Raw genomic sequence first — 85,492 nt, forward strand, 5'->3', positions numbered from 1 at the left:
TGATCTTGGCGGAGATCAACCAACAGGATATGCCACCTCTTCAGCCTGCTTCCATACACCAGAAATCACCATAACTCAATGAAAACTTTCTTCTTTGCTTCCTAACAAATCCAGATAGCTGCCCAAACTCCTTCGAGTCTGGCTCCAAATATGACAAATCCACCTCTAAAGCTTTGATACGCTCTAATTCATTGAGGACACTAGCCAATTTATCTTTCCTTACGAGGATTTGCCATTTAAAGTATCCTTTGATCTGTTTTTTTGATTTTTTTCAGCTTTCTCCGCCGTCTTTCCGTCAGCTATAAATTCATCTTTCTTTTTGTCACGCTTCTGAGATTTTAGCTCATTGAAGCGCTTTTTTTATAAGATTCATACCTTGACCAATGCTGCAGGACTGGTGGTAATGTTGATATAAACCTACACCTGACTTTTTATTTATTATGAAAAAGTTGAATTCCATTATGTTTGAATTGCGATCTAGCTTGTTCACTTGGACCTTGAAGGAACTTCCTGCTTCTCTCAGTTCACAGAACGTTCTTTGACTCTTAACTGTTACTATCAGTCCGAGGTAATACTCACTGTCAGACTGAGTATCAACGAAAAGAAAGCGACCTGCCTCATCAAAGCTTTGATAATTCGTAGCCTGCTTGGCCAGCGCCGTCATAACTTCATCCAGAGTTATTGATTTCGGCGCTTCCACCGAGAAACCTAAAAATCGTACTAGCACAAAGTCTCCTTATTTTCGGGCTACATCATTATCGGTACAACGCCACGCATAACGGGCCGATTTGTGGAGCGGCCAGCGGAACAAAGCGCTCCCGTTGATGCGCTTGTTATGGGCCAAAACCAGTGACTAAACATGTAGGCTAGCGTTTCTGTCTAATGATTTTTATCCCTTCCCATATCGCCACCAGAATGGGAAGAACTACCAGAAGGAAGACATAAAAATAGAATTCCCCCGGCCTAGAATCCAACGCAACTACTGATTCCCCGCTCCCATATCTTGAATGGTGGGTAAATTTCCCATCGAAAAGGAAAACGGATGAACCAATCGCAATAATTATGCTCCATAGCACAGCCTTCTTTGAGGCCTTATTGTCATCGACACGGCCACCAAAGAGAGCCTTATTATCGGGTGGCTTTTTACCTTTTGATAATTTGTTGAGAATGAACGCCAATACAAATATTGCCAAGGCGCCGAGGATGAGAATGTCCTTCATTTTTCAGTGTTCCTTCATCTCGACTCAATCAGCCCATAACGAAAAGGCTTACGCGCCGGCTTGGAGGCGCGCAGCGCCGTAAAGACGGTCGCCGTAGAGCCGCTGGTTATGCCGCTGAACGCTGAACCCTGACCGCCACGAAGAAAATTAATGTAGCCAGGACAACCCCTACATCCATTATGATTGCCGGCGCTGCTTGGCCTAGAAATTCTTGGCCATAGATCATTACCAGCAACACGAATATGGTTTTACTCAGCGCACCTATTGCAGCGGCAAACACTCTGTGCCTTTCGACCAGTGCACCGTATATTAAAATTATACCGATAAGGCCAACGAGGGCAGACCAACTGCGTACGATGATGGACTCGAGGCCGCCGTTAAATGAAGCGCCGAACATTGATTGAAGTGCAGCTTGAGGTGCGATGAGGCCATAAAACATTGTTGCTGTTAGGAAGCCAGACACCAGCATGACCCACTTAAAGTTCCTTTTGACGAATTCCATAATTTCCTTATGTGCTTATAGTTGGGGACAGTATGTGACTCTGCCCTGCGGCATAACGCCGTTGTTCAGCGGTGCCCTTGTAGCGCAGCGAAAAGGGCATCCGGTGGAGGGCCGTCAGGCCCGGAACGCACTGGAACTACTGGTTAAAGGTAGGGCCTAAACCTCTCCGATGCGTTCGCTGCAACGAGGTGGGCATCAGCCGCGGCGTTAGGTTAGTTGTCCGACTTCCCAAACAAAACCTCATTTCCTGCTGCTTTCCTGATTCTGTGAATCCTGGCCGCCTTGGGATAGAAGACAAAGGATAATAGAAAAAACGCAAAAGCGGCGATCAAGAGGATGATCAGGCGCTGATCCAACTCACCATGCTCACAAAATCCAAGGACCGTGCCCGCCAGGCCAATGGCTGCAATTACCCAGCAAAACCAAATATCTCTAGCTCCGTCGTTCATCATCAACCGGACTCTCCAGTCGCGATGGCAGATATAGAATGACATTAACCTGAACATCCCTTTACCTTTAACGCGGAACGAAGCGGCGGCTAAAAGCCGTCCGCCTTGCGTGATTTGTTAGCACTTTTACTTCTTCCCATCCTCAATGACGACCAACAGTCCAACCCGCTCTCTTATCAAGTCGCATATCAAATCGGCATTTTTCTGAATCTTTTCAGAGTTCTCCTTTTGCTTGTCCCAGTACTCTCTCACTCCACTGGTGTCCTCTGAAAGATGCTCATAATCGATCGCCTCATGCCTTAGGTCTTTCAGGGTTTCGTTGATCGATTCATCTAATGTGTCCGGGACGAAGGGTTTGTTGGCTCGAATAGTCTCTACCAACGCGCCAAACGATTCATAGAAAGACTGCAAGCGCTCCTGCTTGATTTCATCTTTGGTTTTCTGTGGATCTCTGTAGTCCATTACGGGACGGAGGCGAAGGGCATGAGATGTGCAATCGCTCAAGCAACTCCATATCTCACGGTATGCCTTAAATTCAGCTTCAAATTGGACTCTGTGAACAAAAACACCTTTCTCCCGATCGCCTCGGATAGACTCCAGTGCTTTCTCCGTCTCCTCTCGAAACCGTTCTCGATCTTTGGCCAAGATCCGATTAGCCCACACTTTCCCCAGCCATGAAGAAGCTGCGATTACGATAGCTGCACTACCGCCAAAAGAAAGGATGATACTGCCGGAAAGAGTAAGAACTTCCTCAAAACTCATGTAGCTCCTTCGTGCTAACAGGTAATCGCTGGAATTCAGCGATATTGATATTCGTGACGTCTGTATAGCGCCGCTTGTCCTGCACGGACGCTCCGGCACAAACCTTTTAAAGAACAACAACATAGCGCAGCATCAGAGGCCATGCCGTGTAATCGTTTGACGTCTTGATTTTACGCTTTTAATAATACTGTATATTTAGGCAGTCTTGTGCGCAGGGCAGTCTTACTCCATCAACAGCACGCATCAACCTACAGCTTCTTGAGCAGCTCCGAAGAGCGGTTCGGTTCAACCGATAAGGCACTCGCAGCCCGTTAGCCATGAGCTGGAAAGAGATTGAAGGCTTTGTTGGCCACGCTACCGCCCCGGCGGACTTTCGTCACCGTCCGGTCAGCGTAGCTTGGGAAAGAACCCCGCGCCAACCGGTTACGGGTACCGTCGCCCATCACCGACTCACCAGTTCCGTAATCCCCCCACTTACACGCCCCAGGGCAGGGATGGACCGAGGGGCACAATCCCGTTCGGGTTGATCTGGGTATGCGTCTCGAAATAGTGGCGCTTTGAATAGTCGACATCCACGGTCTCGCGGATCCGGTCATCGGCAAGCATGCGCTGCATGTAGCGGTACAGGTGCTGGTAGCAGCTTAGTGGATGCACATTCAACTTGAAATGCGTCTGGTAGACGGGCTCAAAGCGCACGAGCGTTGGAAAAAGAAAGAGGTCCGACAACGTCATGGCGTTGCCATGCAGCCATGGCTGCTGCGCCAGGCGCGCGTCCAGGCCATCAAGGGTCTCAAAGAGGCGGCGAGCAACCTTCTCGTAGGTTTGCTGGTCCTGCGCAAAGCCCGCCTGATACGGCGGACGATTGACCTCGGTATGCAGCCACACATTCATGCGTTCGATGTCATCGCGCAGGTGGGAGGGCACCAATTTCTCAGGCGTGGGTGACACGCTGGCGAAGTGCTCGGCAAACTGCATGGCAATATCCGCCGATCCCGTATGGGTGACCTGGTTCTCCCAGCGGTCCCAAAGCACGGGCACACTCACGCGCCGCGGCGCGCCGTTGCCGGTATCCGGGAAAAGGTCACGCAGGGCGGACACCCCGTTCACGTCATCAGGCCAGTCGGCATCAAAGACCCATCCCCGGTCGTCGCGCACCGGCGCAACCGAGGATACGCTGACGTAATCATGCAGAGACAGCAGATTGACCATCAGGTGCGCTCGGTGGGAGAAGGGGCACGCGTACGAGATGTACAGGTGATGGCGCCCCTTGCCCGGGGTGAGCGGGTTACAGATGTCATCGTCTCCAAAGGGCCTCGCGGGCTTGAAGCCGGTTTGGGGATTCGGGTTGTCAGGGGCCATCAGCGGGTACCTTCAGGATCCAGCGGCATTCGGATAGATCCTATATCCCAACGCGGTGCCGCGCCAAGCAGCTGCTTTAGAACCGCTCAATCGCAACCGCCGTACCCTCACCCCCACCGATACAAAGCGACGCCACGCCACGTTTCAGCCCGCGCTGCTCCATGGCATTGAGCAGCGTTGCCATGATCCGCGAGCCGGACGAACCGATCGGGTGGCCGAGCGCGCAGGCACCACCAAAGACGTTGACCCGGTCCGCCGGCAGGGCCAGTGCCTCCATTGCCACCAGGGCGACCACGGCAAAGGCCTCATTGATCTCGAACAGATCCACGTCTTCCACGGACCAGTTGGCTTTTTCCAGCACCTTCTCCATGGCGCCAATGGGCGCCACGGGGAACTCAGCCGGGCAGCGGGAATGGGTGGCATGAGCCACGATCCGAGCCCGGGGCGTCAGGCCCCGGCTCTGCGCCTCGCTCCCGGAGGCCAGAACCAGCGCGGAGGCACCGTCACTGATGGAGCTGGCGTTGGCCGCCGTGACGCTGCCCTCGTTCGTGAAGGCCGGTTTCAGCTCCGGAATCTTGTCCGGCCGCGCGTTGCCCGGCTGCTCGTCAACGGCCACGGTGGTGTCACCCCGTCGGCCGGATACGGTGACCGGTGCCACTTCCGGCTCAAACCAGCCGTTACTGATGGCACTGTTGGCCCGCTCCAGGGACTGGATGGCGAAGGCATCCATGGCCTCCCGGCTGATGCCCTCATCATCGGCGGTGCGTTGCGCGAATACCCCCATCAGCCCCCCTTCGTAGGCGTCTTCCAGGCCATCCAGGAACATGCTGTCGATCACCTCGCCATGGCCCATGCGCATGCCTTGCCGGGCCTTGGGCAGCAGGTAGGGGGACTGGCTCATGTTTTCCATGCCGCCCGCGATCATGAGGTGATTGGTGCCGGCCTTGATCTGGTCATGAGCCATGATCACCGCCTGCATGCCCGAGCCACACATCTTGTTGACGGTGGTGCTGCCGGCGCTGTCCGGGATGCCGGCACTGCGGGATGCCTGGCGGGCCGGCGCCTGACCCAGGCCAGCCGGGAGCACACAGCCCATGATCACCGCCTGGAGATCCGCTGGCTGGAGACCGCCCCGCTCAATGGCGGACTTGATGGCGGTCGCCCCCAGCTCCGGGGCGCGCACGCCGCTCAGCGCGCCCATCATGCTCCCCATGGGGGTTCTTGCGGCGCCTGCGATGACAACGTCGTCTCTGGTCACTGTACTGATCCTCCAGATGGGATGAAGGGAACGAATGCTCAGGGGTCAGGCCTTGCCCAGAACGGAACGCGCAACCACCTCTTTCATCACTTCCGAGGTGCCACCATAGATCCGCTGCACACGCGCGTCGATGAAGTTCCGGGAGATGGGATACTCGCTGGTGTACCCATAACCTCCAAACAGCTGCAGGCAGCCGTCCGCCACCCGGCACTGCATTTCGGTGGCGCTGTACTTGGCCATGGAGGCGGTTGCGGCATCCAGCTCGCCCTGTTCGTACTGGCGGATGCACTGGTCCACGAAGGCCTTGTTAACGCGGTAATCGGTTTCCATTCGGGCGATTTCGAAGCGGGTGTTCTGGAGCTGGGCGAGTTTCTGGCCAAACAGCTCCCGCTGCTGGGAATACTCGATGGTCATGTCCAGCGATCCCCGCGCTGCGGCGACCCCAAGGGCGCCAATCACCAGGCGCTCGCGGGGCAGTTCCTGCATCAGGTAGACGAACCCCTTACCCTCCTCGCCGAGCAGCGCGGAGGCGGGCACACGCAGGTCCGAGAAGAAGAGCTCGGAGGTGTCGCCGCTGTGCTGACCGATCTTGTCCAGGTTGCGGCCACGGCTGAAGCCCGGCAGCGAGGTGTCCACCAGGAACAGGCTGATCCCCCTGGCGCCCGCCTCCGGGTCGGTCCTGGCAGCCACGATCACCAGGTCGGCATGCTGGCCATTGGTGATGAAGGTCTTGGCGCCGTTCAGGATGTACTCATTCCCGTCCTTGACGGCACTGGTGCGCATCGCCTGGAGATCACTGCCGGCGTCCGGTTCGGTCATGGCTATGGCGCCCACGCATTCGCCCGAAACCATGCCGGGCAGCCACTGCTGTTTCTGCGCCTCGCTCCCCAGGTGGCTGATGTAGGGCGCCACAATGTCGGAGTGAACCATCACATTGGTGGACAGAGCGCCAAAGCCCATGCGGGCCATTTCCTCGCCCACCACCACCGAGTACTGGAAGGGCGCGCCGCAGCCGCCCGCCTCTTCCGGCACGTCCACGCCCAACACCCCGGCCTCGCCCAGGGTGTGCCAGAGCGCGCGGGGCACAATGCCGTTGTCTTCCCAGGTCTCGTAGTGGGGCGCCACTTCGGTTTCCAGGGCCCGGATCACCGAGTCCCGGAACAGCGCCATCTCTTGCTGATCGATCGAGTGGGTCATGGGGGTCACCTGTCGGTTGTGGACGCTACCGGGGCGCCATGCGCAGGGCGCTGTCGAGGCGCACCACCTCGCCATTGAGCACCGGGTTGCGCACCATCTGGTCCACCATCATGGCGAACTCTTCGGGCTTGCCCATGCGGCTGGGGAACGGCAGGGTCGCCGCCAGGCTGTCCTGGACCTCCTCCGGCATGCCTTCCATCATCGGCGTCCTGAAAATCCCTGGGGCGATGGTGTTCACCCGGATGCCATGGCGAGCCAGCTCCCGGGCCGACTGCAGGGTCAGGGACACGATCCCGCCCTTGGAGGCGCTGTAGGCGGACTGGCCGATCTGGCCCTCGTAGGCGGCGATGGAGGCGGTATTGATGATAACGCCCCGCTCTCCCTCGGCGTTGGGCTCACGCTGGGCCATGTCGGCGGCGGCCAGGCGCAGGATGTTGAAGCTGCCGACCAGGTTCACCTGCACCGCCTTGTTGAAGGCCTCCAACGGCATGGCCCCCTCGCGCCCCACGATCTTGCCCGCCGGCGCAATACCGGCACAGTTCACGGCAATGGCGCAGGGTCCATGCGCTTGCTTGGCGCCGGCAACCGCCGCCTCGGCGCTTTCCGCGGAACTGACATCGCAGTGCCGGAACAGGCCACCAATTTCCCCGGCAACCCTTTCACCCTGCGCTTGGTCCATGTCGAGAATGGCCACCTTGCAGCCAGCCGACGCCAGCTGGCGGGCCACTGCCTCACCCAGCCCGGACGCACCGCCCGAGACCACAGCAGGTACTGTACTGAATTCCATCCATCCATCTCCTGATGCCCGTTCGCCCGGTGACCCAAGCCACCAGGCTTACGTTTACGTAAACATAAACCATGAATAGCAGATACCTCCCCGGCTGGCAAGGCACGACCAAGCCACGGGGGCCTTGGTGTGCCTGCAGCGAAGACGGGGCACGGCTGGTTACGCTTGCTCCTTGGCCCGGTCGCGCAGCATGAACCGCTGGATCTTGCCGCTGGGGGTCTTGGGCAGGGCCTCGACAAAATCGATTTCACGGGGAAAGGCGTGAGTGGACAGGCGCCGGCGGACCAATGCCTGCAGCTCGTCCTTGAGCGCCTGCTCGTCGTCGTCCGACGGCTCCTGGCCCTCCTTGATCACCACAAAGGCCTTGATGATGGCGCCCCGGGTCTCATCCGGCTTGCCCACCACGGCGGACTCCGCCACGGCATCGTGCTCCAGCAGCGAACTCTCGACCTCGGCGGGGCCCACGCGGTACCCCGACGTGGTGATGATGTCGTCATCCCGGCCGCTGAACGAGAAGCTGCCGTCCCCATGGCTGACCACCATGTCGCCGGTCAGGTAATAGCCGTTCGCGAACGGGTGCTTCTCGCCCCAGGTATAGCCGTCGAAATGGAACAGTGGCGACGCGGCAACGTCCACAGCCAGCTGGCCAACCGCCCCCTCGCCCACTTCTTCGTGGTTGTCGTTCAGTGCCACGACACGGTGACCGGGGCATGCATAGCCCATCGCCCCTTCACGCTCTGGGTGCGCCAGGCCGTGGAAATTGCAACAGGTCATGCCGGTCTCGGTCTGGCCGTAATGGTCCTTCACCGTGCAATGCAGGCGCTGGGCGACCCAGTGCATCACTTCCGGGTTCAGGGGCTCACCGGCACTGCTGCACACCCGCACCCCCAGGTTCTCGCCTTCCGGCAGGGCCCCATCATTGGCCTTCAGCAACCGGTAGACGGTGGGCGCCGCCGCGAGGTTGGTAATGCCGTACTTGCGGATCATGGCGTAGGTGGATTCCGGGGTGAAGGCGTTGGGGTTGAAGTGGGTCGCGTGCCCCATCAGCAATGGCCCCACCACGGCGTAATAGAGCCCATAGGCCCAGCCCGGATCAGCCACATTCCAGAACACGTCCTCATCACGCAGGTCGATGGCATAACGCATGTAGACGTAAAAGCCCAGCAGCGCCCGGGCCGGCACGGCCACCCCTTTGGGCTTGCCCACGGTGCCGGAGGTGAACATCTGCAGGAAGGCATCGTTGCCGCTGATCATCACCGGCTCGAATTGATCGGAGTGGTTGGCCAGGGTTGCTTCAAAGTCCGCCACATCAGCCCCGGTTTCCGCCGCATCGACGCAGAGCACCCGGGGGCAGCCCGAGACCTCGCCGAGCTTGGGATAATGCGTGGGGTCGGTCACGATCAACCGTGTCTCGGCACGCCCCAGGCGGTATTCAATGGCAGCGGAGCCGAAAGCGGTAAACAGCGGCTGGTACACCGCCCCCAGGCGCAGGGTTCCGGCAATCACGATGAGCAACTCCGGCCCCCGCGGCAGCAAACCGGCCACCCGGTCTCCCTTCTCAACGCCGAGCGATTGCAGGTAATTGGCAAAGCGCGCCGCCGCGGACTGGAGCTCGGCGAAGGTGAGCACACCGTCGCCGCCATCCTGGGTCTCGTAGAACAGGGCAACCCGGCTCGAATCCGAGGCCCATTGATCGCAGATTTCATGGCAGACGTTCAGGCCTCCGGCCAGGCTGCCATCCAGGACTTCCGCCTCCAGTTCGGCGGCGTCGAAGTTGTTGTAGACATCGCTGTATTGTGGAAGGTTCATGGTGTGCTCCTGTTGTTGTTGTCTTAGCGTGCACAGGGTCTGGCTCATGAAGCGGCGCCGGCTGGGCCCTTTGCCGTCATGAGTCCATTCGGTAAAACGTCAGGATGCTGGAGAAATCGAGATCGGCACTGCCCTGCCCCGCGTGGAGCTGATAGAGGTTGCGTGCCAACGCCCCCATGGGGATGGCCGACTGCTGCTTGACCGCGTTATCCAGGGCCAGGCCAAGATCCTTGTTCATGAGCTTCACGAGGAAGCCGCCCGCGTAGTCCTGGGAGGCCGGTACCCCCTCCATGACGCCGGGCCAGGGGTTGTAGACATTCAGGGCCCAGTTGCCACCGGAACTCTGTTTCAGGATTTCCGACAGCACCGCCGGGTCCAGGCCATTATTCGACCCCAGGGTCAGCGCCTCGCTGGTGCCTGCCATCACGATCGCCAGCAGCATGTTGTTGCAGATCTTGGCCACCTGGCCCGCGCCATGGGGCCCGGCGTGGAAGACGTTTTTGGCCATCGGCTCCAGCAGGGGTTGGGCGTCGCTGAACGCGGCCTCCTCGCCGCCGCAGATGAAGGTCAGGGTGCCGGCCTTGGCGCCGCCCACACCGCCGGACACCGGGGCATCCACAAAGGCCAGGCCCCGGGCGGTGGCGGCTTCCGCCACGCCACGGCTGGTTTCCGGCGCGATGGTGGAGGAGTCGATGACCAGGGTGCCGGGCGCGAGCATGGCAAGCAGCCCTTGATCCCCCAGATAGACCGACTCCACATGCTCCCCTGACGGCAGCATGGTGATGACACACTCGCAGCCCTCCACCGCGGCGCTGGCGGACCCGGCGCTGTGCGCCCCTTGTGCAACCAGGTTCTCCACGGCGGACTGGGAGAGGTCAAAAACGGTCACCTCATGCCCGGCCTGGATCAGGTGAGTGGCCATGGGCCCGCCCATGTTTCCAAGGCCGATGAATGCGATCTTGGCCATGTTGTTGCTCCTTTCTTGTTGTTGTGATCAGTTGAAAAAGTCGTCAATCCAGTCGCTGTCCATTTCCGCCAGCGTGGCGTAGTGCCATCGGGGCTGGTGATCCTTGTCGATCAGCAGCGCCCGAACGCCCTCCGCGAACTCGCCTTTCCGGACGCAGTTGTGGGACATCACCTTTTCCGTCTCCAGAACCTGGGCGAGGCTGTCCAGGCGGCTGCGGTGATAGTGGCGCCACATCAGTGCCATGGAAGTTGGCGAGGCGTTCGCCAGCCCCTTGGTGGCCTTGCCCAGCCAATCATCTCGACTGCTGAGCTCCATCAACTGGCCAACAACCGCTTCCAGGGTGTCGGCGTCCACAGCCCGGTTGATGGCGTCGAAATGGGTGCGCACCGCGGACTCGGGCATGACCTCACTGCTGTGCTGCTCAAACCGGCGCAACACACCACCGACCACGGCATGGTCAGGCCGTTCATGCCACGGGGCACGGGTCAGGGCATCGGCCACTTCCTGTTTGAGGTCCTGGCGGATAAAGCGGTCGGCCATCCCCGTGAACAGGGCATCCGGACCATTGATAACGGCCCCGGTCAGGCCCAGGAAAAGGCCCGTGTGGCCGGGCATGCGGCTGAGAAACCAGCCGGCGCCAATGTCCGGGTAAAGGCCGATATTGACCTCGGGCATGCCCAGCTTCGACTGCTCCGTCACCACCCGGTGAGACGCCCCCATCATGAGGCCGATACCGCCCCCCATCACGATCCCGTTGCCCCAACAGATGATCGGCTTGGGAAAGGTGTGGATCTGGTAGTCGAGCTGGTACTCCTCGGTGAAGAACCGCTGCCCCTCCCCGACATCACCGGCACCGGTCATGCTCTGGTACATCGAGACAATGTCACCACCGGCACAGAAGGCTTTCTCGCCCTCCGCCTCCAGCCAGACAGCCCGCACCCGCGGGTCCTCCGCCCATTGCTGCAGGCGCGGACCAAGCTGGTGGATCATCTCCAGCGATAGCGCGTTGTGGCTCCGGGGCGAATTCAGCCGGGCAACGCCAATGCAGTCATCGCCGGGAAGTGGCCACTCGTCAAAAACAACAGGTTGATCGCTCATGGCGCCCCCTTAATCAGCGGTTTTTCCACTCGGGTTGGCGTTTTTCAAGAAACGCGTTCACCCCCTCGTGTTGGTCCTCGGTACTGAACAGCGCCACGAAGCGCTCCCGTTCCATGCGCCAACCATCGGCGTGTGAGCGGCCCTCCCGGGCACTCATGATCAGGGGCTTGCAGCGGGCAACGGCGGACGGGCTCTGCCGGCAGGCGCTTTCAGCCAGCTCCAGGGCTTTATCAAGACCCTCGCCGGTGGGCACCACCTCTTCGACCAGGCTGATGGCCAGGGCCTTGTCCGCCTTGACCCGTTCACCGCACAGGATCATGCGCTTGGCCCAGCCCTCGCCCACCAGCCAGGGCAGGTTCTGGGTCCCTCCGGCACAGGGCAGCAGGCCAACCCCGGCTTCCGGTAAGGCCATCTCCACGTGTTCCTCGGCAATGCGGATGTCGCAGGCCAGGGCACATTCCAGCCCTCCGCCCATGGCATACCCATTGAGCGCGGCAATAGCCACGCCCCGAAAGTTGACCAGGGCCTCAAACGCCTGGCCGAAGCTCTGGGCCATCCGGGTGGCGTTGGCCACATCGCCATCGGCAAAGGCCTTGAGGTCCGCCCCCGCGGAGAAGAATTTCTCTCCCTGCCCGGTGACTACTAAGGCGTAGATATCGCGGTCCGCGTTCAGCGAGGCCACGGTCTCGCGTAGCGCTTCCAGCGATTCGGCCGTCCAGGTGTTGGCCGGCGGGTTGGCAATGGTGAGAATCGCGATGTGATCCCTTTTTTCCAGCTGAATCAGCTCACTCATGTTGCTTTCTCCTGTTATTGGATGGCCTCTGCAACGCCGGTCTCGAGCATGCGGTGGGCAACAATCAGTCGCATGATTTCGTTGGTGCCCTCCAGGATCTGGTGCACCCGCAGGTCCCTCAGAAGGCGTTCGAGGGGGTATTCCTGGATGTAGCCATAGCCGCCATGGAGCTGCAGGGCCTCGTTCACCACCTCGAAGCAGGTGTCGGTGGCAAAACGCTTGGCCATGGCGCAATGGAGCGTAGCCTGGGGGTCGCCGCTGTCCAGCTTGAACGCGCCCAGCCGCACCATCTGGCGGGCCGCCACCAGGTTGGTGCCCATGTCCGCGTACTTGAACTGCAGGGCCTGGAAGGAGCCCAGGGTTTGACCGAATTGCTGGCGCTCGTGCATGTAGTCACGGGCCCGCAGCAGCGCCGCCTGGGCACCGCCGAGCGAACACGAGGCAATGTTGAGCCGGCCCCCGTCCAGTGCCTTCATGGCAATGGCGAAGCCCTCGCCTTCCTCGCCAATCCGGTTGCTGGCCGGGATGCGGACATCCTCCAGGGTGACCGAGCGGGTGGGCTGGCTGTGCCAGCCCATCTTCGCCTCGTTCTTGCCAAACGAAATGCCCTCGGCATCGGCGGGCACGACAAAGGCCGAGATGCCCTTGGCCCCCGAATCCGGCCCGCCGGTCCTGGCCATCACCACCAGGGTGTCGGTTTCGCCGGCGCCCGAGATGAACATCTTGCTGCCGTTGAGCACGTAGCTGTCGCCATCACGCACCGCCTTGGTGCGCAGACTGGCCGCATCGGAACCGGCGCCCGGCTCGGTCAGACAATAGGAGCCCAGCCATTCGCCACTGGCGAGCTTCGGGACGATGGCCTGCTTCAGGGCATCGCCGGCAAAGCTGGCCACCATCCAGCTGACCATGTTGTGGATGGTGATGTAGGCGGCCGTGGAGGGGCAGGCGGCTGCCAACTCCTCGACGATGAGCGAGGTATCCAGGCGGGACAGGCCCATGCCCCCGAGGCTTCCCGGGGTATACAGGCCCATGAAGCCCATCGCCCCGGCTTCCCTGAGAACATGAACCGGAAAGGTGTGTTCCTGGTCCCACTCAGCCGCGTAGGGCGCCATGGATCGGGCGGCAAACGCCCGGGCGGCATCGCGGAAGGCGACCTGATCCTCGTTCAGACTAAAGTCCATGAGCAGACTCCTGTTGGTTCAGGGCGGACAATGCTGTTACCGAAGCTGGATGGAGAAGTCGGCCTCCGGCGAGGTCGTCTCGCTGGTAAACCAGCGCGAGGTCACCGTCTTGGTCTCTGTGTAGAACCGCACCGCCTGCTTGCCGTAGGCGTGCTGGTCCCCGTAGAAGGAGTTCTTCCAGCCGGTGAACGAGAAGAACGGCAGCGGTACCGGAATGGGCACGTTGACCCCCACCTGGCCCACCTCGATCTCGTGCTGGAACCGGCGCGCCACGCCACCGTGATTGGTGAAAATGGAGGTGCCATTGCCGTAAGGGCTGTTATTGATCAGCGCGATGGCATCGCCCAGGCTGTCGGCATTCATGCAGGACAGGACGGGCCCAAAGATCTCTTCGCGGTAGACGGTCATCTCCGGCGTGACGTCACTGAACAGCGTGGGCCCCACCCAGTTGCCCTCCGCCAGGCCGTCCACGGTGCAACCGCGGCCGTCCAGCAGCAGTTGCGCGCCCTCGGCTTCACCGGTGGCAATCAGCGATTCAACCCGCTCCTTGGCGCCGGCGCTGATCAGCGGCCCATAGCTGGCGCCCGAGTCGTTCCAGGCCCCGGGACGCACCTGGGCCATGGCCTCCTTCAGCTCCGGAATCCACTGCTGGGCCGCGCCCACGAACACGGCCACGGAGATGGCCATGCAACGCTGCCCGGCCGCGCCCACGGAGGCGCCCACCAGCGCATTGAGAACCTGCTGCTTATCGGCGTCCGGCATGATGACCATGTGGTTCTTGGCCCCGGCAAAGCTCTGGACCCGCTTCATGTGGCGGGTGCCCGTTTCATAGATGTACTGGCCAACCTGCACGGAACCAACGAACGAGATGGCCTTGATGACGGGCGTGGTGAGCAGGGTATCCACCTGCTCCTTGGCGCCGTGGACCACCTGCAGTACGCCTTTGGGCGCCCCGGCCTGCTCGAACAGTTCCGCCAGCCGCATCGCTGTCAGCGGAACCTGCTCCGAGGGTTTGAGCACGAAGGTGTTGCCGCAGGCAATGGCCATGGGGAACATCCACAACGGGATCATGGCCGGAAAGTTGAATGGGGTGATGCCGGCACAAACGCCCAGCGGCTGGCTCCAGGAATGGGTATCCACGTTCCGGGCCACGTTTTCCATGGTCTCGCCCATCATGAGCGAGGCCACATTGGCGGCGTGCTCCACCACCTCGATGCCCCGCCAGACGTCCCCCTTGGCATCGTCGAACGTCTTGCCGGTCTCCTCGGACAGGACCTCGGCAATGGCGTCATGGTGGTCTTTCAGCAGCGCCTGGTAACGCATCATGAGCCGGGCACGCTCGGACACCGGCGTCTCCTTCCAGTCGCGAAACACCTCACTGGCGTTATCAAGCGCCTGCTGCATTTCCCCTTCCGTGGCGCAAGGGACCTGGGCGATCACGTTGTTGGTGGCCGGATTGGTAACCTCCATCCACTGCTGACTGGCGCTCTGGACGAATTCACCGGCGATGTACTGGGGAACTGAATGCATGATGTGGTTTCCCTGTTGTTGTTATAAGGGGCGCCCCGCCGGCCTTCTGACTGGTCAGCGAGGCATCAATTCCCGAAAAGACTAGCACGGCGTCCAGCAAGGGGTGATTGACTAAATTTCGATCATGATGGACTATTTTTAGATGACCGAGACGCCGCATGCTGCCCAGAGCACCCGAACCTCCCGCTGGCCGGTACCAGAGGGCAGTATCCGTTACGTGGTGCCGGAGCCGATTGTCCGGCTATTGGCTGGTCATTCACTGACCCGGGAGCTGTACCCGCTGGCGTTCGGGCACTACCGCCGTGCCGCGGGCCACCACATGCATCGGGAGCACCATCCAGACAATCTTTTGATCTACTGCACGGATGGCAAAGCCTTCCTGAACATCGAGGGCGAGGCCTATACGGTGACGGCGGGCGACCTGCTGTTACTGCCCGCCGGGGCCCGGCACCGCTACGCCGCCGATCCGGATAACCCCTGGACGATCCATTGGGTTCACTACGCCGGGCCGCTGGCCAAGGCCTTTAATGAATTCATGGGGTTTGACGACACCACCCGCATCCGCCCCATCGGCCGCCAGCCGCAACTGCTGGTTGATTTCAACGGCCTGCTGTCGGTGCGGAAGACGGGCTTTCGGGCCAGCGGGCTGATTCATGCCAGTAACCGCCTGCGCCAACTGCTGGTGGCGGTCGCCAGCAACATGGATGAAATCGGCCAGAGCAACCAGGCGGCGCTGGACACCATCCACAACTTCATGTGGGAAAACCTGTCGCAACGCCTGACCCTGAACGAACTGGCGGAGCTGGCAGGACTCTCGCCCGCCCACTTCGCCACCCGTTACCGCGAACAAACGGGCACCTCCCCGATCCAGCACTTTCTGCACCTGAAGGTGGAGCGAGCCTGCCAGCTGCTGGATACCACGAGCCAAAGTTTTGCCGAGATCAGCCGCCAGATGGGCTATGACGACGCCTATTATTTCTCGCGCCTGTTCAAGAAGGTAATGGGCCAATCGCCCAACGAATACCGCCATACGGGCGGCCACTGAATCGCTTCCAGGCCCTGTTGCACGCCCGGCTTCGGCGCCCCGGGCGAGATCAGCTGTTTATCTTTTATCCATTGACGGCCATCAAGGAGCCTTCTAGGCTTAATTCTGCCGGCCCTCACAAGGGGCTTCAGGCACCGAGATAAACCGTTGCTGGCCAAAAGCCGGCAGACAACAACAAGACAACCACGAAAGCCGTGATCCGGCCTGGTGGGAGAAGGTTTTGCCATGATTGATGATACGTCTTACCCGGGTCAGGTGTGCCCTGCCTCTGCCCGTCCTCGGTGCGACGCCGCACCCATCCGTTCCATCTCGTCCCATACCAAGGGATCCGACATTCCCCGACCGCCGGGTTCGCCGCGTCTGCTGGACGCCGTTAACGGCCACTGAATCCAACGTTTAGAACGTCCGAACCGTCTCGTGCGCTTGAAGTGTGTCACGCGATGGTGTCGTCGTTTGGGGGAATGGTTATGCGTACGAATGTCAGTCTTAATGACGTCTGGGAAAAGGATTCCGGCGACGTCTACATGAACGGCAGCCAGGCGCTGGCCCGCCTTCCGCTGCTGCAAGCCAAGCTCGATGAACAAGCGGGACTGATCACCGCCGGCTTCATCTCAGGCTATCGGGGGTCGCCGCTAGGCGGCTTCGACAAGACCCTCTGGGGTGCCAAGGATCACCTGCGCAAGCACCGGATCCACTTTCTTCCCGGTGTGAATGAGGACCTGGGGGCCACGTCGGTGTGGGGCTCCCAGCAGGTGAACATGTTCGAACACGCCCGCTACGATGGCGTCTTCGCGCTCTGGTACGGCAAGGGCCCTGGCGTTGACCGCAGTGGTGATGTGTTCAAGCACGCCAATGCTGCCGGCACTTCCCAATACGGCGGGGTGCTGGCGGTCGCTGGTGACGACCACGCCTGCAAATCCTCAACGCTGCCGCACCAGAGCGATTACGGGTTCATGGATGCGTCCATTCCCGTTCTGCATCCAAGTGGGGTTCAGGAGGTGCTCGACCTGGGCCTCTACGGCTGGGCCATGTCCCGCTTCAGCGGTTGCTGGGTGGGCTTTAAGGCGTTGGCCGAGACCATGGATTCGAGCATTTCCGCCACCATCGACCTGGACCGCATCCAGATCCAGCGCCCGTCCATCGACCACCTGCCGGACGATGGCCTGAACGCCCGCTGGCCGGACCGGCCCATGCAGCAGGAGGAGCGTCTGCACCGCTACAAGCTCGCAGCCGCCCAGGCCTTCTGCCGTGCCAACCGGCTCGACCGGATCATCCTCGACGCGCCGGAGCCGCGATTCGGCATCATCACCACCGGCAAGGCCTACCTTGACGTGCTCCAGGCCCTGACCGACCTGGGTCTGGGCGAGGCTGAACGCCAGGCCATCGGCCTGCGGCTGTACAAGGTAGCCATGCCGTGGCCACTGGAACCAGAGGGCGTGTTTGAGTTTGCCCACGGCCTGGAAGAGGTGCTGGTGGTTGAGGAAAAACGCGGCCTGATCGAGGACCAGCTCAAGACCCAGCTCTACAGCTGGCAGGACCAGGTCCGGCCCACCATCATCGGCAAACAGGATGAGCAGGGGCATGAACTGCTGCCGTCGGTGGCCGAACTCTCCCCCGCCACCGTGGCCCGGGCCATCGCCTCCCGGCTGCGGGACCGCTACTGCAATGAGACACTCCAGCAGCGACTCGACTTCCTTAACGAGAAGGAAACCAGCCTGGAGCAGCCCAAGGAGCGGCTGGAACGCACCCCGCATTTCTGCTCCGGCTGCCCCCACAACACCTCCACCCGGTTGCCGGAAGGCAGTCGCGCCCTGGGCGGCATCGGCTGCCACTACATGGCCACCTGGATGGACCGCGAAACCCACACCTTTACCCAGATGGGCGGCGAGGGCGTGACCTGGCTGGGGCAGGCACCGTTCACCCGTGAGAAGCACGTTTTCCAGAACCTGGGTGACGGCACCTACTTCCACTCCGGCCTGTTGGCCATCCGGGCCGCGATCGCCTCCGGCGCCAACATCACCTACAAGCTCCTCTATAACGATGCGGTGGCCATGACCGGGGGCCAGCCGGTGGACGGCACCCTCACGGTGCAGCAGATCAGCCACCAACTCTACGGCGAAGGCGTGCGCCGCATCGCCGTTGTCAGCGATGACATCCACAAGTACCCCTCGCGGGCCGACTTTGCCGATGGCACCACCTTCCATGACCGCGAAGATCTGGACGAGCTCCAGCGCGAGCTGCGTGAGGTCGAAGGCTGTTCGGTGCTCATCTACGACCAGACCTGTGCCGCCGAAAAGCGCCGCCGGCGCAAGAAAGGCACGATGGAAGACCCGGACAAGCGCGTCATGATCAATCCGGAGGTCTGCGAGGGCTGTGGCGACTGCGGCATCCAGTCCAACTGCCTGTCGCTGCTGCCATTGGAGACCAAGCGTGGCCGCAAGCGGACCATCGACCAGTCGGGCTGCAACAAGGACTTCAGCTGTGTGCGTGGATTCTGCCCCAGCTTCGTGACGGTCAAGGGCGGGCGGCTGCGCCAGCCCCCCGGTGTCTCCCGGGATGTGGCGTTTGAGGAACTGCCAGAACCGGTCTTTGATGGCGAGCACGATCCCTACGGCATCCTGTTGACGGGCGTGGGCGGCACCGGTGTGGTCACCGTCAGCGCCCTGCTGGGCATGGCGGCCCACATCGAAGGCAAGGGCGTGTCCGTGCTGGATCAGGCCGGACTGGCCCAGAAATTCGGGCCCGTGGTCAGCCATGTCCGGATCGCATCGAACCAGGAGGACATCCACGCCGTGCGCATTCCCGCTGGCGAGGCGGACCTGATGATCGGCTTCGACATGATGGTGGCGGCCAGCGACGAGGCCCTGGCCAAGCTCGACAGCCGCTTCTCCCGCAGTGTTGTGAACACCGAAGAGGCCATGCCGGCCAGCTTCACGCGGGATCCGGACCTGGAATACCCCGGTGAGGCGATGGAAGAGACGGTGCGTTCCGCCTGTGCCCAGGACGCCAGCTGGTGCCTGGACGCCGGCACGCTCGCCAAGGCCCTGATGGGCGATGCCATGGCGGTCAACCTGTTCATCGTGGGCTTTGCCTACCAGAAGGGCCTCCTGCCCCTGAGAGCCGAAGCCATCGAAAAGGCCATCGAGCTCAATGGCGTGGCGGTTCAGGCCAACCAGCAGGCGTTCCTCTGGGGCCGGCGCTCGGCGCATGACCTGGAGCGGGTCAGGAAGCTCGCCTTCCCCCCGAAGAACGACGGCGTTGCCGTTCAGGTGATGGAAACCACCGATGACGTCATTGAACGAGAGAAGGAACACCTGACGGCGTACCAGAACACCGCGCTCGCCAAGCGCTATGAGGATCTGGTGCGCCAGGTTGAGACAACCGCCAGGGAGCGCCTCGGCGGCGACCCCATGCTGGTACGCACCGTCGCGGAGAATTACGCCAAGGTGCTCGCCTACAAGGACGAATATGAAGTCGCCCGGCTGTTCAGCGACGGCAGCTTCCGGCGGTACCTCAACGAACAGTTCGAGGGGGATGTGGAGCTGGAATTCAACCTGGCGCCCCCGCTGCTCAGCCGCAGCAAACAGGGTGAACGCCCCCGCAAGTTGCGGTTCGGTCCCTGGATGGAGCGGGTATTCCATGTGCTTGCCCGGGGCAAGGTCCTGCGTGGCACGCCGTTCGATCCCTTCGCCTACACCGCGGACCGGCGCCTGGAGCGCCGCATCATCCGCGAATACGAGGCGGATATCGACTGGATACTGCGCCACCTCAACCCCGACCACCTGGATGCCGCGCGCGCCCTGGCAGCCCTGCCCCAGAAGATCCGGGGCTATGGTCCGGTGAAGGAGGAGGCCTACCAGAGCACACGCAAGGAGCGGGAGCAGCTGAGGCAGGAACTCAACCCGAACAGTCCCTCGCACCGCCAGATTGCTTCCGCGGCGGCCTAGACCCAGGGGCCCGCTGGTTCACATGCCGAACCAGGCGGGCAAACCAAACGCCATGGGCGGGACCGACAAGGCCCCGCCCATGCCACCCACCAGGGTGGCCTTAAAGACAGAGAGCCAACACCATGAGCATTTTCAGCCATCAGGAATTTGACAATCACGAACACCTGTCGTTTTTCACCGACCCGGAGACCGGACTGCGCGCCATTGTTGCCGTGCATAACACCAACCGGGGCCCGGCCCTGGGCGGCTGCCGCATGTTCCCCTACGCCTCTGACGAGGAAGCCCTGCGGGATGTGCTGCGCCTGTCCCGTGGCATGACCTATAAGTCGGCGCTCGCGAATCTGGATCTGGGAGGTGGCAAGTCCGTCATCATCGGCGACCCGCGGGAGCACAAGAGCGAGGCTCTGATGGCGACCATGGGGCGCTGCCTTGAAAAACTCGGGGGCCACTACATCGCGGCCGAGGACTCGGGCACCAGTGTCCCCGACCTCAAGGTGATGGGGCACCATACCCAGTACGTGGCCGGCATCAAGGAGCGCCAGGGCATTGACGGCACGCCGTGCAACGGCGACCCCTCACCGGCGACCGCCTATGGCGCCTTTATTGGCATCCAGACCGCGGTCAGGCACCAGCTCGGTCGGGACAGCCTGGAAGGGATCAACATCGCCGTTCAGGGCATCGGGAATGTGGGCTTCCGGCTGGCCCGGCACCTGCATAACGCCGGAGCACGCCTGTGGGTGCACGACATCCACCAGGAGAACATGGACCGGGCCGTTGCCGAATTGAACGCAACGCCCGCCGACAGCGAGGAGATTCTCTATCTGCCGGTGGACGTGCTGGCCCCCTGTGCCATGGGGGCTGTACTGAACGACCAGTCCATCGACAAAATCCAGGCAAACATTGTGGCCGGTGCCGCCAACAACCAGCTGGCCCGCCCCGAGCACGATGCGGCACTGCACCAGCGTGGCATCCTGTACGCGCCGGATTTCGTGATCAATGCCGGCGGCATTATTGACGTCTTCTACGAGCGCCAGCAGCCGGAACCGGAAACGGTTCGCCAGCATGTGGAATCCATTGGTGACACCCTGGCGGAAATCTTCACGCGATCAGCCCGGGACGCGCAGCCCACCGGCACGATCGCCAACCAACTGGCGGAGGAACGCTTCCGGCAATAACCACGGGTTCATGGTCCCTGCCTCAAAAACAGACAATTGGATGTCTTCGGGCAGGGACTTTGACGTAAAATCCCCTCCGGCAACGATCAGAGGGTGATACCAAACAGGGGCGCGCCCCTTCTCCCTAAAACAACAAGACCTTGCAGGAGACAGTATGAGCGAACCACTTTCCTCCGCCGACAGCACCCCGGGTCAGCCGCCCAGACACAGGGGCGCCTGGTCCTCGCGGCTGGCCTTCATTCTGGCCGCTACGGGTTCGGCCGTGGGCCTGGGTAATATCTGGAAGTTCCCTTACGTGACCGGCGAAAACGGCGGTGGCGCCTTTGTGCTGGTGTACCTGGTGTGTATTGCCGCCGTGGGCCTGCCGATCATGATGGCCGAGGTGATGATCGGCCGCCGCGGTGGCCGCAGCCCGGTCAACAGCATGCGACTGATCACCGAGCGCGACAACCTCAACCCCGCCTGGCGGCTGATTGGGGCCATTGGTGTGTTGGCCGCGTTCATTATTCTATCGTTCTATTCCGTAATCGGTGGCTGGGCCATCTCCTACGTTGGCGTAACCGCCAGTGGTAGCCTGGCCGGGCAATCCTCGGATGGCATTGGGGAGATCTTCTCCAGTCTTCTGGCCAGTCCCGGCACCCTGTTGCTCTGGCATACGGTTTTCATGGGGATGGTGGTGTTTGTTGTGGCGCGTGGCGTTCGCGCCGGCTTGGAAAGGGCGGTCAAAATACTAATGCCGGCCCTGTTCCTGCTGCTGCTCCTGGTTGTGGGCTACGCCATGACCACGGGCCATTTCAGTGAGGGCGTAGCCTTCCTGTTCGAGCCCAACTTCTCCCAGCTCACCACGTCCGGCGTGCTGGTGGCCCTGGGGCATTCGTTCTTCACCCTGAGCCTGGGTATGGCGATCATGATGGCCTACGGCTCCTACCTGCCGAAGAACATCTCCATTGCCAAGACCGCCGTTACCGTCTCCGTGATGGACACCATTGTGGCCCTGGTGGCGGGTCTTGCCATCTTCCCCATCGTCTTCGCCAATGGGCTTGAGCCAGGTTCCGGGCCGGGGCTGATCTTCCAGACCCTGCCACTGGCCTTCGGCCAGATGCCGATGGGCAGCTTCTTCGGGGCGCTGTTCTTCATTCTGCTGGTGTTTGCGGCCTGGACCTCCGGCATCTCCCTGCTGGAACCACTGGTGGAATGGCTGGAAGAACAGAAAGGCATGAACCGGACCATCAGCTCGGTGGTCGCCGGCGTGGCCTGCTGGGCACTGGGCATCGCGTCAGTCCTGTCGCTCAACCTGTGGTCAGACGTCACACCACTGGGCGGCTTCGCGATGTTCGAGGGCAAGACCATCTTCGACCTGCTCGACTTCCTCACCGCCAATATCCTGCTGCCTTTGGGCGGTCTCCTGGTGTCGGTCTTTGTGGGCTGGTTCCTGTCCCGCCAGGCGCTGGAAAACGAGCTGTCCATGTCCCCCCGTGGGTTCGCGGTGTGGCACAACGTGCTGCGCTTCTTTACCCCGGTGGCCGTGGCGATCGTGTTCATCTATAACCTGCTCTAGGGGCACTCGCTAGCCCCTGCCCGACCGGGTTGGATCATCAAATCTGGCCCGGTCGGGTTCTCCCCGACCTCCCCAGAGGACTTGAAATCTTATCTCAAGCCGGTAAGGTGTACGTAAAACCCGCAATTGCCCAGGCTTAGCCGGCAGGCTACGGCCCCGCTGCTTGAGCCCCTGTCCCGCGTTACACCGTCTCAGCGGGATGATTCGGTCTGGCCTCACCGAGAGGCTGTTGAACAGGAAAGCTGACCGCATGATCTGGTCTGACGTTCGTCGGACACGTGATGGACACTTTCCCTGGCCAGTAGAACTGATTCAGAAACGAAAAGCAGCGCCGCTGCGCCACAACCAGCGGCCAGTCAGACAACGTCGTGCTGTGACGATGGCCGTGCATGGTATCGCGCAGCCGCCGTGACCCGTTTTACCGAGGAAGAACCAACAGACTGAGGAGGTCTGATCTCATGACCGAGAAATACGACAGTGAAGCCGTAAACACGGCGCGTGATTACTACAACAGCTCGGATGCGGATAACTTCTACTTCCACGTCTGGGGAGGCGAAGATCTGCACGTTGGCCTCTACAAGGATGAGAAGGAGCCCATCCTGGATGCCAGCCGCCGCATTGTTTCCCATATGGGCGAGCTGATGGCGCCCTATGTCCAGTCCGGCCAGAAGCTGCTGGATCTGGGCTCCGGCTTTGGCGGCTCCGGGCGCTACCTGCACCAGACACTGGGCCTGGAAGTGACCGGCCTGAACCTCTCCGAAGTTGAGAACGACCGCAACCGCCAGTTCAACAAGGAACAGGGCCTGCAGGACCGGATCACCGTCGTGGATGGCAACTTCGAAGAGCTGCCCTTCGAGCATGACAGCTTCGACGTAGTCTTTTCCCAAGACTCGTTCCTGCACAGCGGCAACCGTGAGAAGGTGATCGAAGAAGTGGGCCGGGTATTGAAGCCGGGCGGCCTGTTCATCTTCACGGATCCCATGATGGCGGATGATTGCCCGGAAGGCGTCCTGCAGCCGATCCTGGACCGTCTGCACCTGGATACCCTGGGATCGCCGGCCTTCTACCGGGATGCGTGCCAGCGCAACGGCATGGAAGAGATCGATTTTGAGGACAACACCCCCCAGCTGCCGCGCCACTATGGCCGCGTTCTGGAAGAGACCGAGCGCCGCGAGAAGGAGCTGGTGGAACGCAACCTGGTCTCCCAGGAGTACATTGACCGCATGAAGACCGGGCTCAAGAACTGGGTCCACGGCGGCAACAGTGGTCACCTGACCTGGGGCATCTTCCGCTTCAGGAAGAAGCAGTAGTCACGGCCCAGTGATACTCGCGTGATCAAAGCCGGCCTTTCGGGGCCGGCTTTTGTGATTCAGGGCCATCGTCAGCCTGGCGCGTGCACAGCCTGGTCGGTTCCTTGCGCCCTTTCTATTCTATTCCTATCTTTTAATCAGGATCCGGTTGCTCAGTCGTATTACAGCGTCCAGACACAATCTGGCATACCAACCCATTCACTGTAAGTTATAGCTTAAGGCAATTGATGTTCCGATAGGCCCGCAGATTCACGCTTGTTCATGTCGCGAGCCGGCAACCGCATCCAATGGGTTATGGATCAACCACCGGGAATACGGAGGACCTATGTGGATCAAACGCCTCGCCACCGCCGCATGTATTCTGATCACCATCCTGTTCTACTCATCCGCGAGTTTTGCCGATACGCCCTCTTGCAGCGCAAGCAAGGACTGGATCACCTCACCCAATCCTCCATCGGAAGTACCCAACGGCAAGAGCGCGGACTTCTGTGATTTCTATAAATTCAGCTGGCAATGGTTCTTCTATCTAACCTCAAAGCCTGAAGGCCACTCGGAACGACGTTTCCAGATGGCGGAACAATTCCCGATACTGGAGGGCAGTAACAAGGACTCATGTGACAGCCAGGCCCCACAACATGAGTTCTTTGTCCGCACCACCAAAGAACACAAGCCGGACGGAAGCTTCGTTCTCCCTGAACGCATCCATCAAGCCGGGCGTAATCAGGCTACGATTTATGATCAACAGGGCAATGTGGTGTTCTATGGCATCCGGTTCAGCCGGAACCTCTGCAATGTCGGCAAGATTCAGAGCCAGGACCAGTACCCGTCCGGCACCACTGAGCTCAAGACCGCCTGGCGCGTCATCAAGCCCCAGCAAAAGGACCGCTATTTCTCGATGGAAGCCGACATCGAGGGGCTTAAGGGCAAACAGCTGTTGGGATTGATCGGTTTCCACCTGGTGCGCGCCACTGACCTGCATCCGGAGTTCATTTGGTCAACGTTTGAGCACCGCGACAATGCCCCGGACTGCACCAACCCGCAAAGCACACCGGAGCCAGGCTGGTCGTTCACCAGTGCTGAATGCGCCAGCGCACTGGCTTCCGGCAATAAAGACAAGTGCCCATTCAACAAGGCCAACGCCAGCAAGAGCCTGACCGGTAAGCCCACGGAAATATGCCGCCTTTATCGTGATGGCACCCAAAAGGGCGATCACAAGAGCAAGATTAATTTCCAGGTGGTGGATTCGCTCAACACGCAGCTTCACAAGATGCTGAGCCAGCTGGACAAGGATCATTCCATGTCTGTCTGGAAGCACTACATGAATGTGGGCGCGCTCTGGGAAAATGACACCAGCAAACCGTCGTCGGTCACGAAAAACCAGCGCGGTTCCATGCGCCTGGCCAACACCGTGATGGAGACAACCTTTCAGGACGTCCACCTGAACAAGGGCTTTACTTCCAACTGTTTCGGGTGCCACAGCTACAAGGGGAGCCAGGTTAACACCTCTCCCTATGCCAGCCTGAGCCACAGCTTCGACGACATCATCGAGGGCCAATGCAGCCCAACGGACGTGAAAGCCGGCCCCATCTGGAGCAAGACCGACGCCGTCAAGAAGTGCGCTGAAACCTGCAGGGACAAGGGCGGCTGGAACGGTCAGTGGCGGACGACCAAGCCCGGCCAGATGTCGGTTTGTGCCTGCTGCGATGTGAAATGAACCCTGACTGGAAGCGCCAAGGCTGACTCTCCATAAAACCGCCGGCGGGGTTCGGCCCCGCCGGCGCTGGCCTCCAGGAAAGCCATACCGCACTTGAGCCGGTTCGCCAACAGCTGAGCGGAATGGACCAGCATCCCGGGTAGGCTGCCCGATACGGAAACAGCCGGTACAATCGCCTTCCAACCTGAAACACAGGGATACCACCGGCTTGTCCGCCATGACCCCAACGTTGGACCATTTACGGCAAATACTCGCCTCCGGAGCCGAAACGCCACTCGGCCGGATCATCACGCGCCGTCACTACGCTTTGCGACATGTGCCCGTGGGCACGCCTTCACTGATTGTGGTGCTGCGCGGCATCAAAACCATCGGCTTGCATGGCCGGGAATGGCAGGTCCGGGCCGGGGACTGGCTGGCGTTGAGCGCAGACCTGGCAGTGGACGTGGTCAATCAGCCCGAACACGGGCTTTATCACGCGCTGGCCATCGCCTTCAACGCAAGCGACCTAGACGCGGTTCGCCCCCTGGTGCCAATCCCGGAGCACGCCGCTCCACCTGTCCAGCCGGATGTCCAGGTGTCCGATGAAATGTGGCGCACGCTTCTCCACTATGCCGAAACCGCCGCGGACGCCCCCGAAGCGGTACGTACACACCGCCGCCGGGAGGTCTTGCTGGCCATGCTCGCCGAGGGCCAGGCCCAAAACCTGCTCGTAAGCCCTGCGGACCGCATCACCACCCGCGTCACGCACTGGCTGGCATCCCAGCCCAGCCGCCGCTGGCGCGTCGCGGAGATCGCAAGCAAACTCGCCATGAGCGAGCCCACCCTGCGGCGGCGCCTGGCGGCGGAGGGCACCCAGTTCCGGGACCTGCTGAGGGAAGTGCGCCTGGCCACGGCACTGGCACTGCTGCAACAAGGTAACGTCTCGGTAGCCCAGGCCGCCGAATGGGTCGGCTATGACTCCCCTTCGCGCTTCGCACAACGTTTCCGCGAACGTTTCGGTGAATCCCCCTCCCACGTGGCTACCCGCCCAGAATGATCGTTTCAGGCGAATCCCTGATCGGTCGCGAGCCGCATCCGGCGCCTAATCGCGCTACCTTGTCCTCTCCGTACACGGGAAAAGGAGTGAACCATGAGGATTCTGTTGCTTAGCTTGGCGCTGTTGCTCAGCCCCACCGCCCTGGCCGGGGACTTCAAGCTGCACAGCCCGGACCTGACCGCCGGGGAGCGAATACCGTCGCGCCACGTGCTCGACAGCTTTGGCTGCAACGGCGATAACCAGTCGCCGGCGCTGCGCTGGTCGGACGCCCCCAAGGGAACCCAGAGTTTCGCGATCACGGTGCATGACCCAGATGCACCCACCGCCAGTGGCTGGTGGCACTGGTTGGCATACAACATCCCTGCCTCGGCAACGGGCGTAGCGCGGGGCGCCAGCCGCGACGGCATGCCGAAAACGACCCAACAGGCACGCAACGATTTCGGTAGCCGCAACTGGGGCGGTCCCTGCCCACCCGCTGGCGATCAGCCGCATCAATACAAGATCCGCGTCTACGCGCTGGATCAGGCCAAACTCAAGCTGCCGGCCGATGCCTCTGCGGCCCTGGTGAGCTTCCAGGTCCGGTCGCATGCGCTGGCCCAGGATACCCTGACGGTGTCTTACAGCCGGTAACCGGTATCGCGCGCCCGGGGCCAACCCCCGGGTGCGCTCGCGCGTTACTCCACGCCGTTCCTGTGCTTAAACTCACGCCGCCGTGCGTGCAGGATCGGCTCCGTATAGCCCGCTGGCTGTTCGTGCCCCTTCAGGATAAGGTCCTTCGCAGCCTGGAACGCCACGGAGTCACCAAAGTTGGGCGCCATGTTGCGGTAAGCGGCATCACCCGCATTCTGCTGATCCACCTTCTCCGCCATGCGCTGCAGCGACTCGACAACCTGCGCCTCACTCACCACGCCGTGCTTGAGCCAGTTCGCCAGCAGCTGGGACGAGATGCGCAACGTGGCCCGGTCCTCCATCAGGTCCACATCGTGGATATCAGGGATCCTGGAGCACCCAACGCCCTGCTCGACCCAGCGAACGACGTAGCCCAAAATGGACTGACAGTTGTTATCCAGTTCCTCCCTGATCTCCCGCTCGCTCCACTGCGCATCACCTTCCCCATAGGCAGGGCCCGCAACCGGAATCGTCAGCAGGTCCTTCAGGGTTGCGCGACGACCGCCGGATAACAGCGCTTCCTGCGCCTCGAACACATCCACCTGGTGGTAATGGGTCGCGTGCAGGGTGGCAGCTGTGGGCGATGGCCCCAGGCGGTGGAGGCCCCCTCCTTCGGCTGACCGATCTTGTGCTCCAGCATTTCAGCCATCTGCTCGGTCCGGGTCCACATGCCCTTGCCGATCTGCGCCCTGCCCGGCAGGCCGTGCGCCAGGCCCGCGTCGACGTTGTTGGCCTCGTACGCGCGCTTCCACCGTGCCGTCTGAAGATCGGCCTTGCGTACCATCGGCCCGGCCAGCATGGAGGCATGGATCTCGTCGCCGGTACGGTCCAGGAAACCGGTGTTAATGAATGCCACCCTGTCCTTGCTGGCGGCAATGCAGGCCTCCAGGTTCACGGACGTGCGGCGCTCCTCGTCCATGACCCCAACCTTGAGAGTGAAACGGGGCAACGCCAGCAGGTCCTCGATGGCCGCGAACAGGTCACAGGTAAATCGCACCTCTTCAGGGCCGTGCTGCTTCGGCTTCACGATGTAGATGGAGCCGGTGCGGGAATTGCGGTGCGGGTTGTCCTGGTCCAACGCTGGGATCGCCGCGGCTGCGGTAAGCACACCATCCATGATCCCCTCAAAGATTTCCTCGCCCTCCTGGTCCAGGATCGCCGGATTCTGCATCAGGTGGCCCACGTTGCGGACGAACATCAGGGAACGGCCATGCAGGCGCAGCGCATCGCCGTCGGTATCGGTGTAGACCCGGTCGTCGTTGAGCGCACGGGTGACGGTTTGTCCGTTCTTCGTGATCGCCACCGATAACTCGCCGGTATTCAGCCCCAACCAATTGGCATACCCCAGGGTCTTATCGGCGGCGTCCACCGCCGCCACGGAATCCTCGAAGTCAATGATGGTGGTGATGGCCGACTCCATGAGAATGTCCTTAACGCCGGCCTTATCGGTGCTGCCGACCCGGGATTCAGGATCAATCTGGATTTCCAGGTACAGGCCGTTATTGCGAACCAGAATGCCTTCCGGGTTGGTCTGATCCCCCCTGAAACCGGCATAGACCGCCGGGTTGCGCAGTTTGATGGCCCGACCGTCAATCTCGCCGGTGATCTGGCCGGACTCGACGGCATATCGGGTGACATCCTTGTGGGAGCCGGTCTCCAACGGGATGACGCCATCGAGGAACTCGCGGGCCCACTCAATGACCCTGTCACCACGCACCCGGTTGTAGCTGGTGCCCTTCTCCTGGCCGTTGGCTTCCGGGATGGCGTTGGTGCCGTAAAGCGCGTCGTACAGGGAGCTCCAGCGGGCGTTTGCCGCATTCAGTGCAAAGCGGGCATTGAGGGCCGAAATCACCAGCTGCGGCCCCGGCGTTTCGGAGATTTCCCGGTCAATGTTCTTTGTGGCGATCTCGAATTCGCCGGGATCTTCAGCCAGATAGCCAATCTCCCACAGGAAATTGTCGTACGCCTCCGGGTCCTGCGCCCCCCTGTGATCCCGATACCACTGGTCCAGCTTCGCCTGCAGCGCATCGCGCTCAGCCAGTAGCTCACGATTACGTGGGGTGAACGCCTCGACGATCCCGGCAAAGCCGTCCCAGAACGCCTGTTGCTGCGCTTGCGACGACCTGCCAATACGGGGAAGCAGTTCGTCGGTGACAAACCGGTAGAGACGGGAATCAACTTTTAAACCACCAATGGTGACGCGCTCCGTGTTTTGGGTGGGCATACAAGCTCCTTTCGGTATTGGTCGTATTGCGAGCCCCTCGATCAGGTCCCTGCTGACTCTAACCCCCTAAGGGGGTTAGTTCAAGACAGAATCCCCCCTCCTGCACAGAGTCCACCTCGACATCCATGACGCCGCTCGATACGCTGAAGCGCACTTTCACAACCGGTTAGGGCTCAATGGCCGACCCCCAGCTTCTTGATTTTGTGTTCCATGGCGGACGTCCCTGCCTGGATCTGTTCAATACCGTAAGGCGCCGCAAGGATCCGTACTCCCGGACCCAGGACCTTCTGGCCGAGGCGGATGGGTTCAGGGAATGGCTGCTCCAGGCGCAGCGCCAGGCGGGATGGGCGACGCTTTATCCGCCGCTCAGTACCAGCGCTGCCCATAATCCAGTGCCGGCGGGCATCCAGAACCAGGTGATGGCACTACGGAGCTTGATTGGCCGGTTTCTTACCAGGGATTGTTCCGCGGACGACATCGAAACGGTCAATCAGCTTGCTCAAGCAAGGCCTTGCTGGCAGTTATCGACCGATGGCGGGGCGTTATCCGCGCAGGACAATCTTGAACTGGAGGGCGCATTGGGGGTGATCGCGGAAGACTGTGCCCATCTTTTTGCCTCCGACCTGTCCAGAAACATCAAGGAGTGCGCGGAAGAACGCTGCGGGATTGTATTTCTGGACAAGTCAAACGGGGCCCAGAGGCACTGGTGCTCCATGAAGGAATGCGGCAACCGCTCCAAGGCGTCGAGGCACTACCACCGACACTAGTGCATGGGACCTGTGATGCGGTCCGTCCGGAGTCGTTGCCGGTGATCAAACAACCGGTAACTCCCCGCCGTTACGGCCAGCATGGTTCCAAAGCCGGTGCCGGCGGCGATACTGAACATCAGCAGGATCTGGTACTTCACCGCCAGTGCGGGCGGACTGCCGGCAAGGATCTGGCCGGTCATCATACCGGGAAGGCTGACCAGGCCGGCGGCGGCCATCATGTTGATGGTGGGGATCATGCCGGAACGCATGGCCTCCCGGCGGATGTCGCTGATGGCGTCCTGCCAGCGCTGACCGAGCATGAGGCGCCCTTCAATGTCCTCGCGCTGACGCCAGACGGTATCGGTCAGTCGGTCAAGGCTGAGTGAGATGCCGTTCATGGTGTTGCCCAGCATCATGCCCAGCAGCGGAATGGCGTACTGCGGCTGGTACCAGGGCTCCGGCCGGATGATGACGAGCAGGGTCATCACCGCAATGGTGAACGCGGAGACGAACATGGCGGAGGTGCCAATGCCAAAAGCCCAACCGCCCCTGAGGCGACGGCGCTGGCGCATCATTACTTCACGGCCGGCCAGTACGACCATGACCACGCCCATCAGCGCCACCCAGCCAAGCGCGCCCACGCTGAACAGGGCTTCCAGGATGAGACCAATCAGCGACAGCTGAACGGTGGTGCGCACGGCGGCGATCACCAGGGAACGCCCGAAGCCAAGGCGGATCCACCAGGAACAGCCAGCAAGGATCAGCACCAGGACGGACGCAAGCGCAAGCTGCCAGTATTGAAGCTCAATCAGTTCCATGGGGGACCTCTTCCAGGTGACGGCCGTTGATGCTGTAGTGGGCATCGCCCACACGCGCGATCTGGCTCCGGTCATGCGCTACCCAGAGGGTGGGCAGTTGCTGTTCATGGATGCGCTGGACCAGCCACTGCTCCACCCGCTCACGGGTCGCGGCATCCAGGTTCGCCGTGGGTTCATCCAGCAACAACGCGTCTGGATCCAGTGACAGGGCCCGGTACAGGGCAAGGCGCTGTTTCTCACCGGAGGAGAGCCGGCTGACCGGCCACTGGTGAACCTCGGGCTCAAACCCCAGGGCCGCCAGGTCGGCTTCACGGAGCGGGCCGCAGTGCTCACCCACGGTGTCATGCCACCAACGGCTCTCGGCCGGCACCAGCATCACGCGCCGGCGCCATTCATCCCCCCGCATACTGTGAGCAGGCGCATCCCCCAGGCGCACTTCGCCCTCATGGGGATCCAGATCGGCAATCGCCCGCAGAAGACGGGATTTACCGGAACCCGAGGCGCCGGAGAGACAGACGATGCGGCCAGGGGGAACCGTTAGGGTAAGCGCGTCCAACTCGCTCGTCCCCAGGGCATCAATGGTAAGGCTCAGGTTCATAGGGATCCGTTTCGTGAAATGAAGGTCATCATGCTGGGCGGCACACGGTAACGGCGCCCCCGGCAGGGGCCGGTGCCGTCCACGGTGCAGGTGCGGCGGTTCACCCTCCGGATGCGGCCCTGAAGCCCCGGGCCAAAGCGGACCCGGTCACCCGGGCGGAAGCGTTCCAGGGCGGCGGCTTCCGCAACCGGGCTGACCGGCGCACTCGATAACGCCAGGTTGCGCGCGGTGGCGGCCCCTGCCAGCCCCGCGCGCAACTCCCCCGCGCTGCCGGATTCGTACAGCCGGTCCAGCCATTCATAGAACGCCGCATTATGGACTTCACCATAACGTCGGCCGCCCGCGCGGGTCTGGAGCAGGTGAGCGAATTCGTGACAACAGCCATGGGCGAGGAGGTTGAGTTCCGACACCTCGCCATTGAAGTAGCCACGGTTGCGGATCTCCCGGGTGGAGAGCCAGCCGGCGCACTGGGAGGGGTCCGCCTTGTCCGCCACCATAAGCGCCCCGATGGTGATGCAGTGCTCATCACGGCGGGGATCGTACCGGTGCCAGGTGGCCCGGCCACGTCCAACCCGCGTGCGCAACCGGCTTTCCGGCGCCCAGACACGGTGCAGGCTGTAACAGGCATCGGTCATGAGGCCGGCGATGGCACGGCTCCGCTCCACTGGGGCTCCTCCCGATCAAAGCGGCCATTATAGAGGCCTGTCCCCTCCGTGACGATCCCGTCCACACACCACCCAGGCACTCCAGAGCTGCCGCCCCGATATTTTGTTTTGCGACATAACCAGAAAATGACTAATTTTTCATCTAGCCTTAATCCATAGGTGCCACTGGCAAGAGGGTTTCGATGTGTTCGCAACAGGTGTTTTCAGTCCTCCCCCCCTCCGCCGCGCATGGCTGATCGGGGGGCTTTTCCTGCTACTGCTGTCACCAACGCTGGCCGCGGACATCGGTGCGGCGCCCAGCGTTGAGTCGGTGCCCAAGGCACTGCATCCCATCCTGGAGCCGCTGCGGGAGGGGAATGGGGAACAAGCGTTGAGCGCAGCCCGGAAGCTGACCGAAGAATGGTCCGGCGACCCTGACTTCCAGTACCTGTACGGCCTGGCCGCCCTTGAGGCGGAAGCCTACTCCGAGGCCGTACTGGCGCTGGAAGCGGCACTGATCGCCCGCCCCGATGACCATCGAGCCCGGCTGGAACTCGGCCGCGCCCACTACCAAACGGGCAACTGGCGGGGCGCTGAGCGGGCGTTCAAACGGGTTATGGACACATCGCCGCCGGAGACGGTACGCCGCAATATACAACGCTTCCTGGACCGCATTGCCACCAGGAAGCAACAAACGGAGCCCCGCTTCCGGTTAACTGCCCGCTATGAGCTCGGGCACGACACCAACATCAATGCCGCAACGGACGCGGACAGCATCCAGCTGGAACTGTTCGATCAACCACTGGATCTGGCTCTGCGCGATGACAACCGGCAAACGCATGACGCCTTTCAGGCGTTCGGCATTGATGCGCTCTACCGCCACCCCCTGAGTCAACGCAACGGCTTCAGCATCCAGGCGGATGTGGACCGGACAACGCACTTCTCCCAGGACGACTTCGACCTTACCCACCTGCGCTTCGGCTCCTCCTGGTTCCAGCAACTCGGCGAGAGCAGGCGGATGCAGGTGACGGCCACAACACGCCAGACCCACCTGGGCAGGGACCAGCTGCGGTGGCGGGGCGGGCTCAACCTTGAGCTGCAACAGTTGCTCACCCCTGAGGAACGGGCCGGCATTGCCCTGGCAGTCTCAACCCAACGCTATCCCGACCAACACCAGAGGGATACGGATGAATTCCGCCTGGCGCTGAGCAGCCGCCATAAAAGCGCCTCCTGGAAGGGCCGGCTGTCCCTGTCGGGCGGCGTGGAAAAGGCCCGGGACAGCAACAACAAGCACTTCGGCCGCCGCTTTGCCGGGGTGCGAATAGGCGCTGGCTGGCCGGTGGCGCAACACCACGAGCTGGGAGCCTCGGGCGCGTACCGGTTCTCCCGCTATGAGCGCCAGCACCCCTTGTTCGGGAAACGGCGCCGGGACCATGAGAGCATTCTCAGCACCCGCTGGCACTGGTCACTAACGCGCCGGCTCACGCTGCAGACCCACATCACCCATCAACGGTCCGACTCCAACACCGCCTTCTATGAGTTCGACCGGACCCTGGGCGAGGTTGGGATCCGTTACCGGTTCATTAAGGAGTAGCTCATCATGAAAGCGTCTCCCTTCATCACACGTTATGGACTGTTCCTCTGCCTGGCTGTCCTGCTGATCCCACTGCCCTTGTCCGCTCAGGATGAAGGCAGCGAGCCTGTTGCCAGGGTGGTCGTCGCCACCGGCGAGGTAACCGCGCGTGCCCCGGATGCGGACAAGCGCGCCCTCAAGCGCCGCTCAGCCGTCCACCAGGGCGAAACCGTGGTCACCGGCAGCGATAGCCGGACCCAGTTGCGCTTTGAAGACGGCGCGGTGATTGCGCTCGCCAGTAACAGCCGCCTGGTCATTGAACGCTACCGCTTCCAGGAGCAAGACAAAGCGGATCACGCTGTGGTCCGGCTGCTGACCGGCGGGCTTCGCACGCTCACGGGCGAAGTGGCCGAGACGCAGCCGGACAACTACGAGGTCGAGACACCACTGGCCAGCATCGGCGTTCGCGGCACCGACTATCAGCTGGCGTTGCGCAATGAGACCCTGGCCGTCGCCGTTTGGGCCGGTCGAGCCATTGTTTCCAACGAAGCCGGCACCCTCCCGCTGGGCCGTAATGCCAATTACCGCTATGCCACCGTGACGGCACGGGGCCTGCCTCCGAGCGGGCAGCTTCAGCCGCCCGCCAGCCTGACGCCTGGTGATGGAATGGTTGAAGCGGCGCCTTCAGGCGACGCAACGGAAGATGACGGGACGAATGATAAGGCGTCCGGGTTTGAGACCAGCGATACCCTACAGGATGAGCAGGAACGCGCGCTCGAAGAAAGGACGCACAGCGACGACGAGACTTCCTGGCTTCCCGAGGCGTTCACGCAGACCACCCTTGCCGCATCCGCCGCTCTGGGGGAAAACGTTCAGATCCGCAACCACCTGTTTGCCGAGGTAAGCAACCAGCTGACTCCCGAACAGACCCAGTACGTGGTGAAAGCACCTGGAGGGCGATTCCTCAGCCTGGAAGGCGCGGGCCTGGAGCGCTTCCAGCAGGATATTGGCGGTTACGGCATTAACTGGGGCGCCTGGAACGGACAACCGGACCTGTTACTGCACGAGGATGAGCAGGATGAAGCCGGCAACCCCACGGAACCACTGGGCCAACCGCTGTTCCTTGCCTCAGCGCCAACCCTGTCGCTGTCGCAAATCCAGTCGCGGCGGTCCACGGGTACCCGTATCGAGTTCACCGGGGTCAGCGCCGCCATCGGGGATATGCGGGATGAGAATGCCGGGTTCCCCATTACCGATCTAAGTGATGCCAGCATCAGCTTTGGGAACAGCCATATGACTCTCAATCCGGACACCGGCAACCTCACAGGCCTGCTGGAGGTTCTGAAGGGTGGCGGCGACTGGCGCTGGAGCGCGGACCTCCAGGGCCAGCTGGGTGAGACCGCCTCGCTTGAGGTGCAGAATCTTGAATACAACAACACGCCGGCATCCACGGGCGAAGCACGGGGGCTGATGGTCATTGATGAGTCCGAAAACGCCCTGGGTTTTCTGAACAACTTCCACTTCCAGACCCAGGATGACAGCGCTTCAGCCACCGGCATTCTCCTGCTTGAGGAACACTGAGGGCCTATTTGCTGGTATGGCGGAAGCGCCCGTCCCAGCCTGGGCCGGGATCTTCCGCCCGCAGCCACTGCACCCGCTCGATGTAGAGCGTATAGAGGGCACACTCTGGATCCTCTGCGGCCAGTTGCTGCCATAGACGCTCCGCCTCATCCCAGTCCCGCTGAAGGTAGGCCGCCAGTGCCTGATTATGGCGCGCCAACCGGGCCAGCTCATCGTCGGCCACCCGCCCCTCACGACCCAGGGGTTCAAAGACCTCGACGGCCTCGTCCTTGCCCTTGACCTGGATCCGATCCACCGGCCGGAAGACAAACCCTTCCACCGAATCCCGGGTCTCCTCTCCAACCAGAAGGCGGGCGCCGTAATACTTGGTGATGCTCTCCAGACGGGCGCCAAGATTCACCGCATCGCCCAGGACGGTGTAGGCACGGCGGTAGCCCGACCCCATATCCCCAACGTTCATGGGGCCGGTGTTGAGGCCAATACCAACGCTGATCTCCGGCAGCCCCTGCTCCCGGAAGGCGGGCTTGAGGCGCGCCACCTCATCGAGCATTGCCAGGGCTGCATCCAGGGCGTGCTCCCGATGCCGGGGGTCCTCAAGGGGTGCGCCCCAGAACGCCACCACCATATCCCCAACGTACTTGTCGATTGTGCCCTCATGCTCAAAGATCACCCGGGTGACCGGGGTAAAGAAACGGTTGAGCAGCGCCTTAAGCTCGGTGGCATCCAGCCGCTCGGAAATGCTGGTGAAGCCCCGGATATCCGAGAACAGCACCGTCATCTCCCGGGTTTCGCCGGCAAACCCATAGGCCCCGGGGTGGCGCAGCATCTCATCAATGTGCTCGGGTGGCACGTACTGCCCGAACATGGATTTGAGTTCACGCCGCGTTCGGTTTTCCCGGAGTAGACTGAACATCAGGTTGACGGCCAGCAAGGCGGCCACCAGCAGCACGGGTAACGCAACGGCCACATTGAGCTGGAACTGAACCCAGAGGCCAACATAGCCGGCCAGGAGACCGGCCAGCACCAGCAGCGCGGTGAACAACAGAGACAGAGGCGCAAGCAACGGCAGTACAAGCGCCAGCCCCACCCCGACCACGAGCAATGTCACCAGCTGCAAGCCCTGCTCCCAATCCGGGGAATGGGGCAGCTGCTGGGCCAGGATGCCCTCAAGCAGGCTGGCATGGACCTCCACACCGGGAAATCCGGTTCCCACGGGCGTCGCCGCCAGATCCGCGAGCCCCTGCGCCGATGACCCGACCAGTACCAGCGCATCCTGCAACCGGGCCCGCTCCGCCTTGGAAAGCGAGTCCGTGAGCACATCCGTTGCCGACACATAGGGGTAATGGAAGCGCCCGCCCTGATACGGCACCAGCGCCCGGCCCTGGGCATCGGTGTCGAGACTCAAATGCCCCATCTCAACAGCCGTAATAGAGCGATGATCCCCCCGTTTCTGGGTCGCCAGCTCAATGCCATCCGCAAAGAACAGAACCCTCGCCATCTCAAGAGCCAGGGAAGGGTAAAGCCTGTCGCCATGGCGCAGAATCAGGGGGGCACGCCGGATGATCCCATCGCTATCCGGCATGGTGGTCATGAAACCGCCGCCCCTCGCCGCGGACTGCAATGGCGCCAGATTCCCCGTGTAGCCGCCCATCCGGGGCACCACAAGCGCGCTCGCCCTGGCTGGATCAAGCGCCAGTACAGGCTCCGGAAGAACGCCTTCGCTGCGGCCGCTTTCATGGTGCATCAGAAAGCCCAGAACGGTCTCGGTCTGCTCCAGGTGCTTGGCCAGGATCCGGTCCCCGTCCACCTCAGCCTCAATGGCTTCCAGCCTCTCGCGGACAGCTGTCTCACCGGGCGGCAACCGCTGCGACACCACGCGGGCCGGATTGCGCTCGGCCTCAGAAAAGACGACGTCGAACCCAACCACCAGCGCCCCCGCCTCGCCGAGGGTGCTCACCAGCTCACCGATGCGTTCCCGGCGCCAGGGCCAGCGCCCCTGGGCCGCCAGACTCCGTTCATCAATGTCCACAATGACAATCGGATGCTCGGCCTCAAGCCGTGGCGTTGCCCATTGATACCGCAGGTCATAGGCCAAGAAATCAAGGCGCTCAATCAGCCTGTCGGTAAACCCCGTACCGACCACTTCCAGCCAGAGCGCGGCGAGCGTCAGGACCAGCCCCGTGGCGGCGGCAAGGCGTCGGTCTTTGAAGACATGGATTTTCATTCTGACATCATTGGATACAGGCAAGATCGCATCTGAGTGATTACACTTTAGTCAGGCACAGCGCCTGTCACCAATCCGGACCGCCTCCAGAGGTTGCCATGACCGACGATGCTGACACCGAACATTACCCCTCCGGGACAACCCTCTTTGAACACGGTGACGACGCCGCTCACGCCTACATGATCCTGAGCGGACGGATCGAAATCTCGGTGCAGCAAGGCGGTCACCACGTCGTGATTTCCAACCTGGGCCCTCACGAAGTGTTCGGGGAACTGGCGCTGATCAGCCACCAGCCCCGGACGGCAACAGCCCGGGCCCTGGACGATACGGACGTCATGGTGATCACGCGCGAGCACCTGCAGCGTGTCATCGATAACGCGGACCCGCTGCTCACCAACCTGCTCCAGGGCAACCTGGGCCGTTTTGCCTGGACACAGCGCTTCATGCTGCAGCACACCAACGACTTTGCCGGCGCCGATTCGCTGCAGAAAAAGGCGGAGAGTGAGCTGAGCCTCCAGAACGCCCTGGCCACTGCCATTCAACAGCAGCAGTTCGAACTCTTCTACCAGCCCGTCATCGGCCTAGAAAATGGCACCATCGTCGGCTTTGAGGCCCTCATCCGCTGGCGCCACCCGGACCATGGCCTGGTCTCACCCGGGGAGTTCATTCCCGTTGCCGAAAAGACCGGTCAGATCGTTGAGATGGGGTACTGGGCCCTGGAACAGGCGCTGCACGACCTCAAGACCTTTGAACGTGCCAACGGGACCGGCCAGACGCCGCTGTTCATGAGCGTCAACGTCTCGGGCCGGCAATTGCTGGAGCTGGAGGAAATTGAGCGGCTTGGCCAGGTTCTGAAAGCCTCCGGCGTTGATCCGCAGCAGGTGAAGCTCGAAATCACGGAGAGCCTCCTGGTGGATAACCCCATGCATGCAGCCGTGGCCCTGAACAAGCTCCGGGAGAAAGGCGTCCGCCTCGCCATTGATGATTTCGGGACGGGGTACTCCAGCCTGAGTTACCTGCACCTGTTTCCTCTGGACACCCTCAAGATCGACCGCTCCTTCGTCTCGAACATGCTCGACGACGAACGCCGATTCCGCATTGTCCGCGCCATATCCAGACTGGCGCGGGACCTCGAGCTGGACATCATTGCCGAGGGCATCGAGCACCCCGAGGAAATGGACAAACTGCGCGAACTGGAATGCGATTGTGCCCAGGGCTTTCTGATGGCACGACCGATGCCTGCGGACGACATTCAAGCCGTTTTGGCCCGTCATCCCCGTTTTCCCTGATCGCAGAAACAGGCAACAGCGTATAGCAATAAAAACAGACACGCAATGGCGCGGAGGCCGTTATGACAGAGACCCCACAGAAACGGAAAATTCCGGTCGGCATCAGTTCCTGCCTGCTGGGCGAGGAGGTGCGCTATGACGGGGGTCACAAGAACGCCCGCTACTGCTCCCGCATTCTCTCCCATTACTTCGAGTTCCGATCCCTGTGTCCGGAGCTGGAAGCCGGCATGGGCGTTCCCCGGCCGGCAATCCACCTGCGTGAACACAGCAACGGCCTGCGCCTGATCACCACCAACGGTGATACGGACCATACCCAGCCCATGGACCAGTGGATCCAGGATGTATTGCCCTCGCTCGCGGACCTGCGCGGCTACATCCTCAAGGCCAAATCGCCCAGCTGCGGCATGGAGCGGATCCGGATCCACAACGAGGATGGGCAGGTCATCCGGCGGGATGGCCGGGGTCTCTTCGCCCAGGCCCTGCTGGAAGCCTACCCGCTGCTGCCCGTGGAAGAAGAAGGCCGCCTGAACGACAGCCACCTGCGTGAGAACTTCCTGGAGCGCGTCTTCGTTTACGACGACTGGTGCCGCACCAGGGAAGCTGGCCTGACACCGTCGGCCCTGCTGGACTTCCACACCCGCCACAAGTTCCAGCTTCTGGCCCACTGCCAGAAAACCTACCGGGAACTGGGCCCCATGCTCTCAAACCTCAAGGCCGAACCGCTGGACGACCTGGCCGATCGCTACATCACCGCCTTCATGCAGGCGATGAAGCGCCAGATCACCCGGGGCGACCACGCCAACGCCATGCAGCACCTGATGGGCTTTCTGCGGGACACCATGAGCGATGCGGACCGGCAGACGCTGAACGAGCAGATTGACCGTTACCAGCAAGGCGAGGTCCCGCTGATCGTGCCCATGACGCTGCTGCGCATGCTCCAGAGGCGCGAGCCCGTGGCCTACCTGCAGCGCCAGGACTACCTCACGCCCTACCCGGATGAACTGGGCCTGCGGAACCACGTCTGAGAATGGGCGCGCGCCCATTCCGGACCGGCCTCGCAACCTCCCTGCGCCAACCACCGCTTGGCATGCCCGGCGTTATTGAGTGAGCAAAAACGAAAACGCAACCGATTCCAGGGCTCGCGGAGACCGCTGCGAGTAAGGTATTGTTCTCGCAGCATCTTTTCCATCAGGTCTGGGAACCTGGGGGTTGGAGTGATTGAGAAGGCGCGTATATTGGATATCGGTGCCTTCACACTAATCTCTGTTAGGGCGTTCCACGTCCCAGCCAATAGCCCGGCTTGCGAGAGTGGTGGGCAATGGCGATTACGACGGTTTCTTCCGGCAACTCAATCGCGACAACATCGTACGGGAAGCGCTCCAGAATAAGGCGCTTTACATCGGTATCGCCAGCTTCTTCGGGGAGAGGTGATAAGGGGACGACGTGTTCTTCAATAACGTCTATGGCAGTATCAACGGCCGCGAAAAACTCGGCTCCGAGTCCAGCCTGCTCATGTTCGTACCATGCTGCTGCCTCTATTGCTTCCTGCGAGGCTTCTTCCAGTATCCTTACCGTTCGCACTTTTACTGCCCTAACCTCGCTCGCATCTTTGATCGAAATTCTTCACGGCTGAGTAGCGTGGCCTTTCCGCTTTTGACCTTGGATACACGGCGACTAATTTCATCGTTCCAGGCCTGCTCAACAGATTCGTCACGGGGGCCGTCAAGGCTCATTATGAGCTCGCGGGCCAGTGCAGCACGTTCCGACTCGGAGAGAGTCGAAATCTGTGAGCGCAGGTGATCTAATGTTTCAGTAGTCATGGTGCCTCCGCGAGTGGCGATACGGTTATGCTATCCCGGCTCAGAAGCCCTAACAAGTCAATTAAGTTCGTTCCCGGCCTTGGGCCGTCCACCGGACGCCCCTGTCGGGGCGCCGCTTATCTCTGCGTTAGCTGGGATTGCCCCACCTGAATAGTGATACTATAGTATCACTATTAATCTGATTCAGGGTGAGCCCATGAAAGTTGAGCTTGTTACGAACCTCAAGCGCCAAGCGACAAAGATTCTGGCAGACCTGCACTTGTCTAAAGAGCCGATACTGATCACGGAGCATGGTCAGCCATCCGCATACCTTGTCGATGTGCAGGATTACGAGTTTATGCAGCGCCGACTTGAGCTGCTTGAGGGACTCTCACGGGGAGAGCGTGCTGTACTTGAGGGAAGAACGTACAGCCAAAGTGAGGCCAGGGAGAAAATGAGTAAATGGCTGAAGTAGTCTGGACGGAGCCCGCCCTTCAGGAACTGGATGCCATCGCTGAGTACATTGCTCTGGATAATCCTGCTGCCGCAAGTCATCTGGTCCAGGAAGTTTTCGATAAGACCGAGCGTTTGGAAGATTTTCCCCAATCCGGACGGGTTTCGCCAGAGCTTCCTGATTCGGTATACAGGGAGGTAGTGGTTCCACCGTGTCGCATTTTTTATCGTGAGGATGACAGTCGGGTCCTCGTCCTCTATGTCATGCGAGAGGAGCGGCAGCTTCGTGCGTACATGCTTGGGAACAGCTAACACTGAGTGGGGTGATCACTATGACTATACCTAATACTGCCGGCATGCAGCGCAAGCCGACTCACCCTGGTGAAATGCTGAGAGAGGATTTCCTGCCGGACTATAGCCTGACCGTTGCGGGGTTGGCGGAGTCCTTGGGTGTTTCCCGTCAGTCAGTGAATGAATTACTGCGCGAACGCCGTGCTGTCAGCCCTGAAATGGCGCTTCGGCTTGCTCGCTTGTTCGGTAACTCTCCGGAATTCTGGCTGAATGCGCAGCGAGCTATTGATCTTTGGACGGCGACCCAGTCGGTCAAGACAGAAGTGGACCGGATCAAGCCGCTGAATGTTGCATAATCGGATAGCCAGGGGTATCTAACCCCAGCCCCACAACACCCTGCATGCGGCTCCGCACAGGGCGTTTCACCGGCAATGGCGAAGCTTGATCCAGCCATTGCGCCCCCTAAAGAAGAGAGGAAAACGTGCAGCCATATCTCGCATCAACGCAATACATTGACTGGACCGATCCAGCCGTATTGGCCAGGGCGACATCGTTGGCCGATGGGGCGGACGGCCCGGAGGCCATCGCTGAGCGGTGTTTTGTCTTCGTTCGGGACCAGATCAAGCACAGCTGGGACTATGCCTGCGGGCCCGTGACGTGCAAGGCATCCGACGTGCTGAACCATGGAACCGGATACTGCTACGCGAAAAGCCATCTGCTGGCAGCCTTATTGCGCGCCAACGGCATTCCAGCTGGCTTATGCTATCAACGGCTTACGATCAACGATGGCCAGCCGCCGTTCTGCTTGCATGGCTTGAATGCCGTCTACCTTGAGCGCCATGGCTGGTACCGGCTGGATGCGCGAGGCAACAAAGCTGGCGTCGCAGCCGGATTCCACCCGCCGGTTGAGCGTTTGGCGTACCCGGTGACCTCCGATGGCGAGGCGGATCTACCCGCGATATGGGCGGAACCAGTCACCGCCGTGCTCGAGGTGCTTTTGAGCCACAGGACCTACCAGGAAGTGGCGGATCACCTTCCGGATGTCCAGCTCATTGAAACCCAGGGGGCAATGCATCCGGCGTGACACCTCCCCACCCTTCCTTCCAGGCGGGGAGACATCCGGCCCCGGGAATCACGCTTCCCAGATCACCTTGCGGCCCTGGTCGTACCATTTCGGCAGGCGTTCGGCGTAGTGATCCTCGATCACGTTGCGCTTGATCTTCATGGTCGGCGTCAGCATGCCGTTTTCCATGGTCCAGGGCTCCTTCACGATAACCGCGAAAGCCAGCTTTTCGTGATCCTCCACGTCGCTGTTGACCCGGTCCAGCTCGGCCTCCAGCTCTTTCTCGATAGTCGCACGGTCAGCCCCTTTCTCCAGCTCGGCCTGGGCCTCCTCGGAGAGGGTGACCAGGGCACAGGGCTGGGGCTGGTTGGCACCGGCCACGCAGACCACTTCCACCTTGGGATGGGTGAATCGGCCCTCGATGGGCACCGGCACCACGTACTTGCCCTTGGCGGTTTTGAACAGGTCCTTCACGCGGCCCGTAATGCGCGTGTAACCGTTTTCGTCCACCTCCGCCATGTCCCCGGTCCTGAGGAAGCCGTCTTCGGTGATCTCCTCCCTGGTTTTCTCGGGGTTCTTGTAGAACCCGAGCATCTGGCCGGGGCTCTTCACCTGGAGCTCCCCTTCCTCGGTCACCCGATGTTCCACTCCCGGGTTCGGCAACCCGACGGTACCAACCTTGGCCGCCCCCGGGCGGTTGGCATGGGAGTAGCCGAAGTTCTCGGACATGCCGTAGACCTCGAGCAGCTCCAGGCCAATGTTGCGGTACCAGTGGATGATTTCCGGAGCCAGTGGCGCGGCGCCGGTGAGCGCGGCCCGCACGTGATCGAGCCCCAGCTGCTTGAGGACCTTGCGCTTAACCAGGCGGTTGACCAGCGGCAGCCGGAACAGGATTTTCTGCTTGGACGGCGGCAGCTTGTCGCAGATGGTGAGGTAGAACTTCATCCACAGCCGCGGCACGGAGAAGAACAGCGTTGGGCGTGCCCGCTGCAAATCTTCCTGAAAGGTATCCAGCGAGTTGGCGAAATACAGCGGAAAACCAAAGTACAGCGAGGAGGTCTGGACGGCCGCCCTTTCAGCCACATGGGCCAGGGGCAGATAGGACAGCATGCGGTCGTTCTGGTCCACGGGGAAGATCTGTTTGAGCCCTTCCGCCACCGAGATCATGGTCCCGAAGGAATGCATGACGCCCTTGGGCCTGCCCGTGCTGCCGGAGGTATAGACCAGAGTGGCCAATTCATCCGGTGACGGCAGGTGCGGCTCGGCCAGCGGCTCGGTGCGCGCCACAATGTCTTTCCACTGTTCCGTGTCCCTGCGGGGCGCCATCGGCAGCGAAATAATCGGCAGATCCGCGGGCAGATGGTCCTTGATGTCGTTCCATCCGTCGGCGGTTCCGTCGAGCTTGCCAAGCATCATCAGCTGGGCCTCACTGTGCTCCAGCACATAGGCGGCCGTATCGCCATTGAGGGTGGGATACAAGGGGACCGACACATGCCCGGCGGCCCAGATGGCCAGATCCGCCATGATCCAGTGATCGGTGTTCTTGCCCAGGATGGCAATGCAGCTTTTTTCCGGAAGTTCCAGCGATTTCAGGTGGGCCGCCATGCGCAGCACCTGATCGGCAACCTGTTTCCAGGTGGTCTGTACCACGGAGCCGTCCGGATACGGCTGGTGGGTATAGACCATGTCCGGGGAGCGCTGAGCCCAATAGAAGAGGCTGTGCAGCGTGGTGGGCCTGTCATCAACTTTGATCATCCGAGAGCTCCTGATTGTTATGGTTTATGGTTCAGAGATAGACACCGGGATACTGCAAACTGTCCCTGTTTCCGAAGAGGCTTTTATTCGCACATTCTCTCCAGAATCGACCCTTACGGGTGGAAGCCAGTCACAAACAGGATAACCATCGCCGCATCAACGGCACCGCGAAGACGCCTTTAATGCGTTCGATTTTTAGGAGCATGGGCAAGCACCTACGACATGCGTCGCCGAAGTGCCCTGAGAAGCCTGTAATGCGGGACTACAAATGATGCTTGCAGGGAAGGAAAAACGGCCTCAGGACAGCGCAGGGCTGCCCCGAGGCCACTGGGCCCGGCACTGATGGCCGGGGCCCAGGGGGGAGTGGCCCGTCAGGCCATCAGGTTGCGGAATCGACCAGGCTGTAGTCCAGCTTGTTCTCTTCCGGCGAGCTCTTGATCTGACGTACCGTACTCCAGTGCCGGCTGATGATGTACAGCAGGCAGGTGAAGTACATGCCGATCACCAGCGCGCCAACCCACTGGATCTTCAGGAACTCCAGCTGGAACAGCAGGGTCAGGGCACTCATGGCGACCAGGTTGCCCACGAAGTACCGGCCTTTGCCGAAACGCTTCACCGTCAGGTTCAGGTTGTCGGTGTAGAGCCGGATCAGTGAGTCCAGGGAGTTGATGACCATGGTAATGCCCACTGTAACCATCAGGATGTTGAACAGGCCTGCGGTGGCGATGTCCTGCACATGATAGTAGTACAGCACGGTGAACCAGATGCCGATCGCGATCGACGGCAGGAACAGCATCGCCAGCAGCAGCTGCCATGTCCGCAGACCACCCACGAAGCGCGAGGTGAACTGACCGATCATGATGGACCAGGCAAACCACCAGAACAGGTAGAACGCGTGGTAATCACTGAGCGGGAGCATGAACTCGTGGATATTACCGAAGTAGCCGCCCAGAAGGCTCACCGTACTGGCAAAGTCGCCGAAGGTGCCATTGTCGGTCATGAAGGCGTAGTACCAGAACAGCACAATCAGCCCGATGAACATCCAGCTGGTGCTCACACTCAACACCCGCACGTACTTGAGGCTGGTGCTGGAATACGCCGATACAGCGATGGAGAGGAACACAATGCCGTAGAACAGCGCCTGTGCGCTCTGGCCATCGCCCACTTCTGGCAGATACCACGGGAGGTTCTTGAGCAGGAGATAGGCGGTAAAGGCACAGGTACCAATGATCACGACATTGTTAACAACCTTCACCACGGGAATCTCGAAGAACTTCACACGCGGTTCAATCACGCAGAAATAGAAGCAGGTGAGGAAGTAGAATCCCCAGATCAGAAATGCCCAGAACCCGAACTCAATAGCGAGCGGGTTGGTCACGCTGTAGTCCTGTGAATAGCCACCGAACTCGGTCAGCGGGAACATGATCAGTCCCACGTCCAGGCCGGAGGTGAACAGGATGGCCATGAAGGTGAATGTGCGGACCGGTGTGACACCCACTACCTTGAGGTTCCCCCATCGCAGCAGGATCACCGCGATCATGGTAAAGGTGAATATCAGGCCAATACTTAACCAGGTTAACATAAACCAACTCCTATGCTGGTTGCGGCGTCTCGTTTTTATGGCGATCGTTCCCCTCCCGGGCAGCCTGGAGCCGTTTACAGGCCGCCCTGGTCAGCGCTGGTTACACCGGGGAGGAGAAAGGGGTTAGCGGGCCGCCCGTACGGGCTCTCCGGCCCGTTGACGGACCCGCCAGTGCTCATCCATTCCCACAGGGGCATTGAGCGGCGCCTCGGGTTGGCGCCCGCGGATAAGATCCGCCGCCCGCTCGGCCACCATCATGGTGGGCCCGTTCAGGTTGCCGTTGGGAATGGTCGGGAAGATGGAAGAATCCACCACACGCAGGCCGCTGATACCGTGGACGCGGGTATCCGGATCCACCACCGCCTGTTCATCCGTGCCCATGGGGCAGGTGCAGGACGGATGGTAGGCGCTCTCCACGGCCTGGCGTACAAAGGCATCGATGGCCTCATCCGAGGTGACATCAGCGCCCGGCTGGATTTCCTCGCCGCGATAGTCGTCCATCGCCGGCTGATTGATGATCTCGCGCGTCAGGCGAACGCAGTCGCGGAAGCCCTGACGGTCGTCCTCGTGCTGGAGGTAGTTGAACAGGATCTCCGGCGCCGCCTTCGGATCCGCGGAGCGCACATACACATGCCCCCGGCTCTTGGGCTTGTTGTGGCCCACGTGAACCTGGAAGCCATGCCCATCAAAGGCCTCTTTGCCGTCATACCGCATCGCGGCCGGCAGGAAGTGGTACTGCAGGTCCGGCCACTCCACGCCCGCCTGGGAGCGGATAAAGGCGCAGGACTCAAAGTGGTTGGTCGCCCCCAGACCATCCTTGCGCAGGATCCAGCGCGCCCCGATCAGTGCCTTGCTCAGCGGGTTCAGCTTGCTGTTGAGCGAGGTCGGCTGCTTGCAGCGGAACTGGAAATAGAACTCCAGGTGGTCCTGCAGGTTGGACCCCACGCCCGGCAGCTCGTGATTGACCTCAATGCCCGCCTTCTGGAGCACTTCCCGGTTGCCGATGCCGGACAGCTGCAGGATGTGCGGCGAGCCGATGGAGCCGGCCGACAGGATCACTTCGCTGTTGGCCTTCACATCCTGCACCTTGCCACCCCGTTCGTAGCGCACGCCGACCGCCTGCTTGCCGTTCAGCAGTACCTTGTGCACCTGGGCGCCGGTCTGAACCGTCAGATTGGGGCGATTCATCACCGGCCGCAGATAGGCATGGGCGGTGGACTGGCGCACGCCGTTCTTAACGGTCATGTGCATGGGGCCAAAGCCTTCCTGCTGGTGCCCGTTGTAATCCTGGGTCACCAGATACCCCGCCTCTTCGCCGGCGTCGATGAACGCCTGGTACAGGGGGTTTTTCATGTTGTTGCCGTTGCTGGTGCCCACGGGCCCGGATTCGCCACGGTACATGTCTCCGCCAAAGACCCAGCTTTCAGCCTTTTTGAAGTAAGGCAGGCAGTTCTGGTAATCCCAGCCCTCGGCACCATGGTCCTGCCACTCATCAAAGTCCTTCGCATGACCGCGCACATAGACCATGCCGTTGATCGACGAGGAACCGCCCAGCACCTTGCCGCGCGGGCAATGCATTTCGCGGTTGTCCAGATAGGGCTCTGGCACGGTGTGGAACTGCCAGGCGAATTTCCTGGTATTCATCGGGATCGACAATGCCGTGGGCATCTGGATGAAGATGCTCCGGTCGCTGCCGCCGGTTTCCAGCAGCAGAACCCGATGGTGTGGATCCTCTGTGAGCCGGTTTGCAAGCACACAGCCGGCCGAGCCGGCACCCACGATGATGGTGTCGTACTGGTGTTTACTCATGATCTTCTTCCGGTGTCGTTGCCGGGGAGGGTTGGAACACCCTCCCGCGTTCGAGGTCGTCGGAAACGGCGTCAGAACGGTGCTTCGATATCACCCATTCCGACGTAAACGGATTTGAGCTGGGTATAGTGCTGGATGGTCGCCGCGCCATTCTCGCGTCCGATGCCGGACTGCTTGTAGCCGCCGACCGGCATTTCAGAGGGGGACTCGTTGTAGCTGTTGATCCAGCAGATGCCGGCCTGGATCTGGTGGATCACGCGGTGCGCGCGCTTGATGTCACGGGTGAAGACACCGGCGGCCAGGCCGTACTGGGTGTTGTTGGCCCGGCGGATGACCTCGTCCTCGTCCCGGAAGGTCAGCACGCTCATAACCGGACCGAAGATTTCCTCGCGCACGATGGTCATGTCATCAGTGCAGCCGGTGAAGACCGTGGGTGCCACGAAATAGCCCCCTTCCACACCGGCCGGTGCCAGTTCTTCGCCACCACAGGCCAGGGTCGCGCCCTCTTCGATGCCCTTGCGGATGTAGTCCATGACCAGATCCCTGTGGCCACTGGAAATCAGGGCGCCCAGGTTGGTATCCGGGTCCAGGGTATCCCCGGCAATAATGTTGTTGCGGGTGCGCTCCAGAACCTTCTCGATAAAGGTCGGGTACAGATCCTCGTGAACGAACACACGGGTACCGTTGGTGCAGATCTCGCCCTGGGTGTAGAAATTGGCGAGCATGGCCGCGGAGACGGCGTTATCAATCTCGGCGTCATCAAAGATGATCAGCGGCGACTTGCCGCCCAGCTCCATGGTGACTTCCTTGAGGGTGGTGGCGGCGCCGGCCATGACCTTCTTGCCGGTACCCACCTCCCCGGTGATGGAGACTTTGTCGATACCCGGCTCGTGGCTCAGCCAGCTGCCGACTTCACCGGCACCCTGAACAACGTTGAACACGCCTGCCGGCATGCCCGCCTCAATGAGGACCTCCGCCAGCTTGAGCGCCCCCAGCGGGGTCTCCTCGGAGGGCTTGAAGATCATGCTGTTGCCGCATGCCAGAGCCGGCGCGGACTTCCAGCACGCGATCTGCAGCGGGTAGTTCCAGGCCCCGATGCCGGCGCACACGCCCAGCGGCTCACGCCGTGTGTAGTAGAAGTCACCGCCCAGATCCTGCTGATTGCCTTCCAGTGCCGGCGCCAGACCGGCATAGAACTCAAGGGAGTCGGCACCGGTGTTCACGTCCACCTCGCTGGCTTCCTGCCAGGGCTTGCCCGTGTCGAGCACCTCCACCTTCGCGAGCTCATCATTGCGCTCGCGCAGCATCGCCACCGCCCGGTTCAGGATGCGGGCCCGCTCCATGCCACTCATGGCGGACCAGGTGGCGAAGCCCTCGCGGGCGCTTTCAAGAGCGGCCTGGCGCACGCCTTCGTCCGCCACCTCCACTTCGTAGATCACTTCCCCGGTACCTGGATTCACCACCTCAAAGGTTTCCCCGGTGCTGTTGGCCATGGGTTGGCCGGCTACAAAATTCTGATAGCGGGTCAGTGGCATGGTTCGACTCCGTGCTGTTTCAGTGTGTCGTTGATGAAGGCTTTACAGAGGATCTCGCTGTCCTGGAAGCCCTGCTCCTGATTGGGACCAAGGGCACTACGCAGCCAGAAACCGTCGATCATCGCAGCCGCCTGCCGGGATGTTCTCCGTGCTACTTCCAGCGGTAGCAGCTGGCGGAACGAATAACAAAGGTTGCTGTACAGTCGATGGCTGTTGATGTTCTGCAGCCGGGTCAAACCCGGCTCATGAACGGCCCGGGCCCAGAAGCTCAACCACGTGCGGGTGGTGGCGCTGGAGCGCTGGAAGTCACTGAAGTTGGCTTCCACGATGGCCATCAGCCGCTGCTGGGGTGTGAGCACATCGGTTTGCGTATGCTCCAGCAGCGCCAGCTTCAGTTCCTCAAGAAGCTGGCGGAGGGTGGCCTCGACCAGGGCCTGCTTGCCCCCGAAATAGTGACTCACCAACCCCGATGACAGCCCCGCGGTGCGGCTGATCGCTCCAATGGTGGCGTTCTGGAGACCCAGCTCCCCCACTACTTCAAGGGTCGCCTCGATCAGCTGACGCCTGCGCTCTTCCTGGACTCCGACTTTTGGCATAAGCGTTTTTTAATTAACCGTTCAATTAAAATTAAGGATAGCTTGCGAAAAGACAAGAATCAACAGGTCAACCGCATGACAATACCGGATATCCGCAATATGCCTGGATAATCAGGAGCCTGAGTGCAATGTCAAATCGTTGGTAAGGGGGAGGAGAACGGCAGGAGAACCGTTTTGGGGGCATTGCCCTCGGCCTGCTGGCGCGTCGGGCAATGGCGTTCAGAAGGTTGTGTTCTGTGCATCGGGAGCCTGGTGCGCCCCGAGTGCTAGTCGGTCGCGTCCAGGCCCACCATCAACAGTCGCCTCTCGAGGCGGCTATGGAAACTGTCGGGCTCTGAAAGACACATGCGCTGCAGCAGGCGTGCCCTGTCCGCATCCGGTTCGCGGGCCCTGAGGGCCTGCAGCAACAACCCGAGCCGCCCCTTGATAGTGCCTCCCCTCGCCTTGAGCGTCTTCAGGGCTTTACCCAGCGCCAGCTCATCGTCGGTGAAATCACACCCGAAGGGAAAGGACGGGAACAGGTCGTGGGACTGCTGCCACTCACTGATCCGGGCCTGGATGCGTTCGGGCGTATTGTGCCTGAATTCGGCCGGCACTTCCCAGTCCGGGGGAATCTTGCCGGCCTTTTTGGCCTGGCTGACAAGCTCGGGCTGGAAGCGCGAGTCCGCGATCTTGATGAGCTCCTGGAAGACCTCCGCGTCCGGTTTCCCCCTCAGGTAGGCAATGCCGTATTCCGTCACCACGAAATCCCGAAGGTGACGCGGGATCGTACAGTGGCCGTAGTTGAATACAATGTTGGAAACTGGCTTACCCCCGGCATTACGCACGGCGCGCAATGTGAGGACCGAATGGCCCTCGGCCAGCTCGTGGGCCATGGCGACAAAGTTGTACTGGCCGCCCACGCCACTGAGCACCTGGCCGTCCTCCAGCCCGTCGGAAACCGCCGCGCCGTTGAGCGTCACCATCATGGCCGAGTTGATGAAGCGTGCGTGACGGCGCTGGGCCGCCTTCAGGCTCTGGCCGCCATAGGGATGATCGTAGAGATGGTTGATGAAGCTGACGCTGGTCATCGATAGGCTGGCCCGCTCCTCGTCGCTGAGTTCCCGCAGCCCCTGGTAGAAATCTTCCGGGCCAATATAGAACCCACCATGCATCACCACGCCGCCACTGAGCCGATCCCCGAGGGCGTGTTGCTCCATGGCCTCCCGGCTAGTCGCCTCGCTGAGATCCGGTGTAATGGCTTCACCATCCACAAGCAGCTGGCCGCCCTTGAACTCACAGTCCGCGCGCAGGATGCCAAAGCGTTGCAGCCAATCCAGATCCCTCGCCCGCAACGGTGACCGGACCAGCCCTTCCGCGACCAGGGTATCGAGCGTCTCAAGCGAGACCTGCTTGCTGACCCGCCCGTCATCAACCAGGCGCTGAAGTGCCTCGTCCTCGAACACCTCTCGGGTCAGAACCCCATCCTTGAGCAGGTGGAGGAAACCATCGACCATCATCTCGCTGCAGCCATAGAGGCCGTCGGGTAGCGGATCCATGCCACCCACTTCGTCCACGATGGGGAAGTGTTCCTGCAGTCCAACCTGTGCCGCAAAACCGGTATAGCGCCCATTGTCGTGATGGCGCAGAAGCGTGCTGTAGACCACCGCATCGCCCAGCGACCCAATCCCCACCTGCAGTGTCCCCGCATCGCGGATCAGCGCGCTGGCGTAGAAACCAATCATGTGGTCCTCGGGGGCCACCGCCATTTTGGGGGCGCTGAAAAGCGGATGGCTGCACCCTGCGCCGTTGAACAGGACGTCGAACTCATCCATGGGCCGGTCCGCATGGTGCCCCATCCAGGGAAGCTGGTCGTTGAGCTCGGCCATAACGGCGACCGGCTGCCCCTGGGCCTCGCGTTCCCGCAGCAGGGGCAGCAGGTCGAGGGTCAGGTCCGGGTTGCAGCTGAGACTCACGCGCGCTTCACCGTTGGGGTGCGGCGCGACCATCTGCCCCACCACATTGATGCCCTGGGCCATGAGGTCCCGCACTGCATGGGTGTAGTTGGTGCAGATGTAATTCTGCTGCTGTGGCTGGTGGCGCAGCCAGCTGCCCGCCTTGAAGAAGAATTCAGAGACCCGGACGTTGTCCGGCAGCGTCCCCTGGCGCAGGTCGAGCACGTAATCAAGATCCGGAACGCCCTGAAAAACACGCTCCACGAAAGGCGCCATGAAGCGACGCTCAAGGGACTGGCTGCCCACAGGTTTTTCCAGCGACAGGGCAGTAAAGATGTGCAGACGGATCTCCGGATCCTGGCAGGCGCGCTGGTAGAGCGCGTTGACCAGATTAACCGGCTTGCCCAGCCCAAGCGGCAGGCCCAGCCGGATCTCCTTGCCCACTTTGTTGATCACGGTGTCGATACACCGCTCCAGGTTCCCAGAATGCTGATGCGTTCTTGTTGTTGTCACTGTCAGCCCTTTTTGTGGTTTCAGACAATGCGGCGTTTCACATAACTCCCTGGCGCGTCCTCGATCACATCCAGCTTGCCGTCGCCGGGAATCCGCTGGGCGACTTCTTCACCCTGGAACTCGCTCACCCACGCCTGCCAGTGGGGCCACCAGGAGCCGGGATGGCGTTCGGCACCCTCGAACCACTCCTCGGGCGTTTCCGCTTCCGTATCGTTCAGGTAGTAGCCGTACTTGTTGGCATGCGGCGGGTTGATGATGCCGGCAACATGGCCTGATTCACCGAGAACGAACTGCTTGCGCCCGCTGGGCAGGCGATAGCTTGCGTAGGTGCTGTGCCAGACCGCGATGTGGTCCTTGACCGTGGAGACAAACATGGAGGGGGTATCAATGCGGGTCAGATCAATGGGCGTACCCGCGATTTCCAGGGCATTGGGCTCCTTGAGGCGGTTATTCATGTACATCTCCCGCAGATAGAACTTGTACATGGCCGCCGGCAGATTGGTCGAATCGGAATTCCAGTAAAGAAGATCAAAGGGCAGCGGGTCCTGGCCCTTGAGGTAGTTGTTCACGAAGAAGGACCAGAACAGGTTGTTTTCCTTCAGTGTGGAGAAGCTGAAGGCCACCAGGCGGCCATCGTAGTAGCCCAGCCGGTCGATGTACGACTCCATCGCCTGGAGGATGCTTTCATTGATGAAAATGCCGATCTCGCCCGGATCCCTGAAATCCAGCAGTGTGGCCAGGAAGGTGGCGGAACGGATGCGGGCATCTTCACCCTTTTTCTTGAGATGAGCCAGGGTGGTCCCCAGAAGGGTCCCGCCAACGCAATAACCGATGGCGTTCATTTCCCGCTCACCAGTGGCCGCCTCCACGGCATCCATGGCTTCCACAACCCCTTGGGTCACGTAGTCACTGAAGGTGGTCTCCGCATAGGAGGCATCCGGGTTGACCCAGGACATCATGAACACGGTATGACCCTGCGCCACAAGCCAGCGCATCATGGAGTCCTCCTCGGTGAGGTCCATGATGTAGTACTTGTTGATGAACGGCGGCACCACCAGCAAGGGGCGTTGATGCACTGTCTCCGTCGTTGGCTGGTACTGGATCAGCTGGAAGAGGTCGTTCTGGTAGACCACCTTGCCAGGTGTAACCGCCACGTTCTCGCCAACCCGGAACGCATTGGTATCGGTCATGGAAACATTCAGCATCTGGCGCGAACGGCGCACATCTTCCAGGAAATTCTCCATGCCACGGATGACGCTGAATCCCCAGGTCTCACGGAAGCGGCGCACCGCTTCCGGATTGGTCAGGAAGAAGTTGGTGGGCGCCATGGCATTGATGAACTGGCGGGTCAGGAAACTGAGCTGGCGATGGTTATGCTCATTCAGTCCTTCGAGGTCATCCACCATTTCCTGAAGATAATGGGCGTTGAGCAGATAGGTCTGGCGCACCGCGTAATAGAGGGGATTGCGTTCCCAAGCCTCGTCCTCAAAGCGGTGATCACTCTTGTGGGGCTCAATCACAGGTTCCGGGTGCTGCCCGAGCACCCTTGCTGCAATGTTCTGCGTCAGTGTTGCATACCCACGGGCCAGCTCCAGGTTATCCGTCAGGGCTTTGGACGGATTAATGGCTGCCTCGCGGCAGGTTTCCAGCATGGCGGAGCTGACATCCAGCAGAAAAGACGTATCGGTCGTGGGCAGGTTGCGTGGATCCAGGTGCCGGCTGGCCGTATCCATCATCAGTTTACCGAGCGCCGGCACGTGCTCGCCAAACTCGTTCTTGACGCGCTTCAGAAGTTCAATCATGGGTAAGCCTCGGAAACAAGGCACTGGAGACGGCTCCCCAGTGCCTCACACCTCATGGGTTTGGATTACTGGGTGGATTTTTCGGAGGTCTTGGCCTTACCCGCCTGGCTTTTCGAAGCCGTGGAGGCCGTCTTCGAGGCATTGGTATCGGCGCTCTGCGAGCTCTGCTGCTCCCCGGATTCGCCCTCATCCTCCTGCTGGAACACCTCGGTGGCTTCCTCCCTGAATTCATCGGCCATGCGCGAGAGCTCATTCATGTTGTCGCTGGCCTTTTCAACCATCTTATTGAACATTTCCGCCTGATCACTGAGGTATTTCTGGAAATCCTCGTAATCACGGATCTGGGTGGCCGCCTTGGCCTGCTGGCCCGCCATATTCATGAAATCCCGGAGGGCGTCCATCTGCATTTCGCCCACCTTGGAGACCGTACTCATGGTCAGCTTGTTGAACTGGGTGAGGGGTTCCGCCGTTTTCTTGAGATTGTCAAACATTGTTGCGCTCCTTCTGATTGAACATCCTTACACGGCTCAAGTAAGGGTCAGTGCATGTGCATGCCGCCATTAACCGAATAGTCCGCGCCCGTTATACAGGCCGACTCATCGTCCGCCAGGAACCGCACCACCCGAGCCACTTCCTCGGGCTGGGCCAACCGGCCAATGGGGATCTGGGCCAGGATCTTGTTCCGCACTTCCTCGGGGACCGACATGACCATGTCTGTTGCCGCATAGCCAGGAGAAACCGTGTTCACGGTCACCCCCTTGCGCGCCACCTCCTGGGCAAGAGCCTTGGTGAAGCCATGGATCCCGGCCTTGGCGGCGGAATAGTTCACCTGTCCGATCTGGCCTTTCTGCCCGTTAACGGAGGATATATTGACAATACGCCCAAACCCTTGCTCAAGCATAGGGTTGAGAAATGGATGGGTGACATTGAAGACACCGTCGAGATTGGTGTGGATGACGTCCTGCCACTGGGCCACCGTCATCTTCTTCATGGTCGAATCCCGGGTGATGCCGGCATTGTTCACCAGCACATCAAGCCGACCGTAACGCTCGAGAAGCGTATTGGCGCCAGTGCGGCAGCTTTCCGGGTCAGAGACATCCATGCACACCAGATCCATTTCCAGCCCTTGAGCTGACATCTGGCGCTGCCACTCCAGAGCGTGCTCCCAGCGCTCCGGGGAGCGGTAGGTGGAGACCACCTGGTAACCGTCGCGCGCGAATGATTGACAGATCGCAGTGCCGAGCCCGCCGTATCCGCCTGTGACCAGCACTACCCGCGAGTCCTGTGAGTCGGGCATTCCCCCTCCTTGCTTGCCGCGAATTCCTTACTGCCTGAATAAAGAGTAATCGAAACCGGAAGGGGCACAAATTGACTTAAGTCACCAGTAAGGCACCCGGGGAGGGAAAGACTCACAGATTGTGATAGAGGCCCGGTCACGGGACCGGGGCCGGGACCGCCAGCGGCCTGTGATTCAGCCCACCGTGACCGGCGCCCCTGGCCCTGGGGGAATGCCCAGAGCGACCCAGAGCGCCAGCAGGATGGGCCATGTCACGGCAAAGGCGAGCGCATAGGGCAGCATGAGTGCCATCAGGGTGCCGATACCCGCCTCCGGACGCCAGCGTTGGACAAAAGCCAGGACAATGACCCAGTAGGGATTGAGGGGAGTGATGATGTTGGTGGCCGAGTCCCCGATGCGGTAGGCCGCCTGGGTCAGCTCGGGGCTCAGCCCCGCCTGCATGAGCATGGGCACGAACACCGGCGCCAGGAAGGCGTATTTGGCAGAGGCGGAGCCAATGAACAGGTTGGCCAGCATGGCGATCAGGATGAAGCCCACGGCCAGAACCGGCGCCGGCACGGCGAGCGATGCCAGCCACTGGCCACCGGTGATCGCCAGCAGAAGCCCGAGCTGGCTGTAGTTGAATGCCTCAATGAATTGAGCCGCCACAAACGCCAGTACAATGTAGGGGGCCAATGCAGCGATGGTCTCCGCCAGCATGCGGGCCACGTCATGGTTGCTTTTCAGGGTTCCGGTGCTGAAGCCATAGGCCAGGCCGGGGAGCAGGAAGAGAATGAGCAGAAGCGGCACCATCGCCTCCACCCAACGGGCGAACTGCTCGCCTTGCCCATGCAGCGGCGCTCCGGGCACCAGTACCGCCGCGAGGACCAGAGCGAGTGTGACGCCAAATACCAGGCCGGCCATCCGGAGTCCGTGCGAAGGGTTCTCCACTGCGTCGTTAGCGGACTCCCCGCCATCCGCACCGGCGAGCTCGACGCCTGCCTGCCGGGGCTCGACCACCCTGGACGTCACCCACCAGCCAACCAGCGCCAGCATCAGCGTGGAGACAATCATCAGCCACCAATTGGCGGTTACCGCCACCGCGTAATCCGGTTCCAGTATGCGCGCGCCAGCCTCGCTCAGGCCGGCGAGCAAGGGATCCAGGGCCGTGATGACCAGGTTGGCGCTGAAGCCGGCGGAAACCCCAGCAAAGGCCGCGGCCAATCCGGCCAGGGGAGAGCGCCCGGCCGCGTGGAAGAGGATGGCCGCCAGTGGTGGCAGGACCACGTAGCCTGCATCCAGGGTCACGGACGAGAGAATCCCCAGAAACACGACCATGGGCGCCAGCAACGCCCTGGGAGTAAGCCTCAGAAGCCGGTCAAGCAGCGCGGGCAGCAGCCCACAGCGTTCCGCCACGCCAATACCCAGCATGGCCACCAGCACCAGCCCCAACGGCGGAAACTGCATGAAGTTCTCCACCAGATGTGACAGCAGCCACCAGAGGCCGTCGCTTTCCAGCAGCCCCCGGGCCTGGATCAGCTCACCCTCGCCAGAAGCACCGGCCGGCTTGCGCACGGACCACCCGGCCCAGGCGGCCACCTGGGAAAGCACCATGACCAATCCCAGCGCCATGGCAAAAAGCGTTACCGGGTGCGGCAGGGCATTGCCCGCCCGCTCGACCCGGTCCAGCCAGCGGGTTGTGGCAGTGGCCTGGCTCATGCCACGGCTCCATGGGGCAGCACCGCCTCCGGATAGATGGCAAGCTCGTTGCGGTGGCGCGTAACGTCCGGATCAGGCTGGACCGGTGTTTCCAGGATGCGCTCGACATAGTCGGTGGGGAAGCCATTCTCATGGGCACCGATCAGGACATGGGCCCGATACCAGCTGAAGGGCGTCAACGCGGGATCCACGTCCGTGGCGGCATACATCCGTGCCTCCAACAGCTCGCCCTGGGGCGTCCGGGGCTGGATCAGGGCCTCGTCATAACCATTACCCAGGCCCTCGATCCGGTCCAGAACGGGTTTTTCGCGGTCCGGGATGTCATAGACCACGCCCACGACCCAGTCTCCCGGATGACCCGTATGGAAGGCATCACACTTGGCGGAGCCATCCTCGCGGCTGCGCTTGTGGAAGACCAGACGATGCTGGTGCAGCCAGGCCACGCTCAGAAAACGCGATTCCGGCACCCGGGCCTGGAGGCGGCGGATGGACATATTGGAACCGTAGGCGAAACAAAGCATGCTGGTACCTCGCCGGAATGGATGCAGAACCGGAAACTGCCACGATTGCCAGCTCCGGGCAACAGGCGGGATTGAGGCATACTATTACAGACTGCCTGACCCATAGCGAATCCCGGACTAGAATGATACCCAAATCAAACAGGAGACAGCCACTCCATGGACATTGAACTGTTCACGCGGAGTTTCCTCGGCACCTATTTCCTGCTGATCGGCCTTCTTTTCGCCGCCCGGGCACTGGGGCTGAGCACGCGCACCAACCATTCCCACATCCATTACGGCCATGTGGGGTCTCGTCCCTGGTGGAACCGCCAGATCTTCAACGCGTTCAGAACCGCCATCCTGCTGGTGAGTGTTCTGCGCATTGCAGTGCCCGTGGATCCCTGGCTGGGCATCATCCAACCGCTCTACTCAGCACCGGTGCTGGTGGCTGGTGTCGTGCTTCTGCTCGCCGTCTTCACCGCCATCAACTACCTTCAGGCCTACATGCACGAGGATTGGCGCTCGGGGATCGATGCCGACAATCCGCCGAAACTGCTTACCACGGGTCCCTGGGCACGCACGCGCAATCCCATGTTCCTGACCATCATGGCGGGGCAGCTTGGCTTCTTCCTGGCACTGCCCAGCGTGTTCTCACTGGTTTGCCTGATTGCCGGTGTGGTGGTGCTCAGGCGCCAGGCGCTGGCCGAAGAGGCAACCCTGGAGGCACTTCACGGCTCGGATTACCGGCAGTACCGGGAGCGGGTTCCCCGGTGGTTCTGAGCCCCCTTAGAGGGTCAGAAAAGGCGTCAGGGCCAGATAGAGCATGCCTGCAATGCCAAGCAATGCCCCGATGAACGCCAGCGGGTTGTGCCGGTAGCGCTGCCCCGCGGTCTCGACTTCCCCTCGCGCCTGGGCCTGTTCATGGGCCACCCGGGCCTTTTGACGCCGCTCCGCCTGATAGTCAGCGAGCAGCCTCTCGGCCTCTTCAACCCGGGAAGGATCCTCCAGCCAGATGGCGCCAAAGGAGACCATCCAGCGGCTGGGCTCGGTCTCGTAGTACGGCAGATCATGGGCCTCCAGCAGCGCCTTGACCTCCTCATACTCATCATCCGGAACGTTGCGCAGGTTCAACAGCAGATGCCCCATGACGGGAATCCCTCCATCCACGAACTAACGCCATTGTAACAGCCCACAAGGGTCAGCCTGTCACATGAATCTCATAAAAAGCCGGCACGCTGGGCATGAACCTGTCTATCCACGCCACGGGAGATCCTGTTATGCCCAGCCTCACTACCCTGACGCTTCTGGTCCCAGGCGCTGCCCTGCTCCTTTGGGTCAGCTCCCGGCTTTATCAACGACTCCAGCTCTCGCGCGCCAAGCATCCCTCGCTCCAGGGCCATTCCCGGCTCGCGCGGCGGGTCGCCCGCCTCCTGCCGTTCTACGACTACGATGAGGCCACCTTTTTCCGCTGTGACACGCCTCCGGAATCCATCGCCGAACAGCGCCGCGCGGGCCTGCACCGCCTGTCCCAGAACCTGCACGCCCGCTCGCCCCAAGCGCTCGGGGCGGGCGCGGAACTTGCCGAGGGCCTCTCGGACCTGGCGTTCACCAGCCGCTACCGCGTGCCCTTCCAGTTCCGCACCCTGATCAACCGCCTGCTGCCGCCCACCATGATGGCCGAAGCCACGCAGGGACCCTGGGTGCGCGACATCGATGGCAACTGGCTTCTGGATGTCTCAGGCTCCTACGGGGTCAATGTCTTCGGTCACGACTTCTACCGGGAGTGCCTGGCGGACGGTCAGCAGCGCACCCAATCGCTGGGCCTCTACCTGGGGGCCTACCACCCTGTGGTGCTCGACAATGTCCAGACGCTCAAACAGATCTCCGGGCTGGACGAGGTCTCATTCCACATGTCCGGCACCGAGGCGGTCATGCAGGCGGTACGCCTGGCCCGCTACCACACGGGCCGGTCCCAGTTGGTACGCTTCTGCGGGGCCTACCATGGCTGGTGGGACGGCGTTCAGCCCGGTGTCGGTGCCCAGCGCGAGGCCCGTGATGTCTACACGCTGCGGGATCAGGATGAACGCAGTTTGGCGGTGCTGCGCAGCCGCCAGGATATTGCCTGCGTCCTGGTGAACCCCTTCCAGGCCCTGCACCCCAACGCCGGCGCACCGGGCGACGCCGCCCTGGTCACCGGTGACCGCCAGTGCGGGTTTGATCCGGACGCCTACCGCCGCTGGCTGCACCAGCTGCGCGACATCTGCAGTGAACGCGGCATTGTACTGATCATGGATGAGGTGTTCTCCGGGTTCCGCCTTGCCCCCGGAGGCGCCCAGGCGTATTTCGGTGTGCAGGCGGATATGGTCACCTACGGCAAGACCCTGGGTGGCGGCCTGCCCGTTGGGGTGCTGTGCGGACGCGCAGCGTTGATGAAACGCTACCGGCCGGAGCGCCCGGCGGACATCTGCTACGCCCGGGGCACCTTTAACGCCCACCCGGCCGTCATGGGCTGCATGAACGCCTTTCTGGAGCGGCTCCGGGACCCGGCCATCAAACCGTATTACCAGGGGCTGCACGAACGCTGGAACCAGCGCGCGGCACGGCTGAACGAGTGCCTGGAGGCCGAGGCCCTGCCCTTGCGCATCGCCAACCTGGTTTCCGTCTGGAGCGTGATCTACACCGCCCAGAGCCGTTACAACTGGATGTTCCAGTTCTACCTGCGGGATCAGGGCCTTCAGCTGGCATGGACCGGCACCGGTCGCCTCATCTTCAGTCACGACTACGATGAAGCCGACTTCGAGGCCTTCCAGAGCCGTTTCCTCGCGGCGGCCAGGGCCATGGCGGCGGATGGCTGGTTCTGGGAGAACCCGGAGCTGGACAACAGCGCCATCCGCAAGCAGGTAGTCGGTGAGCTCATCCGCCGGCGGCTGCGGCTCTCCCAGTCCGGCAGCCATCCGGGCAAGGCGGGAGCAGCGACCGCAGAGCGGCCGCTTCAGTAACGGCGTGAGCCATCAGGGGCAATGTCATCCATGGGGTCAATCAACTGGCCCCGCATGAGATGGAACGGGGCGCTGTAGTACATCCGCACGTCGTTGATGGGGTCGGTCAGGATCTTGATCAGCCAGATCACCCCCGTCTGGACATCGCGGATGAAAAACAGATGCACGGTCCGGCCCACAAGTGCGATGGCGGCCAACCCGATCCAGAGCAGGGACAGCGTATACAGGTAACCGCCACCCCCCTGGCGCGCCTCGATCAGGCCGAACAGGTTGGGCTGTAACCAGGCCAGAACCGGCGTCATGGCCCAGAAGGCCAGCAGTATCCGCTTGCGCTGAAGGTTGTAGCCAATCTTGATGTCTTCCTTGTGCGAGTGCGTCACCCGGTTCACCTTGTCGTAATCCTTGGGTTCAAAGACAAAGTGCCCGATCTGGCGTGCCACCATGGCCACGCCCCACCCCAGTAATGCCGAGACCACCGGATTGATGGCCAGGTAAATGTAGGCCACCAGAAAGCTGATGGCGCTGACCAGATGCAGTGCCTGGTTGATCCGGCTCTGGTGATAGTACCGATGGTCATCCCACCGCTGTTCCTCGAGTGCTTCAAGCAGTTTCATCAATCGTTCCCTCCACTGTGCTTTGAACATCAAACCGGTTGTCGAATCCAGTAACTCGTGCCGTCAGTACCGCATGATTGCTTCTCCCATTTGCCAATGCGCTCCGGTAGCCACCCCGTCCTCGAAACGGAACCCGGGGCCAGTGAACAGCAGGATGGTGGAGCCCTGCTCGAAGTACCCCATCTCTTCGCCCCGTTGGTAGGGCACATCGCAGGGAATACGGTCGGGCCCGTCATAACGCAGGCCCAATGGGCACTTCAGGGCGTGCAGACGCAGGCTGGCCACCAGGATGGCGGCCACCGGCACCATCAGGATCCGGCAATTCGGCCGCCCGGCCAGGGCGAGTTCCAGGACCGCCCGTTCGTTGCGGCAGAAAAGGCGCTCAATCCGCTTGAGGGCGATGGGGTTGACGTTCCAGGTGTCACCAGCAATGTGATGGATTCCCCGCAGATGGCACGCTTCAGGGGCATGGAAACGGTGATACATGCTGGCGGTGAGCCGCAGTGTCAGGAAACAACCATCGGCATACCGGCGGGCCAGCTCCGCGTCTCCCAGAAGCTCTTCCAGCGCGTACGGAAAGCCCTTGGCCTGAAACACCTCGGTCCCGCGCATCGCACCAAAAGCCCCGACAATGCCATCACAGGGACTGGCCAGTACCCCTGGGCGCTCATCCACGGGCCGGGCACCCGGGCGCAGCTCGCGAATGAAGCACTCATGCATGCTCTTGAAGTGATCCTTGCGCGCCTCGTCCAGCCGCAAGTCACCGGCAAAAGCCTGCCAGAGCACCATCGACACCCGCCGCACCAGGGGCTGGCGGATACGACTGAACCAGCCCATAAAGCGCGTGGCCCAGCGGCGTGGGATGCGGTTGGTCAACAGGAAGTTGAGTCGCTCAATCGCGGACAGCTGGTGCAGCAATTTGTTTGGCACAGGCGCTCCCACCGGCCCCGTTGCTCGGATTCATTCCGCCAGCATGCCGTGCGGGTATGACCGATTAATGACGCCGCTGCTGTCACCAGGGCGTAACATCCACCCGCCATGCTCCGGCGAACTGGCCGAACCCTACGGAGCCCTGGATGCTACTGACCGCGCTCATACTCAGCGCCCTGTTGCTGAGCCTGGAACGGCTCACCTATTACGCCGTTGCCAACCACCCCGAGCGCTGGCACGCCGCCTGCCAACGGCCACCGCTAGCGGCGCTCGGTTCGCCGGTGGACGTGGTCCATAAACTGTTCTACCTGTTCAAGATGGTTCAGGCGGGCGTCTTCCTGGGCTGGTGCATGGTCATGACGGGCGACTGGCTTCCGGCCCCCACTGCCGACCCCGTAATGGCGGGGGCAGGCATCGCCCTGATGGGTCTGGGCCTGCTGCTCAATGCCAGTGTCTTTGCCCGGCTCGGCCGCGTTGGGGTCTTCTACGGCAGCCAGCTGGGTCACCATGTTCCCTGGGTGCAGGGCTTCCCCTTCTCGCTGTTCAAACACCCCCAGTACATGGGGGCGCTGGCCCTGATCTGGGGGTTCTTCCTGCTCATGCGCTACCCTCACCCGGACTGGTTCTACCTGCCACTGCTGGAGACCGCGCTTTACCTGTGGGGCACGCACCACGAACCCTGAGCACGCCGCCCATGCCAAGACGGGGATCTTCCGCTATCATGGGGCGCTGTTGCCAACAGCCATGATCCGTTGGAGTTGTACCCCATGAGCAAGCACAAGCGCCGTCCCGTACCGGTTTTCGAACACCCCCTCATCGAGACCCATTGCCACCTGGACTATCTCAAGGGTGAGCCGGTGGAGGATGTGGTCATGGCCGCCGAGCAGGTGAACATCGAACGCCTGATCACCATCACTGTCTCCCCGGGCAACCTGGAGACGGTGCAGCACCTGGCCGCGGCCCACCCGCGCGTATACGGCACCCAGGGCATCCACCCGCATGAGGCGGACAACTGGCATGACGGGCTGGACCCCTTTATCCGAGACGCCATGACGGCCAGCCCGAAACGGCTGCTGGCCATCGGGGAGATCGGGCTGGATTATCATTACGACTTCAGCGATCGCGACACCCAGAAGTCGGTCTTCCGCAAGCAGCTGCAGATGGCCTCGGAGCTGGACAGGCCAGTGGTGATCCACACCCGGGAGGCGGATGAGGACACCATCGAGATCCTTAAGGAGTTCGAGGGGTCATTGAAGCAGCGCGGCGTGGTGCACAGCTTCAGCTCGGGCCCGGAGTTGGCTCGCTATGCGCTGGATCAGGGCTGGTACATTGGGTTCAATGGGATCTGCACCTTCAAGAAGGCGGAGAATGTGCGTGAGATCATTGATATGACGCCGGCGGACCGGATCCTGCTGGAGACGGATTCGCCCTTCCTGGCGCCGGTGCCGTACCGGGGCAAGGAGAACATGCCGTATTACCTGCCGTTCGTGGGGGAGTTCATCGCCCAACACAAGGGGCTGGAAGTCGAAGAGTTCCTGGCACAGGCTTACCAGAACAGTGAGGCGGTGTTCTTCAGTCAGCAGGATTGATAGATCGTTGCCTGGTAAGGGGAATGGGGGAGTGCTCTCCGGGAATCGCCACGAGTACATCCATGTAGGCTGCTCTTCCGCCATCCCTGGCTCCAGAGCTTCCCGGAGAGCACTCCCCCATTCCCCTCACCGATCCGAGGTTATTGCTGACTCGGCTGAACCAGGACCCAGGGGGCAACAACCAGGGCCCAGACCGTCGCATCCGAATCATGCCACCCCTGGGCCTCATCCGGCTTAACCTCACCCACGGCCCCCTCCTGGATCCACTGCTGGAAGCGGGCCTTGTCGTCCCGCACCAGTGAAAGCCCAACCTCGATCAGATCCTGCCCCGGCGCCACGCGTACCACATTGCCGCGGGCGTAGAACCGCTGCAGCTCCACCCATCCGATCTGGGCCGTCTCCTGGTGGAGTTTGGCGCGGAGTTCGTCGTCGTTTTCCGGAATTCCGTCAGTTTCAAGCGACATCAGCGTCTCCAACACGTTCGAAAGCAGGGGATCGGGGAGGGCTTTCAGGGAAGCGACAAACCCTCCCCGATCGCCTGCCTGTTACCAATCAGCAGTCTGGTGACAATAGAAACAAAAACGGGTGGCCCGAAAGCCACCCGTTTTCCGCGAGTCAGCCTCCCGAAGAGGCTAACCCATCAACCGCCAGAGTTCACTTGGCGATCATGTTGCGCAGCACGTAGTGCAGGATGCCGCCATTACGGTAGTAGTTCATCTCGTTGGCGGTATCCACACGGCAGACCACCTCTGTCTCGGTGGTACTGCCATCCGGGCGCTCGGCCACGAGCTTCAGCACCTGGCGCGGCTCCAGATTCTCATCCAGACCCTTGATGCTGATCTTCTCATCGCCGGTCAGCCCCAGCGTCTGGCGGTTTTCGCCGTCCTTGAACTGCAGCGGCAGAACGCCCATACCCACGAGGTTCGAACGGTGGATCCGCTCGTAGCTCTCGGCAACCACGGCTTCCACGCCCAGCAGGCGGGTACCCTTGGCGGCCCAGTCACGGGAGGAGCCAGTGCCGTACTCCTTGCCGGCGATCACAACCAGCGGCGTACCCTGCTTCTGGTACTCCATGGCCGCGTCGTACATGGCCATCTGCTCGCCGGTGGGCACGAACTTGGTGAAGCCGCCCTCAACGCCGTCGAGCATCTCGTTCTTGATGCGGACGTTGGCGAAGGTGCCGCGCATCATCACTTCGTGGTTACCACGGCGCGAGCCGTAGCTGTTGAAGTTCTTGGGATGCACACCCTTTTCCTGCAGGTACTTGCCTGCCGGGGAATCCGGCTTGATGGAGCCGGCCGGGCTGATGTGGTCCGTGGTGATGGAGTCACCGAACAGCGCCAGGATGTTCGCACCCTCGATGTCCTTCGGCGGCTGCAGCGGCTTCTCGATGCCTTCGAAGAACGGCGGGTTCTTCACGTAGGTGGATTCGTCGTCCCACTGGTACGTCTTGTCCTTGCTGAACGGAATGCCCTGCCAGACTTCGTCGCCCTTGAAGACGTCGGCGTATTCCTTGCGGAACATCTCGTCGTCCACCTTGGACACTTCCTGGGCGATCTCCGCGTTGGAGGGCCAGATGTCCTTGAGATAGACGGGGTTGCCACTCTGGTCGTTGCCCAGCGGCTCGCTCTCCAGGTCAACGCGAGTGGTGCCGGCCAGGGCGTAAGCCACAACCAGGGGCGGTGACGCCAGCCAGTTGGCCTTCACATCCGGGTGAACCCGGCCTTCAAAGTTCCGGTTACCGGAGAGCACGGAAGAAACCTGCAGGCCGCCTTCGTTGATGGCTTCGCCGATCTCGTCCGGCAGTGGACCGGAGTTGCCGATACAGGTGGTGCAGCCGTAGCCCACGAGGTTAAAGCCGAGCGCGTCGAGCTCTTTGCTCAGGCCGGCGGTATCCAGGTAGTCGGTCACAACCTTGGAACCCGGTGCCAGCGAGGACTTGACCCAGGGCTTGCGGTCCAGGCCCTTCTCGCGGGCTTTCTTGGCCACCAGGCCGGCGGCCATCAGCACGCTCGGGTTGGACGTATTGGTGCAGGAGGTGATCGCCGCGATCACCACGTCGCCATGGCCAAGGTCATAATCCTCGCCCTTGACCGGCACGCGCTTGTCCTTGTCCTCAACGCCAGCGTCATCCAGCAGCTTCTCGAAGGTGCTCTTCATCGCCGGCATATCAACCCGATCCTGGGGCCGCTTCGGACCGGCCAGGGAGGCCTTCACATCGCCCAGGTCGAGCTCAAGCGTATCGGAGAACTTGGGCTCCGGCTTGCTGGAATCACGCCACATGCCCTGAGCCTTGCTGTATTCCTCAACCAGCTTGATCTGCTCGTCGCTGCGGCCGGAGAGCTTGAGGTAGTTCAGGGTCTCGTTGTCGACCGGGAAGAAACCACAGGTCGCGCCGTATTCCGGTGCCATGTTGGAGATGGTGGCACGGTCGGCCAGCGGCAGGTTGTCGAGGCCGGGGCCGTAGAATTCGACGAACTTGCCGACCACGCCCTTCTCACGCAGCATCTGGGTCACGGTCAGGACTAGGTCGGTGGCGGTCACGCCTTCCTTCATGGAACCGGTCAGACGGAACCCGACCACTTCCGGGATCAGCATGGAGATGGGCTGGCCCAGCATCACGGCTTCCGCCTCGATGCCGCCGACACCCCAGCCCAGGATGCCCAGGGCGTTGATCATGGTGGTGTGGGAGTCGGTGCCGACCAGGGTGTCCGGGTAGACCTGGGTCTCGCCGTCCTGCTCCTTGGTCCAGGCAACCTTGCCCAGGTACTCGAGGTTGACCTGGTGGCAGATGCCGGTGCCCGGCGGAACCACGCGGAAGTTATCGAACGCTTCCTGGCCCCAGCGCAGGAACTCGTAACGCTCGCGGTTACGGGTCATCTCGATGTCAACGTTGGCCCGGAAGGCATCGGAGGTGGCGTACTGGTCGACCATGACGGAGTGGTCGATGACCAGGTCCACCGGCGACAGCGGGTTGATCTTCTCGGGATCGTCACCGGCCTTCTTGACCGCGTCACGCATGGCGGCAAGGTCCACGACACCGGGCACGCCGGTGAAGTCCTGCATCAGCACACGCGCCGGGCGGTACTGGATCTCGCGGCTGGACGAGCGGTTCTTCAGCCAGCCGGCAACGGCTTCGATGTCATCCTTCGTCACGGTTTGGTTGTCTTCGTGACGGAGCATGTTTTCAAGCAGAACTTTGAGGGAAACGGGCAGCTGCTGCAGGTCACCGAGGTGCTTTTCGGCTTCCGGCAGGCTGTAGTAGCGGTACTGTTTGCCGCCAGACTCGAGGGTCTGGGCGGTCTTGAAACTATCGACAGGCGACATGGCATCCTCCCTTGGTAGGGTTATTCGATGGGCCGATTATACCAGACAGGTAGCTTGGAAACGGCCCGGATCGGTCGCGGATTGTACTGGAAACGAACGCAGAACTGTAGGTGTGAACCGAAACGCCTTACAGGGCGCTTCCATCAGTAACGAATCGTCAGCACGTTGTACACCAGCAGACCGCAAACCCCGAGCAACGCTAACCAGGTGCCCAGAACGCCCGCAGCCCGGGCCAGATGCCAGCGCCCCTGGGCAACGTACATGCCCCAGGCATGGGCGACACGGCTCACCAGGAAAAGCCCTCCCACCGTGTGAAGGGCCGCATAGGCAACCCCGTTCATCTCCGCGATGAACATCAGCACCAGCATCAGGGGCATGGACTCAATGTAGTTGCCATGAATCCGCGAGGCCACGCTCAGTTCGTGATGCCCCCCGTCGCCCACGCCCACACCCAGCTGTTGGCGCAGGGCCACAACCCGCCATACAAGGATCAGCTTCAGGACGACAAAGACAACAGCGTAAAAGGCAGTGGCAGGTGCGAGCATGGGCTCTCCTCGGATCAGGCGTTTTCGGGGGTGGCATCCACTGCGGGCTGGCCCGTCTCGGGGTCCACCGAGACCGTCATCACCAGTGGCTGACAGCAGACGAAACAATCTTCCACATAAGTCTGGTCGCCCAGAGAGCAATCAACAAGAACGCTGATCACTTCCCCGCAGCATGGGCAAGGCACGGGTACGGTCTCGGTCAACGACATGGGGCTTCAGCTCTCGCCTACAGGATGGCTTTGCTCAGATGATAGCCTTGATGGATGTCACAGTACATGGTGGGCGGCGCGCCGATACCGCATCCCTATCGCGTGCATCAAGGAACCGAATCAGGGGCCTGATCCATTGCGGTGGTGGCGCGGGAGGTTAGAGGATCATCCCGGCAGCAGCCAGATCGCGGCGGCCGGCAATACAGCCATTATCAGGACGAAGGTGAGCAAGCGCCCGGGACTACGTGGCTCAGGAGCCGGTGTTTGCGCTTCCGGTGACTTAGGCTTGCGCTTGCTGGACTGGGTTGGTTGCCAGCGTGTAAGCCACAATGCCAGCAGCGGACCGACCACGCTCAGCCAGCCCACCCAGGCTACGGTACCAATGCCATACCCCCAAAACACGACGGCCGAAAGCCAGCCCAGGGCCAACAGACTACTGCCGGCGATCCGCCACCGAAACTGCTGTAACGCGGTCGGCGATCGGCCCAGTATCTGGTGACCGTGGCGTGCCATGGCCAACGCCAGGGCCGTTAACCCCAGTGCGTTCACGACGGCAACCACGCCGTGGCCCAGCATCACGCCACCCCCGGCAAAAGGGCCCAGGCCAGGACCGTACAGCCCCCCGTCGCCAGAACCAGCCCTCCCCAGACGGTGCGCAGGCGCTGGACACTGAAGCTCCATAGAATGATCAGGGCATAGAACACGAAACCCAGCAGGTTGGCGGCTGCCACCGCCTGGGCCTGAGGAAGCGGCCAAACCAGAGCCAGCAGCACAGTCGCCGCGGACGTTAAAGCGTAGCCGCCAACCACCGCCGCCAGTACCCGCGCGGCCACCGCCAGGCGGTATCCTGCCCCCTGCGTCGAGGTGCCCTTCATGCCGCCTCCCCCAGGCCGGTGGCTGCCTGACCCGAGCCACGAACGCGCGCCGCGACACCCAGCCAGCGCCGACGCACCTTCACGGCCATGAGGCCAAACAGAGACCCCAGCCCCAGCACTGTGAGATCCAGTCCAGCCAGTCCCCAGTCACCCGCCGGCAGCGTAACGCCCAGGTGACGGTTGGTGGTAAGCGCGTTGATAACCGGCACCAGGGTAAAGGCGACAGCGGCAAGCCCGAGTACTTCCACCCAGGCCCGGCGGGTGTCGCGAAAGCACGCATAGATCAGGATCTCGCCCCAGACCAGGAAGAGGCAGTGCACCTCCCAGGCGGCGCGTGCCTCCATGCCAACCGGGAGGAGACGGTTGGCCCAGAAATAGGCCGCCACGGCCACCGGAAGCCCGGCGATGGTCGCCACATTGAGCGCCTCCACCAGCTGCAGGCCCCTCCCCTGGGTGCCGTGCCGGCGGCGGCGCTTGACCGTCCAGAGCACCAGCCCGGTGCCGATCATCCCGCACCCGAGCAAGCCGGAACCGAAATACAGCCAGCGCAGCATGGGCCCGGCGAACAGGCCCTCATGCAGGGCAAAAAGCGTCCGCGTCGTGGCCGCGGTGGCGTTGAGACCCGGCTCGGGCGGGAGCCGCTCTCCCGTCTGGCCGTCAAAGCGACGCACGACGTCATTGTGGAAACGCAACCGGCTGCCCCGCACCCGCTCCACGCCGACCGTAAGTCCGGCTTGGGCCGGATTCCGCACCCGCACCGCACGGACCTGACCCTCGCCCCAGTCCGAGGCCGCCTGAGCCACCATTGGCGCCACCGGGGCCTCGGGCCTGGAAACCGGCCCGGCACTGCCCTCCCCTCGCTCCAGGAGGTCATCGAAATACGCCTCACGCGCTTGCTCACTGGTCCCGTAGGTGACGGCGATGCCGGCTGGCAGGTACGTGGTGGCAAAGAACGCAAGCCCGCTGTAGGTGATCATCAGGAAAAACGGCAATGCCATCACGCTGATGAGATTATGCGCATCCAGCCAACTGCGCTGGCCCTTACCGGGCCGGAACGTGAAGAAGTCCTTGAAGATCTTGCGGTGGGTAATCACCCCCGTTATGAGGGCAACCAGCATCAGCATGGCGCAAACACCGACAATGCGGTACGCAATGGCGGTGTCAATGTAGTGCAGTGCGTAGTGCATGCGATAGAGCTGGCTTCCACCGCCCGTTTCCCGCGCGCTGACCGGTTCCACGGGCTGACCGGTGCTGGGGTCCAGCGTTTCACTGTGGCGCGCCCCGCGCCCTTCCCCATTCTCAGGAGGCGTCCGCCACTGGATGCCGAAATCCGCCCATCCCCTGGGCGAACGGGAATGATGAGGCAGAATCACCCGCCAGGCGGTTGCCTCTGGCGCCACCGTGGTCAGCCGCGACAGCGCCCTGTCGATCAGGGCGTCCTGTTCAAAGGCGGGGGGCGGGGTCTCCAATGGTAATTCCGGCTTCATCCAGCGGGTAATCTCGTCCTCGAAATACCCGGCGGAACCCATGACAAAGACAAAGAACAGCACCCACCCGACCACCAGCCCGGACCAGGTATGCAGCCATGCCATGCTCTGTCGAAATCCGTCTCTCATACAGCGCTCAGACCAACCTTTTCCGCGAGCCCCGAAAGAGTGGCCCCGATGACGAATGCGCAGCCATAAACCCCGTTAACCACGCGAACCACGTGCGCCCTGATTCAGGATGGGAGGCGTCCGATTGGAACCAGCTGCCTGGATCGGCATTTAACCGATTCAGCGGATGGTAACATGGACGATAATCAATCGCATTATCACGCGGTATGGTTTAACGGGAGGGAGCCGGACGCGGCTTCAGCCGTCGGCACGGCTGGCTTGATACCAGGTATCAAGCCAGCCGGTCACCTGAGCCTCCGGCATGGGCTTGCTCAGGTGGTAGCCCTGCATGATGTCACAAGACATGGTGTGCAGAAGCTGTGAGGTGTCATCGCTTTCCACACCCTCGGCAACCACCTCAAATCCGAGGTCATGGCACATGTTGATGGTGGTGCGCACGATGGTCGCATCCTCCTGGTTGGCATCCATTTCCCTGACAAAGGAACGGTCGATCTTGATCTCATGCACGGGCAGTTTGCGGATGTAGGAAAGCGAGGAATACCCCGTACCGAAATCATCAATTGCCAACCGGATCCCCGCGTCATGGAGCCCGCGCAACGCCGTCAACGCTATGGAGGGATTGATCATGGTGGCGGTTTCGGTCACTTCCAGGATCAGTCGTCCGGCAGGCAAACCGCGCGCCTGCAGCATGGCCAGCACCTGGTCCGCGAATGCCGGCTCCTCCAGGTTCAGCGCCGATATGTTGACCGCCATGCGCACCGGATAACCGGCGGTGTCCATGGTGGCGCAGAACAACAGCGCGCGATCCAGGACCCACCGGGTAAGCGGCCGGATCAGGCCCGTCTGTTCCGCCATGGGAATGAACTCATCCGGCGGGATCGCCCCGTACTCCGGATGATTCCAGCGCAACAGCACCTCGAAGCCGCACACCTCCCCGGAGCTCAGCCGCACCTGAGGCTGAAAATACAGCTCCAGAGCGTCCTCGTTGATGGCCCGCCGCAACTCGGTCATCAGGGTCAGGCGGCGCTCACTGTAGGGATTCATGGATTCCGTATAGGTCGCCACATGATTACCACCGCTGTCCGCCTGATCAAAGGCGATAAAGGCGTGGCGCAAAAGCGTTGAGGTATCGGGGCTGTCATCCGGGTAGAAGGAACACCCCCCGACCATGCGCATATCCAGGCTGAGCCCCCGGAACGCCACCGGTTCGCGGAGCGACTCCATCAAGGTTGCCGTTTGGCCGGACATGGTCTCGGTATCGCGGGGATGAAAGGCGCAGGCAAAGGTGATGCCTTCCACATGAGCTACGGAACAGGGACCGCTATCGGCCTTTTCGATGATGATCGAATCCGGCAGGCGAAGCACAACCTCATTCATCCGCCAGGCCAGCTGATAGAGCAGCTGGTCCGCATTCTCATGCCCCAGGGTCTTATTGATGTCATCAAAACCGCCAAAATGCACAAGCACTAGGGCAAGGCGACAATCCCCGCGATCCGCCACCCGTTCAATACTTTCCCCCAACACCATTTCCAGCAGGCTGCGCCCCGGCAAACCGGTCAGCCCATGGTGCTGTGCCTGCTCCAACAGGCTCTGTTCCATTGATTCACGTTCTTTCATGGCCTCACGGCGGGCCCGCTGTTCGTGACTGAAACGCTGCCCCAACGCAAACGTCAGCACCAGGGCCTGCAGGACCGCGCCCAACTCGATGCCATGCGTGGTTACAAGGTTCGAAGGGACTATTCCGGCAAGCATCAACAGCCAGGCCACCCCCCCCAATAACAGCATGACCCAGGCCGCCATGAAGTACCGGGCCGTCCTGTGCCCCTGAACCATCATCACCAGGCCAATCAGCAGCATGACAAGACTCACGGCGCCGGCCAGCACCACCGACAGCCGCGTGGACACCTCATAGCTTAAGAAGAACGCCGCCAGGGTGTTCAATGCGGTAACCCCGGTCAGCCCATGGAAGACACCGCGCCGGAAGCGCATATCCGGCGTGATCTCAAGGAAGGTACGCGCAAACAGGCTGAAGAAAAGCGCAATCATGCCGGAGCTGACAAGGGTCACGCGCTTGTTGAGTTCAGGATGGTCCGGATAGAGGAACTGGAAGGCAACGCCATGAAGGCTGACCATTAGAACGAGCAAGCTTGCGTTGGTCAGCACATAGTAGAGATAGCGAGGCTCCCGTAATGCCGCATAAAGAAAGATATTGAACACGACAATGATCAGCAGCATGCCATAGAAGATGCTGCGACCGACCATGTCCGCCTCATTCGCCTCGTAAAACGCCTCGGGCTCCCAGAAGATCAGGGGCACCCGGTGGGAGCCGGATGTTCTGACCCGGAGGAAGACCTGGCTTACCGACCCGGGCTTGAGTGTCACCGGCAGGACAAAAGTCCGGTGCGCCATGGCGCGGGAGTGGAAGGGATAGTCGTCGCCGGTCCGTTCGCTTTCAACAATGCGGCCATCACGGACGTGGTAGAACTCAACGTGGTCCAGCAGGGGGTAATCAATCTCGAGAAACCGCTCCGTTGCGCTTGGAAGCGGATTCTCCAGCCGCATTCGGTACCAATAGGCGCCACGGCTGTAGCCAAAATTGGCTGCGGCCGCTGCCACCGGTGACCAGTCAGGACTGACCTCACCGGCGAGAATGGCGGGCATGGCCACACGCCCTTCAGCCGGCTCCGGCCAATACTGCAGGCTGTTGGCAGGGATCTGGCTTTCAGCGCCCGGCAGCACCGTGATCGCGTGGGCATCGGGCACAGTGGTCAGCAGGAGCGCGAACACGAGCATGATGCCCATGGCGCTTCGACATGCCTTCCAATGGTGCAGCGCAACCCTGCTCATCGTCACCCCTGAGCCTGTGCGTTACAGACTCCAGTATAGACAGTGAGCCATGTCCCTGCTTGCTGGTACCTGCCGAGGGTTCAGCAAAGCTGTTCCAGGAGTGCCGCATGGGCCCGGATCCCGCGATGGAAACAGGTCACCTCAAATTTTTCATTGGGGCTGTGCATGCCATCGTCCTCCAGGCTGAACCCCATGAGCAGGGTGTCGATGCCCAGAATGTCCCGCGCCCAGGCCGCGATGGGAATGGAGCCACCACTGCCCAGCAGTACCGGCTGATGATCGTAGACCTCATCCAGGGCGCTCAATGCCGCCTTGAGGTAGCGGGAGCCGGTGGGAATCCGGATGGCGGGGGCCGCGGAATGCACCGTGAGATCAATAGCGCATCCTTCCGGTGTATGGGCGTCGATGAACTGGCGAAGGCCCTCAATGATGCGCTCCGGGTCCTGGTCCGGCACCAGCCGGAAGCTGACCTTGGCGCTGGCTTCCCGGGGGATCACCGTCTTGGCCCCGGTGCCGGTGAAGCCGCCGATGATGCCATTGATGTCGCAGCTCGGGCGCGACCAGAGCCGTTCCAGCAGGCTGCGCTCGGCCTCGCCCCCGCCCGGAGTGGTTACGCCGGCGGAGCCGAGGAAGCCCGCCTCATCCATGTTCAGGGCATGCCATGCGGCCAGCTCCTGCGTCGAGGGCTCCACCACATCGTCATAGAAGCCGGGCACCTGGATCCTGCCCTGCCCGTCCTGGAGTGCCCCCAGGACCCGCGTCAGGCCATTGATGGGGTTTTCAATGGCGCCACCGTAAAAACCGGAGTGGAGATCATGGCTGGGCCCACGGCAGGTCAGTTCGGTATAGAGCAGGCCGCGCAGCGTGTAGGTAATGGCTGGTGTATCCACATCCCACATGCCGGTGTCGCTGACCACACACACGTCCGCTTTCAGCTCCTGCTGGTACCGTTCAAGCACCGGGCGCAGGTTCTTGCTGCCGACCTCCTCTTCGCCCTCCAGCAACACTGTTGCCTGGATGGGGAGGCTGCCATGCACCGCGTGCCAGGCCTTCAGGGCCTCCACCCACATCATCAGCTGGCCCTTGTCATCCACCGCCCCGCGGGCAACCATTTTCCGGCCATGAGGGCTGTCCTCCAGCGTTGGCTCAAAAGGCTCATGGCGCCACTCCGCCAGCGGTTCCGGGGGCTGCACGTCGTAGTGGCCGTAATACAGCACATGGGTGGCATCGGCGGGGCCCACGTAATGGCCGATCACCACCGGGTGGCCCTCGGTCTCGCGGATCTCAATACGGAAGCCCAGGGGCTCCAGCTCGTCCTTCAACCACTGCGCGGCCTCGCGCATGGAGCCCTCATAGGCCGGGTCCGTACTGACGCTGGGGATGCGCAGCAATTCGGACCAGCGCTCAATGGACGCCTCAAGGCCGTTGTCGATGTGCTGCAGGACGGATTCGAGCATGGAGGACTCCTTGTGTGTGTTGGCCACGATCCAGAGCATTCGAGGATAGGGGAGCAGCGGTGCGGGAACAAGCATTTGAAGGCACGGGGCGCGCGCCTTATCCTCACCCAAAACACTGGGAGACCCACCATGGCCCCTGCCGATACAGCAGCACCGTTCTGGGAACGCAAATCACTGGAAGCCATGAGCGAAACCGAATGGGAGTCGCTCTGTGATGGCTGTGGCCGCTGCTGTACCCACAAGCTGGAGGATGCGGATACCGGTGATGTCTACGCCACCCAGATCGCCTGCCGCCTGCTCGACTGCAGCACCTGCCTGTGCTCGGATTACCCTGGCCGGCTGCAGCAAGTGCCGGACTGCCTCCAGGTAACCCCCGGGATTGCGCGCCACAGTGACTGGCTGCCAAAGAGCTGCGCCTACCGGCGGATTGCCGAGGGACGGGGCCTGGCCTGGTGGCACCACCTGGTCTCCGGCTCCCGCGATACCGTTCACACGGCCGGTATATCCGTCCAGGGGCGCGTTCTGCCCGAACCCATCGTGGATCCCGAAGACTACGAAGACCACATTGTGGAGTGGATACAGGAAGACACTGACGCCCCCTGACGGCTGACCTCCCCGCTCTTCCAGAGGCCGCCTCCGTACCACGACCTATTACAGTCTGTAACGTCACGCCGCTTTTTTGACTGGACGTTCAATTAAAATAAATTTACCCTCCGCAACGCTGAATTTCGGCAATCCCTTACAAAAGGAGGTTATGTAATGAAAAAGAATCTGTTAGGGGCTGCAATAGCAGCCACCGTAACAGCGGCAGCGCCCTCGCTGGCCGTCGCAACGACCAATATTTCCGCAGGGGTCTGGGCTAACTATCGTTATGTGTCAGACTCGGATTTCGTATCGCCGGCTTACAACAGCGACCTGGACGAAGAAACCGGTGGCGATATCGGCCGCGAATCCCTGATCCTGTACGGCAGCCACTCCCAGGATGATGGCCCCTGGAAACTATCCTCCGAAGTACGTTTTGGGCCGGGCAGCTTTTCCGATCCGGACAACAACTCCACGGGCAGCTATACCTCAATCCACAAACTCTGGGTGGGTCGCAGCCTCGGTGAAAACTGGGAAGTCCAGATTGGTAAGAGCCAGGTTCCGTTTGGCTGGAAGACCGTCAACTTCTGGCCCGGCGACATGCTGCAGGGCGGCTATGGCGACCAGATGGACATCGGTGCCAAGTTCACCGGCAATGCGGGTGGTTTCGACCTGGCCATCGCCTATTTCCACCAGGATGACTGGGGCGAAACCAGCACGGACACCGTTGACGACAATGGGCACTGGGGCTCAAAAATTGAGAACGATAAAGGAAACGAGGTCTATACTTACCGGAAAACACAGACCGGCGTGCTCGATGCCAGCTACACGTTCGGCCATGATGGCGCAAGCAGCCAGTTCGGCCTCTCCGCTCAAGCCGGCAATCTGCAGGACCTGAGCGATCACGCAAACGCTTGCGGCACAAGCTGCACGGACCTGGACGACGGCTCCCACACGGCCTTTGCCGCCTACTATCAAGGGGAATACGGCCCCTTTACCGCCAAAGCGGAAGTCATCAAGGTTGACCGCGACATCCCCAACATGGCCAATGATGTGGAGAACACCCGCTACGCGCTTCAGGGGGGCTACAGCGTTGGCAACTGGTTCGCCTACATTGATGCCACGGCGGCGACCACGGATACAGAGGGGAACAATGCGGACACCGTTCACGGCGTGGCACCCGGTGTTCGCTATGACTACGGCCCCGGCTGGGTCTATCTTGAATACCTCGAATCAAACGGCGATATTGGCCGCAACGGCGATATCTACGAAGCCGATTTCGACGCGATGTACGTGACCATGGATTACTACTTCTGATCCAGGTCCCGTCCAGGGCGGCCCTCTGTCTTCAGGGGCCGCCCTGTCTCCCTCCAGTTTCCATCCTTTCCCTCTGCGTCAAGACGCCATAACCACCCCGTTTCCGCGCCCATGGCGAATCGCGGTGCCAGTCGCCCTGTCCTGATCCCCCTGTTATAGTCTGACCACACTTCATTCAGTCGTGCTGGGCCAAGCCATGTCACAGAACAGGGAACTGACCGAAAGGGTCGAGCATATCCGTGCTATTCCCCCCTTGGACGCCGCCGAGGAACTGGTCCGGATGCCGACGGACGACATCCAGTTCATCCTCTCGCAGCTGCCCACGGATCAGGCCCTGACCACGGCCTCCCACCTGGGCGAAGCAGCCGCTCCGGACGATGCGGCGACGCGCGCGGTGCTGTCCGGCATGGAAGACACCATCGGTGAACTGATGACACCGCCGACCGCGACACTGCCGGCCAGCCATACCGTGGCTGAAGCGTTGGCCTTCATGGTGAAAAGCGTTGATGTGTCCGAGATCAGTTACATCTTTGTGACCGAGAACCACCGCCTTGTAGGCGTAGTGGGCATGCGCGACCTGATTCTCGCCAAGCCTTCCGAAGCCCTGTCAGGCGTCATGGCGCCGGAGCCCTTTGCCTTTCGCCAGGACACCCCCATCGAGAGCGCGGTCGGGGATGTCCTTCAGCGCCATTACCGCCTGTACCCCGTCGTGGACGAGAACCGGCGTGTCGTGGGTGAAGTGCGAGGCGGAAAGCTGTATGAGCGCATCGCCTCGGAACTGAGCGGCCAGGCTGGCTCACAGTACGGTGTGGCGAAGGAAGAGCAGATCAATACGCCGGTTTTCGCCGCCTTCCGCATGCGCCACCCGTGGCTCCAGGTGAACCTGATCACTGCTTTTGCCGCCGCATTTGTCGTGGGCATGTTCGAGAGCACCATTGCCCAGATCGTTGCCCTGGCGGCGTTCCTGCCGGTGCTCGCGGGGCAGAGTGGCAACACCGGCTGCCAGGCGCTGGCAATCACTCTGCGCGGCATCACGCTGGGGCAGATCAAGGACTACCCGGTCAGGCGGTTACTGCGCAAGGAAATCCTGCTGGGCGCGCTCAATGGCGCCGTGGTGGGTGTGATTGCCGGCATCGCCATGTTCGCCTATGCCGTAGCCACCGACTCCGCCAACCCGGCCATGCTCGGGCTGGTGATTTTCATCGCCATGATCGGCGCCTGTATGGGCAGTGGCATCTTCGGGGTGGCGGTTCCCCTGGTGCTCAAGCGCTTCGGTGCCGACCCGGCCACCGCCAGCAGCATCTTCCTGACCACCTTCACGGACATCATTGGCATGGGCCTGATGCTGTTCCTGGCCTCCACGTTGGTCTTGTAATCGCCAGAAAACAGTGAAACCACAGGTTCTCTTGCCTACACTTATTTGGCATTGATCAATTTTCAACCTTGACCCTAAACGCCGGATCCTCGGATGCATCAATGGCCAAAAATCCTCGCGCTTTCACCGCTTCTGGCCCGGCTCCTCCCGGAACGCGGGCACAGCCACCGCAACCGGACAATGGCTCAGACCGCCTGAAGCGTGTTGTCAGATCCGGCGTTACCGCCGCGTTCTTTGTACACCTGGGGCTGTTGCTGCTGTTCGTGGGACTCGAAATATGGATCCTTGCCGCGTTCAACGTCCTCAGTGTGAGCATTTACACCCTGTGTGCGAAATTGGCCGAACAGGTGACGCACTTCAAACCCGTTTTAGTGCTTGCCGGCTCGGAAATCATTGTGCACGCGGCCCTCGCCTCCCGCGTGACAGGATGGGAAAGCGGCTTCCATTACTACGTGCTGGGCTTGGCGCCGCTTATTTTCATCAGCCCCAAGGTGACCAAGCGGACCAAGATCTCGGTCATGGGCACCTTAATCCTGGTGTACATTGCGATCAGCGCCTGGACGCGCACCGCCACGCCCTGGCACCCGCTGGATCCCGCGCTGATCCAGGGCATGCATTATATGAACATGACCCTGGCGCTGACGCTGCTCGCGATGCTCCTGCACGTCTACTCCCACAGCATCCAACGCACCGAGCGCAACCTCCAGACCCTGGCCGAGACCGACAATCTGACCGGCCTGCCCAACCGGCGCGGGCTACTACGCTTTACCGAAGGGTTGGAAGCCCAGCCCGACACGGGCCAATCCGAGGCGGTGGCCATTATCATCGACGTGGACCATTTCAAGAGCATCAACGACCGTTATGGCCACAGCTTTGGGGACTCCGTCCTCCGGACGATCGCCAACACGATGCAAATGCAGATCCGGGACCAGGACACGCTCGCCCGGTGGGGCGGCGAGGAGTTCCTTCTGCTGCTCCAGAATGCGGATCTGGCACTGGCCTTCAACGTTGCCGAGCGGATTCGCGAGGCCATCAGCGAGCATGTGTTCGAGGTGGATGACCAGACCATCCAGGTGACGATCACCAGTGGCATAGCGCTCTGGGAGCACGGGGAGTCCTTTGAAATGTGCGTGGATCGCGCCGATGAGGCGCTTTACCACGGCAAGCGAAGCGGCCGGAACCAGAGCGTGGTCTACAGGGCGGCCCTGTCCCAGCCGCTTTGAGGCCGATCACTTCATCTCAAAACCACGCCTCACCAGGAAGTCCCGCATGTGGGGGCGGAGCTTGGTATCAAACAGAGGCGTCAGGTTCTGGGACCAGTTGCTGTCCTTGTTGCCCCCGGTACGGGCGCGGTAGTAATCCCGCATGGTCTCATCGAAGGCATTGACCTGCTCCGCGTCATCGCTGTAGTAATCCTCCTTGAGGATCGTCTCCACCGGCAGGCGTGGCTTCACCTCCGGGTCCTGCGCGGGATAGCCAAGGCACATCCCGAAGACGGGATACACGTGCTCCGGCAACCGGAGAAGATCGCTAACGGCCTCGGGGTTATTGCGGATGCCCCCGATGTAACAGATCCCCAGCCCTTCAGACTCAGCCGCAACCGCTACGTTCTGGGCCATCAGAGCGGTGTCCACGCTTGCCACAAGAAGCTGCTCGGTCATGCCGCGCACCACATTGGCACCGGTGCGCTCCGCCGCGTCCGTGGGCCGTTTCATGTCGGCACAGAACACCAGAAAGTCCGAACAGCTCGCGATGTAGTCCTGACCGCCGGCCAGTTCAGCCAGGGTCTCGCGGTTGGCCTGATTCGTCACACGGATAACGCTGTAAGCCTGGATGTGACTGGAGGTGGCAGCGCTCTGGCCGGCTTGCACCAGCTCGAGCAACAGCTCATGGGGAATCTTGTCGTCGGTGAACTTGCGAATGGAGCGGTGGGATTTCAGAAGATCGATAACGGAATTCATGCTACCTCACTGATCAATGAACGCTTCTCTGTGCCGGGCACAGAATACTGGGTTTGTGATGAGGGAAGGCCCAGAGGACGCCCGCGCCCCGGCCTCAACGCTCAAGATCCTCTTTCATCGGTTCAAACGCCTCGCGGGTGAGCTCACCCCTGGCATAGCGCTTAATGAGGATATCCATTGCCCTATCGGGGTCACGATGCCGGCGCGGTGAGGGGGGCCCATCCGTACCCGATCTCCGAGTAGCGCGTATCCGCCACGGAAACCGTGCGCCTTGCAGCCTGGCTACCGCCCAGGGCTTCATAGAAATACCGCGCCGTATTGTCCGCCAGGACCCAGACGATCATGGAACGGAACCCATCCGCCAGCAAGGCGTTAACCCCGGCCTGGAAGAGGGCCAAGCCGATGCCCTGTCGCTGATACGCTTCCAGAATATAGATCGCGTAGAGTTCGGACTCGTAATCACTTTGCCCGCTTCCTTCCGGCCCCAAAGCCGCGAACCCCACGATTCCGGCATCCGCGGATTCGGCAACGAACAGATGCTTGGCATCGCTTTCCTCGGCGAGGACCTTTTCCCACATAGCCGCCCGGTTTTCCACGGACAATGCGGCCAGGACCTCATCCGGGAAGATGCCAGCGTAAGCCGATTGCCAGGCGGCTACATGCACGCTCGCTATGGCGGGGACATCGTCCAGAACCGCTCTCCGCACACTTGCTTGCTCCTGCACCATTGAGAGACTCCCTCGTTCAATGCGCATCCCCAATCTCAATTAGAGACTGAGGAAACATCCGGATGCAAGCAAGTAAGGGGTAGTACGGCCCCCCGGTGCCCCGACGCTACAGCTGCTGCTGCGTCGGCCGGATGATGAGTTCATTCACATCCACGTCACCAGGCTGCTCAACGGCATAGGTAACGGCGCGCGCAATGGCGTCGGAACTGATCGCGACGGCGTAGACCTCGCTGGCCGCTTGCTGGGCATCCGGATCCGTAATGTGGTCGGTCAGCTCGGTTTCAACGGCACCGGGCGAGATATTGGTGGCGCGGAGCTCACCGTTCGATTCCTGCCGGATCCCTTCTGAAAGCGCCTTGACCGCGTACTTGGTGGCGCAATAGACCACGGACCCTGGATAGACCTTATGGCCCGCCACCGAGGACAGATTGATGATATGGCCGGACTGCTGCTCACGCATGGTCGGCAGGACGGCTGCCAGGCCGTAGAGAACGCCCTTGATGTTGATGTCGATCATGGCATCCCACTCATCAACCTTGAGCTTGTCCAGCGGCGCGAGCTGCATCAGCCCGGCATTGGCCACCAGCACATCGATACGGCCATAGGTTTCCCGGGTCTGATCCGCCAGCGCCTGCATGGCGTTGCGGTCGGTCACATCCGCCACCTGGTAGCTCGCTTCGCCACCCGCCGCGTTGATGGATTCGGTCAGCGTTTTCAGCCGGTCTTCACGCCGGGCCGCCAGCATCAGCCTGGCGCCTTTGTCAGCCAGCATTCGGGCGGTGGCCTCACCCAGGCCACTGCTGGCGCCGGTTATGATGACGGTTTTGCCTGCAATCTCAGACATAGTGGGAACTCCCTCTGTTGTGATTCGTGGGCTTACTGCTGCAACGCTGCGATCAGTTTTTCCGCTACCGCTGCCGAAGATTGCGGATTCTGGCCGGTGATGAGCTTGCCGTCCTGAACGGCGAGCGGTTGCCAGTCATCCGTCGCCTCGTGCTCGGCACCCAGCTCCTTGAGACGGCTTTCCAGCAGGAAGGGCACTTTCTCAGCACCGCCTACGGCGTGTTCCTCGGCGTCCGTGAAGGCCGCTACACGCCGCCCCTGGATAAAGGGCACACCGTCCGCCTGGCGCATACCGGCAAAAACCGCTGGTGCATGGCACACGGTGCTGATCACCCGACCGGACTTTTCAAAGGCAAACAGCAGGTCGTGCAGCTTGCGGTTGTAAGGCATATCAAAGACGGTGCCGTGGCCGCCGGGCAGATAGACCGCGTCGTAACCGGAGGTATCCAGGGTGTCGAAGGCAGGGGTGTCGGAGAGCTGGTCAATCGCATCCTGCCAGGCCCGGACCTGCTCCTCGCCCACGGCACTGTTGGGATCAACGGGCACCGCGCCGCCGGCAACAGACGCCACCGTTACCTCGTGGCCTGCCGCGCGCAGCTGCTGGTAAGGCACGGCAAACTCTTCCAGCCAGAGGCCGGTCGGTTCACCATTGAGCATGCGTTCATGACTGGTCAGAACAAAAAGAACGTGACTCATAAGGGCTTCTCCCTGGTTCGTTTGATTTGGTGAACACTATGGCGCTTCCTCTAAAATTCAGCTAATTTATTTCTGTTATTCCAGATATTTTGATGCAACATGTCCATGCGCTATGACCTGAACCTGTTACGCACCTTCATAGCCCTGCTTGAGGAACGCAGCGTGACCCGCGCGGCCAAGCGGCTGGGCATGACGCAACCAGCCCTGAGCAACACCCTGGCCCGCTGCCGGGAGCTGTTCCAGGATCCCCTGTTCATCAGGGAGCGCTACGGAATGCGGCCCACGGAAAAAGCCCTCGCCATCGGGCCCGCCATCCGCGAGGCGCTGGAGGAAATTGACCACCTGGTGCTGGAACAGCAGACCTTCGACCCCGCCACCACGACCATGCGGTTTGTCATCGCCGCCAACGACTATGTGGAATACGTCTTCGTGCCACGGCTGGTGGAGCGGCTGCAGGACCAGGCGCCGGGCATCCAGATCCGGATCATTCCCTATGGGGCGGATCTCACGGAGACGGGGGTGGCCGCGGGGGACACGGCCCTGGTGCTGGGGCGGATTGTGGACCCACCGGACAACCTGGTGGTCCAACCGTTGATGGAGGATGGGTTGGCCTGCGTGCTGCGGGCAGACCACCCCTTCCAGGGCGATCAGCTCACGCGTGAAGCTTTCGAGAGTCTAAAGCACGTCAACATGCTGCCGCCTGGACGCCTCAAGAAAGGGCTTTTCGAGGCACTCGGCCGCCAGGGCCTGGAACGGGACGTGGCTGTGTCTGTTACCCACTTTCTCTCCATCCCTGAGTTGATCGCCACCACCGACTACTGCACCACACTGCCCCAGCTGATCTGCCGGCGGTTCGTCCGCGACCCGCGCCTGCGTGTTGTGGCGCCACCCGCGGATCTGGGGACCTTCCCCGTACACCTGGGGTGGCATGTGCGCTACCGCCAGGATCCCGCCCATCAATGGCTGCGCGAGCAGATCCATGATGTGGCCAGGGAGTTGATGGCGGAGGAGGATCTGTGAGGGGGCGGCATTCCTACCGCAACTAGGCATTTCCATGTTTGAAGCGTCAGAACTTCAACGGCATAACCAATCCTCCCAGGATAAACATAAGTCCGAAAACCAGGCCCATTGGCCTGTCACCGTTATCAGTATCCGTTCCACCCATGGTGTAAACCACAACCCCAAAGAAGAACCCTAGAACATTGTAAAGGCCAAGATTTAAGCCGCTTTTTCCCCTGAATCCAGGTCCTTCCTTCTTATGAGAAATCCGGGTTAGCGGAATTTGAACCCAAGCTGCAGGCCTTGGTAACCTTCGCTTTGATTGGGTATGCCTCGGGCGAAAGGCCGGATCACACCTGATCGCGAAAAAGGAGCGGGGGCTGGCCCCTCAGCAGGATCTGAAAAGGAGTTCACTCAATGACGGAACAACAACTTCCCGATGAAGCTCTCTTCCATATCTCCGAACAGGATATGACCCTGGAAGAGAAAGCCTTCCAACTCTATGATGCGCCATCACAAAACACACTGACGCATTTCAAGCGGATCAACAGCCATTTTGAGGATGGACAAGTCCGTATTGGCGAAATGGTAGTAGTCACGCCGGCGGAACCTTCCCAGTGCACCTACTGGGAAGCGCAGCTTGCCGAGCGCGCCCAGGCGCACAACGAGTTGGTCGCGCAGGAAAGCCGCAGAGATCGTCGTTTTCTTGCACGTTACTATGCCTTGATCAACGATGCGGCGAGCTACGCAGGCATTGCCATTGGCCAGCTGAACAACTCCTACAGAGCGCGTGCTCAGCGATTGAAAGGATTGTTTCGTGAACTGGAACAGCTGCATCGCGAAACGTACAGAAGGACCGGCGGGCTTAGCGGTCCTCGGTTCTTCAACGAGCGGAGCCGGATCTTTCGTCAGGTGGATCGTACGCTTAGCCGGAGCTTTCGGCGGGAGCTTTTCGGTCAGGCAGCCGGTAGAGGTAAGATCAAGGCGCAAATGGGTCTGAGCACGAAATCCGTCCTTCATCAGTTCAAACAGCAGGGCGCCGACGAACCCTTGCCGCAGTTCAGAGAGAGTCGGGCGAACCTGCTTCGCGCTTCGCGCCATTTCAATAAGATCGGTTACGTGGGCATGGCATTGGACGTTGGCGTGAGTGCCAGCCGTATTGCTGAGGTTTGCACCAAGAATCCTGATTCTCAAAAGTGTGCCCGCACTAAGTACGGACAGTCCGGCAGGGCGGCTGGGAGCATTGCTGGGGGTACAATTGGGGGAGCTCTTACAAGTTATCTCGTATGCACTGTAGCCCTTTCTTGGACCGGCCCCGGAGCCCTTGGCTGTACTGTAGTGGCTGGTGGTGTTGGCGGATATGCTGGGAGTCAGGGCGGGGGAGCCTTTGGAAAAGCAGGAGGGGAAGCAATCTACGAAACCACGGTGAAACCAGCTAACTAGGATCAGAAGGTAGTAGGGTGACTATCTTGGACGGAGTGTTTATTGGCGTTTTTTTGGCCTTCATAACGATCGCGTTTATTTGGATCGCGGATATTATTTATTTTCATTTCCGCTATCAAAAGCCTATTGATGAAAAGGTCTGCGAGGCCAAAGGAGAGCCCTACGTGAACATGGGGTTGTTGGTTGGGGGTTGCCAGCTTATGGCGTATGGAGGCGGCCTGCTATTCCCCAATGTGGCGAAGCGCAATGGCTTTCACGAGATTGTCAAGGCCTTACCCAAGAACCAACGCTACCATCTGGTTTTTATCTTTGTGGCCAATGTGATCACTTTAAGTTTGTTAATACTGGGCGTCGCGATGATGGAGATTTTCAATCTTTGAGTGACATCAAGCTTGGATACTGGGTGGCTGGGTAGATGTCAGGTACCGGGTAGTCGGTCACTTGATCGGCATCACCAGAAAACCGCCCGCAATGGGTGACCCCCCCGTAACAAGCCTTTCCGAGTGCCACCTATTCCGGCGCTGGCCCCTTAAGCTGGGTTGAGCGGCCATTACGGCGCTGGATCGCGACCGCCTGCGGCGCCCCGGGTTCCGCTTCCTGCATGAACGCCAACACATGGCGATGATCCCGGATGGGCTCTCCGTTCCACTGCTCGACCCGGTCGCCCCATTGAAACCCGAACCGCTCAGCGGCCGAGTCCGGCTGGACGGCGATCACGAAAGTTCCCTTGCTTGTGGTTGTGGTTGTCAGCCCCCAACGCAGTTCCCGTCTGTCAATGGCCATCTATTTTGACCCACCTTTGGCCAATAAAATTGACCCACCCTTCATAGTCTAGGTCTTGGTTTTC

The 85,492-nt window shown here is 61.3% G+C and carries 77 protein-coding genes and 1 pseudogene; 28 read left to right on the forward strand and 50 right to left on the reverse strand.

Features of this window, described 5'->3' with window-relative positions; genetic code table 11:
• Positions 1-343: 343 nt before the first annotated feature.
• From AC1RQI_RS10250 to AC1RQI_RS10320, 15 genes are all read right to left on the reverse strand, one after another.
• Complete coding sequence (locus AC1RQI_RS10250; RefSeq protein ID WP_481904695.1) at positions 344-727, reverse strand: hypothetical protein; 384 nt, start codon at positions 725-727, stop codon at positions 344-346.
• 139 nt (positions 728-866) lie between these two features.
• Positions 867-1,220: a hypothetical protein gene (locus AC1RQI_RS10255; protein WP_481904696.1), complete on the reverse strand. Its 354-nt coding sequence runs from the start codon at positions 1,218-1,220 to the stop codon at positions 867-869.
• 106 nt (positions 1,221-1,326) lie between these two features.
• Complete coding sequence (locus tag AC1RQI_RS10260; protein WP_481904697.1) at positions 1,327-1,722, reverse strand: hypothetical protein; 396 nt, start codon at positions 1,720-1,722, stop codon at positions 1,327-1,329.
• Positions 1,723-1,934: 212 nt separating this feature from the next.
• Complete coding sequence (locus AC1RQI_RS10265) at positions 1,935-2,177, reverse strand: hypothetical protein (RefSeq protein WP_481904698.1); 243 nt, start codon at positions 2,175-2,177, stop codon at positions 1,935-1,937.
• Between the two features lie 120 nt (positions 2,178-2,297).
• Entirely contained in the window at positions 2,298-2,933 is a 636-nt protein-coding gene (locus tag AC1RQI_RS10270) for a hypothetical protein (protein WP_481904699.1), read from the reverse strand.
• 474 nt (positions 2,934-3,407) lie between these two features.
• Entirely contained in the window at positions 3,408-4,292 is an 885-nt protein-coding gene (locus AC1RQI_RS10275) for a glutathione S-transferase C-terminal domain-containing protein (RefSeq protein ID WP_481904700.1), read from the reverse strand.
• Positions 4,293-4,368: 76 nt separating this feature from the next.
• Positions 4,369-5,550 (reverse strand): thiolase family protein, encoded by a 1,182-nt coding sequence (locus tag AC1RQI_RS10280; protein ID WP_481904701.1) that lies wholly within the window; start codon positions 5,548-5,550, stop codon positions 4,369-4,371.
• A gap of 45 nt (positions 5,551-5,595) precedes the next feature.
• Entirely contained in the window at positions 5,596-6,747 is a 1,152-nt protein-coding gene (locus AC1RQI_RS10285) for an acyl-CoA dehydrogenase family protein (RefSeq protein ID WP_481904702.1), read from the reverse strand.
• Positions 6,748-6,772: 25 nt separating this feature from the next.
• Positions 6,773-7,534, reverse strand: a complete 762-nt coding sequence (locus tag AC1RQI_RS10290) for an SDR family NAD(P)-dependent oxidoreductase (protein ID WP_481904703.1) — start codon at positions 7,532-7,534, stop codon at positions 6,773-6,775.
• Between the two features lie 159 nt (positions 7,535-7,693).
• Complete coding sequence (locus AC1RQI_RS10295) at positions 7,694-9,343, reverse strand: AMP-binding protein (RefSeq protein WP_481904704.1); 1,650 nt, start codon at positions 9,341-9,343, stop codon at positions 7,694-7,696.
• Positions 9,344-9,419: 76 nt separating this feature from the next.
• Complete coding sequence (mmsB, locus tag AC1RQI_RS10300) at positions 9,420-10,310, reverse strand: 3-hydroxyisobutyrate dehydrogenase (protein WP_481904705.1); 891 nt, start codon at positions 10,308-10,310, stop codon at positions 9,420-9,422.
• A gap of 27 nt (positions 10,311-10,337) precedes the next feature.
• Positions 10,338-11,408, reverse strand: a complete 1,071-nt coding sequence (locus tag AC1RQI_RS10305; protein WP_481904706.1) for an enoyl-CoA hydratase/isomerase family protein — start codon at positions 11,406-11,408, stop codon at positions 10,338-10,340.
• 13 nt (positions 11,409-11,421) lie between these two features.
• Entirely contained in the window at positions 11,422-12,201 is a 780-nt protein-coding gene (locus AC1RQI_RS10310) for an enoyl-CoA hydratase (protein WP_416633127.1), read from the reverse strand.
• Between the two features lie 14 nt (positions 12,202-12,215).
• Positions 12,216-13,382, reverse strand: a complete 1,167-nt coding sequence (locus AC1RQI_RS10315; protein ID WP_481904707.1) for an acyl-CoA dehydrogenase family protein — start codon at positions 13,380-13,382, stop codon at positions 12,216-12,218.
• A 36-nt stretch (positions 13,383-13,418) separates the two neighbouring features.
• A complete protein-coding gene (locus AC1RQI_RS10320) occupies positions 13,419-14,915 on the reverse strand; it encodes a CoA-acylating methylmalonate-semialdehyde dehydrogenase (protein ID WP_481904763.1) in 1,497 nt (498 codons plus the stop codon).
• A gap of 139 nt (positions 14,916-15,054) precedes the next feature.
• Between AC1RQI_RS10320 and AC1RQI_RS10325 the strand changes: the two genes are divergently transcribed.
• The 8 genes from AC1RQI_RS10325 to AC1RQI_RS10360 all read left to right on the forward strand — a co-directional run bounded on the left by AC1RQI_RS10325 (position 15,055) and on the right by AC1RQI_RS10360 (position 27,327).
• On the forward strand, positions 15,055-15,957 hold the full coding sequence (locus AC1RQI_RS10325) for an AraC family transcriptional regulator (RefSeq protein ID WP_481904708.1): 903 nt from the start codon (positions 15,055-15,057) through the stop codon (positions 15,955-15,957).
• Between the two features lie 467 nt (positions 15,958-16,424).
• Positions 16,425-19,904, forward strand: coding sequence for an indolepyruvate ferredoxin oxidoreductase family protein (locus AC1RQI_RS10330; protein WP_481904709.1), 3,480 nt, complete (start codon positions 16,425-16,427; stop codon positions 19,902-19,904).
• A 122-nt stretch (positions 19,905-20,026) separates the two neighbouring features.
• On the forward strand, positions 20,027-21,079 hold the full coding sequence (locus AC1RQI_RS10335; protein ID WP_481904710.1) for a Glu/Leu/Phe/Val family dehydrogenase: 1,053 nt from the start codon (positions 20,027-20,029) through the stop codon (positions 21,077-21,079).
• A 154-nt stretch (positions 21,080-21,233) separates the two neighbouring features.
• Complete coding sequence (locus AC1RQI_RS10340) at positions 21,234-22,637, forward strand: sodium-dependent transporter (protein ID WP_481904711.1); 1,404 nt, start codon at positions 21,234-21,236, stop codon at positions 22,635-22,637.
• 458 nt (positions 22,638-23,095) lie between these two features.
• Positions 23,096-23,947 (forward strand): methyltransferase domain-containing protein, encoded by an 852-nt coding sequence (locus tag AC1RQI_RS10345; protein ID WP_481904712.1) that lies wholly within the window; start codon positions 23,096-23,098, stop codon positions 23,945-23,947.
• A 325-nt stretch (positions 23,948-24,272) separates the two neighbouring features.
• Complete coding sequence (locus AC1RQI_RS10350) at positions 24,273-25,661, forward strand: mannan-binding protein (protein WP_481904713.1); 1,389 nt, start codon at positions 24,273-24,275, stop codon at positions 25,659-25,661.
• A 217-nt stretch (positions 25,662-25,878) separates the two neighbouring features.
• A complete protein-coding gene (locus tag AC1RQI_RS10355) occupies positions 25,879-26,697 on the forward strand; it encodes a helix-turn-helix transcriptional regulator (protein ID WP_481904714.1) in 819 nt (272 codons plus the stop codon).
• Between the two features lie 93 nt (positions 26,698-26,790).
• Positions 26,791-27,327, forward strand: coding sequence for a YbhB/YbcL family Raf kinase inhibitor-like protein (locus tag AC1RQI_RS10360; protein WP_481904715.1), 537 nt, complete (start codon positions 26,791-26,793; stop codon positions 27,325-27,327).
• Between the two features lie 44 nt (positions 27,328-27,371).
• On the opposite strand, the pseudogene AC1RQI_RS10365 reads toward AC1RQI_RS10360, so the two are convergent.
• Positions 27,372-29,590 (reverse strand): annotated as a pseudogene (locus tag AC1RQI_RS10365) (malate synthase G).
• 176 nt (positions 29,591-29,766) lie between these two features.
• On the opposite strand from AC1RQI_RS10365, the gene AC1RQI_RS10370 reads away from it, so the two are divergent.
• A complete protein-coding gene (locus tag AC1RQI_RS10370) occupies positions 29,767-30,357 on the forward strand; it encodes a CGNR zinc finger domain-containing protein (RefSeq protein ID WP_481904716.1) in 591 nt (196 codons plus the stop codon).
• Here AC1RQI_RS10370 and AC1RQI_RS10375 read toward each other — a convergent pair.
• Genes AC1RQI_RS10375 through AC1RQI_RS10385 form a run of 3 tightly spaced genes read right to left on the reverse strand, consistent with a single transcriptional unit; the run spans position 30,354 to position 32,420 of the window.
• Entirely contained in the window at positions 30,354-31,157 is an 804-nt protein-coding gene (locus AC1RQI_RS10375; protein WP_481904717.1) for an ABC transporter permease, read from the reverse strand. The genes AC1RQI_RS10370 and AC1RQI_RS10375 overlap by 4 nt on opposite strands.
• Positions 31,144-31,755 (reverse strand): ABC transporter ATP-binding protein, encoded by a 612-nt coding sequence (locus tag AC1RQI_RS10380; protein ID WP_481904718.1) that lies wholly within the window; start codon positions 31,753-31,755, stop codon positions 31,144-31,146. Before AC1RQI_RS10380 ends, AC1RQI_RS10375 begins: the two co-directional genes overlap by 14 nt.
• Positions 31,752-32,420: a hypothetical protein gene (locus tag AC1RQI_RS10385; protein WP_481904719.1), complete on the reverse strand. Its 669-nt coding sequence runs from the start codon at positions 32,418-32,420 to the stop codon at positions 31,752-31,754. Before AC1RQI_RS10385 ends, AC1RQI_RS10380 begins: the two co-directional genes overlap by 4 nt.
• Before the next feature lie 184 nt (positions 32,421-32,604).
• On the opposite strand from AC1RQI_RS10385, the gene AC1RQI_RS10390 reads away from it, so the two are divergent.
• Together AC1RQI_RS10390 and AC1RQI_RS10395 are read left to right on the forward strand one after the other, a co-directional pair.
• Positions 32,605-33,993 (forward strand): surface lipoprotein assembly modifier, encoded by a 1,389-nt coding sequence (locus AC1RQI_RS10390; RefSeq protein ID WP_481904720.1) that lies wholly within the window; start codon positions 32,605-32,607, stop codon positions 33,991-33,993.
• 6 nt (positions 33,994-33,999) lie between these two features.
• On the forward strand, positions 34,000-35,553 hold the full coding sequence (locus AC1RQI_RS10395) for a FecR family protein (protein WP_481904721.1): 1,554 nt from the start codon (positions 34,000-34,002) through the stop codon (positions 35,551-35,553).
• A 4-nt stretch (positions 35,554-35,557) separates the two neighbouring features.
• Here AC1RQI_RS10395 and AC1RQI_RS10400 read toward each other — a convergent pair whose 3' ends face one another.
• Positions 35,558-37,777 (reverse strand): CHASE2 domain-containing protein, encoded by a 2,220-nt coding sequence (locus AC1RQI_RS10400; RefSeq protein WP_481904722.1) that lies wholly within the window; start codon positions 37,775-37,777, stop codon positions 35,558-35,560.
• Between the two features lie 98 nt (positions 37,778-37,875).
• On the opposite strand from AC1RQI_RS10400, the gene AC1RQI_RS10405 reads away from it, so the two are divergent.
• Both AC1RQI_RS10405 and AC1RQI_RS10410 read left to right on the forward strand, forming a co-directional pair.
• Positions 37,876-39,066 (forward strand): EAL domain-containing protein, encoded by a 1,191-nt coding sequence (locus AC1RQI_RS10405; RefSeq protein WP_481904723.1) that lies wholly within the window; start codon positions 37,876-37,878, stop codon positions 39,064-39,066.
• Positions 39,067-39,128: 62 nt separating this feature from the next.
• Complete coding sequence (locus tag AC1RQI_RS10410; protein ID WP_481904724.1) at positions 39,129-40,091, forward strand: YbgA family protein; 963 nt, start codon at positions 39,129-39,131, stop codon at positions 40,089-40,091.
• 241 nt (positions 40,092-40,332) lie between these two features.
• On the opposite strand, the gene AC1RQI_RS10415 is transcribed toward AC1RQI_RS10410, so the two are convergent.
• Positions 40,333-40,647: a hypothetical protein gene (locus tag AC1RQI_RS10415; RefSeq protein WP_481904725.1), complete on the reverse strand. Its 315-nt coding sequence runs from the start codon at positions 40,645-40,647 to the stop codon at positions 40,333-40,335.
• A gap of 2 nt (positions 40,648-40,649) precedes the next feature.
• A complete protein-coding gene (locus tag AC1RQI_RS10420) occupies positions 40,650-40,886 on the reverse strand; it encodes an addiction module protein (protein ID WP_416633105.1) in 237 nt (78 codons plus the stop codon).
• A gap of 196 nt (positions 40,887-41,082) precedes the next feature.
• On the opposite strand from AC1RQI_RS10420, the gene AC1RQI_RS10425 reads away from it, so the two are divergent.
• The 4 genes from AC1RQI_RS10425 to AC1RQI_RS10440 all read left to right on the forward strand — a co-directional run bounded on the left by AC1RQI_RS10425 (position 41,083) and on the right by AC1RQI_RS10440 (position 42,693).
• Positions 41,083-41,340 (forward strand): type II toxin-antitoxin system Phd/YefM family antitoxin, encoded by a 258-nt coding sequence (locus AC1RQI_RS10425; protein WP_022992576.1) that lies wholly within the window; start codon positions 41,083-41,085, stop codon positions 41,338-41,340.
• Complete coding sequence (locus tag AC1RQI_RS10430) at positions 41,328-41,630, forward strand: type II toxin-antitoxin system RelE/ParE family toxin (protein WP_481904727.1); 303 nt, start codon at positions 41,328-41,330, stop codon at positions 41,628-41,630. The genes AC1RQI_RS10425 and AC1RQI_RS10430 overlap by 13 nt, the downstream gene beginning before the upstream one ends.
• Positions 41,631-41,650: 20 nt before the next feature.
• The gene (locus AC1RQI_RS10435) at positions 41,651-41,965 is read left to right on the forward strand and encodes a HigA family addiction module antitoxin (protein WP_481904728.1); all 315 of its coding nucleotides are present in this window, start codon (positions 41,651-41,653) and stop codon (positions 41,963-41,965) included.
• 125 nt (positions 41,966-42,090) lie between these two features.
• Positions 42,091-42,693, forward strand: a complete 603-nt coding sequence (locus tag AC1RQI_RS10440; protein ID WP_481904729.1) for a transglutaminase-like domain-containing protein — start codon at positions 42,091-42,093, stop codon at positions 42,691-42,693.
• Positions 42,694-42,741: 48 nt separating this feature from the next.
• Here the strand turns inward: AC1RQI_RS10440 and AC1RQI_RS10445 are convergent, their stop codons facing one another.
• From AC1RQI_RS10445 to AC1RQI_RS10495, 11 genes are all read right to left on the reverse strand, one after another.
• On the reverse strand, positions 42,742-44,427 hold the full coding sequence (locus AC1RQI_RS10445; RefSeq protein ID WP_481904730.1) for an AMP-binding protein: 1,686 nt from the start codon (positions 44,425-44,427) through the stop codon (positions 42,742-42,744).
• Between the two features lie 379 nt (positions 44,428-44,806).
• Positions 44,807-46,009, reverse strand: a complete 1,203-nt coding sequence (locus AC1RQI_RS10450) for a BCCT family transporter (protein ID WP_481904731.1) — start codon at positions 46,007-46,009, stop codon at positions 44,807-44,809.
• Between the two features lie 123 nt (positions 46,010-46,132).
• Positions 46,133-47,818, reverse strand: coding sequence for a choline dehydrogenase (gene betA, locus AC1RQI_RS10455; protein ID WP_416633100.1), 1,686 nt, complete (start codon positions 47,816-47,818; stop codon positions 46,133-46,135).
• Between the two features lie 71 nt (positions 47,819-47,889).
• Entirely contained in the window at positions 47,890-49,353 is a 1,464-nt protein-coding gene (betB, locus tag AC1RQI_RS10460) for a betaine-aldehyde dehydrogenase (protein WP_481904732.1), read from the reverse strand.
• Positions 49,344-49,949 carry a transcriptional regulator BetI gene (betI, locus tag AC1RQI_RS10465; protein WP_416633098.1) on the reverse strand — a complete coding sequence of 202 codons (606 nt, stop codon included), beginning with the start codon at positions 49,947-49,949 and terminating at the stop codon, positions 49,344-49,346. Before betI ends, betB begins: the two co-directional genes overlap by 10 nt.
• A gap of 266 nt (positions 49,950-50,215) precedes the next feature.
• Positions 50,216-52,339, reverse strand: coding sequence for an acetyl-CoA hydrolase/transferase C-terminal domain-containing protein (locus AC1RQI_RS10470; protein WP_481904733.1), 2,124 nt, complete (start codon positions 52,337-52,339; stop codon positions 50,216-50,218).
• Between the two features lie 77 nt (positions 52,340-52,416).
• Positions 52,417-54,198 (reverse strand): class I poly(R)-hydroxyalkanoic acid synthase, encoded by a 1,782-nt coding sequence (gene phaC, locus AC1RQI_RS10475; RefSeq protein WP_481904734.1) that lies wholly within the window; start codon positions 54,196-54,198, stop codon positions 52,417-52,419.
• Between the two features lie 65 nt (positions 54,199-54,263).
• Positions 54,264-54,689 carry a phasin family protein gene (locus tag AC1RQI_RS10480; protein ID WP_481904736.1) on the reverse strand — a complete coding sequence of 142 codons (426 nt, stop codon included), beginning with the start codon at positions 54,687-54,689 and terminating at the stop codon, positions 54,264-54,266.
• A gap of 47 nt (positions 54,690-54,736) precedes the next feature.
• Positions 54,737-55,495, reverse strand: coding sequence for an acetoacetyl-CoA reductase (phbB, locus tag AC1RQI_RS10485; protein ID WP_481904737.1), 759 nt, complete (start codon positions 55,493-55,495; stop codon positions 54,737-54,739).
• Positions 55,496-55,669: 174 nt separating this feature from the next.
• Positions 55,670-57,193, reverse strand: a complete 1,524-nt coding sequence (locus AC1RQI_RS10490) for an AbgT family transporter (RefSeq protein ID WP_481904738.1) — start codon at positions 57,191-57,193, stop codon at positions 55,670-55,672.
• Positions 57,190-57,714, reverse strand: coding sequence for a gamma-glutamylcyclotransferase family protein (locus tag AC1RQI_RS10495; RefSeq protein WP_481904739.1), 525 nt, complete (start codon positions 57,712-57,714; stop codon positions 57,190-57,192). The genes AC1RQI_RS10490 and AC1RQI_RS10495 overlap by 4 nt, the downstream gene beginning before the upstream one ends.
• Before the next feature lie 156 nt (positions 57,715-57,870).
• On the opposite strand from AC1RQI_RS10495, the gene AC1RQI_RS10500 reads away from it, so the two are divergent.
• Entirely contained in the window at positions 57,871-58,473 is a 603-nt protein-coding gene (locus tag AC1RQI_RS10500) for a methyltransferase family protein (protein WP_416633092.1), read from the forward strand.
• A 6-nt stretch (positions 58,474-58,479) separates the two neighbouring features.
• On the opposite strand, the gene AC1RQI_RS10505 is transcribed toward AC1RQI_RS10500, so the two are convergent.
• Positions 58,480-58,839, reverse strand: coding sequence for a DUF6164 family protein (locus AC1RQI_RS10505; protein ID WP_416633091.1), 360 nt, complete (start codon positions 58,837-58,839; stop codon positions 58,480-58,482).
• Positions 58,840-58,970: 131 nt separating this feature from the next.
• On the opposite strand from AC1RQI_RS10505, the gene AC1RQI_RS10510 reads away from it, so the two are divergent.
• Positions 58,971-60,692: an aminotransferase class III-fold pyridoxal phosphate-dependent enzyme gene (locus AC1RQI_RS10510; RefSeq protein ID WP_481904740.1), complete on the forward strand. Its 1,722-nt coding sequence runs from the start codon at positions 58,971-58,973 to the stop codon at positions 60,690-60,692.
• Here the strand turns inward: AC1RQI_RS10510 and AC1RQI_RS10515 are convergent.
• Both AC1RQI_RS10515 and asd read right to left on the reverse strand, forming a co-directional pair.
• Positions 60,686-61,306, reverse strand: a complete 621-nt coding sequence (locus AC1RQI_RS10515) for a DUF962 domain-containing protein (RefSeq protein ID WP_481904741.1) — start codon at positions 61,304-61,306, stop codon at positions 60,686-60,688. The genes AC1RQI_RS10510 and AC1RQI_RS10515 overlap by 7 nt on opposite strands.
• Positions 61,307-61,369: 63 nt before the next feature.
• Positions 61,370-62,236: an archaetidylserine decarboxylase gene (gene asd / locus AC1RQI_RS10520; RefSeq protein ID WP_481904742.1), complete on the reverse strand. Its 867-nt coding sequence runs from the start codon at positions 62,234-62,236 to the stop codon at positions 61,370-61,372.
• Positions 62,237-62,382: 146 nt separating this feature from the next.
• Between asd and AC1RQI_RS10525 the strand changes: the two genes are divergently transcribed.
• Positions 62,383-62,919, forward strand: a complete 537-nt coding sequence (locus tag AC1RQI_RS10525) for a methyltransferase (protein WP_481904743.1) — start codon at positions 62,383-62,385, stop codon at positions 62,917-62,919.
• 84 nt (positions 62,920-63,003) lie between these two features.
• Positions 63,004-63,825: a TatD family hydrolase gene (locus AC1RQI_RS10530; RefSeq protein WP_481904744.1), complete on the forward strand. Its 822-nt coding sequence runs from the start codon at positions 63,004-63,006 to the stop codon at positions 63,823-63,825.
• A 140-nt stretch (positions 63,826-63,965) separates the two neighbouring features.
• On the opposite strand, the gene AC1RQI_RS10535 is transcribed toward AC1RQI_RS10530, so the two are convergent.
• The 9 genes from AC1RQI_RS10535 to AC1RQI_RS10575 form a co-directional block, all read right to left on the reverse strand.
• Positions 63,966-64,289, reverse strand: coding sequence for a DUF2288 domain-containing protein (locus AC1RQI_RS10535; protein ID WP_481904745.1), 324 nt, complete (start codon positions 64,287-64,289; stop codon positions 63,966-63,968).
• Positions 64,290-64,479: 190 nt separating this feature from the next.
• Entirely contained in the window at positions 64,480-67,152 is a 2,673-nt protein-coding gene (acnA, locus tag AC1RQI_RS10540) for an aconitate hydratase AcnA (protein ID WP_481904746.1), read from the reverse strand.
• A gap of 143 nt (positions 67,153-67,295) precedes the next feature.
• Positions 67,296-67,697 (reverse strand): MAPEG family protein, encoded by a 402-nt coding sequence (locus AC1RQI_RS10545; RefSeq protein ID WP_416633082.1) that lies wholly within the window; start codon positions 67,695-67,697, stop codon positions 67,296-67,298.
• A gap of 14 nt (positions 67,698-67,711) precedes the next feature.
• The gene (locus AC1RQI_RS10550; protein ID WP_416633081.1) at positions 67,712-67,906 is read right to left on the reverse strand and encodes a CPXCG motif-containing cysteine-rich protein; all 195 of its coding nucleotides are present in this window, start codon (positions 67,904-67,906) and stop codon (positions 67,712-67,714) included.
• A gap of 165 nt (positions 67,907-68,071) precedes the next feature.
• The gene (locus AC1RQI_RS10555; RefSeq protein ID WP_481904747.1) at positions 68,072-68,482 is read right to left on the reverse strand and encodes a DUF3325 domain-containing protein; all 411 of its coding nucleotides are present in this window, start codon (positions 68,480-68,482) and stop codon (positions 68,072-68,074) included.
• Entirely contained in the window at positions 68,482-68,781 is a 300-nt protein-coding gene (locus tag AC1RQI_RS10560) for a hypothetical protein (RefSeq protein ID WP_481904748.1), read from the reverse strand. Before AC1RQI_RS10560 ends, AC1RQI_RS10555 begins: the two co-directional genes overlap by 1 nt.
• Positions 68,778-70,373 (reverse strand): PepSY-associated TM helix domain-containing protein, encoded by a 1,596-nt coding sequence (locus AC1RQI_RS10565; protein ID WP_481904749.1) that lies wholly within the window; start codon positions 70,371-70,373, stop codon positions 68,778-68,780. The genes AC1RQI_RS10560 and AC1RQI_RS10565 overlap by 4 nt, the downstream gene beginning before the upstream one ends.
• 261 nt (positions 70,374-70,634) lie before the next feature.
• Positions 70,635-73,244 (reverse strand): EAL domain-containing protein, encoded by a 2,610-nt coding sequence (locus AC1RQI_RS10570; protein ID WP_481904750.1) that lies wholly within the window; start codon positions 73,242-73,244, stop codon positions 70,635-70,637.
• 80 nt (positions 73,245-73,324) lie between these two features.
• Positions 73,325-74,701 (reverse strand): M20/M25/M40 family metallo-hydrolase, encoded by a 1,377-nt coding sequence (locus AC1RQI_RS10575; protein ID WP_481904751.1) that lies wholly within the window; start codon positions 74,699-74,701, stop codon positions 73,325-73,327.
• Positions 74,702-74,830: 129 nt separating this feature from the next.
• Between AC1RQI_RS10575 and AC1RQI_RS10580 the strand changes: the two genes are divergently transcribed.
• The 4 genes from AC1RQI_RS10580 (at position 74,831) to AC1RQI_RS10595 (ending at position 79,198) form a co-directional block, all read left to right on the forward strand.
• Positions 74,831-75,304 carry a YcgN family cysteine cluster protein gene (locus tag AC1RQI_RS10580; protein WP_481904752.1) on the forward strand — a complete coding sequence of 158 codons (474 nt, stop codon included), beginning with the start codon at positions 74,831-74,833 and terminating at the stop codon, positions 75,302-75,304.
• A 156-nt stretch (positions 75,305-75,460) separates the two neighbouring features.
• Entirely contained in the window at positions 75,461-76,600 is a 1,140-nt protein-coding gene (locus AC1RQI_RS10585; RefSeq protein WP_481904753.1) for a porin, read from the forward strand.
• 196 nt (positions 76,601-76,796) lie between these two features.
• Positions 76,797-77,975: a magnesium transporter gene (locus tag AC1RQI_RS10590; protein ID WP_481904754.1), complete on the forward strand. Its 1,179-nt coding sequence runs from the start codon at positions 76,797-76,799 to the stop codon at positions 77,973-77,975.
• Positions 77,976-78,076: 101 nt separating this feature from the next.
• Positions 78,077-79,198: a GGDEF domain-containing protein gene (locus AC1RQI_RS10595; protein ID WP_481904755.1), complete on the forward strand. Its 1,122-nt coding sequence runs from the start codon at positions 78,077-78,079 to the stop codon at positions 79,196-79,198.
• 6 nt (positions 79,199-79,204) lie between these two features.
• Here the strand turns inward: AC1RQI_RS10595 and nfsA are convergent, their stop codons facing one another.
• From nfsA to AC1RQI_RS10615, 4 genes are all read right to left on the reverse strand, one after another.
• Complete coding sequence (gene nfsA, locus AC1RQI_RS10600) at positions 79,205-79,936, reverse strand: oxygen-insensitive NADPH nitroreductase (RefSeq protein ID WP_481904756.1); 732 nt, start codon at positions 79,934-79,936, stop codon at positions 79,205-79,207.
• Between the two features lie 191 nt (positions 79,937-80,127).
• Positions 80,128-80,664, reverse strand: a complete 537-nt coding sequence (locus AC1RQI_RS10605; protein WP_481904757.1) for an N-acetyltransferase family protein — start codon at positions 80,662-80,664, stop codon at positions 80,128-80,130.
• A gap of 106 nt (positions 80,665-80,770) precedes the next feature.
• Positions 80,771-81,508 carry an SDR family oxidoreductase gene (locus AC1RQI_RS10610; RefSeq protein WP_416633067.1) on the reverse strand — a complete coding sequence of 246 codons (738 nt, stop codon included), beginning with the start codon at positions 81,506-81,508 and terminating at the stop codon, positions 80,771-80,773.
• Between the two features lie 32 nt (positions 81,509-81,540).
• Entirely contained in the window at positions 81,541-82,203 is a 663-nt protein-coding gene (locus AC1RQI_RS10615; RefSeq protein WP_416633066.1) for a type 1 glutamine amidotransferase domain-containing protein, read from the reverse strand.
• Between the two features lie 99 nt (positions 82,204-82,302).
• Here AC1RQI_RS10615 and AC1RQI_RS10620 point away from each other — a divergent pair, with 99 nt between their 5' ends.
• The 3 genes from AC1RQI_RS10620 to AC1RQI_RS10630 all read left to right on the forward strand — a co-directional run bounded on the left by AC1RQI_RS10620 (position 82,303) and on the right by AC1RQI_RS10630 (position 85,025).
• Entirely contained in the window at positions 82,303-83,223 is a 921-nt protein-coding gene (locus AC1RQI_RS10620; RefSeq protein ID WP_481904758.1) for a LysR family transcriptional regulator, read from the forward strand.
• Positions 83,224-83,619: 396 nt separating this feature from the next.
• Positions 83,620-84,645 (forward strand): hypothetical protein, encoded by a 1,026-nt coding sequence (locus tag AC1RQI_RS10625; protein WP_481904759.1) that lies wholly within the window; start codon positions 83,620-83,622, stop codon positions 84,643-84,645.
• Between the two features lie 26 nt (positions 84,646-84,671).
• Positions 84,672-85,025: a hypothetical protein gene (locus AC1RQI_RS10630; RefSeq protein WP_481904760.1), complete on the forward strand. Its 354-nt coding sequence runs from the start codon at positions 84,672-84,674 to the stop codon at positions 85,023-85,025.
• A gap of 130 nt (positions 85,026-85,155) precedes the next feature.
• Here the strand turns inward: AC1RQI_RS10630 and AC1RQI_RS10635 are convergent, their stop codons facing one another.
• Entirely contained in the window at positions 85,156-85,428 is a 273-nt protein-coding gene (locus AC1RQI_RS10635) for a PDZ domain-containing protein (protein ID WP_481904762.1), read from the reverse strand.
• Between the last annotated feature and the right edge of the window lie 64 nt (positions 85,429-85,492).

It is taken from the genome of Salicola sp. AFF1 (assembly GCF_056783195.1).

Bases quoted from the DNA above. Each gene is read 5' to 3' on its own strand.
- AC1RQI_RS10360 (WP_481904715.1), top strand. From the start codon at position 26,791: ATGAGGATTCTGTTGCTTAGCTTGGCGCTGTTGCTCAGCCCCACCGCC.
- AC1RQI_RS10330 (WP_481904709.1), top strand. From the start codon at position 16,425: ATGCGTACGAATGTCAGTCTTAATGACGTCTGGGAAAAGGATTCCGGC.
- AC1RQI_RS10610 (WP_416633067.1), bottom strand. From the start codon at position 81,508: ATGTCTGAGATTGCAGGCAAAACCGTCATCATAACCGGCGCCAGCAGT.
- AC1RQI_RS10340 (WP_481904711.1), top strand. From the start codon at position 21,234: ATGAGCGAACCACTTTCCTCCGCCGACAGCACCCCGGGTCAGCCGCCC.
- AC1RQI_RS10435 (WP_481904728.1), top strand. From the start codon at position 41,651: ATGACTATACCTAATACTGCCGGCATGCAGCGCAAGCCGACTCACCCT.
- AC1RQI_RS10315 (WP_481904707.1), bottom strand. From the start codon at position 13,382: ATGGACTTTAGTCTGAACGAGGATCAGGTCGCCTTCCGCGATGCCGCC.
- AC1RQI_RS10515 (WP_481904741.1), bottom strand. From the start codon at position 61,306: ATGAAACTGCTTGAAGCACTCGAGGAACAGCGGTGGGATGACCATCGG.
- AC1RQI_RS10575 (WP_481904751.1), bottom strand. From the start codon at position 74,701: ATGCTCGAATCCGTCCTGCAGCACATCGACAACGGCCTTGAGGCGTCC.
- AC1RQI_RS10445 (WP_481904730.1), bottom strand. From the start codon at position 44,427: ATGATCAAAGTTGATGACAGGCCCACCACGCTGCACAGCCTCTTCTAT.
- AC1RQI_RS10570 (WP_481904750.1), bottom strand. From the start codon at position 73,244: ATGAGCAGGGTTGCGCTGCACCATTGGAAGGCATGTCGAAGCGCCATG.
- AC1RQI_RS10305 (WP_481904706.1), bottom strand. From the start codon at position 11,408: ATGAGCGATCAACCTGTTGTTTTTGACGAGTGGCCACTTCCCGGCGAT.
- AC1RQI_RS10560 (WP_481904748.1), bottom strand. From the start codon at position 68,781: ATGAAGGGCACCTCGACGCAGGGGGCAGGATACCGCCTGGCGGTGGCC.
- AC1RQI_RS10380 (WP_481904718.1), bottom strand. From the start codon at position 31,755: ATGAACCTGAGCCTTACCATTGATGCCCTGGGGACGAGCGAGTTGGAC.
- betB (WP_481904732.1), bottom strand. From the start codon at position 49,353: ATGCCACTGACCCGCTATCAGAATTTTGTAGCCGGCCAACCCATGGCC.
- betA (WP_416633100.1), bottom strand. From the start codon at position 47,818: ATGAGTAAACACCAGTACGACACCATCATCGTGGGTGCCGGCTCGGCC.
- AC1RQI_RS10490 (WP_481904738.1), bottom strand. From the start codon at position 57,193: ATGAGCCAGGCCACTGCCACAACCCGCTGGCTGGACCGGGTCGAGCGG.
- AC1RQI_RS10545 (WP_416633082.1), bottom strand. From the start codon at position 67,697: ATGCTCGCACCTGCCACTGCCTTTTACGCTGTTGTCTTTGTCGTCCTG.
- AC1RQI_RS10375 (WP_481904717.1), bottom strand. From the start codon at position 31,157: ATGGAACTGATTGAGCTTCAATACTGGCAGCTTGCGCTTGCGTCCGTC.
- phaC (WP_481904734.1), bottom strand. From the start codon at position 54,198: ATGATTGAACTTCTGAAGCGCGTCAAGAACGAGTTTGGCGAGCACGTG.
- AC1RQI_RS10335 (WP_481904710.1), top strand. From the start codon at position 20,027: ATGAGCATTTTCAGCCATCAGGAATTTGACAATCACGAACACCTGTCG.
- AC1RQI_RS10505 (WP_416633091.1), bottom strand. From the start codon at position 58,839: ATGGGGCATCTGCTGTTGAACCTGCGCAACGTTCCGGATGATGAGTAT.
- AC1RQI_RS10590 (WP_481904754.1), top strand. From the start codon at position 76,797: ATGTCACAGAACAGGGAACTGACCGAAAGGGTCGAGCATATCCGTGCT.
- AC1RQI_RS10370 (WP_481904716.1), top strand. From the start codon at position 29,767: ATGGCCGACCCCCAGCTTCTTGATTTTGTGTTCCATGGCGGACGTCCC.
- nfsA (WP_481904756.1), bottom strand. From the start codon at position 79,936: ATGAATTCCGTTATCGATCTTCTGAAATCCCACCGCTCCATTCGCAAG.
- AC1RQI_RS10310 (WP_416633127.1), bottom strand. From the start codon at position 12,201: ATGAGTGAGCTGATTCAGCTGGAAAAAAGGGATCACATCGCGATTCTC.
- AC1RQI_RS10285 (WP_481904702.1), bottom strand. From the start codon at position 6,747: ATGACCCACTCGATCGATCAGCAAGAGATGGCGCTGTTCCGGGACTCG.
- betI (WP_416633098.1), bottom strand. From the start codon at position 49,949: ATGCCAAAAGTCGGAGTCCAGGAAGAGCGCAGGCGTCAGCTGATCGAG.
- AC1RQI_RS10275 (WP_481904700.1), bottom strand. From the start codon at position 4,292: ATGGCCCCTGACAACCCGAATCCCCAAACCGGCTTCAAGCCCGCGAGG.
- acnA (WP_481904746.1), bottom strand. From the start codon at position 67,152: ATGTCGCCTGTCGATAGTTTCAAGACCGCCCAGACCCTCGAGTCTGGC.
- AC1RQI_RS10255 (WP_481904696.1), bottom strand. From the start codon at position 1,220: ATGAAGGACATTCTCATCCTCGGCGCCTTGGCAATATTTGTATTGGCG.
- AC1RQI_RS10345 (WP_481904712.1), top strand. From the start codon at position 23,096: ATGACCGAGAAATACGACAGTGAAGCCGTAAACACGGCGCGTGATTAC.
- AC1RQI_RS10425 (WP_022992576.1), top strand. From the start codon at position 41,083: ATGAAAGTTGAGCTTGTTACGAACCTCAAGCGCCAAGCGACAAAGATT.
- AC1RQI_RS10260 (WP_481904697.1), bottom strand. From the start codon at position 1,722: ATGGAATTCGTCAAAAGGAACTTTAAGTGGGTCATGCTGGTGTCTGGC.
- AC1RQI_RS10405 (WP_481904723.1), top strand. From the start codon at position 37,876: ATGACCGACGATGCTGACACCGAACATTACCCCTCCGGGACAACCCTC.
- AC1RQI_RS10635 (WP_481904762.1), bottom strand. From the start codon at position 85,428: ATGGCCATTGACAGACGGGAACTGCGTTGGGGGCTGACAACCACAACC.
- AC1RQI_RS10535 (WP_481904745.1), bottom strand. From the start codon at position 64,289: ATGTCGCTTGAAACTGACGGAATTCCGGAAAACGACGACGAACTCCGC.
- AC1RQI_RS10510 (WP_481904740.1), top strand. From the start codon at position 58,971: ATGCCCAGCCTCACTACCCTGACGCTTCTGGTCCCAGGCGCTGCCCTG.
- AC1RQI_RS10410 (WP_481904724.1), top strand. From the start codon at position 39,129: ATGACAGAGACCCCACAGAAACGGAAAATTCCGGTCGGCATCAGTTCC.
- AC1RQI_RS10430 (WP_481904727.1), top strand. From the start codon at position 41,328: ATGGCTGAAGTAGTCTGGACGGAGCCCGCCCTTCAGGAACTGGATGCC.
- AC1RQI_RS10620 (WP_481904758.1), top strand. From the start codon at position 82,303: ATGTCCATGCGCTATGACCTGAACCTGTTACGCACCTTCATAGCCCTG.
- AC1RQI_RS10555 (WP_481904747.1), bottom strand. From the start codon at position 68,482: ATGCTGGGCCACGGCGTGGTTGCCGTCGTGAACGCACTGGGGTTAACG.
- AC1RQI_RS10530 (WP_481904744.1), top strand. From the start codon at position 63,004: ATGAGCAAGCACAAGCGCCGTCCCGTACCGGTTTTCGAACACCCCCTC.
- AC1RQI_RS10395 (WP_481904721.1), top strand. From the start codon at position 34,000: ATGAAAGCGTCTCCCTTCATCACACGTTATGGACTGTTCCTCTGCCTG.
- AC1RQI_RS10270 (WP_481904699.1), bottom strand. From the start codon at position 2,933: ATGAGTTTTGAGGAAGTTCTTACTCTTTCCGGCAGTATCATCCTTTCT.
- AC1RQI_RS10500 (WP_416633092.1), top strand. From the start codon at position 57,871: ATGGACATTGAACTGTTCACGCGGAGTTTCCTCGGCACCTATTTCCTG.
- AC1RQI_RS10605 (WP_481904757.1), bottom strand. From the start codon at position 80,664: ATGGTGCAGGAGCAAGCAAGTGTGCGGAGAGCGGTTCTGGACGATGTC.
- AC1RQI_RS10595 (WP_481904755.1), top strand. From the start codon at position 78,077: ATGGCCAAAAATCCTCGCGCTTTCACCGCTTCTGGCCCGGCTCCTCCC.
- AC1RQI_RS10615 (WP_416633066.1), bottom strand. From the start codon at position 82,203: ATGAGTCACGTTCTTTTTGTTCTGACCAGTCATGAACGCATGCTCAAT.
- AC1RQI_RS10325 (WP_481904708.1), top strand. From the start codon at position 15,055: ATGACCGAGACGCCGCATGCTGCCCAGAGCACCCGAACCTCCCGCTGG.
- AC1RQI_RS10450 (WP_481904731.1), bottom strand. From the start codon at position 46,009: ATGTTAACCTGGTTAAGTATTGGCCTGATATTCACCTTTACCATGATC.
- AC1RQI_RS10290 (WP_481904703.1), bottom strand. From the start codon at position 7,534: ATGGAATTCAGTACAGTACCTGCTGTGGTCTCGGGCGGTGCGTCCGGG.
- AC1RQI_RS10585 (WP_481904753.1), top strand. From the start codon at position 75,461: ATGAAAAAGAATCTGTTAGGGGCTGCAATAGCAGCCACCGTAACAGCG.
- AC1RQI_RS10400 (WP_481904722.1), bottom strand. From the start codon at position 37,777: ATGAAAATCCATGTCTTCAAAGACCGACGCCTTGCCGCCGCCACGGGG.
- AC1RQI_RS10625 (WP_481904759.1), top strand. From the start codon at position 83,620: ATGACGGAACAACAACTTCCCGATGAAGCTCTCTTCCATATCTCCGAA.
- AC1RQI_RS10295 (WP_481904704.1), bottom strand. From the start codon at position 9,343: ATGAACCTTCCACAATACAGCGATGTCTACAACAACTTCGACGCCGCC.
- AC1RQI_RS10525 (WP_481904743.1), top strand. From the start codon at position 62,383: ATGCTACTGACCGCGCTCATACTCAGCGCCCTGTTGCTGAGCCTGGAA.
- AC1RQI_RS10355 (WP_481904714.1), top strand. From the start codon at position 25,879: ATGACCCCAACGTTGGACCATTTACGGCAAATACTCGCCTCCGGAGCC.
- AC1RQI_RS10480 (WP_481904736.1), bottom strand. From the start codon at position 54,689: ATGTTTGACAATCTCAAGAAAACGGCGGAACCCCTCACCCAGTTCAAC.
- AC1RQI_RS10420 (WP_416633105.1), bottom strand. From the start codon at position 40,886: ATGACTACTGAAACATTAGATCACCTGCGCTCACAGATTTCGACTCTC.
- AC1RQI_RS10550 (WP_416633081.1), bottom strand. From the start codon at position 67,906: ATGTCGTTGACCGAGACCGTACCCGTGCCTTGCCCATGCTGCGGGGAA.
- phbB (WP_481904737.1), bottom strand. From the start codon at position 55,495: ATGCCCGACTCACAGGACTCGCGGGTAGTGCTGGTCACAGGCGGATAC.
- mmsB (WP_481904705.1), bottom strand. From the start codon at position 10,310: ATGGCCAAGATCGCATTCATCGGCCTTGGAAACATGGGCGGGCCCATG.
- AC1RQI_RS10350 (WP_481904713.1), top strand. From the start codon at position 24,273: ATGTGGATCAAACGCCTCGCCACCGCCGCATGTATTCTGATCACCATC.
- AC1RQI_RS10565 (WP_481904749.1), bottom strand. From the start codon at position 70,373: ATGGCATGGCTGCATACCTGGTCCGGGCTGGTGGTCGGGTGGGTGCTG.
- AC1RQI_RS10580 (WP_481904752.1), top strand. From the start codon at position 74,831: ATGGCCCCTGCCGATACAGCAGCACCGTTCTGGGAACGCAAATCACTG.
- AC1RQI_RS10495 (WP_481904739.1), bottom strand. From the start codon at position 57,714: ATGCTTTGTTTCGCCTACGGTTCCAATATGTCCATCCGCCGCCTCCAG.